Annotated in this window: 102 protein-coding genes and 1 pseudogene (1 of these 103 only partly in view); 44 read left to right on the top strand and 59 right to left on the bottom strand. The window is 68.4% G+C overall.

Annotated elements, in window-relative coordinates; translation table 11 throughout:
- Positions 1–29: 29 nt before the first annotated feature.
- A complete protein-coding gene (chrA, locus tag WS70_RS04850; RefSeq protein ID WP_059469306.1) occupies positions 30–1235 on the top strand; it encodes a chromate efflux transporter in 1206 nt (401 codons plus the stop codon).
- 375 nt (positions 1236–1610) lie between these two features.
- On the opposite strand, the gene WS70_RS04845 is transcribed toward chrA, so the two are convergent.
- Entirely contained in the window at positions 1611–2648 is a 1038-nt protein-coding gene (locus WS70_RS04845; protein WP_226382810.1) for a hypothetical protein, read from the bottom strand.
- Here WS70_RS04845 and WS70_RS32710 point away from each other — a divergent pair.
- Complete coding sequence (locus WS70_RS32710; protein WP_226382809.1) at positions 2635–2922, top strand: hypothetical protein; 288 nt, start codon at positions 2635–2637, stop codon at positions 2920–2922. The genes WS70_RS04845 and WS70_RS32710 overlap by 14 nt on opposite strands.
- Before the next feature lie 408 nt (positions 2923–3330).
- On the opposite strand, the gene sodB is transcribed toward WS70_RS32710, so the two are convergent.
- Together sodB and xseA are read right to left on the bottom strand one after the other, a co-directional pair.
- Complete coding sequence (gene sodB / locus WS70_RS04840; RefSeq protein ID WP_059469280.1) at positions 3331–3909, bottom strand: superoxide dismutase [Fe]; 579 nt, start codon at positions 3907–3909, stop codon at positions 3331–3333.
- 204 nt (positions 3910–4113) lie between these two features.
- A complete protein-coding gene (xseA, locus tag WS70_RS04835; protein WP_059596709.1) occupies positions 4114–5496 on the bottom strand; it encodes an exodeoxyribonuclease VII large subunit in 1383 nt (460 codons plus the stop codon).
- Positions 5497–5947: 451 nt separating this feature from the next.
- Here xseA and lpxK point away from each other — a divergent pair, with 451 nt between their 5' ends.
- The 5 genes from lpxK to WS70_RS04800 all read left to right on the top strand — a co-directional run bounded on the left by lpxK (position 5948) and on the right by WS70_RS04800 (position 9935).
- Positions 5948–6976: a tetraacyldisaccharide 4'-kinase gene (gene lpxK / locus WS70_RS04825; protein ID WP_059596710.1), complete on the top strand. Its 1029-nt coding sequence runs from the start codon at positions 5948–5950 to the stop codon at positions 6974–6976.
- A complete protein-coding gene (locus WS70_RS04820; protein WP_006024783.1) occupies positions 6957–7163 on the top strand; it encodes a Trm112 family protein in 207 nt (68 codons plus the stop codon). The genes lpxK and WS70_RS04820 overlap by 20 nt, the downstream gene beginning before the upstream one ends.
- A gap of 154 nt (positions 7164–7317) precedes the next feature.
- Positions 7318–8109, top strand: coding sequence for a 3-deoxy-manno-octulosonate cytidylyltransferase (gene kdsB, locus WS70_RS04815; RefSeq protein WP_059596711.1), 792 nt, complete (start codon positions 7318–7320; stop codon positions 8107–8109).
- A gap of 211 nt (positions 8110–8320) precedes the next feature.
- A complete protein-coding gene (gene adk / locus WS70_RS04805) occupies positions 8321–8983 on the top strand; it encodes an adenylate kinase (protein ID WP_059596712.1) in 663 nt (220 codons plus the stop codon).
- A gap of 193 nt (positions 8984–9176) precedes the next feature.
- Entirely contained in the window at positions 9177–9935 is a 759-nt protein-coding gene (locus WS70_RS04800) for a 3-hydroxyacyl-CoA dehydrogenase (RefSeq protein ID WP_059469285.1), read from the top strand.
- 220 nt (positions 9936–10155) lie between these two features.
- Here the strand turns inward: WS70_RS04800 and WS70_RS04795 are convergent, their stop codons facing one another.
- Both WS70_RS04795 and murJ read right to left on the bottom strand, forming a co-directional pair.
- A complete protein-coding gene (locus WS70_RS04795) occupies positions 10156–10998 on the bottom strand; it encodes a SirB1 family protein (RefSeq protein WP_059469286.1) in 843 nt (280 codons plus the stop codon).
- An 8-nt stretch (positions 10999–11006) separates the two neighbouring features.
- Positions 11007–12557, bottom strand: a complete 1551-nt coding sequence (gene murJ / locus WS70_RS04790) for a murein biosynthesis integral membrane protein MurJ (protein ID WP_059469287.1) — start codon at positions 12555–12557, stop codon at positions 11007–11009.
- Positions 12558–12882: 325 nt separating this feature from the next.
- Between murJ and rpsT the strand changes: the two genes are divergently transcribed.
- Positions 12883–13161 (top strand): 30S ribosomal protein S20, encoded by a 279-nt coding sequence (gene rpsT / locus WS70_RS04785; protein WP_059473639.1) that lies wholly within the window; start codon positions 12883–12885, stop codon positions 13159–13161.
- A gap of 203 nt (positions 13162–13364) precedes the next feature.
- Here rpsT and WS70_RS04780 read toward each other — a convergent pair whose 3' ends face one another.
- A complete protein-coding gene (locus tag WS70_RS04780) occupies positions 13365–13688 on the bottom strand; it encodes a DUF3579 domain-containing protein (protein WP_059473640.1) in 324 nt (107 codons plus the stop codon).
- Positions 13689–14108: 420 nt separating this feature from the next.
- On the opposite strand from WS70_RS04780, the gene argF reads away from it, so the two are divergent.
- Complete coding sequence (argF, locus tag WS70_RS04775; RefSeq protein ID WP_059473685.1) at positions 14109–15038, top strand: ornithine carbamoyltransferase; 930 nt, start codon at positions 14109–14111, stop codon at positions 15036–15038.
- 128 nt (positions 15039–15166) lie between these two features.
- On the opposite strand, the gene murB is transcribed toward argF, so the two are convergent.
- Entirely contained in the window at positions 15167–16216 is a 1050-nt protein-coding gene (gene murB, locus WS70_RS04770; RefSeq protein ID WP_059473641.1) for a UDP-N-acetylmuramate dehydrogenase, read from the bottom strand.
- 136 nt (positions 16217–16352) lie between these two features.
- Here murB and WS70_RS04765 point away from each other — a divergent pair, with 136 nt between their 5' ends.
- On the top strand, positions 16353–16838 hold the full coding sequence (locus WS70_RS04765; protein WP_059596713.1) for a YajQ family cyclic di-GMP-binding protein: 486 nt from the start codon (positions 16353–16355) through the stop codon (positions 16836–16838).
- A gap of 490 nt (positions 16839–17328) precedes the next feature.
- Here the strand turns inward: WS70_RS04765 and plsY are convergent, their stop codons facing one another.
- The gene (plsY, locus tag WS70_RS04760) at positions 17329–17937 is read right to left on the bottom strand and encodes a glycerol-3-phosphate 1-O-acyltransferase PlsY (RefSeq protein WP_059473643.1); all 609 of its coding nucleotides are present in this window, start codon (positions 17935–17937) and stop codon (positions 17329–17331) included.
- Between the two features lie 109 nt (positions 17938–18046).
- The gene (ybaK, locus tag WS70_RS04755; RefSeq protein WP_059473644.1) at positions 18047–18538 is read right to left on the bottom strand and encodes a Cys-tRNA(Pro) deacylase; all 492 of its coding nucleotides are present in this window, start codon (positions 18536–18538) and stop codon (positions 18047–18049) included.
- Positions 18539–18678: 140 nt separating this feature from the next.
- Between ybaK and WS70_RS04750 the strand changes: the two genes are divergently transcribed.
- The gene (locus WS70_RS04750; protein ID WP_059596726.1) at positions 18679–20241 is read left to right on the top strand and encodes a class I adenylate-forming enzyme family protein; all 1563 of its coding nucleotides are present in this window, start codon (positions 18679–18681) and stop codon (positions 20239–20241) included.
- 193 nt (positions 20242–20434) lie between these two features.
- Here the strand turns inward: WS70_RS04750 and xerD are convergent, their stop codons facing one another.
- The 3 genes from xerD to queG form a co-directional block, all read right to left on the bottom strand.
- Positions 20435–21436 carry a site-specific tyrosine recombinase XerD gene (gene xerD / locus WS70_RS04745; RefSeq protein ID WP_059596714.1) on the bottom strand — a complete coding sequence of 334 codons (1002 nt, stop codon included), beginning with the start codon at positions 21434–21436 and terminating at the stop codon, positions 20435–20437.
- Complete coding sequence (locus WS70_RS04740) at positions 21436–21903, bottom strand: methylated-DNA--[protein]-cysteine S-methyltransferase (RefSeq protein WP_059473646.1); 468 nt, start codon at positions 21901–21903, stop codon at positions 21436–21438. The genes xerD and WS70_RS04740 overlap by 1 nt, the downstream gene beginning before the upstream one ends.
- 71 nt (positions 21904–21974) lie before the next feature.
- Entirely contained in the window at positions 21975–23198 is a 1224-nt protein-coding gene (queG, locus tag WS70_RS04735; RefSeq protein ID WP_059473647.1) for a tRNA epoxyqueuosine(34) reductase QueG, read from the bottom strand.
- 17 nt (positions 23199–23215) lie between these two features.
- On the opposite strand from queG, the gene tsaE reads away from it, so the two are divergent.
- Positions 23216–23770 carry a tRNA (adenosine(37)-N6)-threonylcarbamoyltransferase complex ATPase subunit type 1 TsaE gene (gene tsaE, locus WS70_RS04730; protein WP_059473648.1) on the top strand — a complete coding sequence of 185 codons (555 nt, stop codon included), beginning with the start codon at positions 23216–23218 and terminating at the stop codon, positions 23768–23770.
- Entirely contained in the window at positions 23752–25314 is a 1563-nt protein-coding gene (locus WS70_RS04725; RefSeq protein ID WP_059596715.1) for an N-acetylmuramoyl-L-alanine amidase, read from the top strand. The genes tsaE and WS70_RS04725 overlap by 19 nt, the downstream gene beginning before the upstream one ends.
- Before the next feature lie 337 nt (positions 25315–25651).
- Here WS70_RS04725 and WS70_RS04720 read toward each other — a convergent pair whose 3' ends face one another.
- Complete coding sequence (locus tag WS70_RS04720) at positions 25652–26536, bottom strand: EamA family transporter (protein ID WP_059473687.1); 885 nt, start codon at positions 26534–26536, stop codon at positions 25652–25654.
- A 158-nt stretch (positions 26537–26694) separates the two neighbouring features.
- On the opposite strand from WS70_RS04720, the gene WS70_RS04715 reads away from it, so the two are divergent.
- Both WS70_RS04715 and trxA read left to right on the top strand, forming a co-directional pair.
- The gene (locus WS70_RS04715; RefSeq protein WP_059596716.1) at positions 26695–27576 is read left to right on the top strand and encodes a pirin family protein; all 882 of its coding nucleotides are present in this window, start codon (positions 26695–26697) and stop codon (positions 27574–27576) included.
- Positions 27577–27629: 53 nt separating this feature from the next.
- The gene (gene trxA, locus WS70_RS04710; protein ID WP_059473651.1) at positions 27630–28478 is read left to right on the top strand and encodes a thioredoxin; all 849 of its coding nucleotides are present in this window, start codon (positions 27630–27632) and stop codon (positions 28476–28478) included.
- Between the two features lie 212 nt (positions 28479–28690).
- Here trxA and tcdA read toward each other — a convergent pair whose 3' ends face one another.
- Positions 28691–29557 carry a tRNA cyclic N6-threonylcarbamoyladenosine(37) synthase TcdA gene (gene tcdA, locus WS70_RS04705; protein ID WP_059473652.1) on the bottom strand — a complete coding sequence of 289 codons (867 nt, stop codon included), beginning with the start codon at positions 29555–29557 and terminating at the stop codon, positions 28691–28693.
- Between the two features lie 134 nt (positions 29558–29691).
- Between tcdA and pdxH the strand changes: the two genes are divergently transcribed.
- The 3 genes from pdxH (at position 29692) to WS70_RS04690 (ending at position 33217) form a co-directional block, all read left to right on the top strand.
- Positions 29692–30336: a pyridoxamine 5'-phosphate oxidase gene (pdxH, locus tag WS70_RS04700; RefSeq protein ID WP_059473653.1), complete on the top strand. Its 645-nt coding sequence runs from the start codon at positions 29692–29694 to the stop codon at positions 30334–30336.
- A gap of 138 nt (positions 30337–30474) precedes the next feature.
- Positions 30475–31695, top strand: a complete 1221-nt coding sequence (locus tag WS70_RS04695) for an SAM-dependent methyltransferase (RefSeq protein WP_059473654.1) — start codon at positions 30475–30477, stop codon at positions 31693–31695.
- Positions 31696–31720: 25 nt separating this feature from the next.
- Positions 31721–33217: a DUF72 domain-containing protein gene (locus tag WS70_RS04690; protein WP_059596717.1), complete on the top strand. Its 1497-nt coding sequence runs from the start codon at positions 31721–31723 to the stop codon at positions 33215–33217.
- Positions 33218–33710: 493 nt separating this feature from the next.
- Here WS70_RS04690 and msrA read toward each other — a convergent pair whose 3' ends face one another.
- Positions 33711–34268 (bottom strand): peptide-methionine (S)-S-oxide reductase MsrA, encoded by a 558-nt coding sequence (gene msrA, locus WS70_RS04685; protein WP_059473688.1) that lies wholly within the window; start codon positions 34266–34268, stop codon positions 33711–33713.
- 359 nt (positions 34269–34627) lie between these two features.
- On the opposite strand from msrA, the gene WS70_RS04675 reads away from it, so the two are divergent.
- Complete coding sequence (locus WS70_RS04675; protein ID WP_059473656.1) at positions 34628–35143, top strand: flavin reductase family protein; 516 nt, start codon at positions 34628–34630, stop codon at positions 35141–35143.
- Here the strand turns inward: WS70_RS04675 and WS70_RS04670 are convergent.
- Positions 35130–35630, bottom strand: a complete 501-nt coding sequence (locus WS70_RS04670) for an Lrp/AsnC family transcriptional regulator (RefSeq protein ID WP_059473657.1) — start codon at positions 35628–35630, stop codon at positions 35130–35132. The two genes, WS70_RS04675 and WS70_RS04670, sit on opposite strands and share 14 nt — an antisense overlap.
- Positions 35631–35758: 128 nt before the next feature.
- Here WS70_RS04670 and kynB point away from each other — a divergent pair, with 128 nt between their 5' ends.
- From kynB to kynA, 3 genes are all read left to right on the top strand, one after another.
- Positions 35759–36400, top strand: a complete 642-nt coding sequence (gene kynB / locus WS70_RS04665) for an arylformamidase (protein WP_059473658.1) — start codon at positions 35759–35761, stop codon at positions 36398–36400.
- A 34-nt stretch (positions 36401–36434) separates the two neighbouring features.
- Positions 36435–37685: a kynureninase gene (gene kynU, locus WS70_RS04660; protein ID WP_059473659.1), complete on the top strand. Its 1251-nt coding sequence runs from the start codon at positions 36435–36437 to the stop codon at positions 37683–37685.
- A 93-nt stretch (positions 37686–37778) separates the two neighbouring features.
- Complete coding sequence (gene kynA / locus WS70_RS04655; protein WP_059473660.1) at positions 37779–38699, top strand: tryptophan 2,3-dioxygenase; 921 nt, start codon at positions 37779–37781, stop codon at positions 38697–38699.
- Between the two features lie 33 nt (positions 38700–38732).
- Here kynA and WS70_RS04650 read toward each other — a convergent pair whose 3' ends face one another.
- The 4 genes from WS70_RS04650 to mdlC all read right to left on the bottom strand — a co-directional run bounded on the left by WS70_RS04650 (position 38733) and on the right by mdlC (position 44746).
- Positions 38733–40190: an MFS transporter gene (locus WS70_RS04650; protein ID WP_059596718.1), complete on the bottom strand. Its 1458-nt coding sequence runs from the start codon at positions 40188–40190 to the stop codon at positions 38733–38735.
- 456 nt (positions 40191–40646) lie between these two features.
- Entirely contained in the window at positions 40647–41579 is a 933-nt protein-coding gene (locus WS70_RS04640; RefSeq protein ID WP_059596727.1) for a ketopantoate reductase family protein, read from the bottom strand.
- A 12-nt stretch (positions 41580–41591) separates the two neighbouring features.
- A complete protein-coding gene (locus tag WS70_RS04635) occupies positions 41592–43043 on the bottom strand; it encodes an aldehyde dehydrogenase (protein ID WP_059596728.1) in 1452 nt (483 codons plus the stop codon).
- Between the two features lie 83 nt (positions 43044–43126).
- Positions 43127–44746: a benzoylformate decarboxylase gene (gene mdlC / locus WS70_RS04630; RefSeq protein WP_059473662.1), complete on the bottom strand. Its 1620-nt coding sequence runs from the start codon at positions 44744–44746 to the stop codon at positions 43127–43129.
- 94 nt (positions 44747–44840) lie between these two features.
- On the opposite strand from mdlC, the gene WS70_RS04625 reads away from it, so the two are divergent.
- The 5 genes from WS70_RS04625 to WS70_RS04605 all read left to right on the top strand — a co-directional run bounded on the left by WS70_RS04625 (position 44841) and on the right by WS70_RS04605 (position 51418).
- A complete protein-coding gene (locus WS70_RS04625) occupies positions 44841–45752 on the top strand; it encodes a LysR family transcriptional regulator (RefSeq protein WP_059473663.1) in 912 nt (303 codons plus the stop codon).
- Positions 45753–45933: 181 nt separating this feature from the next.
- Positions 45934–47325 (top strand): D-arabinitol 4-dehydrogenase, encoded by a 1392-nt coding sequence (gene dalD / locus WS70_RS04620; protein WP_059473664.1) that lies wholly within the window; start codon positions 45934–45936, stop codon positions 47323–47325.
- Between the two features lie 96 nt (positions 47326–47421).
- Entirely contained in the window at positions 47422–48903 is a 1482-nt protein-coding gene (xylB, locus tag WS70_RS04615; RefSeq protein WP_059596719.1) for a xylulokinase, read from the top strand.
- 80 nt (positions 48904–48983) lie between these two features.
- Positions 48984–49940 carry a sugar-binding transcriptional regulator gene (locus WS70_RS04610; RefSeq protein ID WP_059473666.1) on the top strand — a complete coding sequence of 319 codons (957 nt, stop codon included), beginning with the start codon at positions 48984–48986 and terminating at the stop codon, positions 49938–49940.
- Positions 49941–50116: 176 nt separating this feature from the next.
- The gene (locus WS70_RS04605; protein ID WP_059473667.1) at positions 50117–51418 is read left to right on the top strand and encodes a haloacid dehalogenase-like hydrolase; all 1302 of its coding nucleotides are present in this window, start codon (positions 50117–50119) and stop codon (positions 51416–51418) included.
- 112 nt (positions 51419–51530) lie between these two features.
- On the opposite strand, the gene WS70_RS04600 is transcribed toward WS70_RS04605, so the two are convergent.
- From WS70_RS04600 to WS70_RS04565, 8 genes are all read right to left on the bottom strand, one after another.
- Positions 51531–52643 carry an ABC transporter ATP-binding protein gene (locus tag WS70_RS04600; RefSeq protein WP_059473668.1) on the bottom strand — a complete coding sequence of 371 codons (1113 nt, stop codon included), beginning with the start codon at positions 52641–52643 and terminating at the stop codon, positions 51531–51533.
- Positions 52644–52702: 59 nt separating this feature from the next.
- The gene (locus tag WS70_RS04595) at positions 52703–53425 is read right to left on the bottom strand and encodes an HAD family hydrolase (protein ID WP_059473669.1); all 723 of its coding nucleotides are present in this window, start codon (positions 53423–53425) and stop codon (positions 52703–52705) included.
- Complete coding sequence (locus WS70_RS04590) at positions 53422–54300, bottom strand: carbohydrate ABC transporter permease (RefSeq protein WP_059473670.1); 879 nt, start codon at positions 54298–54300, stop codon at positions 53422–53424. Before WS70_RS04590 ends, WS70_RS04595 begins: the two co-directional genes overlap by 4 nt.
- A complete protein-coding gene (locus WS70_RS04585; protein ID WP_059473691.1) occupies positions 54297–55241 on the bottom strand; it encodes a carbohydrate ABC transporter permease in 945 nt (314 codons plus the stop codon). Before WS70_RS04585 ends, WS70_RS04590 begins: the two co-directional genes overlap by 4 nt.
- Before the next feature lie 106 nt (positions 55242–55347).
- Positions 55348–56676 carry an ABC transporter substrate-binding protein gene (locus WS70_RS04580; RefSeq protein ID WP_059473671.1) on the bottom strand — a complete coding sequence of 443 codons (1329 nt, stop codon included), beginning with the start codon at positions 56674–56676 and terminating at the stop codon, positions 55348–55350.
- A gap of 51 nt (positions 56677–56727) precedes the next feature.
- Positions 56728–58215, bottom strand: coding sequence for a class II D-tagatose-bisphosphate aldolase, non-catalytic subunit (locus WS70_RS04575; RefSeq protein WP_059596720.1), 1488 nt, complete (start codon positions 58213–58215; stop codon positions 56728–56730).
- Positions 58203–59159, bottom strand: a complete 957-nt coding sequence (locus WS70_RS04570; RefSeq protein ID WP_059473673.1) for a sugar kinase — start codon at positions 59157–59159, stop codon at positions 58203–58205. Before WS70_RS04570 ends, WS70_RS04575 begins: the two co-directional genes overlap by 13 nt.
- Positions 59160–59246: 87 nt before the next feature.
- Positions 59247–60023: an L-iditol 2-dehydrogenase gene (locus WS70_RS04565; protein WP_059473674.1), complete on the bottom strand. Its 777-nt coding sequence runs from the start codon at positions 60021–60023 to the stop codon at positions 59247–59249.
- 273 nt (positions 60024–60296) lie between these two features.
- Here WS70_RS04565 and WS70_RS04560 point away from each other — a divergent pair, with 273 nt between their 5' ends.
- From WS70_RS04560 to WS70_RS04545, 4 genes are all read left to right on the top strand, one after another.
- The gene (locus tag WS70_RS04560; protein ID WP_059473675.1) at positions 60297–60761 is read left to right on the top strand and encodes a Fur family transcriptional regulator; all 465 of its coding nucleotides are present in this window, start codon (positions 60297–60299) and stop codon (positions 60759–60761) included.
- A gap of 71 nt (positions 60762–60832) precedes the next feature.
- The gene (locus tag WS70_RS04555; protein ID WP_059473676.1) at positions 60833–61804 is read left to right on the top strand and encodes a metal ABC transporter solute-binding protein, Zn/Mn family; all 972 of its coding nucleotides are present in this window, start codon (positions 60833–60835) and stop codon (positions 61802–61804) included.
- Between the two features lie 16 nt (positions 61805–61820).
- Positions 61821–62699 carry an ABC transporter ATP-binding protein gene (locus WS70_RS04550; protein WP_059473677.1) on the top strand — a complete coding sequence of 293 codons (879 nt, stop codon included), beginning with the start codon at positions 61821–61823 and terminating at the stop codon, positions 62697–62699.
- Positions 62692–63483 (top strand): metal ABC transporter permease, encoded by a 792-nt coding sequence (locus tag WS70_RS04545; RefSeq protein WP_059473678.1) that lies wholly within the window; start codon positions 62692–62694, stop codon positions 63481–63483. The genes WS70_RS04550 and WS70_RS04545 overlap by 8 nt, the downstream gene beginning before the upstream one ends.
- A gap of 116 nt (positions 63484–63599) precedes the next feature.
- Here WS70_RS04545 and fghA read toward each other — a convergent pair whose 3' ends face one another.
- On the bottom strand, positions 63600–64448 hold the full coding sequence (gene fghA / locus WS70_RS04540; RefSeq protein ID WP_059596721.1) for an S-formylglutathione hydrolase: 849 nt from the start codon (positions 64446–64448) through the stop codon (positions 63600–63602).
- A 116-nt stretch (positions 64449–64564) separates the two neighbouring features.
- Entirely contained in the window at positions 64565–65671 is a 1107-nt protein-coding gene (locus WS70_RS04535) for an S-(hydroxymethyl)glutathione dehydrogenase/class III alcohol dehydrogenase (RefSeq protein WP_059596722.1), read from the bottom strand.
- A gap of 565 nt (positions 65672–66236) precedes the next feature.
- Here WS70_RS04535 and WS70_RS04530 point away from each other — a divergent pair.
- Positions 66237–67271 (top strand): GlxA family transcriptional regulator, encoded by a 1035-nt coding sequence (locus WS70_RS04530; RefSeq protein WP_059596723.1) that lies wholly within the window; start codon positions 66237–66239, stop codon positions 67269–67271.
- A 183-nt stretch (positions 67272–67454) separates the two neighbouring features.
- Here WS70_RS04530 and WS70_RS04525 read toward each other — a convergent pair whose 3' ends face one another.
- On the bottom strand, positions 67455–68879 hold the full coding sequence (locus WS70_RS04525) for a xylulokinase (protein ID WP_059473682.1): 1425 nt from the start codon (positions 68877–68879) through the stop codon (positions 67455–67457).
- A 397-nt stretch (positions 68880–69276) separates the two neighbouring features.
- Between WS70_RS04525 and WS70_RS04520 the strand changes: the two genes are divergently transcribed.
- Positions 69277–70650 carry a nucleobase:cation symporter-2 family protein gene (locus WS70_RS04520; protein WP_059596724.1) on the top strand — a complete coding sequence of 458 codons (1374 nt, stop codon included), beginning with the start codon at positions 69277–69279 and terminating at the stop codon, positions 70648–70650.
- Between the two features lie 423 nt (positions 70651–71073).
- Here the strand turns inward: WS70_RS04520 and WS70_RS04515 are convergent, their stop codons facing one another.
- The 5 genes and pseudogenes from WS70_RS04515 to WS70_RS32700 form a co-directional block, all read right to left on the bottom strand.
- On the bottom strand, positions 71074–72099 hold the full coding sequence (locus tag WS70_RS04515) for an IS110 family RNA-guided transposase (protein WP_059597921.1): 1026 nt from the start codon (positions 72097–72099) through the stop codon (positions 71074–71076).
- Between the two features lie 203 nt (positions 72100–72302).
- Positions 72303–73856 carry an efflux transporter outer membrane subunit gene (locus tag WS70_RS04510; protein WP_108033897.1) on the bottom strand — a complete coding sequence of 518 codons (1554 nt, stop codon included), beginning with the start codon at positions 73854–73856 and terminating at the stop codon, positions 72303–72305.
- A gap of 3 nt (positions 73857–73859) precedes the next feature.
- Complete coding sequence (bpeB, locus tag WS70_RS04505; protein WP_059473627.1) at positions 73860–77060, bottom strand: efflux RND transporter permease BpeB; 3201 nt, start codon at positions 77058–77060, stop codon at positions 73860–73862.
- A gap of 15 nt (positions 77061–77075) precedes the next feature.
- Complete coding sequence (locus WS70_RS04500) at positions 77076–78350, bottom strand: efflux RND transporter periplasmic adaptor subunit (RefSeq protein ID WP_059596397.1); 1275 nt, start codon at positions 78348–78350, stop codon at positions 77076–77078.
- Between the two features lie 19 nt (positions 78351–78369).
- Positions 78370–78508: pseudogene (locus WS70_RS32700) on the bottom strand (chemotaxis protein); the annotation flags it as partial.
- A 248-nt stretch (positions 78509–78756) separates the two neighbouring features.
- On the opposite strand from WS70_RS32700, the gene bpeR reads away from it, so the two are divergent.
- The gene (gene bpeR, locus WS70_RS04490; RefSeq protein ID WP_059473625.1) at positions 78757–79392 is read left to right on the top strand and encodes a TetR family transcriptional regulator BpeR; all 636 of its coding nucleotides are present in this window, start codon (positions 78757–78759) and stop codon (positions 79390–79392) included.
- A gap of 148 nt (positions 79393–79540) precedes the next feature.
- Here bpeR and WS70_RS04485 read toward each other — a convergent pair whose 3' ends face one another.
- The 6 genes from WS70_RS04485 to WS70_RS04460 form a co-directional block, all read right to left on the bottom strand.
- Positions 79541–80269, bottom strand: a complete 729-nt coding sequence (locus WS70_RS04485) for a CoxG family protein (RefSeq protein WP_059596396.1) — start codon at positions 80267–80269, stop codon at positions 79541–79543.
- A gap of 27 nt (positions 80270–80296) precedes the next feature.
- Complete coding sequence (locus WS70_RS04480) at positions 80297–80656, bottom strand: DUF427 domain-containing protein (RefSeq protein ID WP_059596395.1); 360 nt, start codon at positions 80654–80656, stop codon at positions 80297–80299.
- Positions 80657–80784: 128 nt separating this feature from the next.
- Positions 80785–81207, bottom strand: coding sequence for a carboxypeptidase-like regulatory domain-containing protein (locus tag WS70_RS04475; protein WP_059473622.1), 423 nt, complete (start codon positions 81205–81207; stop codon positions 80785–80787).
- Positions 81208–81344: 137 nt separating this feature from the next.
- On the bottom strand, positions 81345–82832 hold the full coding sequence (locus WS70_RS04470) for a DegQ family serine endoprotease (protein WP_059473621.1): 1488 nt from the start codon (positions 82830–82832) through the stop codon (positions 81345–81347).
- 232 nt (positions 82833–83064) lie between these two features.
- Positions 83065–84381, bottom strand: coding sequence for an ATP-binding protein (locus WS70_RS04465; protein WP_059596394.1), 1317 nt, complete (start codon positions 84379–84381; stop codon positions 83065–83067).
- Positions 84382–84384: 3 nt separating this feature from the next.
- Positions 84385–85047: a response regulator gene (locus WS70_RS04460; protein ID WP_059596411.1), complete on the bottom strand. Its 663-nt coding sequence runs from the start codon at positions 85045–85047 to the stop codon at positions 84385–84387.
- Positions 85048–85224: 177 nt separating this feature from the next.
- Here WS70_RS04460 and dacB point away from each other — a divergent pair, with 177 nt between their 5' ends.
- The 3 genes from dacB (at position 85225) to WS70_RS04445 (ending at position 89220) form a co-directional block, all read left to right on the top strand.
- A complete protein-coding gene (gene dacB / locus WS70_RS04455) occupies positions 85225–86769 on the top strand; it encodes a D-alanyl-D-alanine carboxypeptidase/D-alanyl-D-alanine endopeptidase (RefSeq protein WP_059473630.1) in 1545 nt (514 codons plus the stop codon).
- A gap of 313 nt (positions 86770–87082) precedes the next feature.
- Positions 87083–88000, top strand: a complete 918-nt coding sequence (locus WS70_RS04450; RefSeq protein ID WP_059596393.1) for a sterol desaturase family protein — start codon at positions 87083–87085, stop codon at positions 87998–88000.
- Positions 88001–88086: 86 nt separating this feature from the next.
- Positions 88087–89220 carry an SGNH/GDSL hydrolase family protein gene (locus WS70_RS04445; RefSeq protein WP_059596392.1) on the top strand — a complete coding sequence of 378 codons (1134 nt, stop codon included), beginning with the start codon at positions 88087–88089 and terminating at the stop codon, positions 89218–89220.
- Positions 89221–89421: 201 nt separating this feature from the next.
- On the opposite strand, the gene WS70_RS04440 is transcribed toward WS70_RS04445, so the two are convergent.
- The 9 genes from WS70_RS04440 to WS70_RS04395 all read right to left on the bottom strand — a co-directional run bounded on the left by WS70_RS04440 (position 89422) and on the right by WS70_RS04395 (position 98942).
- Positions 89422–90447: an L-threonylcarbamoyladenylate synthase gene (locus WS70_RS04440; protein WP_059596391.1), complete on the bottom strand. Its 1026-nt coding sequence runs from the start codon at positions 90445–90447 to the stop codon at positions 89422–89424.
- A gap of 11 nt (positions 90448–90458) precedes the next feature.
- Positions 90459–91655, bottom strand: coding sequence for a 5-(carboxyamino)imidazole ribonucleotide synthase (locus WS70_RS04435; RefSeq protein WP_059473616.1), 1197 nt, complete (start codon positions 91653–91655; stop codon positions 90459–90461).
- A 78-nt stretch (positions 91656–91733) separates the two neighbouring features.
- Positions 91734–92252 carry a 5-(carboxyamino)imidazole ribonucleotide mutase gene (purE, locus tag WS70_RS04430; RefSeq protein WP_059473615.1) on the bottom strand — a complete coding sequence of 173 codons (519 nt, stop codon included), beginning with the start codon at positions 92250–92252 and terminating at the stop codon, positions 91734–91736.
- 35 nt (positions 92253–92287) lie between these two features.
- Positions 92288–93178, bottom strand: a complete 891-nt coding sequence (locus tag WS70_RS04425; protein ID WP_059596390.1) for a phosphoribosylaminoimidazolesuccinocarboxamide synthase — start codon at positions 93176–93178, stop codon at positions 92288–92290.
- Positions 93179–93316: 138 nt separating this feature from the next.
- Positions 93317–94381 (bottom strand): class II fructose-bisphosphate aldolase, encoded by a 1065-nt coding sequence (gene fba / locus WS70_RS04420; RefSeq protein ID WP_059473613.1) that lies wholly within the window; start codon positions 94379–94381, stop codon positions 93317–93319.
- A gap of 270 nt (positions 94382–94651) precedes the next feature.
- The gene (pyk, locus tag WS70_RS04415; RefSeq protein WP_059473612.1) at positions 94652–96088 is read right to left on the bottom strand and encodes a pyruvate kinase; all 1437 of its coding nucleotides are present in this window, start codon (positions 96086–96088) and stop codon (positions 94652–94654) included.
- Between the two features lie 342 nt (positions 96089–96430).
- A complete protein-coding gene (locus WS70_RS04405) occupies positions 96431–97624 on the bottom strand; it encodes a phosphoglycerate kinase (RefSeq protein ID WP_059473611.1) in 1194 nt (397 codons plus the stop codon).
- Between the two features lie 236 nt (positions 97625–97860).
- Positions 97861–98184 (bottom strand): AzlD domain-containing protein, encoded by a 324-nt coding sequence (locus WS70_RS04400; RefSeq protein WP_059473610.1) that lies wholly within the window; start codon positions 98182–98184, stop codon positions 97861–97863.
- Positions 98181–98942, bottom strand: coding sequence for an AzlC family ABC transporter permease (locus WS70_RS04395; protein ID WP_059473609.1), 762 nt, complete (start codon positions 98940–98942; stop codon positions 98181–98183). Before WS70_RS04395 ends, WS70_RS04400 begins: the two co-directional genes overlap by 4 nt.
- Before the next feature lie 221 nt (positions 98943–99163).
- Here WS70_RS04395 and WS70_RS04390 point away from each other — a divergent pair, with 221 nt between their 5' ends.
- The 6 genes from WS70_RS04390 to WS70_RS04365 all read left to right on the top strand — a co-directional run bounded on the left by WS70_RS04390 (position 99164) and on the right by WS70_RS04365 (position 103734).
- Complete coding sequence (locus tag WS70_RS04390; protein WP_009892780.1) at positions 99164–100087, top strand: branched-chain amino acid transaminase; 924 nt, start codon at positions 99164–99166, stop codon at positions 100085–100087.
- Positions 100088–100150: 63 nt separating this feature from the next.
- On the top strand, positions 100151–100348 hold the full coding sequence (locus WS70_RS04385; RefSeq protein ID WP_010101891.1) for a zinc-finger domain-containing protein: 198 nt from the start codon (positions 100151–100153) through the stop codon (positions 100346–100348).
- 127 nt (positions 100349–100475) lie between these two features.
- Positions 100476–101516, top strand: coding sequence for a lipopolysaccharide heptosyltransferase II (gene waaF / locus WS70_RS04380; protein WP_059473608.1), 1041 nt, complete (start codon positions 100476–100478; stop codon positions 101514–101516).
- A gap of 129 nt (positions 101517–101645) precedes the next feature.
- Complete coding sequence (locus tag WS70_RS04375) at positions 101646–102092, top strand: nuclear transport factor 2 family protein (RefSeq protein WP_059596389.1); 447 nt, start codon at positions 101646–101648, stop codon at positions 102090–102092.
- A gap of 18 nt (positions 102093–102110) precedes the next feature.
- Positions 102111–103145 (top strand): hydrolase, encoded by a 1035-nt coding sequence (locus WS70_RS04370; protein WP_059596388.1) that lies wholly within the window; start codon positions 102111–102113, stop codon positions 103143–103145.
- Entirely contained in the window at positions 103138–103734 is a 597-nt protein-coding gene (locus WS70_RS04365; RefSeq protein WP_059473605.1) for a DUF2946 family protein, read from the top strand. The genes WS70_RS04370 and WS70_RS04365 overlap by 8 nt, the downstream gene beginning before the upstream one ends.
- A gap of 106 nt (positions 103735–103840) precedes the next feature.
- Here the strand turns inward: WS70_RS04365 and WS70_RS04360 are convergent, their stop codons facing one another.
- Positions 103841–105559 carry a M48 family metalloprotease gene (locus WS70_RS04360; RefSeq protein ID WP_059596387.1) on the bottom strand — a complete coding sequence of 573 codons (1719 nt, stop codon included), beginning with the start codon at positions 105557–105559 and terminating at the stop codon, positions 103841–103843.
- 153 nt (positions 105560–105712) lie between these two features.
- On the opposite strand from WS70_RS04360, the gene moaC reads away from it, so the two are divergent.
- Entirely contained in the window at positions 105713–106201 is a 489-nt protein-coding gene (gene moaC, locus WS70_RS04355; protein WP_059473603.1) for a cyclic pyranopterin monophosphate synthase MoaC, read from the top strand.
- Between the two features lie 160 nt (positions 106202–106361).
- Here the strand turns inward: moaC and WS70_RS04350 are convergent, their stop codons facing one another.
- The 7 genes from WS70_RS04350 to sucC form a co-directional block, all read right to left on the bottom strand.
- A complete protein-coding gene (locus WS70_RS04350; RefSeq protein WP_059596386.1) occupies positions 106362–106727 on the bottom strand; it encodes a TonB family protein in 366 nt (121 codons plus the stop codon).
- A 228-nt stretch (positions 106728–106955) separates the two neighbouring features.
- Entirely contained in the window at positions 106956–107420 is a 465-nt protein-coding gene (locus WS70_RS04345) for a YjjA family protein (RefSeq protein ID WP_059473601.1), read from the bottom strand.
- Between the two features lie 431 nt (positions 107421–107851).
- Positions 107852–109639, bottom strand: coding sequence for a PglL family O-oligosaccharyltransferase (locus WS70_RS04340; RefSeq protein ID WP_059596385.1), 1788 nt, complete (start codon positions 109637–109639; stop codon positions 107852–107854).
- Positions 109640–109848: 209 nt separating this feature from the next.
- Complete coding sequence (locus tag WS70_RS04335; RefSeq protein WP_082716512.1) at positions 109849–110367, bottom strand: pilin; 519 nt, start codon at positions 110365–110367, stop codon at positions 109849–109851.
- A 222-nt stretch (positions 110368–110589) separates the two neighbouring features.
- Complete coding sequence (locus tag WS70_RS04330; protein WP_059596384.1) at positions 110590–111303, bottom strand: TerC family protein; 714 nt, start codon at positions 111301–111303, stop codon at positions 110590–110592.
- A gap of 149 nt (positions 111304–111452) precedes the next feature.
- On the bottom strand, positions 111453–112334 hold the full coding sequence (gene sucD / locus WS70_RS04325; RefSeq protein WP_010101873.1) for a succinate--CoA ligase subunit alpha: 882 nt from the start codon (positions 112332–112334) through the stop codon (positions 111453–111455).
- A 142-nt stretch (positions 112335–112476) separates the two neighbouring features.
- Positions 112477–113223: the 3' portion of an ADP-forming succinate--CoA ligase subunit beta gene (sucC, locus tag WS70_RS04320; RefSeq protein WP_257791890.1), read on the bottom strand. 435 nt of this gene lie beyond the right edge of the window; 747 of the gene's 1182 nt are visible here — the last part of the coding sequence; its start codon lies off the right edge, out of view; its stop codon occupies positions 112477–112479.

The following is a 113223-nucleotide window of genomic DNA, read 5'->3' as shown; positions in this document are numbered from 1 at the left end:
CCTCCGTCCGCACGCGCAACCGCCACCGTATGCCCGAATCCCGTACCGTCCACGGCCGCGCCTGGCCGATCTTTCTCGTGTTCCTGCGACTCGGCCTCACGTCGTTCGGCGGCCCGATCGCACACCTCGGCTACTTCCGCGACGAATTCGTCGCCCGCCGGCGCTGGCTCAGCGAGCGCAGCTACGCCGACCTCGTCGGCCTGTGCCAATTCCTGCCCGGTCCGGCGAGCAGCCAGGTCGGCATCGCGATCGGCCTGTCGCGCGCGGGCTATGCGGGCGCGCTCGCCGCGTGGGCAGGCTTCACGCTGCCGTCCGCGCTCGCGATGATCCTGTTCGCGTACGGCGTCGCCGGCGCGGCCGGCCACACGCTCGCGCCGGGCGCGCTGCACGGACTGAAGATCGTGTCGGCGGCCGTCGTCGCGCAAGCCGTCTGGGGCATGGCCCGCAACCTGTGCCCCGACGCGCGGCGCGTGACGATCATGACGATCGCCGCGAGCATCGCGCTCGTCGCGCCGTCGACGTGGACGCAGCTCGCCGTCATCGCGGGCGCGGGCTGCATCGGGCTCCTGCACGTCGATCCGGCGCGCGACGGCACGCACGACCCGTTGCCGATCTCCGTGGGCCGCCGCGCCGGCGCGGTCTTTCTCGTGCTGTTCGGCGCGCTGCTGATCGGTCTGCCGTTCGCCGCGCGCGCGTCGGGCAGCCATGCGCTCGCGATCGTCGATGCGTTCTATCGCGCGGGCGCGCTCGTGTTCGGCGGCGGGCACGTCGTGCTGCCGCTGCTGCAGGCGTCCGTCGTCGCGCCCGGCTGGGTCGGCGATCAGGCGTTTCTCGCGGGCTACGGCGCCGCCCAGGCGGTGCCCGGACCGCTCTTCACGTTCGCCGCATTTCTCGGCGCAGCGATGAAGGACGCGCCGTCGGGCTGGATCGGCGGCGCGCTCGCGCTCGTCGCGATCTTCGCGCCGTCGTTCCTGCTCGTGACGGGCGCGATCCCGTTCTGGGAGCGCTGGCGGAAGAACGCGCGGATGCAGGCCGCGCTCGCGGGCGTCAATGCGGCCGTGGTCGGCTTGCTGCTCGCCGCGCTCTATCAGCCGGTATGGACGAGCGCGATCCGCGCGCCCGCCGATTTCGTGCTCGCGCTCGTCGGCTTCGTCGCACTGACGTTCTGGCGCGTGCCGCCGTGGATCGTGGTCGTCGTCGCGTCCGTCGCGGGGTGGGTCGTCGTTTCGGCGTGATCGGGCGTCACGGGCCGGGCCTATCGTGGCGACCGGATCGCCGCCGGCTATCGGAGTGCTCGACGATTGCCGTCGCGGCAACGGCGACACACTCGGTTTCAACGTTGAGCGCCCGCCCGACTGAGCAGCCGGCCGGACGAAATGTGGGCATTGGACGCGAACCGCGCCCCGCATCATCGGATACGTCGATGCTTGTCGCCGCCACGCTCGCCGATTTCGAGTGAGGCGGCGCATCCGCCTCCGGCCGCCCCGAGTCGCCCGCGCAGCCGTCACCGGCTGCGCGGGCGCGCCGGACGCCCCTCGCGGGCGCATCCGGCGGCGGCGGAGGCGGAATCCGGCCGGCGCTCGACGCTACCGGCCGGACTCACGTCCCGCTCAGGGGAACGCCTTCGTCCCGAGCAGCGCCGCGACCGCGAAACCGGAGACGTTCAACTCCTGGTCCGGCGAGCCGGGGTAATCGTGGATGCCGTACGTCTGCGGATCGAGCACGTTGTTCACGATCCACGGCAGCGTCGTCGACGGCGCCTGCATGCCCTGCGTCGGCGCCCCGAGCAGCAGGATCACGTTGGAGAGCGCATAGGCGGGATCGGTCGACGGCGAGCGAATGCTGCCGTCGGCGGCCGTCTGATTGATCATCCACTGGATCGAACCCATGCTCTGCGAATTCGCGCCGAACACCCACGGCAGGTAGCCCTGCGGGAAGATCGTGTCGATGCCGAGCTCCGAATCCAGCGGAGCGCCCGTGTCGCGTCCGACCGAGTAACGCTGCGCGTTCGCCATGTAGAACTGCGACGGCACGTTGCTCTTCAGGAAGGACGCCTTCGCCGCGTAGTTCGGATTGTCCGGGAACAGCAGCCCGCCCGCGTTCATGCCGAGATAGACGTCGCCCTGGTCCGCCGCGTACTCGTACGGCCAGAACTGCCATGTGGTGCTGCCGACGGGCAGTTGCCACGAGCTGCCCGAGTAGCCGCTCGGATTGATGTTCTTCGCCAGGACGAAGTCGAGCGCCGCACGCGCGTTGGCGCCGTACTGGGTCACGAGCGCCGTGCTGCCGGTCAGCTGACGGTCGAGGTACAGCAGGTAGGCGAACAGCGCGGACGTCGCATCGACGCCGCGCACGTCGGCAATGCCGCCGCCCGGCGACGTCGGGATCGGATCGTATGGCGGCGTCATCGAATACACGTAGCGCCAACTGCCTTTCCAGTTCGGGTCGGTCATCTCCTCGCGGGCGGCCAGCCACGCGATGCCCTTTTCGAGGCCGGTCAGGTATTTGGCGTCGTGAGTGGCGCCGTAGGCAGCGGCGAGGCCGATCAACGCGTACTCCATGTCGGAGTCCGTGTTGGCGGTGCCGGAGTCGGCCTCGTCGGGAATCGCGCCGTTGATGTCCTGCTGCGCGAGGATGAAGTTCGCCATCTGCAGCGCCATCGTGCTCTGGGTGCCGGTGCCGCTAGTGCCGCCGGTACCGCTGGTGGTACTGGTGCCGCCGGTGCCGCTCGATTTGCCGGAACCGCCCGATGTGCTCGAACCGTGCGGCGATTTAAGGATGCTGGCGCTCGTCGCGCCGCCCGAGTCGTCCGAGCCGCCGCAAGCGGCGGTCATCAGGGTAACGGATGCGCAAAGCGCCGCACCGATCAAGGTCCGAGTGCCTCGTGAAAGTGCCATGGTGTCTATCTGCCTTTTCCAATAAGAAAGAAAAGTACCGCGCCCCCCCGGACGCGACGGCACACTACGTGCCGGACGGCGGTACGAACACCGCCGTCCGGCGAAATCGGGCACGGCGGGTATGCCGCCACGCCCTTAAAAAACGATGGAACCGCAATCGCTCACGCGAAGCGCACGGTGAACGGAGCATCGGTCGGCCGCTGCGATTCGACCCCTGGCGAGCGGGTACGCGTTGCTCGTCGGCGAAAAAATGCACGACCACCGGCCAATCTGCTGATGGAACGACAACGTGATGCAAGTAGGGTGGGCCCCCGTCAACGGCGAAAAAAAAGCCCTCCGATGGAGGGCTTTTTCTTCGAGACCGATTCGAAATCCTGTCACTACGTATCGCTTGATTTTTTCCGAACTGAAATGGTCAGATGACGAAGGCCGCTTACGCGAAGTTCTTCGCCGCGAAGTCCCAGTTCACGATGTTCCAGAACGCTTCGACGAACTTCGGACGCGCGTTGCGATAATCGATGTAGTAAGCGTGCTCCCACACGTCGATCGTGAGGAGCGGCTTGTCGGCCGTCGTGAGCGGCGTTGCGGCGTTGCTCGTCGACACGATGTCGAGCGAACCGTCCGCCTTCTTCACGAGCCACGCCCAGCCCGAGCCGAACGTGCCGACCGCGGCCTTCGTAAACGCTTCCTTGAACGCGTCGAACGAGCCCCACTTCGCGTTGATCGCGTCGCCGAGCGCGCCCGTCGGCGCGCCGCCGCCCTGCGGCGACAGGCTGTTCCAGAAGAACGTGTGATTCCAGATTTGCGCGGCGTTGTTGAAGACGCCGCCCGACGACTTCTTCACGATCTCTTCCAGCGGCAGGTTCTCGAACTCGGTGCCGGGGATCAGATTGTTCAGGTTCGTCACATAGGTCTGATGATGCTTGCCGTAGTGATACTGGATCGTCTCCTGCGAGATGTGCGGAGCGAGCGCGTCTTCAGCGTACGGCAACGGCGGGAGCGTATGAGCCATGATCGGTTCCTTCGAAGTGTATGTAGGGAGGGCAATGTTGGATGCCGCGGAACGCCCGATTGTAGGCGACTCCGAATAACCCCGCAAACCCGCGGGCCTTTATCCGTCGTCTCCAAAAAATCGACGTTGATGCGGCGTGCGCGGCCTGCCGATCGACGCCTGCAAGAGCGCGCATCGTCTGCGGGCCGCGCACGCGGCGCACAATCAGAATGTATCCGAAAGACGCGGTTGCACGTCGGCAAGCGACACGTCCGCCGAGCCCTCCGCGAGATGCACAGTCAGCCGGCGCTGCGGCTTGAGCGCCGCGGGCGCGCGCACCGCGCGGCCCGTCTGCGCATCGATGAGCGCCGCGTAGCCGCGCTCGAGCGTGCGTCGCGGGCTCAGCACCTCGAGCCGCGCCGCGCACGCGGCGACGCATGCGGTGTCGCGCTCGTGGCGACGCTGCAGCGCGGCGTCGAGTCTTTGCGCGAGCGCCGCGAGCACCTGGCGGGCCTGCGAGACGTCGGGCCGCGCGCGCTGCCAACGCAGTTGCACGAGCGCGAAGCGCGCACGCGCGTCGCGCACGGGCCGCGCGCCCGCCGCCGCGAGCCGCGCCGCAAGCTGGCCCACGTGCGTGGATTGACGCTGCAGCCGCTCGGCCGGACTGATCATTCGACGCGCGAGCCAGTCGAGCTGCTGCGCGCGCAGATCGAGGCCGCGTCTCAGGCCGCGCGCGAGCGCGTTCTGCCGGTCGTTCAGCTCGCGCAGCAACAGCGCGCGCTGCGGACTCACCAGCTCGGCCGCGCCGGTCGGCGTCGGCGCACGCACGTCGGCCGCGAAATCGGCGATCGTGAAATCGGTCTCGTGGCCGACGCCGCAGACGACGGGCACCTCGCTCGCCGCGATCGCACGCGCGAGCCCCTCGTCGTTGAACGACCACAAGTCTTCGATCGAGCCGCCGCCGCGGCAGACGATCAGCACGTCGACCTCGCGCCGCGCGTTCGCAGTCTCGACCATCGCGGCCAGCTTCTCCGCCGCGCCCGCGCCCTGCACGGGCGCCGGGTAGACGATCACCGGCACGTGCGGCGCGCGGCGCGCGAGCGTCGTCAGCGCGTCGCGCAGCGCGGCCGCCTGCAGCGACGTGACGATGCCGATCGCACGCGGATGCGTCGGCAGCGGCCGCTTGCGCTCGGGCGCGAAGAGCCCTTCGGCCTCGAGCTGCGCCTTCAGCCGCAGAAACGCTTCGTAGAGCCGCCCCTGCCCGGTGCGCCGGACCGCCTCGACGTTCAGTTGCACGTCGCCGCGCGGCTCGTACATCGTGACGAGCGCGCGCACTTCGATCTTGTCGCCTTCGCGCGGCGTGAACTCCGCGTGCTGCGCGCGGCCGCGGAACATCACGCAGCGCATCTGCGCCTGCTGATCCTTGATCGAGAAGTACCAGTGGCCGCTCGCCGCGCGCGTGAAGTTCGACACTTCGCCCGCGACCCACAGCAGCGGGAAGGTACGCTCGAGCATCGTGCCGATCGCGCGGTTGAGCGCGGACACGGGAATCACGCCATCGCCCGCGGGCGTGCCCCCGGGGCCGGCGAAGGTGGTTTCGGAATGCATGGACGCTCGGAAAATTTCAGGCGGCCCAACGATAGACCGCCTCGGCGCGCGCGGCAAGCCGCTCGTGCAGGGCCTCGCAAGTGTCCACACCATGCGGGAAACGGGGACGGGGTTGTAACAATCTCCTCGAAACCCCTGATGATTTCGACCAACCCTTTGATTTCAATCATTTTTTCAGAGAATTCGACGTGCATCCCGCCGACCGGAAGCCCGCCGCACGGCCCTGCCGGACGCATCGCCGCAGAGTTTTTCACAGAGTTATCCACAGGCTGCTCGAATCTGCGACGGCGCGGCGCACGCCGCTCGCCGTATCCGTGCGACTTGCCGGCCGCGCGGCGGGCGCGCTAGAGTGCCGCCTTTCGAAGACCGCGCGGCCGCCGGCCGCCTTCCGGAGAAACGTGTTGACGAATCCATCCCCAGCCGCGCTGCGCGGCGCCCCACGCATCGCGTCATGAACGCGCAGTCGGGACTCCTCGCGCGCGCCGAAGCGCGCCTGACGCGTGAGTGGCAGCGCCGCGGCGCGCTCGCATGGGCGCTCACGCCATTCGCGTGCGCGTTCGGCGCGATCGCCGCGCTGCGCCGCGCCGCCTATGCGCGCGGCTGGAAGGAGCGGATCGATTGCGGCGTACCCGTCGTCGTCGTCGGCAACGTGACGGTCGGCGGCACCGGAAAGACGCCGACCGTGATCGCGCTCGTCGACGCATTGCGCACCGCGGGCTTCACGCCGGGCGTCGTATCGCGCGGCTATGGCGCGAGGATCGTCGCGCCCACCGCGGTCACGCCCGCGTCGCCGCCGCAGCAGGCGGGCGACGAGCCGCTCCTGATCGCGCGCCGCACGCTCGCGCCCGTATGGGTGTGCCCGGACCGCGTCGCGGCCGTGCGCGCGCTCACGACCGCACATCCGGACGTCGACGTCGTCGTCAGCGACGACGGCCTGCAGCACTACCGGCTCGCTCGCACGGTCGAGATCGTCGTGTTCGATCATCGCCTGGGCGGCAACGGCTTCCTGCTGCCCGCCGGACCGCTGCGCGAGCCGCTCTCGCGCCGCCGCGACGCGACGCTCGTCAACGATCCGTACAGCCGCGCACTGCCGCCGTGGCCCGACACGTTCGCGCTCACGCTCGCGCCCGGCGACGCGTGGCATCTCGATCAGCCGTCGCGCCGCAAGCCGCTCGCGCAGTTCGCGGGCGAGCGCGTGCTCGCCGCGGCGGGCATCGGCTCGCCCGAGCGCTTCTTCGCGACGCTGCGCGCGGCAGGCGTCGCGCCCGCGACGCGCGCGCTGCCCGACCATTACGCGTTCGCCGACAACCCGTTCGTCGACGATCATTTCGATGCGATCCTGATCACCGAGAAGGATGCAGTAAAATTGGGGACTTCGTGGCGCGACGCTCGAATCTGGGTCGTCCCGGTCGAAGCCGCGCTCGACCCCCGCCTTATCGCTCTCGTTGTGGAGAAACTCCGTGGACGCACGCCTGCTTGAAATCCTTGTATGCCCCATTTGCAAGGGCCCGCTCCACTACGACCGCGGTGCGCAGGAGCTCGTCTGCAACGCGGACAAGCTCGCGTACCCGATCCGCGACGGCATCCCGGTGATGCTCGTCGACGAAGCGCGCCAGACGGTCGAAGGCACGCCGGTCGATCCGGCCGGCCCGGCCCAGGGCCGCTGACGAAAGCGCCGCGCGCCGATCGTTTCGCATCGCGCGCGCCTTCGTCGTTCCGCCCGAGCGCCGGCGCCGAACCGCCGACCGCTCGGCACAACGCCGCCACCCGCCTCGCCAGGCGGGCGCATGTTCCGAACCCTATCCGCTTCGCGCACGTCCGATGACCTCCCCGCTCCCTTTCGTCGCCGTCGTTCCCGCCCGCCTCGCGTCGACCCGCCTGCCGAACAAGCCGCTCGCCGATCTCGGCGGCAAGCCGATGGTCGTGCGCGTCGCCGAACGCGCGCGCGAAGCGGGCGCGCAGCAGGTGCTCGTCGCATCCGACGCGCAGAGCGTCCTCGACGCGGTGCGCGAACACGGCTTCGACGCGGTGCTGACGCGCGCCGACCACCCGTCCGGCACCGACCGTCTTGCGGAAGTCGCCGCGAAGCTCGGTTTTAGCGACGACACGATCGTCGTCAATGTGCAGGGCGACGAGCCGCTGATCGATCCGCAACTGGTCCGCGACGTAGCGTCGCACCTCGCCGCGCATCCGTCGTGCGCGATCGCGACGGCCGCGCACCCGCTGCACGACGCGCAGGACGTGTTCAACCCGAACTACGTGAAGGTCGTGCTCGACGCGAACGGCGTCGCGCTGTACTTCTCGCGCGCGCCGATTCCGTGGTCGCGCGACGCGTACCTGCCGCACTGGCCGAACGTCGCCGCGATGCCCGCGCCGACGTGCCCGGTCTATCGGCACATCGGCCTTTACGCGTATCGCGCGCGCTTCCTGCGCACGTATCCGACGCTCGCGCAAGCCCCGATCGAGGCGGCCGAGCAGCTCGAGCAACTGCGCGCGATGTGGCACGGCGAGCGCATTGCCGTGCTCGTCACCGAGCACGCGCCCGAAGCCGGCATCGATACGCCGGCCGATCTCGAACACGTGCAGGCCCTTTTTCGGTCTCGCGCCAAATAACCCATGGCATAATCGGGCGATTGTGCGAGCGATCCGCCCGCGCCGCTCACCGAGATTCGCCCCAAGCCCGCCGTCATTCGCCGGCCGCCGCGCGTTGCTTCCGACGCGCCGCAGTCAGACCGGCCGACCGCGCTTGCAGCAGAACCGCCGAGCCGCGCAGCCGATGCCATAGCGTCTCGCGCCAAAGCATTCACATACCGGAGATATCACCATGCGTTTGATCCTGTTGGGCGCGCCCGGCGCGGGAAAAGGCACCCAGGCAAACTTCATCAAGGAAAAGTTCGGCATCCCGCAAATTTCGACGGGCGACATGCTGCGCGCCGCCGTGAAGGCCGGCACGCCGCTCGGCGTCGAGGCGAAGATTTACATGGACGAAGGCAAGCTCGTGCCGGATTCGCTGATCATCGGCCTCGTCAAGGAGCGCCTGAAGGAAGCGGACTGCGCAAACGGCTATCTGTTCGACGGTTTCCCGCGCACGATCGCGCAGGCTGACGCGATGAAGGAAGCGGGCGTCGCGATCGACTACGTGCTCGAAATCGACGTACCGTTCTCGGAGATCATCGAACGGATGAGCGGCCGCCGCACGCACCCGGCGTCGGGCCGCACGTACCACGTGAAGTTCAATCCGCCGAAGGTCGAAGGCCGGGACGACGTGACGGGCGAGCCGCTGATCCAGCGCGACGACGACAAGGAAGAGACGGTGAAGAAGCGCCTCGAAGTGTACGAAGCGCAGACGAAGCCGCTCATCACGTACTACGGCGACTGGGCGCAACGCGGCGAGGAGAACGGCCTGAAGGCGCCCGCGTACCGGAAGATCTCCGGCCTCGGCAGCGTCGACGAAATCCGCGCGCGCGTGTTCGATGCGCTGAAGTAACCACGCCGGGACGAAGCGCGGCGCACGCCGCCCGTCCATGACGACAAGGAAACCGCCCTCCACGGGCGGTTTTTTTCGTCCGGTCGTTCGCTTCGCGCCGCGCTTGGGCGGCCGCTCGTACAATCGTCGCAAGGCGCGTGGCGCGTCACGACATTCGAACGACATTCATTCCAATCCAGGAGAAGGAGCGATCATGGAGATTCGCGACAACGTCTTTCTGATCACGGGCGGCGCATCGGGGCTCGGCGCGGGCACCGCGCGCCTCTTGACCGAAGCGGGCGGCAAGGCCGTGCTCGCCGACCTCAATCAGGACGCGGGCGAAGCGCTCGCGCGCGAGTTGGGCGGCGTGTTCGTCAAGTGCGATGTCGCGCGCGAGGACGACGCGCAGGCGGCCGTCGCGGCCGCGACGAAGTTCGGCACGCTGCGCGGGCTCGTCAACTGCGCGGGCATCGCGCCCGCGTCGAAGACGGTCGGCAAGGACGGCCCGCACCCGCTCGACCTGTTCGCGAAGACAATCGCCGTGAACCTGATCGGCACGTTCAACATGATCCGCGTCGCCGCCGCCGCGATGGCCGCGAACGAGCCGACGCAAACGGGCGAGCGCGGCGTGATCGTCAGCACCGCGTCGGTCGCCGCGTTCGACGGCCAGATCGGCCAGGCCGCGTATGCGGCGTCGAAGGCCGGCGTCGCCGGCATGACGCTGCCGATTGCGCGCGACCTGTCGCGCAACGCGATCCGCGTGATGACGATCGCGCCCGGCCTCTTCGAAACGCCGATGCTGCTCGGGATGCCGAAGGAAGTGCAGGATGCGCTCGGCGCGATGGTGCCGTTCCCGCCGCGCCTCGGCAAACCGGCCGAGTACGCGATGCTCGTCAAGCAGATCGTCGAGAACCCGATGCTCAACGGCGAAGTGATCCGCCTCGACGGCGCGATCCGGATGCAACCGAAGTAAAAGCGGCCGCGTGCAGAGACGGCGCTGCGCGGGCGTCGCGGCATCGCCGCATCGCCCGCCGAACGAAGAAACGCCCGCGAGATGCATCGGCATTCGCGGACGTCGTTACATTGTATGGTCAGATCCGAGCGGACATTCGAAGCGCGTCGCGCCCGCTCGCTCGATCGATCGATCGTCTGCGTTTGAGCACGGCGTCGAGCCCCCTGCCGCTGCCCGTCGATCAATCGTCTTCGTCGCGCTGCATCCGCTGCCGCAATTCGCCGACCTGCGCCTCGACGATCGTCGCATCGGCCGCGTCGGGCCGCTCGCCGAGATACGTCTCCAGATCCTCGAGCGCGGGCCGCAGGTAATCGAGCCGCGCATACGCGAAGCCGCGGTCGCGCACTTCGTCGAGCTGTCCCGGCAGCAGGATCACGAGCCGCTCCTGCACGCCGAGCAGCCGCTGCCAGCGTTCCGTCTGCAGATAGACGGCCTTCAGGTTGTTCAGCATCCGCGCGACGACCTCGCGATCGGTCGCCGGCTGCAGCAACGCGCGCAGCACGCTCGTCGCGCCGCCGTCGGCGCGGGCGACGTATGGCTCGAGCATCTCGACGAGTTCCGACTCCGACAGCGAGCGCCCCGTCGTCGGATCGAGGATCGCGTCGCCGTCGGGCAGCGCGATGCGCAGCAGGAAATGCCCGGGAAACGACACGCCGTGCGCCGGCACGCCGACCTGCTCGGCGAGCTCCAGATACAGCACCGCGAGCGAGATCGGAATCCCGCGGCGGCGCTTCAGCACCATGTTCAGATAGCTGTTGTCCGGGTCGTAGTAGTCGTTGTGGTTGCACGCGAAGCCGAGTTCGCGGAAGAAGAAGTCGTTCAACAGCGCGAGCTTGTCGCTTGCGCCGGCGCCGTGCGGCAGGCGCTTGACGAGCCGCGCCGCGAGCGCGTCGAGCTCGGCGAGCACGCCTTGCAGGTCCACGTCGGGATAGGCGTCCTGCGCGAGCGACAGCGCCGCCTCGGTGAGCGGCAGGCCGTCGTCTTCGGCAACGAGCGAACTGAAATAGTCGAGAACGCGAGTCATGGAATCCGTTACTTGGCGCGTCGTCTGAAGTACGCGTATTTGAAGCCCATCAGCCACAACATACCGAAATATAGTGCGGCGAACAGAACGAGGCAGGCGCCCATCAGCGCGATCCGCTCGAACGGCACCGCGCGCATCGCGGTCCAGTCGAAATTGAGCGCGAGCCAGTGCATCACGCCCGCGAGCACGAGCGACGCGCCCGCGAGCTGCACGAAGAAGCGCAGCCAGCCGGGCGACGGCTGATAGATGCCGCGGCGGCGCAGCCCGACGAACAGCAGGAAAGAATTCAGGCACGCGCCGACGCCGATGCTGAGCGTCAAGCCCGCCGCGCCGATGATCGGCACGAATACATAGTTCGACAACTGCGTGACGACGAGCACGCCGATCGCGATCTTCACGGGCGTCTTGATGTCCTGCTTCGCGTAGAAGCCGGGCGCGAGGATCTTGATGAGGATGATGCCGACGAGGCCGATCCCGTACGCGGCGAGCGCGCGCGCAACCATCGTGACCGTGTGCGCGTCGAATTTGCCGTAGTTGAAGAGCGTCGCGGTCAACGGCTCGGCGAAGAAGAACAGCGCGAGCGCACTCGGCGCGGCAAGCAGGAAAGTAACCCGCAGCCCCCAGTCGAGGAGCGCCGAATACTCGGTCGAATCGGCATCGACGTGCGCCTTCGACAGGCTCGGCAGCAGGATCGTGCCGAGCGCGACGCCGAGGAGCGCGGTCGGGAACTCCATCAGCCGGTCCGCGTAGTTGATCCACGACACGGCGCCCTGCCCGAGCCGCGACGCGATGTTCGTATTGATGATGAGCGACAGTTGCGCGACCGACACCGCGAACGTCGCGGGCACCATCTTCGCAAGCACGCGCTTCACGCCAGGATGCGCGAGCGCGCGCAGCGGATTGACGCCGATCGCGGGCACCATGTCGATCTTCTTCAGGCCAGGCAGCTGCACCGCGAACTGCAGGACGCCGCCCGCGATCACCGCCCACGCGAGCGCGTAGACGGGCACCTTCAGATGCGGCGCAACAAACACGGCCGCGACGATGAACGCGACGTTCAGCAGCACGGGCGCGAACGCGGGCAGCGAGAAGCTCTTGTACGTGTTGAGCACACCCGACGCGAGCGTCGTCAGCGAGATGAACACGATGTACGGGAACATGATCTGCGTCATCGTGACGGCAAGCGGGAATGCCTGCCCGTCCGTGCGCAGCCCCGACGCGACCGCGAACACGACCCACGACGCGCCGGCGACCCCGACGAGCGACAGGAGCGCGAGCGCCCACGCGAGCACGGTCGACATCGCATCGACGAGCGCCTTCGTCGCATCGTGCCCTTTTTGATTCTTGAACTCGGCGAGAATCGGCACGAACGCTTGCGAGAACGCGCCTTCGGCGGACAGCCGGCGCAGCAGGTTCGGAATGCGGAACGCGACGTAAAACGCGTCGGTGAATTGACTGGCGCCGAACGCACGGGCGATCAGCGTTTCTCGGGCCAGACCGGTCACGCGCGACAGCAGCGTGAAGCCGCTGACCGTCAGCAGGGCTCGGAATAGATTCATGGGGCGCTTATTATACGGACCTCGGGCGTCGGCAACCGGTAGGCCTGAGGAAAAGGGCGGGCATACCGGCGTGGGCGATGCGGCAAGATGCGGCCCGCGCTTGCCACTCGTTTTATTTTGTTGTTATAATTCTCGGTTTCTGAGCCTGTCATACGCATTGCGTGGCGTCGCCAAGCATCGTTTCGCAGTCAAGCGTGCCGGCCGGCCTCGGTTAAACCGACGTTTTTTTGCGCTCCCGGGCAATCGCTCCCGGGAGTCGAATCGAAAAGCAGCGCTTGGCCGTCAGGCTCCAAGCTCTGGAAACAGGACAGGATAAGGAACCGTCATGGCTAACTCCGCACAAGCACGCAAGCGCGCCCGCCAGGCAGCGAAGGCAAACTCGCACAACTCGGCGCTGCGCTCGAAATTCCGCACCGCGATCAAGGCCGTCCGCAAGGCGATCGACGCTGGCGATCACGCCAAGGCCGCCGAAGTCTTCAAGGCCTCGACGAAGACGATCGACACGATTGCCGACAAGAAGATTGTTCACAAGAACAAGGCCGCTCGCCACAAGAGCCGCCTCGCCGCAGCCGTCAAGGGCCTGCAAGCGCAAGCTGCGCAGTAAATCCGGCGCGCCCGCGAAGCGGGCGCCCTGTTTCCTCTGCGATCGACAAAAAAGCCCGCTTCATGCGGGCTTTTTTGCTGGGTCTTCGGGGGACATTTCGACGGCCATCTCTCGACGCCTCCTTTCGATGCCTCCTTTCGATGCCTCAATTGTCGGCTTTGCCGGGCTGCCGCCCGAGCGATCCGAGCCACCGCCTCATCGCGTCACTTCTGCGCCCTGTCGTAATCAGGCAGTTCGCACGCCTCGGTGACGACGAGGTTGTTGTCCTTCGCGAAATTCATCACGAAATCGAATGCCATCGGCTCGATGTCGCGCAGCCGGGCATCGACGATCACGCATTTGAGGTCGCCGAGCAGCGTCGGCCGCACGTAGCGCGAATACTGAAGGCGGGCATTGGGCCCACTCGCTCCCGGGCCGTAGCACGACATCACGCCAGCCAGGCGTTCGGACCAATCGCTCGGCCGAAACTTCTTCCCATCTTTCGTGATGCCCTGAATGAAATATTCGGTCGGGAGAGTTTCAGCCATGAGGGTACCCAAGTGACGGCCCAGCAGTGCGCAGGCGAAGCTTCGCCTGCGCACTTCGAACACAATGGAAGCGGTTTCGCGGCGGCCCGCGACGAGCCCGCCTGAACGAGCGTTCCGGCTTGCGGCGCATCGCGCGCAGGCAAGCCGCCGCCCTGGCCGATTGTGTCCGGCAGACCAAGCATGAACCTTGCCCGCCGGGCTTGAGAAAACTTCGAAATTATACCGCAGCGCGCCATCGCGCGTCGTGTCGAACGCATGCCGGAAACCGGAAGCGCACCGTCCCGCGCGGCGGGCGGCGACGGCGCGCGGCAGCGGCTCGTCAAAGCGGAAAAAATCCTTTATGCTGCATCGAGTTATCACATCCGACGGCGGCGCCGTCCGGCGCGTTCTCCGCCGGGTGAGTCCGCCGCGTTTCGTTTCATGATCGCCAAAACCATTCGTCACTACCTGCAGTTCAAGGATTTCTCGCTGGAAGACTACGAGTACGTGCTCGAACGCACGGGTATCCTGAAGCGCAAATTCAAGAACTACGAGACCTATCACCCGCTGCACGACCGCACGCTCGCGATGATCTTCGAGAAGAGTTCGACACGTACGCGCCTGTCGTTCGAAGCCGGGATCTTCCAGTTGGGCGGCCATGCCGTGTTCATGAGCACGCGCGACACGCAGCTCGGCCGCGGCGAGCCCGTCGAGGATTCGGCGCAGGTGATCTCGCGAATGGTCGACATCATCATGATCCGCACGTTCGAGCAGGACATCATCCAGCGCTTCGCCGAGAATTCGCGCGTGCCGGTAATCAATGGTCTGACGAACGAATACCACCCGTGCCAGGTGCTCGCCGACATCTTCACGTATTACGAACACCGCGGCCCGATCCGCGGCAAGACGGTTGCGTGGATCGGCGATGCGAACAACATGCTGTACACGTGGATTCAGGCCGCGCGCATCCTCGACTTCAAGCTGCGCCTGTCGACGCCGCCCGGCTATACGCTCGACGCGAAGCTCGTCGATCCGGAAAGCACGCCGTTCTATCAGGTGTTCGACGATCCGAACGAAGCGTGCAAGGGCGCGGATCTCGTCACGACCGACGTCTGGACGAGCATGGGCTTCGAAGCGGAGAACGAAGCGCGCAAGCAGGCGTTCGCCGACTGGTGCGTCGACGGGGAGATGATGTCGCACGCGAATCCCGACGCGCTCTTCATGCACTGCCTGCCCGCGCACCGCGGCGAGGAAGTGACGGCGGGCGTGATCGACGGGCCGCAGAGCGTCGTGTGGGACGAGGCGGAAAACCGCCTGCACGTGCAGAAGGCGCTGATGGAGTTCCTGCTGCTCGGGCGGTTGAATCACTGACGCGGGAGCTCGCACCGCCGCCGCGACGGCGCATCGAGCGCCGACACACCCTTCTTCGTCGCCACGAAAAACCTCGCTGGTTCGCAGCGAGGTTTTTTATTGCCGATGCGCGCGCGTCCGCGCTCCGCCTACAGGCACACCGGCTCCGCCTCCAGTTCGACGCCGAAACGCTCCAGCACGTCGCGCTGAATTGCGCGCGCGAGCGCGAGCACATCGGCGCCTGTCGCGCCGCCCCGATTGACGAGCACGAGCGCCTGCCGCTCGTGGACGGCCGCCGCGCCGAGCGTCCGCCCCTTCCACCCGCAGCGGTCGATGAGCCAGCCGGCCGCAAGCTTCACGCGGCCGTCCGGCTGCGAATACGACACGACGTCCGGCTCCCGCGCGCGCAGCGCGGCGAACGCATGCGCGTCGATCACCGGATTCTTGAAGAAGCTGCCAGCGTTGCCGAGCTCGAGCGGATCGGGCAGCTTCGCGCGCCGGATCGCGACGACTGCGTCGAACGCGTCGCGCGCACTCGCTCGGCTCGCGTCGATCCCGCGCGCGGCAAGCTCGCGCGCGACGTCCGCGTAGCCGAGCCGCGGCGTCCACGCCTTCGGCAAGCGAAACGTCACCGCCACGATCGCGAAACGGCCACGCCCTTCCCGCTTGAAGAAGCTGTCGCGATAGCCGAATGCACAGCGCTGCGCATCGAATTCGACGATCTCGCCCGTCGCGAGCTCGACCGCGCGCAGCGACGCGAAATGTTCCTTCATCTCGATCCCGTACGCGCCGATGTTCTGGATCGGAGCCGCGCCGACCGTGCCTGGAATCAGCGCGAGGTTCTCGAGCCCCGGCATCCCTTTTGCGAGCGTCCATTCGACGAACGCATGCCAGTTCTCGCCGCCGCCCGCCTCGACGTACCACGCGCCGTCGTCTTCGCGCACGAGCGCGCGACCGCGGATTTCGTCGAGCAGCACGAGGCCGTCGAAGTCGCCCGTGAACACGACATTGCTGCCGCCGCCGAGCACGAGCGTGTCGAGCCCCGCGACGCGTGGATCGCCCGCGAGCGACGCGAACTGCTCGGGCGAGCCGATCCGCGCCGCGACGCGCGCGCGCACGTCGAAGCCGAACGTGTTGTGCGCACGCAGCGGATAGTCGGGAATCAATCGGATGGAAGAATCGGGACGGAACATCGGCATTCGCGGTTGCGCCGGCGCGCGGTCAAGCCTGCGGCCTTGGGCAAATGTAGGGGCGCCGGTAAAATGGCGGTCAGCCCGCAATTATAGCGAGTGACCGCGCGCAGGCCGCGCGCGGCACGCTCTACAGGAGAATGCCATGCCATCGTTCGACGTCGTTTCCGAAGCGAACATGATCGAAGTGAAAAATGCAGTCGAGCAATCGAACAAGGAAATTTCCACCCGCTTCGACTTCAAAGGCTCCGACGCGCGCGTCGAGCAGAAGGAGCGCGAGCTCACGCTCTACGCCGACGATGAATTCAAGCTCGGCCAGGTCAAGGACGTGCTCATCGGCAAGTTGGCGAAGCGCAACGTCGACGTGCGCTTCCTCGACTACGGCAAGATCGAGAAGATCGGCGGCGACAAGGTGAAGCAGGTTGCGACGATCAAGAAAGGCGTGTCGGGTGACCTCGCGAAAAAGGTCGTGCGCATCGTGAAGGACAGCAAGATCAAGGTGCAGGCGAGCATCCAGGGCGATGCGGTGCGCGTGTCCGGCGCGAAGCGCGACGATCTGCAAAGCGTGATCTCGCTGCTGCGCAAGGAAGTGACCGACACGCCGCTCGACTTCAACAACTTCCGCGACTGAAACCGGACGAGCCGCTCGCCGGTCGTATCGTAGCGGGCGGCTTCAGGTCGGGCGCGCCAGTCGCGGCGCGACAAGTCGTCGAAGGTCGATTCGCCGTGCGCCGCGCACCGTATCGCGTGGAGCGGATGCGTCGTTCGCGGCGTGACGGTCGGCTGAATAAGCGGACGCACCGTTCGCCAAGCGGCAAATCGTCGAGATTAAGCGCGTCTTCGTTGCACGCGCCGCAGCGGCTTGCGTGATTTATGCGCGAGCACAACGGACTCCGGAACACGCGGTGCGCCTTGCATCTGCGCTCGTTCGCGTGCCGCTTGCGCTAACTGCAGCATCAACGTTTGAGGATGCGATCGACGCCCGAATCGCGTGCGCCGCCGATGCAAAACCGGCCTTCCCGCTCCGATCGAACACATCTCGATGCGCGACGGCACCGCGACGCGCATCGTATCCGCGTGTCCCGAACGAAACCAAACGAAATCGGGCGAATCCGCCCAGATTACACGCCGGTCTTCTTCTGCCCGATCCGGCTTTCCTCGCCTGCAATGAGCTTCGAAATGTTCGAGCGATGCCGCCAGATCAACAGCACGCTCATCGCAAGCACCGCCCACGCGACGGGATTGTTGCGCGTGCCGAACAGAAACACGTCGAAAACCGGCGCAAACACGGCGGCGACGAGCGCCGCAAGCGACGAATAGCGGAAGAAGAACGCGACGATGACCCAGGTCAGCGCGGTCGCGAGGCCGAGCACCGGATGCACGGCAAGCAGCACGCCCGCCGCGGTCGCGACGCCCTTGCCGCCCTGGAAGCGGAAGAAAACCGGATACAGGTGGCCGAGGAACACGGCGGTCGCCGACAGTGCGACGCCGATCTCGCCGCCGATGCCGAAGCGCCTGACGAGCCAAACCGCAAGCCAGCCCTTGAACGCGTCGCCGACGAGCGTGAGAATCGCCGCCTTCTTGTTGCCGCTGCGCAGCACGTTGGTCGCGCCGGGATTCTTCGAGCCATACGAGCGGGGGTCGGCGAGCCCCATCGCGGCGCTGACGACGACGGCAAACGACACCGATCCGATCAGATAGGCGGCGACGGTAGCGAGCAGGATCTGCATGCGAAGGACTCTTGTTTCAACGTATAGGTTGGATGGGCGGCCTCGGTCGCGAGGTCGCGGCGGCGCTCATTCTACCGAACCGGCGCGGCACGCCATGCGGGTGAAACCCTCAGTCGACGATTGCGCACTGCACGGGCCGTGCATCCAGGAGCGTCGTCAGCGCCGCGGGCGCGAGGCTCACGAGGTAGCCGCGCCGGCCGCCGTTCAGGTAGATCGACGGCAAGTCGAGGATCGTCGATTCGACGTAGACGGGCATCGCCTTCTTCGTGCCGAACGGCGACGTGCCGCCGACGAGGTAGCCCGAATGCCGGTTCGCGACCTCGGGCTTGCACGGCTCGACGCGCTTCGCGCCGATCTGCCGCGCGAGGTTCTTCGTCGACACCGTGCGATCGCCGTGCATCAGGATGATGAGCGGCTTCGCGCGCTCGTCTTCCATCACGAGCGTCTTGACGACGGCGTGCTCGTCGACGCCCAGTTGCCGCGCCGATTCGGACGTGCCGCCGTGGTCGACGTAATCGTAGACGTGCTCGCCGAACGCGACGCTGTGGCGGCGCAGGAACTGCGTCGCAGGCGTTTCGGAAATGTGTTTGGATTTGCTCATGTGCGCATTTTAATTGCAGGCGGCGCACGGGACTATTGTCCGAATGGCAGATTGTCCGCGCGGCCGCCGCGTGGCACGATCGTCGGCACACGGTCGGCAACGGCGCGACGTCGCGCTCGCGCCGACCATACGGAGACGCCATGACAACCCATTTTTCCGCTGGCGCGGCGATCGACGTCGACGCGCTGATCGCCGCGTTGCCGTCGCGGATCGCGGCACTGCCCGCGCGCATCGCCGAACGCATGCCTGATCACGTCGCGCTGATCGAGGACGCGCGCCGGCTCACGTACGCGCAGCTCGCGCATGCGATCGACGCGGCCGCCGACCGGCTGCGAAGCCTCGGCGTGCAAGGCGGCGACCGCGTGATGATCGTCGCGGAGAACAGTGTCGCGCAGCTCGTGCTGCTGTTCGCCACGACGCGGCTCGCAGCATGGGCGATCGTGTCGAACGCGCGCCTTGCGGCGGCCGAGCTCGATGCGATCGCCGCGCATGCGCAGCCGCGCCTGATTGCGTTCGTCACCGGCACGTCGCCCGACGCGTGCGCGCATGCCGAACGGTGCGGCGCGCAGCAGGCCGCGCCGTTCGAGCTCGACATCGGCGCGTGGTCCTACACGCTCGACGCGAGCGTGCGCGCGGAACCGGTCGAAGCGGACGGCGCACGCCAGTGCGCGGCGCTCATCTATACGACGGGCACGACCGGCACGCCGAAGGGCGTGATGCTGTCGCACCGCAACCTGCTGTTCGTCGCGGCGGTGTCGAGCACGCAGCGGCGCGTCGCGCCGACCGACGTGGTCTACACGGTGCTGCCTGTGTCGCACGTCTATGGGCTCGCGTCGGTATGCCTCGGCAGCCTCTACGCGGGCGCAACGCTCAAGCTCGTGCCCCGCTTTTCGCCGGAGGCGCTGCGCCGCGCGCTCGCCGACGAGCGCGTAACCCTCTTCCAGGGCGTGCCGGCCATGCACGCGAAACTGCTCGAGCATCTCCGCGCGCACGGACACGCGTGGCACGCACCGCATCTGCGCTTCGTCTATTCGGGCGGCTCGCCGCTCGACGCCGATCTGAAAGCGCGCGTCGAACGCGTCTACGGCCTGCCGCTGCACAACGGCTACGGGATGACCGAGAGCAGCCCGACGATCACGCAAACGCCGATCGACGCGCCGCGCGCCGACTGCTCGGTCGGCATGCCGATTCCGGGCGTCGCCGTCCGCTTCCGCACGGCGAACGGCGCCGACGTCGCGCCGGGCGAAGTCGGTGAGCTGTGGGTGCGCGGACCGAACGTGATGCTCGGCTACTACCGCAATCCGGAAAGCACGCGCGCGGCCGTCACGGCGGACGGCTGGCTGAAGACAGGCGACCTCGCGCGCGCGGCCGACGACGGCGCGGTGACGATAGCCGGCCGCAGCAAGGAACTCATCATTCGCTCGGGCTTCAACGTCTATCCGTCCGAAGTCGAACAGGCGCTGAACGCGCATCCGGACGTCGTGCAGTCGGCCGTGATCGGGCGCGCGGTCGAAGGCAACGAGGAGGTGATCGCGTTCGTCGAGCTCGCGCCGAATGCAGCCGCAACCGAAGACGATCTGAAGGACTGGTGCGCGGGCCGGCTCACCCCGTACAAGCGCCCCGCGCAGATCCGCGCGCTTGCCGCGCTGCCAGCCGCGTCGACGGGCAAGGTGCTCAAGCACAGGCTGCGCGAGATGCTGTGACGTGGCGCGGCTCGCACGCCGGCGTCCGACGCACACGGAGAGCGGATGCCGGAAGGACGAAGATGTTCCGCAAACGACCGATGCCTGAATGATCGATGCGTGAAGGATCGATCATCCGCACTCGACGCGCGAACCGCGCGGCGGATGCGCGAGTCGCGCGCGACGAATGGGCGCAACAAGGTCGCCGCGGGCGTCACCCGCGCGGATGATGCGCCGCATGCAGCGTCTTCAGCCGCTCGCGCGCGACGTGCGTGTAGATCTGCGTCGTCGAGATGTCGCTGTGGCCGAGCAGCAGTTGCACGACCCGCAGGTCCGCGCCGTGGTTCAGCAGATGCGTCGCGAACGCGTGCCGCAGCGTATGCGGCGACAGATGTGCGCGGACGTCCGCCTGCTGCGCGTGGCGCTTGATGATGTTCCAGAACTGCTGGCGCGTCATCCCGTCGCCGCGCGCGGTGACGAAGAGCGGATCGGCTGCGCGCGCGCCGAGAAGCGCGGGCCGCCCGTCGCGCAGGTAGCGCTCGATCCAGCCGTGCGCGACTTCGCCGAACGGCACGAGCCGCTCCTTCGAACCCTTGCCCGTCACGCGCACGACGCCTTCGTTCAACCCGACCTCGACCGACTTCAGCGTGACGAGCTCGCTCACGCGCAGCCCGCTCGCGTACATCAATTCGAGCATCGCCCGGTCGCGCAGGCCGAGCGGCGTATCGACGTCGGGGGCGGCAAGCAATGCCTCGACCTGCGCCTCGGACAGCGTCGACGGAAACCGCGGCGCCTGTTTCGCCGATGCGATCCTGAGCGTCGGGTCGGCGGCGGCGCGATGCTCGCGCACCGCCCAGCCGTAATAGCGGCGAAACACCGACAGCCGGCGATTCGACGACGTCGCCTTGCCGTCGCTGCGCGCGGCGATGTAGCCCGTCAGCATCGCCTCGCTCGCCTGATCGACGTTCGCCTCATGCTGCGCGGCGAGCCATTGCGCGAACAGTTGCAGGTCGCGCCGGTACGCGTCGAGCGTGTTGCGCGACAGCCCGTGCTCGAGCCACATCGCATCGCAGAACAGATCGATCGACGTGCGGCTGTCGACCCATGCGGGCGACGCGGCCAGCTCGTCGGACGGACGATCGGACGACGGCGCGTGCGCACGCTCGGGCTCGACGATCGCCACGGGGGCCGCGGGGGCACCTGCTGCGCGCGCCATCAGTACTGCACGCCCTCGTGCGCAAGCAGCCAGCGCTTGACCTTGAGGAAGTAGCCGTCGTCGTCGTGGTTCGCGAAGCCGCCGATCCCGCCCGACGCGACGACGCGATGACACGGAATCACGAGCGGAAAATAGTTCGAGCCGCACGCCTGGCCGACCGCGCGCGGCGCGCTGCCGATCTGCTTCGCGATCTGCCCGTAGGTCAGCACGACGCCGGGCGGAATCGCGCTGATCGCGTTCCACACGCGATGCTGGAACGGCGTGCCGACTGCCGCGAGCGGCAGGTCGAAACGCGCGGACGCACGCTCGAAATAGCGCTCGATCTGGCGCGCGGCCCGCTTCGCGAGCGTCGTGTCCGGCGCGACGCTCTTCATCGATTCGGGCAGATAGACGATCTCGCGCACGACCGACGCATCGGTGCGGATACCCATCTTGCCGAATGGCGCATCGATTACTGCGTTGAACATCGTTGTCTCCTGAAAGGGGCTCGCCCGCGACGTGCGCCGGCCGCCCGCCAAACCGTCACTTTACGCCGCCTTCACGCAGCGCGCAGCGCCCACTCGACGTGCTCGCGCACGAGCTCGGACGAATCGTCCGCACGCGCGCGCAACGCCGCGACGATCGCCGCGCGCGCGACGGGCTCGACGCTGCCGGGCGCCGTGCGCAGCGCGTTGCCGAGGCCGACCGCGAGATTGCGCAGCCAGCGCTCGTGACCGATCCGGCGAATCGCGCTGCCTTGCATCCGCTCGTCGAATTGCTCGGCAGTCCATGCGAACAGTTCGACGAGCGACGCGCGATCGAGCCCGTGCCGCACGTCGAAGTCGGCCACGGGCGCCGCCTGCGCGAACTTGTTCCACGGGCAGACGAGCTGGCAGTCGTCGCAGCCGTACACGCGATTGCCGACGAGCGGCCGCAGCGGCTCGGGAATGCTGCCGTGTAATTCAATCGTCAGATAGGAGATGCAGCGCCGCGCGTCGACGCGATACGGCGCGACGATCGCGCCGGTCGGGCACGCGCCGATGCAGCGCGTGCAGCTGCCGCAATGCGCGCCGGACGTCTCGGGCGCGGCGGCGGGCGACGTCTGCGCGTCGGTCGGCAACGGCACGTCGACGTAGATTTCGCCGAGAAAAAAGAACGAGCCCGCGTCGCGCTGCAAGAGCAGCGTGTGCTTGCCGCGCCAGCCGACGCCCGCCTTCTGCGCGAGCTCGACTTCAAGTACCGGCGCGGAATCGGTGAACACGCGATAGCCGAATGCGCCGATCTCGGCTTCGATCCGCTCGGCGAGCGTCTGCAACCGGTGGCGCAATACCTTGTGATAGTCGCGGCCGCGCGCGTAGACGGACACGACGGCCGCCTGCGGATCGGCGATGCGCGCCGCCTCGCGCGCGCGCCAGTCGCGCGGCGCGGCGCTCGAATCGGGTGCGTCGCCGAGCGTCGCGGCGGGCAGATAGGCGAGCCGCGCGGAGATCACGCGTCGCGTGCCGGCCACAAGTTCGGCCGGCCGCGCACGTTTCATCCCATGTTTGGCCATATAATCCATCTCGCCGTGGCATCCGGCTTCCAGCCAGGCGGCGAGCCCCGCTTCGGCATCCGAGAGATCGGTATCGCTGATGCCGATCGCCCCGAAACCCAATTCGCGCCCCCACGCCTTGATGCGCGACGCGAGCCCGGCGAGCTTCGCATCGTCGAGGCGAGACGGCGCGGCGCGCCCGTCCTGCGAGGGGCGCGCATCTGCGACTGCGAGTTCCGGAATTCGGTCCATCGCTCTATTTTACGAGAATGTCCGAGCAGCCTAGCCACGCGCATGCCGCGCCCTTCCCGCCCGCTCCGATCGCCGAGCGCACGCTCGCGCTCGCCGACGAGGCGGCTACGATCGCGTTCGGCGAGCGCTTCGCGCACGCGCTCGACGCGGTGCGCGGCGAGCGCGCCGCCGCGCACGCGTTCGACGGCCTGCAAATCCAGCTTTACGGCGATCTCGGCGCAGGCAAGACGACGCTCGTGCGCGCGATGCTGCGCGGCCTCGGCCACGCGGGCCGCGTGAAGAGCCCGACCTACGCGCTCGTCGAGCCGTACGCACTCGCGCGTTCCGATGGGGAACTCGAGGTCTATCACTTCGATCTGTACCGTTTTAGCGATCCGGCCGAATGGGCCGACGCAGGCTTTCGCGAGTATTTCAATTCCGGCGCGATCTGCGTCGTCGAATGGCCGCAGCGGGCGGGCGCGCTCCTTGGCGTGCCGGATCTCGTGTTCTCGCTCGACGTGGACGGCGAAGGCCGGCTCCTCACCGCCCGAGCGTACAGCGCATCAGGAAAGGCATGTCTCGAAAGATGTTGATCAAACCGTTCCGCTCGATCGAATCGGCGGCCACCGCGACCCATAACTGGCGACGCCGGCAGATCCTGCGCGCCGGCGCGTCAACGCTCGTGCTCGGGCTCGCGCTGCCGCGCCTCGCGCACGCGTCGTCGGTGCTCGGCGTGCGCGTGTGGCCCGCGCGCGACTACACGCGCGTGACGATCGAATCCGACCAGCCGCTGCAGAACTCGCAGCAGTTGCTGCAAGGACCGGACCGGCTCGTCGTCGATCTGAACGGTCTCGATCTCGACCAGGCGCTGCGCGACCTCGTGTCGAAGATCACGCCGAACGATCCGCAGATCCAGTCGGTGCGGGTCGGCCAGTATCAGCCGCACGTCGTGCGGATGGTGTTCGACCTGAAAGGCTCGGTGAAGCCGCAGGTGTTCACGCTGCCGCCCGTCGGCACCTATCGCTACCGGCTCGTGTTCGACCTGTATCCGGCCGTCGCGCCCGATCCGCTGTCCGACCTGATCGCGCAGACCGAGCGCAAGGAACAGCAGCTGAACGACACGATGCGCGCGCAGCAGGCGCAGCCGCCGACGGCCGCGCTCAACGGCCCGGCCGCCGCGCCGCCCGCCGCGGCCGACAACAGCGACGCATTCTTCCAGCGCTTTGCGCAGAACAATCCGCCGCCCGCGCACGCCGCGCGCCCGGCGCCGGGCGCGCCTGCCAATCCGCCCATCGCGCAGACGCCGCCTGCCGCGCCGTCGCGGCCCGCGGTCAAGCCGCCGCCCGTCATCGCGCGCAAGAACGACGACGAATCCGGCGATGCCGACACCTACGCGTTCTCCGCGCCGAAATCCGGCCGCGGCACCGTGCGCCTCCTCACCGTCGCGATCGATCCGGGCCACGGCGGCGAGGATCCGGGTGCGATCGGCGGCGGCGGCACGTACGAGAAGCACGTCGCGCTCGACATCGCGAAGAAGCTGCGCGCGAAGATCGACGCCGCGCCGAACATGCGCGCGATGATGACGCGCGACGCCGACTTCTTCGTGCCGCTCAACGTGCGCGTGCAGAAGGCGCGGCGCGTCGGCGCGGATCTGTTCGTGTCGATCCACGCGGACGCGTTCACGACGCCGTCGGCGCGCGGCTCGTCGGTGTTCGCGCTGTCGGACCACGGCGCGTCGAGCGCGGCCGCGCGCTGGCTCGCGAACAAGGAGAACTCGTCGGACCAGATCGGCGGGATCAACATCAAGACGCAGGACGTCTCGGTGAACCGCGCGCTTTTCGACATGTCGACGACCGCGCAGATCCGCGATTCGCTGCGCTACGGCGGCTACGTGCTGAAGGAAGTCGGCGGCATCAACAAGCTGCACAAGGGCTCGGTCGAGCAGGCGGGGTTCGCGGTGCTGAAGGCGCCCGACATTCCGTCGATCCTCGTCGAAACCGCGTTCATCAGCAATCCGGACGAGGAGCGCCGGCTGAACGACGACGCGTACCGCGACCAGATGGCCGATGCGATCTTCCGCGGAATCAAGCGCTATTTCGCGGCCAATCCACCGCTCGCGAAGAGCCGGATGACCTGACGCGCCCGGTCTGGCGCGGCGGCGCCCCGCGCCGCCGCGCGCGGGGACGCTCGAGCCCGCCGATTCGTCCCGCGCGCCTTCGCGATAGTCCCTTCGCGATAGTCCCTTCGTCAAATTGCGCGCTGTACCGCGTCTCGCAACCCGATCTTCCCGGCGGTGCGCACCGCTTCGGCACGCCCGCCTTAGCCGTCTCGCCCCAGCCTTCGTCGATCGCGGTCGCCGCGCGCGAATTCCGCGACTGGCCGATCAGCACGTCCGCCGCACGATCCGGCGCCGCGCATCGCGCCGAGTACCTCGTTGCCATGCGCCTTTTCGCCGCCGGAATCCCGCGGCGCGATCACGACGCCGCGGCGAAGAACCGCCGCGCGAGTCGGTCGCCGAACACGTTGACCGCGAGCCCTGCCATCACGAGCGCCGCGCCCGCGAGCTGCGCATGCGTCAACTGCTCGCCGAGCAGCAGCGACGACGACGCGAGGCCGACGATCGGCACGAGCAGCGAGAACGGCGCGACCTGCCCGGCCGGATAACGCGACAGCAGGCGGCTCCACAGCCCGTAGCCGAGCAGCGTCGCGACGAACGCGAGATAGACGACCGCGAAGACCGACGCGCCCGACAGCGACGTCAGCGCGGCCCCGATCCGCTGCGGCCCCTCGAAGCAATACGACAGCACGAAGAACGGCACGGGCGGCACGAGGCTCGCCCAGACGACGAGCGACACGAGATCGACCTTGCCGAGCTTCTTCGTCACGACGTTGCCGAGCGCCCACAGCGCGGCGGCGCCGAGCGTCAGCAGAAAGCCCGCGAGCGTCATGCCGCGACCGCCCTGCACGGCGATCACGACGAGCCCGGCCGCCGCGATCGCGAGGCCCGCGAGATTCTGCGCGCGCAAGCGCTCGCCGAGGACGAGCATCGCGAAGAACAGCGTGAAGAACGCCTGCGACTGCAGCACGAGCGAAGCAAGTCCGGCCGGCATGCCGACGTGCATCGCGGAAAACAGGAACACGAACTGGCCGAGCAGGATCGTCGACCCGTACAGCGCGAGGAGACGCCACGGAATCTGCGGGCGGCGCACGAAGAACACTGCGGGCACCGACGCGAGCAGGAAGCGCAGCCCGCCGAGCAGCATCGGCGGCACGCCGTGCAGCCCGACCTTGATCACGACGAAGTTCACGCCCCACGCCAGGATCACCACCAGCGCCAGCAGCAAGTCTCTCGGGGCCATCGTCGTCTCCATGTTTTTTGCGCGAGCCGTCGAGTCTACCGGCGTTCCGTCAAGCCTGCAGACAGCCGCGCGCGTCCCGAGCGCATCCGCCGCGAGCGCCGCTACGCCGTTACAATGGTTCGCATTCCGCCGCACGAACGCCCCGAACGCCGCCCGCCATGACCGACTCGATCAAAGCCATCCTGAAGCCGCACGTCCGCGACATCGGCAACCTGACCGTGCGCCGCACGCTGCCCGCGCTCGCCGCGCGCACCGTCGGCCCGTTCATCTTCTTCGATCACATGGGCCCCGCCGAGCAGCCCGCGGGCGCGGGCCTCGACGTGCGCCCGCATCCGCACATCGGCCTCGCGACCGTCACCTATCTGTTCGACGGCGCGATCATGCATCGCGACAGCCTCGGCTCCGTGCGAAAAATCGTGCCGGGCGACGTCAACTGGATGACGGCCGGACGCGGGATCGTCCATTCGGAGCGCACGCCGGACGAGGCGCGCGCGAGCGGGCAGACGGTGCACGGGATCCAGACCTGGGTCGCGCTGCCGCTCGCGCACGAAACGCGCGAGCCGTCGTTCGAGCACCACGCGGCCGCGACGCTGCCGAAACTCGAGCGCGACGGCGTCGTGATGACGGTGATCGCGGGCGACGCGTTCGGCGTGCGCTCGCCCGTCACGACGTTTTCGCGCACACTGTACGTCGCCGCCGTGTTCGCGGCAGGCGGCGCACTCGCGCTCGATGCCGAGCACGAAGAGCGCGCGGTCTATCTCGTCGACGGCGACCTGACCGTCGACGGCACGCCGCTCGAAACCGCGCAGATGGCGATGCTCGCGCCGGGCACGCGGGTTGCGCTCGCAAGCGCCGGCGGCGCGCGCGCGATGCTGCTCGGCGGCGACAAGCTCGACGGCGAGCGCTTCATCGAATGGAATTTCGTCGCGAGCTCGCGCGGCGCGATCGAGCACGCGAAGCGCGCGTGGGCGGCGCAGGAGATGGGGACGGTACCCGGCGAAACCGACTGGATTCCGTTGCCCGAGCGCCGCGCGCATTGAAAAAAAGGCCGCGCACCCTCATTGTGCATTCATCCAATACTGACGAGGACGCCATGGACACCACGCTCGCCACTTTCGAACGAGACGTCATCGAAGCATCGCTTGCCGCCCCCGTGCTGGTCGACTTCTGGGCGCCCTGGTGCGGTCCGTGCAAGACGCTCGGTCCGCTGCTCGAAAAGCTCGAGCGCGAATACGAAGGCCGCTGGAAGCTCGTCAAGGTGAACGTCGACGAAAACCAGGAGCTCGCCGCGCATTTCCAGACGCGCAGCATTCCACACGTGATCGCATTCGCGGGCGGGCAGCCGGTCGACCAGTTCGTCGGGGTGCTGCCCGAGGGGCAACTGCGCGTGTTCCTCGACCGTCTCGTGCCCGCGCCCGACGAAGCCGAACGCCGCGCCGCGCAAGTCGCGCTCGCCGAAGAACGCATCGACGACGCGATTTCGCACCTCGAAAATGCGCTCGCGCTGAATCCCGGCTACGATGAGGCGCGCCTCGATTTCATCGAGCTGCTGCTCGCGCTGAACCGGATCGACGAAGCACGCGCCGAAGCAGAGCGCCTGTCGCCGCAGATAACGGGCGGCGCGGACGCCCGCTACCAGGCGATCAAGACGCGCTTCGACGCGCTCGACGCGGCCGCGGATCTGCCGCCGACCGACGCGCTCGAAGCGCGGATCGCGAGCAACCCCGCCGATCTGGAAGCGCGCTTCGATCTCGCGCAGGCCCTGATCGCGCGGCGCGCGTACGAAGGCGCGCTCGAGCAGCTGCTGGAGATCGTCCTGCGCGACCGGACGTTCGGCGACGACCTCGGCCGCAAGACGATGATTTCGGTGTTCGATCTCGCGGCGGACCAGCCGACGCTCGTGTCCGCGTGGCGGCGCAAGCTGAGCGCGGCGCTGAACTGACGAACCCGAGGCTTAAGGCCGGAGCGGCCATGCGGCGGCACGCGTTGCGCGTCCGCCGCTTTTTTCTTTCAACGCCATTTCACGACGGCTACGCCGTCCTTTCTTTCAATGAATGGGCCGCGTCGGCGCCATGCCGCAATCGCGCTCAGACAATTCCGCGCCAGGCGCGAACGCAACTCCGGCGGCGATCGCCTCGCGCGTCAAGATGAGCGTTATCGCCCCGCCCGCGCGGCGAGCGCGCGCAGCGCATAAGCCGCCGCCGCGAAGCCGAAGCTCGCGGTCACGCACACGCTCGAGCCGAAGCCCGCGCAATTGAGCCCCGTCGGCCCCGGCGCCTGCGCGCCCGTCGCCGTGTGCATCGCGACGTCGTCGACATCGCACACGGCCGCCTCCGGATAGATCAGCGGCTCGTCCGAATAAACGGCGCACACCTTGAATTTCGCTTTCGGCCCGCGCGGAAAGCCGTGCTGCTTGCGCAGCTGCGCGCGCACTTTCGACAGCAGCGGATCCTGGATCGTCTGCGCGAGATCGTCGATCCGGATGCGGGTCGGGTCGAGCTGGCCGCCCGCGCCGCCAACCGTGACGAGCGGCTGCCTGCGAGCGACACACCACGCGATCAGCGCGACTTTCGTGCGCACGCTGTCGATCGCGTCGACGATGAAATCGAAGCCGCCGCCAAGCAGCGCGTCGAGATTGTCCGGCTCGACGAAATCCTCGATCTTCACGACCTGGCACGCCGGATCGATGAGCGCGATCCGCTCGGCCATCGCGTCGACCTTCGGCTTGCCGTAGTTGCCGTCGAGCGCGTGAATCTGCCGGTTCGTGTTGCTTTCGGCGACGTTGTCGAGGTCGATCAGGGTCAGTTCCCCGACCGCGCTGCGCGCGAGCGCCTCGGCCGCCCACGAGCCGACGCCGCCGATGCCGATCACGGCGACGCGCGCGCGCTCGAACGCGGCGAGCGCGTCGACGCCGTAGAGCCGGGCGACGCCGCCGAAGCGCCGCGCCCGATCCGCGTCAAGCTGTCCGGATAGCTGCGGAGTAAGATCGTGAGGCGTTGCAATGGCGTCGGTACGGGACATACAAGCTGAATGAAACGAAAGGCGATAGCCCGCTATTTTGCCTGATCACCCCGTAGCAAACACGCGCCGAACCGTTGCAACGCAGATTTTTTCCACCTTCGCTATACTGGCCCCGATTGAGCGTTCGCACACCAATGACGACACTTGCCGATCTCCGCACCAACTATTCCCGCGCGTCGCTCGACGTCGCGGACGTGAATCCGAATCCGTTCGTCCAGTTCGACGTCTGGTTCAAGGAGGCGCTCAGCGCGCAGTTGCCCGAGCCCAACACCATGACGCTCGCGACCGTCGACGAATCCGGGCGGCCGTCCGCGCGGATCGTCCTCATCAAGGGCGTCGACGAGCGCGGCTTCGTGTTCTTCACGAACTACGAGAGCCGCAAGGGGCGCGAGCTCGCGCACAACCCGAACGCGGCGCTCCTCTTTTACTGGATCGAGCTCGAGCGGCAGGTGCGCGTCGAAGGACGCATCGAGAAGACGAGCGAAGAAGAAAGCGACCGCTATTTCGCGTCGCGGCCGCTCGGCTCGCGGATCGGCGCGTGGGCGTCCGACCAGAGCGCGGTGATCGAGAACCGCGCGATGCTCGAGGTTCGCGAGAAGGAAATCAGCGCGCGCTTCGGCGAGAATCCGCCGCGCCCGCCGCACTGGGGCGGCTACCGTCTCGTGCCGACCTCGATCGAATTCTGGCAGGGCCGCCCGTCGCGGCTCCACGACCGCCTGCTGTATGCGCGCGATTGCGCGTCGGCGAGCGGCTGGAAGATCACGCGCCTCGCGCCGTAGTTCGCCGCGGCGCGCCCGCAACCGCGTCCGCCCTGCCGTGCGTTTCGTTTTGCTCGCGGGCGGTCGGCGATTCCGAACGCCGGCCGCCCGCTCGAAAACTAGGCTTCATTTCGTTTCAACGAACAACGGAGATTCCAAATGTTCTGGGAAAAGAAACTGGCACAGTGGGCGGACGAAGTACGGGAGAAGTCGAACATACCGGCGCGCCTCGTCCTCTGGAACGGGCAGCAACTCGATTTCGGCACGTTCGCGGCGCCGCAGGTGACGCTCAAGGTCAACAGCGCGTCGGCGCTGCCGCTGCTGCTCGAACCGAGCCTCGACAATCTCGGCGAGGCGTACGTGAAAGGCAAGATCGACATCGAGGGCAAGCTCGCCGACATCATCGACATCGGCTACGCGCTCGCGCGCAGCACGGTGACGAACGCAAGCAAGCTCGCGCGCGTGCGGCGCTACTTCAATCACTCGAAACACTCCGACAAGAAGGCGATCCAGTATCACTACGACGTGTCGAACGAGTTCTACAGGCTGTGGCTCGACGAGAACATGGTCTATTCGTGCGCGTACTTCGAGAACGGCGACGAAGACCTCGGCACCGCGCAGATCAAGAAGATCGACCACATCCTCACCAAGATCCAGGTGCAGCCCGGCCAGCGCCTGCTCGACATCGGCTGCGGCTGGGGCGCGCTCGTGCTGCGCGCGGCGGGCAAGTTCGGCGCGCGCTGCGTCGGCGTCACGCTGTCGCAAAACCAGTTCGATCTCGCGACCGAGCGCGTGAAGAAGGCCGGCCTCGAAGACAAGATCGACATCCGGCTGCAGGACTATCGCGAAATCGAAGGCCAGTTCGACCGGATCACGAGCGTCGGGATGTTCGAGCACGTCGGCCGCAAGAACCTGCCGCTCTACTTCTCGCGGATCCGCGAGCTGCTCGCGGACGACGGCGTCGCGATGAACCACGGCATCACGTCGACCGATGCCGACAGCGGCGAAACGGCGCTCGGCGGAGGCGAGTTCATCGACCGCTACGTGTTCCCGGACGGCGAGCTGCCGCACATCAGCCTCGCGCTCGAAGCGGCGCAGCGCGGCGGGCTCGAGGCGGTTGACGTCGAGAGCCTGCGACGGCACTATGCGCGCACGCTCGACATCTGGACCGAGAACTTCGAAGCGAAGGCCGAAGAAGCCAGAAAGCTCGTCGACGACGAAAAATTCCGCATCTGGCGCGTGTACCTGGCCGGCTGCGCGTATGCATTCGAGCACGACGACGTGTCGATCTTCCAGATCGTGTGCCGCAAGGCCGGGCAGAGCGCGAAGACGCTGCCGTGGTCGCGGCGCTACATGTACGAACACGCGCTGCCGCGCTGAGGGCGGCGCCTTTTTGCGATGACGGATGGGTGACGGCAGCACGCGGCGCAAACCAGCGCAGCCACGACGACAAGACGACGCGCCGAGCGATCAGTTCGATCTGTTCGGGGCGGAGCCGCTGCCGGCGCCGCCTTCTTCGTCCGCTTCGCCCCCTTCGCCCGCTTCCGCATCGGGAGCGAAGCGAAAGCGCGCGGCGGACGGCAAGCCGCGCGACGTGACGCACAATGCGGCGGCGAGCGATGCGCCGCTGCCGGACGATGTCGCGGGGACCGCCGAGCCGGCGGTCGGTGCTGCGCCAGGTGCCGGCGATGCCGCCAATGGCGAAGTCGATGCCGGCGCGGATGCGGATGCCAAAGCGGATGCCGATGCGGATGCGGATGCCGATGCCGATGCCAAATCCAAAGCCGAGAATAACCCCGAGGCCGACGGTCCGGGCAAGCCAGCCGATACCGCCGCCCCCACCGACTCCGCCGCGACGCCCCCGCTCCCCGGCTTCGACGCGCCTCCCCCCGCCGCCCCGCCGAAGAAGCGCCCCCGCCGGCGCGGCGTCGCACCCGCCGCGATCTCCGACGAAGTCGCCGCCACCGCCCGCGAACTGCCGCCGCACGTGCGGCTCGGCACGTCGTCGTGGTATTTCCCCGGCTGGAAGGACATCGTCTACGGCGACGACTACGCGCAATCGAAGCTGTCGCGCGAAGGGCTCGAAGCGTACGGCGCGCATCCGCTCCTCAAGAGCGTGAGCCTCGATCGCTCGTTCTACGCGCCGCTCACGGTCGCCGACTATCTGCGCTACGCGCAGCAGGTGCCGGACGACTTCCGCTTCGTCGTCAAGGCGCCCGCGCTCGTCACAGACGCCGTGCTGCGCGGCGCGCGGGGCGAGCCGACCGGCCCGAACCCGGCGTTCCTGAACGCGCAGCTCGCCGCCGACGAATTCGTGCGCCCGTGCGTCGAAGGCCTCGGCCGGAAGGCGGGCGCACTCGTGTTCCAGTTCCCGCCGATGCCCGACGCGATGCTCGCCGACCCGGCCGCGCTCGTCGACCGCCTGAGCGCGTTCCTCGGCGCGCTGCCGCCGCTGCCGGACGATCCGGACGGCCCGCGCTACGCAGTCGAGATCCGCGACGCGAGCCTGCTGACGCCGCGCTTCATCCGCGCGCTCGCGGCGGCGGGCGTGCGCTACTGCGTCGGGCTGCACGCGAAGATGCCTGATCCGCTGCGGCAGGCGGCAGCGCTCGCGCTCCTCGACGGCGAGCCGTCGGGCCCGCTCATCGTCCGCTGGAGCCTGCACAGTGGCTTCAAGTACGAACAGGCGAAGGCGAAGTACGAGCCGTTCGATCGGCTCGTCGACGAGGATCCGCACACGCGCTCGGCGCTCGCGGAACTTGCCGCGCGCTACGTGCTCGCCGGGCAGCCGGTGCTCATCACCGTGAACAACAAAGCGGAAGGGTCGGCCCCATTGTCGTGCATCGCGCTCGCGAAGGAGATCGCGGCCGCGTGCGCGCGCTGGCGCGGCGAGGCGGCGTAACGCGCGTTGCGTCGAGCCCGGACCGCGGCCGGGGCGCCATTCACCGTCGACGACGCCGTGAAACGCTCGGTGCCGCTGCGCGCGTCACACTAACGCGGAGAAGCGCAGCAGCCTGGCACACCGACGTGGCGAAGCGGTACGGCTCGCGTTGGCCGTCGGGTTCGGCTCACAGCCGGCGCCATTCGCCGTCGACCACGCGGCGAAAAGCCCGGCGCCGCTGTCTGCGTCAGACTCGCAAAGAAAAGCGCGACGACCCATGCGTGCCGACGTGCCGACACGGCACACGGCAAGACGCGCGTGACTCGCCACGCATGCCATTTAGCCTGCGCCTTTCATGGCGAACGGCAACGCAAGAAGCTCGACGCCGCTGCCCGCATCGCGCCCGCAAAAGCGATCACGAACACGCCGCGGCACGCCGGACCGACGACACGGCGACACGGCACGGCGACGCGCTGCACGGACACGCGATGCACCCGTGCTCGCCCCACCGCCGTCAAGCGCCGCGCGACTTCAGCCGACGCGCGAACTTCTGGCGAAACTTCGCGAGCTTCGGCCCGATCACGACCGAACAGTAGCCCTGCCCCGGATTGCGCGCGTAGTAGTCCTGGTGATACGCCTCGGCCGGCCAGTAGTTGCCGTTCAGCGGCTCGACCTGCGTGACGATCGGATCGTCGTAGAGCTTGTCGCGCTCGAGCGTCCGAATCAAGTCGAGCGCGGTGTCGCGCTGCGCGTCCGAGTGCGTAAAGATCGCCGACCGGTACTGCGTGCCGACGTCGTTGCCCTGGCGGTTCAACTGCGTCGGATCGTGCGTCGCGAAGAAGATCTCGAGGATTTCGCGATAGCCGATCCGGCTCGGATCGAACGTCACGTTGACGACTTCCGCATGGCCCGTGTCGCCGCCGCATACGTCGCGATAGCCGGGGTTGCGCGTGCGGCCGCCCGCATAGCCCGATTCGACGGCCGTCACGCCGTCGACGTCCAGGAACACAGCCTCCTGGCACCAGAAACAACCGCCGCCCAGCGTGGCCACTTCGTTCGTTGCTTGACTCATACCGGTTTCCCTTTCGTTCGTTATGTCCGTTGCACGCGCCGCGTGCAGCACGTGTCCGCCGCGCGCCATGCTTTTCCGGCGGCTCGACGCGCATGCGCGCCCCGCCGGCAGATCGCGTCGCCATCGCAGCACCTGCGTCCGCACGCGCCAAAACACGCGACGCATTCCGCGAAAAATGTGGCGTCGGCCACTCGCCGGGCACGGCGGCCCGTCGCAGCTCCGCGCGATTCCGCTAAAATCGTCCCCAACCAGACGAATTTTCCGATGACCGTCCTGCTCACTTCCCGCCATTCCGCACGCGGCGCCGCCGCCCGTTCCGCTCGCCGCAGCGCGCTTTCGTCGCTCGAGGCCGTCACGCGATGAAAAAAGAACAGGCCAGCCCCCCGAATTTCGATGCCGGCGCATTCCGCCAGGCGCTCAGCCAGTTCGCAACCGGCGTGACCGTCGTCACGACGCGCGCGCCGTCCGGTCAGTTGATCGGCATCACCGCGAGTTCGTTCAACTCGGTGTCGCTCGATCCGCCGCTCGTGCTGTGGAGCCTCGCGCACAAGTCGGCGTCGATGCCGGTGTTCCGCACGAACAGCCATTATGTCGTCAACGTGCTCGCCGCGTCGCAGCACGATCTGTGCATGCGCTTCGCGACGCTGAAGGGCAACCGCTTCGAAGGCGTGTCGCACGCAGAGGGCGACACCGGCATGCCGGTGCTCGACGGCGCGCTCGCGTGGTTCGAATGCCACAACCGCAGCCGCTACGACGAAGGCGACCACGTGATCTTCGTCGGCGAGGTCGAACGCTGCGGCGTGCACCCCGACGCCGCGTCGCTCGCGCCGCTCGTGTTCCAGAGCGGCGGCTTCCACCGTCTCACACGACTTTGACGGCGCCCGTGCGCGCGAGCGCGACGGGCGGCCCCGCTTCGTCCTTCAGCGTCTGCAGCACGATGTTCGAGCGGATGTCGAGCACGCCGGGCGCCTTGTACAACTGATTCAGCACGAAATCGGAGTAGTGCCTCAGGTTGTGTGCGAGCACGCGCAGCAGATAGTGCGTCTCGCCCGTCACGACGAATGCGCCGACCACCTCCGGCCATTCGCGCACCGCTTCCGCGAAACGCTCGTGCCATTGCGTCTGGTCGTTGCGCATCGACACCTGCACGAACGCCTCCAGCTCGAACCCGAGCTTCTCGCGGCTCAGGCACGCGCGATAGCGTTCGATCACCCCCTGCTCTTCGAGGAGCCGCATCCGCCGCAGGCAGGCGGAAGGCGACAGCGAAATGCGCTCCGCCAGGTCGAGGTTGCTGATCCGGCCTTCCTGCTGCAGGACCGCGAGAATACGGCAATCGGTTGCGTCCAGCGTGATCGCATGCATTTTTGGTCTCCGTTTTAGATCTGTTTCGAATTATCTGCCATATTAGTGGATTGTCCATGCTTATTTCGCAAGCACCTGCCTCGCGTGTTTGCCTATCATCCGAAGCATCCAACGTTCTTCGATATCGCATGGACACGATCTGGGACATCTCCCCGTCAATCGACCCCGAAACGCCCGTCTGGCCGGGCGACACGCCCGTCGGCGTCGAGCGCGTGTGGCGGATGGAGGCGGGCTCGCCCGTCAACGTCGCGCGCATCACGCTGTCGCCGCACACGGGCGCGCACGCGGACGCGCCGCTCCATTACGACGAGCACGGCGCGCCGATCGGCGCGGTGCCGCTCGACGTGTATCTCGGGCGATGCCGCGTGATCCATTGCATCGACGCCGGCCCCGTCGTCGCGCCCGACGACGTGCGCGCTGCGCTCGCCGACGCGCCGCCGCGCGTGCTGCTGCGCACGTACCGGCAAGCGCCGCAGCGCGCGTGGGACAGCGCGTTCTGCGCGGTCGCGCCGGACACGATCGATCTGCTCGCCGCACACGGTGTGCGCCTCGTCGGCATCGACACGCCGTCGCTCGACCCGCAGGAATCGAAGACGATGGACGCGCACCGGCGCATTCGCGCGCACCGGATGGCGATTCTCGAAGGACTCGTGCTCGACGACATCGCGGCGGGCGACTACGAATTGATCGCGCTGCCGCTCAAGTTCGCGACGCTCGACGCGAGCCCCGTGCGCGCGGTGCTGCGCCCGCTGCCCGGCGCGCCGCGTTGAGACCGCGCCCCCTTTCCCAACCAGGTTCGACATCATGAAAACACGTGAAGAAGCGCTCGCGCTCGACCGCGACGACCCGCTCGCGTCGCTGCGCGACCAGTTCGCGCTGCCCGACGGCGTGATCTATCTCGACGGCAATTCGCTCGGCGCGCAGCCGCGCGCCGCGGCCGCCCGCGCGCAGCAGGTGATCGGCGCCGAATGGGGCGCAGGCCTCATCCGCAGCTGGAACACGGCCGGCTGGTTCGCGCTGCCGCGCCGCCTCGGCGACCGGCTCGCGCCGCTCGTCGGCGCGGCGGCGGGCGAAATCGCGATCACCGACACGATCTCGATCAACCTCTTCAAGCTGCTGTCCGCGATGCTGCGCCACCAGGCGCGGCACGCGCCGAAGCGTCGCGTGATCGTGTCGGAGCGCTCGAACTTTCCGACCGACCTGTACATCGCGCAGGGCCTGATCGCGCAACTCGGCGGCGACTACGCGCTGCGCCTCGTCGACGATCCCGCCGACCTGCCCGACGCGCTCGACGACGAAACCGCCGTCGCGATGATCACGCACGTGAACTACCGGACGGGCTACATGCACGACATGCCGTCCGTCACGCAAACGGTCCGCCAGGCGGGCGCACTGATGCTGTGGGATCTCGCGCATTCGGCGGGCGCCGTGCCCGTCGACCTGAACGGCGCGCTCGCGGATGGCGCGGTCGGCTGCACGTACAAGTATCTGAACGGCGGCCCCGGCTCGCCCGCGTTCGTCTGGGTGCCGAAGCGCCATCAGCATGCGTTCGAGCAGCCGCTCTCCGGCTGGTGGGGCCATCGCGCGCCGTTCGCGATGCAGCCGACGTTCGAGCCCGATCCGGGCATCGCGCGCTTTCTGTGCGGCACGCAGCCGATCGTGTCGATGTCGATGGTCGAATGCGGGCTCGACGTGTTCGCGCAGACCGACATGCATGCGATCCGCCGCAAGTCGCTCGCGCTGACCGACGCGTTCATCGCGCTCGTCGAATCGCGCTGCGCGGGCCAGCCGCTCAAGCTCGTCACGCCGCGCGCGCATCATCAGCGCGGCTCGCAGGCAAGCTTCGAGCATCCGCACGGCTACGAAGTGATGCAGGCGTTGATCGCGCGCGGCGTGATCGGCGACTACCGCGAGCCGCACATCCTGCGCTTCGGCTTCACGCCGCTCTACACGCGCTTCGTCGACGCGTGGGACGCGGTGGAGACGCTGCGCGACATCCTCGAAACCGACGCATGGCGCGCGCCCGAATTCGCGACGCGCGCCGAGGTGACCTGAGCCGGCCCGGTCGCGCGCCGTCCGCGCCACGCCGCGACTCGTCGCTCACCCCGCAATGCATTCTCAAGGGAGACAACCGTGAATTCAGGTCACATGCAACCGCCCGGCGACGGTAACGCGCCCGGCTGCCCGTTCGCCGGCGCCCATGCGCACGAAGCGCCGCACGTGCCCGTCGCCGAAGGCGAAGACGCGCCGGCCGGCTGGCACCACGCGCAGCTCGACTTCTCGCAATCGATGAGCTACGGCGACTACCTGTCGCTGTCGACGGTGCTCGACGCGCAGCATCCGCGCTCGCCGGACCACAACGAGATGCTGTTCATCATCCAGCATCAGACGAGCGAGCTGTGGATGAAGCTCGCCCTCTTCGAGCTGCGCGCGGCGCTCGCGTCGATCCGCGACGACGCGCTGCCGCCCGCGTTCAAGATGCTCGCACGCGTGTCGCGCGTGCTCGAGCAACTCGTGCAGGCGTGGAACGTGCTCGCGACGATGACGCCGTCCGAGTATTCGGCGATGCGGCCGTATCTCGGCGCGTCGTCGGGATTCCAGTCTTATCAGTATCGCGAGCTCGAGTTCATCCTCGGCAACAAGAACGAGCAGATGCTGCGTCCGCACGCGCACCGGCCGGAAATCTACGCGCATCTCGAGGCGTCGCTGCGGGCGCCGTCGCTGTACGACGAAGTGATTCGCCTGCTCGCGCGCCGCGGCTTTCCGATCGCGCCCGAGCGGCTCGATGCGGACTGGTCGCAGCCGACGCGCCACGATCCGACGGTCGAGGCCGCGTGGCTCGCGGTCTACCGCGAGCCGAACGCGCACTGGGAGCTGTACGAAATGGCCGAAGAGCTCGTCGATCTCGAAGACGCGTTCCGCCAGTGGCGCTTCCGCCACGTGACGACGGTCGAGCGGATCATCGGCTTCAAGCAGGGCACGGGCGGCACGAGCGGCGCGCCGTATCTGCGCAAGATGCTCGACGTCGTGCTGTTTCCCGAGCTCTGGCACGTGCGGACGACGCTGTAGCACGCGCCGTCCGTCCATGCGGACGGCCGCGCGTCAGGGCGCCGTGTGCGCGAGCTCGTCGCTCGCCGGCAGACCGCCGCGGCGCAGCCGCGGGATGTGCCGGCGCAGCGCGAGCAGCGCGACGAGCACGACCGTCATCGCGGCGGCGAGCATCGTCAGATACGCGTTCGCGCCGCCCGCCGAGATCACGTACGCGCCCGCGAACGCACTCAGAATCGCGCCGGTGCGGCCGAACGCGACGGCGCCCGCGGTGCCCGTCGCGCGCACGGGCGTCGGGTAGATGAACGTGCAGAGCGCGTACATCGTCGATTGCACCGCGTTGACGAAGAAGCCGTGCGCGCCGAGGCCGAGGATCAGCCAGCCGGTGTGGCTCGCCGCATCGACGCCGAGCAGCCACGCGGCGCTCGCCGCGCCGCCCGCGCAACAGAACGCGAGCGGCCAGCGCGACCCGAAACGTCCGATCGCGAATGCACAGCCGAGCGCGCCCAGCACGCCGCCCAGGTTGTACGCGGTGAGTCCCGAACCCGCGACCGACACGCTCAAGCCCTGTGAAGTCAGCATCGTCGGCAGCCAGCTGAATGCGCTGTAGACGGCGAGCAGGCACATGCAGAACGCGCACCACAGTGCGATCGTGTCGCGCGCGTAGCCGGCCGAGAACAGCACGCGCATGCCGCGCTGCTGGCCTTCGTGCGCGCGCGCTTCGGCGAGATCGGTGAACGCGGTGCCGTCGGCGACGGGCCGCCCCATCCGCACGAGCAGCGCGCCGAGCTCGCGCCAGCGCGCCGGATTGCGCGCGAGATAGCGCGGCGATTCGGGCAGCGCGCGCACGAGCAGCAAACCGAGCGCGAGCGGCAGCGCGCCGCCGATCCAGAAGAGGCCGCGCCAGCCGTACGCAGGCAGCACCTCGTGCGCGAACAGCCCCGCGAGCATCCCGCCGAGCGGCACGCAGACGATCGTCGCCGTCACCATCATCGTGCGGCGGCGCGCGGGCGTGTATTCGGCCGTCATCGTCGTCGCGGTCGGCAGCGCGCCGCCGATTCCGAGCCCGGCGACGAAGCGCAGCGCGGCGATCGTCGCGATGTTCGGCGCGAAGCCGATCGCGCACGTGGCCGCGCCGAATACGAACACGCTGCCGATGATCGCCCAGCGCCGGCCGAAGCGGTCCGCGAAGAGGCCCGCGCACGCGCTGCCGACACCCATCCCGAACAGGCCCGCCGCGACGGCGGGCGCAAACGCGCCGCGCGTGATTCCCCACTCCTTGATCAACACGGGAATCGCGAAGCCGATCAGCTGGCTGTCGAAGCCGTCGAGCACGATCGCGAACGCGGCGAGCAGCACGGCGATGCGCTGCATCGCGGTGAACGGTCCGTGGTCGAGCGTCGCGCCGATGTCGACCGCAAGCGGCGCGCTGCCGTGACGGGCGCTCATGCGAGCCTCCGGCGCGCGGCGGTCGAACAACAAAGAACGCGGCGGCGCGCCGCGGCGAAACACGGGGTCGGGGTGTGCTGCATGTCGTCTCCTGAATGTCCTCTGGATCGGCGCGTCGCGCTGACCCGCCCCGCCCGGCTTTCTTCGGAACCGTTTGCGATGTCGCGGGCAAACCCTGCGGCGCTAGGGCTTCATCGGCCTCGCGCAGCCGCCGCGCAGCGCCGGCTGGCGGCGTCCGCACGACGAAACATTGATCTGGCGCAAGGCTACGAATTTACGAATAGTAAAACTAATTTCGATTAGTTGAATTATTGGAAACCCCTAGCGCCGCTGGCATGCGCTCGCGCGGCGGACGTCGTATGCCGGCGTGCACATCGATCCTCCTGACGAATGCGGACGACGTCGGCTCGACGGCGGACGATGCATGCGCTGTCGATGCCGATGCCGATGCATCGATCGGAACGGCGGCTGCGCGAACGGCCGGCCGAACGCCTGCCCGAGTCTGCGTCTGCGCCCGCGTCATCCGACGCGCGCGTCGATCAGCCTGACAAGCTGCAGCAGCGTCTCCGCATGCGGCGTCGCGACGCCGACCCCGCGCGCAGCCGCGACCACCGCGCCGTTGATCGCCTCGATCTCGGTGCGCCGCCCCGCGAGCACGTCCTGCAGCATCGACGGCCGATGTCCGGGGTGCGCTCGGATCGCGTGCAGCACGTTGTCGCGCATCTTGCGTTCGTCGACGCCGATGCCCTTCGCACGGGCGACCGCCGCCACCTCCGCGACGATCGCGAGCGCGAGTGCCGGCCCGTCTTCGCGCGCGCCGAGTTCGTCGACCGTGCAGCGCGTGACCGCGCACAGCGTGTTGAGCGCCGCGTTGAATCCAACCTTTTCCCAGATCGTCGCCCACACGCCGGCGTCCACCGCGCAGTTCAGCCCGGCACGCTCGAACGCATCGGCGCTCGCCTGCACGATCGGACGCATCGCGCCGTCCGCGCTCATCAGCCGGGTCCAGCCGGCGCCGTGCGAGCGCACGTGCGCGGGCCCGGCGAGATCGGCGGGCCACGTCGTCACGCCGACGAGAATCCGCTCGAGCGGCACGAACTCGCCGAGCGTCTCGACGTTGCCGAGCCCGTTCTGCAGCGTCAGCACGAACGTCTGCGGGCCGAGCAGCGCGCGCACGCCGTCGAGCGCCGCGCGCGTGTGCAGCGTCTTCGTGAATACGATCAGCAAGTCGGGCGGCGCGTCGGCACCCGCCAGCACGTCGTCCGGCCGCAGCGCGCGCAGCCGCGCGACGCGCCGGTCGCCGCGATCGGTGTCGAGCCGCAGCCCGTCGCGCGCGATCGCGTCGACGTGCGCGGCGTTCACGTCGACGAGCGTCACGTCGCGCCCCTCTTCCGCGAGCAGGCCGCCGAACAGCGAGCCCATCGCGCCCGCGCCGAGAATCGCAATCTTCATCGTCGTCATCGTTCAGAACGGATAGTGGCGCGGCGCCGTCTGCACGGTGATCCAGCGCAGATCGGTGAATTCGGCGATGCCCGCCTGGCCGCCGAAATGGCCGAAGCCGCTCTCCTTCACGCCGCCGAACGGCATCTGCGCTTCGTCGTGGACGGTCGGCCCGTTCACGTGGCAGATCCCCGATTCGATCCGCGCGGCGACGCGCATCGCGCGCGCGACGTCGCGGCTGAACACCGCCGACGACAGCCCGAACGCGTTGTCGTTCGCGCACGCGATCGCTTCCTCTTCGCCCGCGACGCGCACGATGCCCTTCACCGGCCCGAACGATTCGTCTTCGTAGATCCGCATCGCGGGCGTCACGCGATCGACGAGCGTCGCGGGCATCAGCGTGCTCGCCGCCTTGCCGCCGCAGAGCAGCACCGCGCCTTTCGCGAGCGCGTCGTCGATGAGCGCGTTGCAGCGCTCGACGGTGCGCATGTCGATGACCGAGCCGAGCACGACGGGCCCGTTGCGCGGATCGCCCAACGGCAGCGACGCGGCCTTGTCGGCGAGCTTCGCGACGAACGCGTCGGCGATCCGCGCATCGACGATGATCCGCTCGGTCGACATGCAGATCTGCCCGGAATTCGCGAACGCGCCGAACGCGGCCGCCGCGACGGCCGCGTCGAGATCGGCGTCGTCGAGCACGACGAACGGCGCCTTGCCGCCGAGTTCCAGCACAGCGGGCTTCAGATGCCGCGCGCAGCGCTCGGCGATGATCCGGCCGACGCGCGTCGAGCCCGTGAAGTTCACGCGGCGCACGGCCGGGTGCGCGATCATCGCGTCGACGATCGCGCCGGCGTCGGCGGGCGCGTTCGTCACGAAGTTCACGACGCCGGGCGGCAGCCCTGCTTCCTGCAGCGCATCGACGATGAGCCCGTGCGTCGCCGGACACAGCTCCGAGCCCTTCAGCACGACGGTGTTGCCGCACGCGAGCGGCAGCGCGATCGCGCGCACGCCGAGGATCACGGGCGCGTTCCACGGCGCGATGCCGAGCACGACGCCCGCCGGCTGACGCACGCCCATCGCGAGCGAGCCCGGCACGTCGGACGGAATCAGCTCGCCGCCGATCTGCGTCGTCAGCGCGGCCGCTTCGATCAGGCCGTTCGCGGCGAGCTGCACGTTGAACTGCGCCCAGATCGCCGAGGCGCCCGTCTCGGCCGCCATCGCGGCAACGAACGCGTCGCGCTTCGCTTCGAGCGCGGCGGCCGCCTTCAGGAGCAGCGCTCGGCGCGCGGTCGGGCCGAGCGCGGCCCACGGCGCGAAGGCGGCCGCCGCGGCGTCGACGGCCGCGCGCGCATCGTCGGCGGTCGCGGCGCTCGCGCGCGTCGCGACTTCGCCGTCGAGCGGATTGCGGCGCTCGAACGTCGCGCCGCCCGTGGCCGAGCGGCGCTCTCCGCCGATCAGCATCGAGATGTCCTGCATGCGGGTGTTCTCCTTCGGGTTGCTTGTTAACGCTTGCAATGCGTGATCATGCGATGGATGCAACAACGGCGCGACCGCGCGCGTCACGCGATCTCGACGTCGACAACGACGGGAGTCGGCGACGTGAGCGCCTGTTCGAGCGCATCGCGCAGGCGCGCGCCGGCAGCGACGCGCACGCCCGCGCAGCCCATCCCATGCGCGAGCGACACGAAATCGAGATCGGGCAGCGCGGTGCCCTGCACCGGCTCGCCTTCGCGAAAGCCGAACACGGGCGCGAAGTCCTGCAATGCCGCGTAGCGCGCGTTGTTCAGGATCACGAACGTGATCGGCAGCTTCAGGTGCGCGGCGCTCCAGAGCGCCTGGATCGAATAGAGGCTGGAGCCGTCGCCGATCAGCGCGATCACGCGCCGCCCCGGCTGCGCGAGCGCGACGCCGACCGCGGCCGGCATGCCGTAGCCGAGACCGCCGCTGTCCATCGTGTAGAACGTGTCGCGGCGCGTGAACGGCAGATGCCGCTGCATCACCGACCGCGCGCTCGGCGCTTCCTCGACGACGACGTCGCTTGAATCGCGCACGTCGGCGAGCGTCTGCAGCGCGAACGCAACCGGCATCCGCCCGCCCGGCGCGCCCGGGCCGACGCGCTCGCGCGGCGCCTGCGGCGCGGGCATCGGCCGCGCACGCGGCGCGGGACGCGCGAGCAGATCGCGTGCGGCGAGCCTCAGATTGCCGACGACCGCGTCGCCGACGGGCGTCCACGCGGCGACCGACGGATCGTCGACGAGCTGGTGAAGCGTCGCGCCCGCGGGCACGTGCGGGCCAAAGCCTTCGACGTGATACGTGAACGCGGGCGCGCCGAACGCGAGGATGAAGTCGTGGCCCGCGAGCTGCTCGACGATCCGCTCGCGGATCGCCGGCAGGAAGCCCGCGAACAGCGGATGATCCTCGGGAAAGCTGCAGCGTCCCGACATCGGCGCGACGAACACGCGCGCGCGATGCCGCTCGGCGAGCTGCACCGCCTCGTCCCACGCGCCCGCGCGCGCCACCGCCGCGCCGATCACGAACGCCGGGCGCTCGCTCGCGTCGAGCGCGTCGGCGAGGCGCGCGAGCGCGTCGGGCGCGGGCCGCACTTCGGCGCTCACCGTGCGCGCGGGCACGGGCTCGGCGGGCCGGTCCCAATCGTCGGCCGGAATCGACACGAACACGGGCCCGCGCGGCTCCTGCATCGCGACGCGATACGCGCGCGCGATCGCCGCGGGCACGTCCTCCGCGCGCGCGGGCTCGATGCTCCACTTCACGTACGGCTTCGGCAGCTCGGCCGCCTGCACGGACGCGAGAAACGGCTCGAACGGCAGAATCGAGCGCGCCTGCTGGCCGGCCGTGACGATGAGCGGCGTCCTGTTCTTGTACGCGGTGAAGAGGTTGCCCATCGCGTTGCCGACGCCTGCCGCCGAATGCAGGTTCACGACGGCGGCATTGCCCGTCGCCTGCGCGTAGCCGTCCGCCATCCCGACCACGACCGCCTCGTGCAGGCCGAGCACGTACTGGAAATCGTCGGGGAAGTCGCGAAACATCGGCAGCTCGGTCGAGCCCGGATTGCCGAATACCTTGTGGATGCCGAACTGGCGCAGCAGATCGATTACGGCGTCGCGGACCGTGTACAGGGTGCGCATCGGTGCGTCGGCGCGAAGGTCGGGGGCGGTCATGCGTGCGTGTCTCCTCATTATCGATTTCCACAGTATCGACGGCGGACACATTCCCCGATACTGTATTTTCTGCAATAAGCCATTACGTGACAGCATGACTTTCGATCTGCGCCAGCTGCGCGCCTTCACGACGATCGCCGCGAGCGGCAGCCTCGGCCGCGCGGCCGACGCGCTGCACGTCACGCAGCCCGCGCTGAGCCGCATCCTGAAGCGGCTCGAGGATCAGATCGGCGCGCCGCTCTTCGAGCGTCATTCGAAGGGAATGCAGCTCACCGCGATCGGCGAGGCGCTCTTGCCGCATGCGACGCTCCTGCAGCACGAGGCCGAGCACGCGCGCGAAGAAATCGACGCGCTGCGCGGGCTCGCGAAGGGCGCGATCAAGGTCGGCGCGGTCGGCAGCATCGCGAGCCTCGTGCTGCCCGTCGCGATCGGGCGCGTGCTCGACCGGTGGCCCAACCTGCGCATCGAGATCGTCGAAGGCGTGTGGGACCGGCTCGTCGAAGCGCTCCTGACACACGAGGTCGACGTCGCGCTCAGTACGCGCGTGCCGGACACCGACGATGTCGTCGCGATCCCCGAATGCCGGTGGAACGACGTGAGTCACGTCGTCGCCGCGCCCGATCATCCGCTGCGCGGCGCCGGCATGCCGCTTGCGCTCGCCGACACGCGCGCCGCGCGCTGGGCGATCCCGCCACGCGGCACCGCGCCGTACGAGCAGATGCGCGCGGCGTTCGACGCGCAAGGGCTCGCGCCGCCTGACGTCGCCGTCGAAACCCGCTCGGTAACGGCGCTCAAGAGCCTCGTCGCGCATGCGGGCTTCCTGAGCTGGATGGCCGAGCCGATGTATCGCGCGGAGCGCCGCGCGCGCACGATCGATACGCTGCCCGTCGAAGGCGTCGCCGCGACCCGCACGCTGACCGCGTTCCGCCGCCGCCACGGGATCCTGCCCGGTCCGGCGGCAAAGCTGCTCGAGCAGCTCGCGCTGCTGACCCGCCAGCCTTTCTGACGCTTCGCACCGACGCGTCCCCCCTCACGCGCGCCGCGCCCGGATTGGCGCGCCGCAGCATCGAAACCCCACGCGATCGCCTTGACTTTCGCCCAATCGAATAAGATCATTCGCTCACATAAAGAGCAAATGATCTTATTCGGGATTCGGCAGGCGCCAGCCAGCCGCCAGGAGACACGGGATGAGCAGTCCATCCAGCGCCGCGCCGGCGATCTTGCACATCGGCGTCGGCTCGTTCCACCGCGCGCATCAGGCGTGGTACCTGCATCGCGTCAACGCAGCGTCGCCCGCCGGCGAGCGCTGGTCGCTCGTCGTCGGCGACATCCGCGACGACATGCGTGCGACGCGCGACGCGCTCGCCGCGCAGCACGGCGTCTACACGCTCGAAACGGTCACGCCGCAGGGCGAGCGCGCATACGAGACGGTCCGCTCGATCTCGCGCGTGCTGCCCTGGTCGATCGATCTCGCGGCGCTCGTCGACGCGGGCGCCGATCCGGCGTGCAGGATCGTGTCGTTCACGGTGACGGAAGGCGGCTACGCCCTCGACGAGCACGATCGGCTCGACACGTCGAATCCCGATCTCGCGGCCGATCTGCAAGGCGCGCGCGTCACGATCTACGGCGCGCTCGCGGCGCTGCTCGCCGAGCGCGTCGCGCGCGGCGCGGGCCCCGTCACGCTGCAGAGCTGCGACAACCTGCGCAACAACGGCGCGCGCTTTCGCGCCGGCATGCGCGAATTCCTGTCGCGGCGCGGGCTCGTCGATCTGCTCGCGTGGTTCGACGCGAACGTCGCGTGCCCGAGCTCGATGGTCGACCGCATCACGCCGCGCCCGACGCCCGATGTCCGCGAGCGCGTGCTCGCGGCGGCGGGCGTCGACGACGCGTGCCCGGTCATGGGCGAAGCGTTCATCCAGTGGGTGATCGAAGACCGCTTCGCGGCCGGCCGACCGGCATGGGAGAAGGCGGGCGCGGAGCTCGTCGGGGACGTTCATCCGTACGAGGAAGCGAAGATCCGGATCCTGAACGCAACGCACAGCTGCATCGCATGGGCGGGCACGCTCGCGGGCTACGCGTACATCCACGAAGGCACGCACGACGCCGGCATCCGCCGCTTCGCGCACGCGTACGTGACGGACGGCGTGATCCCGTGCCTCGCGCCGAGCCCGCTCGATCTCGCGCGCTACCGCGACGTCGTGCTCGACCGCTTCGGCAATCCGCACATCCGCGACACGAACCAGCGCGTCGCGGCCGACGGCTTCTCGAAAATTCCCGGCTTCATCGCGCCGACGCTCGCCGAATCGATCGCGCGCGGCGTCGAGCCGGCGTCGACCGCGGTGCTGCCCGCCCTCTTCCTGCGCTTCCTGCAACGCTGGGCGAAAGGCACGCTGCCGTACGCGTACCAGGACGGCGTGATGGACCCCGACGCCGCGCGCGCGATCGCGGGCGCGGACGATCCCGTCGCCGCGCTCGCGGGGCAGCGCCCGCTGTGGGGATCGCTCGCTGGCACGGCCGCGCTCGACCACGCGCTGCGCGCGGGCCTCGCGCGCGTCGACGCGTGGCTCGCGAGCCGCTGAACGGCCGTGCGCGTCACTCGGGTCAAATCGCCATTGGCACGGCAGCGGGCGCGCGGCTAAAGTAGCGGCTCCCTGTCGACGCACCGTTTTCCGCCCATGTATCTCGGCATCGATCTCGGCACCTCCGAAGTCAAGGTGCTGCTGCTCTCGCCCGACGGCATCGTCGTCGGCACGGCGGGCACGCCGTTTACCGTCGCACGCGCGTATCCGCGCTGGGCCGAGCAGCATCCGGACGACTGGTGGACGGGCACGCTCGCCGCGCTCGCCGCGTTGCGCGCGCGGCATCCTCGCGCCTTCGGCGACGTGCGCGGGATCGGCCTGTCCGGCCAGATGCACGGCGCGGTGCTGCTCGATCGCCACGATCGCGTGCTGCGCCCGGCCATCCTGTGGAACGACATGCGCAGCGCCGACGAATGCGTGGCGCTCGAAGCCCGCGCGCCCGATCTGCATGCGATCGCCGGCAATCTCGCGATGCCGGGCTTCACCGCGCCGAAGCTCCTGTGGGTCGCGCGGCACGAGCCGCACGTGTTCCGCGAGATCGCGTGCGTGCTGATGCCGAAGGATTATCTGCGCCTGAGGCTCACGGGCGCGAAGGTGTCGGACCCGTCCGACGCGGCGGGCACGCTGTGGCTCGACGCCGCGAAGCGCGACTGGTCCGGCGCGCTCCTCGCCGCGGGCGGCATGGCGCGCGCGCAGATGCCGCGGATCGTCGAAGGCAACGCGCCGTCCGGCACGCTGCGCGCGGACATCGCACGCGAGCTCGGGCTCGCCGAAGCGGTCGTCGTCGCGGGCGGCGGCGGCGACAATGCGACGAGCGCGCTCGGCATCGGCGCGACGCAGCCGGGCGACGGCTTCGTGTCGCTCGGCACGTCGGGCGTGCTGAGCGTCGTCGGCGACCGCTTCCGGCCGAACCCGGCGTCGGCCGTCCACGCGTTCTGCCACGCGATTCCCGGCCGCTGGCAGCAGATGAGCGTCGTGCTGTCGGCGGCGAGCTGCCTGCGCTGGATCTGCAAGCTGACGTCGACCGACGAGCCGGCGCTCCTCGCCGAAGTCGCCGCGCTCGATCCCGCCGCGTGCGGGAACGCGCCGTACTTCCTGCCCTATCTGTCGGGCGAGCGCACGCCGCACAACGATCCGTATGCGCAAGGCGTGTTGTTCGGGATGACGCACGGCGCCGACCGCGCGCTCCTCGGCTACGCGGTGCTCGAAGGCGTGACGCTCGCGCTCGCCGACGGCTTCGACGCGCTGATCGCAGGGGGCACGCAGACCGACGCGCTGTCGCTGATCGGCGGCGGCGCGAGAAGCGCGTACTGGGCGCAACTGATCGCCGACGCGCTCGGCGTGCGCACGCGCCGGCACGGCGGCGGCGAGACGGGCGCGGCGCTCGGCGCGGCTCGGCTCGGCTGGCTCGCGGTCGGCGGCGATCCGCGCGACGTGCTGACGAAGCCGCCGCTGCGCGACGAGTTCGCGCCGAACGCGGCTCGCCACGCGGCGCTGCGCGAGCGGCTCGACACGTTCCGCGCGCTGTACCGTCACGTGCGGCCGCTGTTCGAGCCGTCGCGCGAGCGGCTCGCGTGAGCGCCGTGCGCTACAGTGCGAACTTTTCCCCGGCGCTCGACGGCCCGCCTGACGCCCGCCTGACCTGAGATCCCTCTACCGTGTCCAAATCCTCCGAAAAACTCGATCTCGCGACGCGCGCCGCGTGGCTCTACTACGTCGCGGGCGACACCCAGAACGAAATCGCCGAAAAGCTGCAGGTGTCGCGCCCCGTCGCGCAGCGCCTCGTCGCGTTCGCGGTCGAGAAGAACCTGATTCGCGTGCGCGTCGACCATCGCGTCGCCGACTGCCTCGATCTCGCCGCGCAGCTATCGAAGCGCTACGGCCTCGCGATGTGCGAAGTCGTGCCGATCGACGGCGACGCGCCCGACGCGGTCGACCGCAAGCTCGCGGTCGCGGGCGCGCAGGTGATGGAGCGCTATCTGAACGAAGAAAGGCCGATGGTGGTCGCGGTCAGCAGCGGCCGGACGCTGAAGGCCGCGGTCGCGCAGATCGCGCAGATCGAGCGGCCGCAGCACCGGCTCGTGTCGATGGTCGGCGCGATCGCGCAGGACGGCTCGTCGAACCCGTACGACGTCGCGCAGCACATCTCCGAGAAGACGGGCGGCAAGCATTTCCTGCTGCCCGCGCCGCTCTTCGCGGACAGCAACGCCGAACGCGCGCAGTGGTGCAATCACCGGCTGTACCGGATCGTCGAGAAGCTGTCGGCGGAGGCGGACGTCGCGTTCGTCGGCGTCGGCAACATCGGCGCGCACTGCCCGCTGTTCGAGGACGGCTTCATCACCGCCGACGAACTGAGCGAGATGGTCGAGCTCGGCGCGGTGGCCGAAATGCTCGGTCTGCCGATCGATGCGCAAGGCCGGCGGATCGAGGCGTCGACGAGCGCGCGCGTGACGAGCGTCGCGCTCGACGCGCCGCCGAAGCGTCCGACGATCGGCTTCGCGGGCGGGCCGCGCAAGCGCGTCGCGGTGCTCGCGGCGCTGCGCGGCGGGTGGCTGTCGGGGCTCGTGACCGACGAAACCTGTGCGCGAGCGGCGCTCGTCGAGCAAGCCTGCTAGCGACACGCCGCGTGCTGCGCCGCATCAGTCGCGTTTCGACAGACAAACGTCCGATTTCGTCATGCAATCCGTTTTATGGGGCGCGATGCTGACCGGCATCCCGTCGCTTCCAGCGAATCGGGCGGCGTCATTTCCGTCGTTCCGCTTCGCCGCGCGCATCCCTTCGGAGAACCTCGATGAAAACAGGACGTCGACACTTCGTTCGCTCGCTGGCGAGCGCCTCGGCCGCGATGGCCGCCGCCGCATGGTCCCCGGCGCGCGCCGCGTCCGACGCATCCGCCACGCCCGCCGCCCCGCTGTCGCTGACGCCCGGCCGCTGGTCGCCGCGCAACGTCGCGCGGCTGCGCGCCGTGCTCGCCGCGCACGGTGCGCCGAGCCCGACCTACCGCGCCGACCGCCGGCCCTACGCGGTGTTCGACTGGGACAACACGAGCATCATGAACGACTGCGAAGAGGCGTTGCTGATGCACCAGATCGACGGGCTGCATTACCGCCTGACGCCTGGCCAGTTCTCCGCGATCCTGCGCCAGGGCGTGCCGGACGGCCCGTTCGACGCAAAGCTCGGCTACACGACGATCGACGGCAAGCCGGTGCGGATGGAGGACATCGCGGCCGACGTCGACAATGACTATCGCTGGCTGCACGCGAACTATCAGGGCCTCGGCGGCGACAAGCCGCTCGACGAGATCCGTCGCAGCGAGCGGTTCTTGGATTTCCGCGCGAAGCTGTATTTCATGTACGACGCGATCTGCGACACGTATCCGGTCGAGATCGGCTACAAGTGGATCATGTACTGGTACGCGGGCATGACGCGCGACGAGTTGCAGGCGATGGCGTATCAAAGCAACGTCGCGAATCTCGGCGACGCGCTGCGCAAGGTCACGTACGAAAGCTCGCGCGCGCTGCCCGGCCGAGCGGGCGTCGTCGCCGCGACGCACTTCCACGGCATCCGCATCCACGAGGAAATTCGCGCGATGATGGACACGCTGCGCTCGAACGGGATCGACGTATACGTCAGCACCGCGTCGCTCGACGACGTCGTGCGCGTGTTCGCCGGCCATCCGGCGTTCGGCTACGGCGTGCCCGACGCGAACGTGATCGGCATGCGGCTCGTGACGGCCGACGGCAAGTACGTGAACGAATACGCGCCGAACTGGCCGTTCAACTACGGGCCGGGCAAGACCGTCGGCATCCGCAACGAGCTGCAATCGAAGAAGGGCTACGGGCCGCTTCTCGTGTTCGGCGACAGCGACGGCGACGCGTGGATGCTGCGCGACTTCGCCGACACCGCCGTCGGCGTGATCGTCAACCGGATGAAGAAAGGCGAGATCGGTGTCGACAGCCGGAAGGCGGCCGAGCAGATCGGCGCGAAGGACGCGCGTCTCGTGCTGCAGGGGCGCAACGAGAACACCGGGCTGATGGTCGCCGACGAGCGCTCGATCAAGTACGGCAAGAGCGATCCCAAGCTGCTCGCGTGATCGCGCCTGCGCGCGCGCATCTCGCCGCAATGCGCACCGCAACGCGCACGGCAATGCACGCCGCGACGCGCGCCGGATCGGGCGACAGGCCAGATCCGGCGCGGCCCTCGCGTCAAGCCGCCATCGCGTGCTTCGGCTTCCGCTTGAACGCGCGCCCCGCTTCGTCGAACAGATGGCAATGCTCGGGCTGCGCGCCGACGCGCAGCCTCTCGCCCGCGCGATACATGTCGAGCGGCGGAATCCGCGCGATCAGCCCGTCCGGCGCGACAGCCGACTCCGCGTACAGATAGGCGGCGTCGCCGAGCGACTCGACCGCCATCGTCCGCGCGACGATGCCGTTGCCGCCCGCGATGCCGACGTGCAGATGCTCGGGCCGGATGCCGACCGTCACGCGCTCGCCCGCGCGCAGCGCCGCCGCTTCGACCGCGACGCGCTGCGTCTCGCCCGATTCGAAGCGCACGAGCACGCCGTCGGCCGACGCCGATTCGACGACGCCCGCGAGAAAGTTCATCTTCGGCGAGCCGATGAAACCCGCGACGAACTGGTTCGCGGGCGCGTGATACAGCGCGTTCGGCGCGCCGACCTGCTGGACGCTGCCCGCCGACAGCACGACGATCTTGTCGGCGAGCGTCATCGCCTCGACCTGATCGTGCGTCACGTAGATCATCGTCGTCTTCAGCGCGTCGTGCAGCCGGGCGAACTCGAGCCGCATCTTCACGCGCAGCGCCGCATCGAGGTTCGACAGCGGCTCGTCGAACAGGAACACCTTCGGCTTTCTCGTGATCGCGCGGCCGATCGCGACGCGCTGCCGCTGGCCGCCCGACAGTTGCTTCGGCTTGCGGTCGAGCAGATGGTCGATGTGCAGGATCTTCGCCGCCTGCCTGACCGCATCGTCGATCGCCTGCTTCTTCGCGCCCGCGAGCTTGAGGCCGAACGCCATGTTGTCGTAGAGCGTCATGTGCGGATAGAGCGCGTACGACTGGAACACCATCGCGATGCCGCGCTTCGCGCTCGGCGCGTCGTTGACCTTCGCGCCGTCGATCAGCAAGTCGCCGCTCGAGATGTCCTCGAGCCCGGCGATCATCCGCATCAGCGTGGATTTGCCGCAGCCGCTCGGCCCGACGAACACGACGAACTCGCCGTCCGCGATGTCGAGATTGACGTTGCGCAGCACTTCGTTGTCGTCGTAGCGCTTCGCGATATTGCGCAGGAGCACGCTTGCCATGATTTGTCTCCGTTCAGTTAGGCGGCCGCGCGACGATCGAACGCGCTCGGCATGATCGTTCAGTGCGGCTGCACCGCGCCCGTCGCGACCCATTGCGCGACGAGCCCGGGCAGCTCGCGCATGTCGTCGAACACGCGCCGCGCGCCGATCCCGCGCAGCGCACCGACCTGCGCCGGCGACGCGTGCCCGCCGCCGACGAAGCCGAGCACCGTCATGCCCGCTGCCGCCGCGGCCGTCACGCCCGTCGCGCTATCCTCGACGACGAGGCACTGCGAAGGCGCGACGCCGAGCGCGCGCGCGGCGGCGAGATAGACGTCGGGCGCGGGCTTCGGCCGCGCGACGCCGTCCGCGCAGAAAAGCCGCTCGCCGAAGAAGCGCTTGAGGCCCGTCCGGCGCAGCGCGGCGTCGACGTAATGCCGCCGGCTGTTGCTCGCGCACGCGATCGTCAGATCGATCTGCGCGAGCGCCGCGTCGATGCCGTCGACGATCGGCGCCTCGACGGCCGCTTCCTCGACGCTGCGCCGAATCGCTTCGACATCCGAATCGACGAGCGCGCGGCCCGCGCGCGCGCTCGCGCTGTCGAGCACGCGCTCGGTCCGCAGGCCGAGGAGCGGCATCACGATCGGCCGCACCGCGACGCCCGGCCAGCGCGCTTCGAGCTCGCGCACGAGCACGTCGGCCGCGATCGCCTCGCTGTCGATCAGCACGCCGTCGCAGTCGCAGACGAGCACGCGCGCGTCGTTCGCCCGCGCCGTCGCACTTGCCGTCGCACTTGCCGTCATTTGACCGCCCCGAACGTGAGGCCGCGCACGAGCTGCTTCTGCGACAGCCAGCCGACGACGAGGATCGGCGCGACCGCGAGCAGCGACGCCGCCGACAGCTTCGCCCAGAAGAGCCCTTCGGGGCTCGAGTACGACGCGATGAACACGGTCAGCGGCGCGGCGTTCGAGCTCGACAGATTGATGCTCCAGAACGCTTCGTTCCACGACAGGATCACGAGCAGGAGCGCGGTCGACGCGAGCCCCGGCAGCGCCATCGGCATCAGCAGATAGACGATCTCCTGCCACGTCGACGCGCCGTCGATGCGCCCCGCTTCGAGGATGTCCCTTGGAATCTCGTTGAAGTACGTGAACGTCATCCACACGGCGATCGGCAGATTGATCAGCGTGTAGACGATCACGAGCCCCGAGACGGTGTCGAGGAGCCCCGCGTTCTTCCACAGCAGATAGATCGGCACGAGCACGCCGACGGACGGCATCATCTTCGTCGACAGCATCCACAGCAGCACTTTCTGCGTGCGCTTGCCGGGAAAGAACGCCATCGCGTACGCGGCGGGCACCGCGAGCAGCAGGCAGATCACGGTGGCGCCCGCCGAGAGCAGCACCGAGTTCCACGCGAACGCGAAGTAGTTGCTGCGCGCGAACACCTCGCGGAAACTGTCGAGCGTCGGCACGAAGACGAGCGTCGACGAATACGCCTGCTGCTCGGTCTTGAACGCGGTGATCGCCATCCAGAAGATCGGGAAGAACAGCACGAGCGCGACGAGCCACGCCAGCACGCCGGGCAGCGCGCGCTTCACGGCGCCGAACGCGGCGGGCAGCCCGCCGCCCGCGCCGCGCGAAGTCCCATGCGAAGTCGATACGGTCAGATCGCTCATGCTTCGTACTCCCCTTTCAGATTCCGCGCGAGCATTCTCACGAGGAAGAACGACACGACGTTCGCGAGCACGACGGCGAGAATCCCGCCCGCCGATGCAAGCCCGACGTCGAACTGCTGCAGGCCGAGCGCGTAGATCAGGTACGACAGGTTCGTCGTCGCGTCGCCCGGGCCGCCGCCCGTCGTCGTATAGATTTCCGCGAAGATCGACAGCAGGAAGATCGTCTCCATCATCACGACGACCGCGATCGCGCGCTTCAGGTGCGGCAGCGTGATGTAGAAGAACATCGCGAACGGGCCCGCGCCGTCGATCCGCGCGGCCTCCTTCTGCTCCTGGTCGAGCGACTGGATCGCGGTGAAGAGAATCAGGAAGGCGAACGGCAGCCATTGCCACGCGACGATCATCACGATCGACGCGAGCGGATATTGCGCGAACCAGTCGATCGGCTGCATCCCGAGCGCGCGCATCGCACACGCGACGAGTCCGTATACCGGATGCAGGATCATGTTCTTCCAGATGAGCGCCGACACCGTCGGCATCACGAAGAACGGCGCGATCGCGAACAGGCGCGCGACGCCCTGCCCGTAGAACTTGCGGTCGAACAGCACGGCCATCAGCACGCCGCCGGCCACCGTGATCGCGAGCACCGAGCCGATCAGCGCGAGCGTGTGCCAGATCGCCGGCAAGAACGACGGATCGGTCGCGAGAAAGCGGTAGTTGTCGAGGCCGGCGAAGCCTTGGACGTCGGGGTTCAGCAGGTTGTAGCGAGAAAGCGAGAACCAGATCGTCATCGCGAGCGGGATCGCCATCCACAGGAACAGCACGGCGACGGACGGCGTCGCGAGCCAGCGCGCCGGCTTGCCGCGCGCGCGCTCGTCGGCAGCGGGCCTCGCGTCGCCAAGCGACGCCGAGTGAGCGAGAGGAAGACGTAAGTGACGCATGATCGGGATCACCTCGTTCGATACGCGGGCGCGCGTGCCGCCTGCGCCCGCGTCACTGCGATGCCGTGCGCGCCGCGCCCGCGAGCGGCGCGGCGCGCGCGGCGCTTCACTTCCGGTAGCCGGCCTGGCGCGCCGCGCGATCGGCCGCGGCCTGACCGGCGGCGAGCGCCTGATCGACGCTCATCTGCCCCGCGACCGCGCCCGCGATCGCCTGGCCGACCACCGTGCCGAACGACTGGAATTCAGGAATGCCGACGTACTGGACGCCCGTGTACGGCACCTTCTTCAGCGAAGGATCGTTCGGATCGGCGGTCTGGATCGCCTTCAGCACGAAGTCGGAGAACGGCGCGGCGGCCTTGTATTCGGCGCGCTGATAAGTCGATTGGCGCGTGCCCGGCGGCACCGACGCCCAGCCTTCGTCCTTGCCGGCCATTTCGACGTACTGCTTCGACGTCGCCCATTCGATGAACTTCTTCGCCGCGTCCTGCTGCTTCGATGTCTTCGGGATCGCGAGCGCCCATGCCCACAGCCAGTGCGAGCCCTTCGGCGTGGCGGCCACGGGCGCCGCCGCGAAGCCGATCTTGTCCGCGACTTGCGATTGCTGCCTGTTGTACAGCATGCCCGCCGCGACCGTCGCGTCGATCCACATCGCGCACTTGCCCGACGCGGTGAGCGTCAGGTTCTCGTTGAAGCCGTTCGAGCTCGCGCCCGGCGGCCCGTTCTTCCTCAGCAGGTTCACGTAGAAGTTGATCGCCTTCTTCCATTCGGGCGACGTGAGCTGCGCGTTCCAGTTCTCGTCGAACCAGCGGCCGCCGAACGTGTTGACGACCGTCGACACGTACGCCATGTTCTCGCCCCAGCCGGCCTTGCCGCGCAGGCAGATCCCGTACGTGCCGTTCGCCTTGTCGGTCAGCTTGTCGGCGAACTCGGCGATCTGGTCGTAGGTCGGCTGCCCGGGCATCTTCAGGCCCTTCGCCGCGAACAGGTCCTTCCGATAGAACGTCATCGAGCTCTCGACGTAGAACGGCAGCGCGTAGAGCTGGCCGTTGTACGACAGCGAGTCGCGCGCCGTCTTGATCACGTCGTTCAGATCGTAGTCGGCGGGCAGGTTCGTCATCGGCGCGAGCCAGCCGCGCTTGCCCCACTGCGGCGCCTCGTACGTGCCGATCGCCATCACGTCGAACTGGCCGCTGCCCGTCGTGATGTCGGTCGTCGCGCGCTGACGCAGCACGTTTTCTTCGAGAATCACCCAGTTCAAACGAATGTCCGGGTTCGCCTTCTCGAACGCGGACGACAGCTTCTTCAGCTCGATCATGTCCGGGTTGTTGAGCGTCGCGACCGTCAGCGTCGCCGCCTGCGCGGCGAGCGCCGACGACGCGAGCGCGGCGCCCGCGAAGAGGCGCGCGGCGGCGGCGATGAACGTCTTTCGTTGCATGGCGTGTCTCCTGTCTTGATATCGTGTTTGCCGCCCGTTGGACGGACTGCTTCAAGCGCTTTGCTGCATCCCGCACGCGCGCGCATAGCGCGAGATCACGTCCCGGATTCGGTGGCGCACCCACGCGACCGGCTCGCGCGCGAGCTCGCCGCGACGGCACGCGGCATACACGTCGGGCAGCCATTGCGCGACGAGCGTCTCGGGCGGCGCGCGGCGCGCGAGGTTGTCGAAGAGGCGCGCGAGCGCCGCCGCGACGGCGGGCTGCAGCCAGTAATAGCGGATCCGGTCGCTGTAGCTGAACTGACGCGCGAGCCGCTGCGCGAGCGCGTCGCCGCGGTAGTACGGCGCCCAGTATTCGGGACGCTCGCGCATCGCCGCATCGATCACGTCGCGCAGCTGCGAGCGTTCGGACGCGTCGTCGAAGAGCGCATCCTCGATGTAGGTCAGCGCGAACAGCGCCTCGCGCAGCGCGAAGGTCAGCGCCGGCCCGACCTTCAGGATCGCAAAGTGATCGCGAACGAGCGCGGCGAGCGCGTCGTCCGTCTGATAATCGGTCGAATGCGCTTCGAACACGAGCGGCGGCGTGCGCAGGATGCTCGCACCGAGCTCGGCTCCGCGCGCCGGATCGTAGTCGAGCACGCGGCGATCGTCGAAGTCGACGCCCGGCTGTGCGACGATCGCGATCACGCGCGACCACGCGTCGCGCAAGCCGTGCCGCGCGAACGCGTCGCGATGCGCGGCGAGCGTCGCGCTCACGCTGTCCGCGCGCGTGACTTCGATTTGCGAGAACGCGCCGCGATGGCCGGCCGCCGCGCCGCGCGCATCGCTCGCCGGGGGATTCGCTTCGCCGCCATGCTCGTTCGCCGCGCCATGCGCCGCTTCATGCGCCGCTTCATACGCCGCGCCGGTTGCCGTGTCCGTTGCCGCGCCGGCCGCCGCCACGCTCAGCTCGCCGCCCGGCGTCGGCACTTCAGTGCCGATCACGTAGACGGGCGACACGCCCGCGGCGGCGGCCGCCTCTTCCGCGGCCGCGCAAAGCTGCGCCGCGCGCTCGGCGAGCGTCGCGTCGGACAGCGGCGCGGCATCGTCCGCGCACGCCATGCTCGCGTCGAGATGGATCTTCATGAAGCCCGCGGCGACGTACGCGGCGACCATCGTCCGCGCCTCGCGCATCGCGTCGTGCGCGCACAGGTGCCGCCACGGATTCGGGCCGAGGTGATCGCCGCCGAGAATCAGCGCCTGCGCCGGAAAGCCCGCGTCGCGCGCGAGCGCGTCGACGTCTCGCCGGAAATCCGCGGGCGTCATCCCGGTATAGCCGCCGCGATGATTGACTTGGTTGCAGGTCGCTTCGACGAGAAGCGGCGATTCGTCCGCGCGCGCCGCTTCGAACGCCGCTTCGAGCACGAGGCGATGCGCACTGCACACCGAATAGATGCCGCTCGCGCGGCCCGCGCGGTTCGCGTCGAAGATCCCGCGCAGCATCTGCACCGGGTGGCCGGTCGCACGCGGGCGTTCGACGACGGTGCTCACGCCGCGCATCGCCCCCCCCGCTCGGCGAGAAAACGATCGATTTCGTCCGGCATGCTGTTGCCCTCCATCGGCCCGACGCGCGACACCGCGAGCGCGCCCGCCGCGTTCGCGCGAGCGAGCGCGGTCGCGGCCGGCAGCCCCGCGATCGCGCACGCGACGAACGTGCCGCCGAAGCAGTCGCCCGCGCCGGTCGGATCGACTTCGGCGGTCTCGTATGCGGGCGCGGCGACGCTGCCCGTGCGGTCGAACGCGGCGCTGCCCGCCGCGCCGCGCTTCAGCACGACGCGCTCGAGGAGCGGATGCGTCGCGAGCAGCCCCGCGATCGCGCGCTCGGCCGGCTGCGGTCCGCAGAAGAACGGCAGATCGGCGTCGCTCGGCAGGAACAGGTGGCACGCGTCGAGCATCTCGCGGAGTGCCGAGCGCATCGGCGCGAACGCGAGCATCTCGGCGCGCACGTTCGGATCGAACGAGATCTTCGCGCCGACGCGCGCCGCCTCGATCACGCCGCGCTTCACCGCGGCGATCGCGTTCTCGCTCGTGAGCGACGAGCCCATCACGTGGAAATAGCGACAGCCCGCGAACATCGACGGATCGACGTCGGCCGGCTCGAGGAGCGCGGATGCGCTGCCTTCGATGCTGAATACGAATTGCCGGCCGCCGTCCGCGCGATAGGCGACGCATGCGATGCCGGTCGGCCGCGCGGCGCGGCGAACGCGCGCGACGTCGACGCCGTGGCCCGCGAGCCGCGCGACGATCGCGTCGCCGAACGCGTCGTTCCCGACGCAGCCCGCGTACGCGACCGACGCGCCCATGCGCGCCGCCTGATCGGCGAAGATCGCGGGCGCGCCGCTCGGAAACGGGCCGGCGAACGCGCCCGGCACATCGAAGCCCTGGCCGCGCTGCGCGGCGACGAATTCGGCGAGCAGTTCGCCTGCGGCGACGATCGCGGCCATCACGCCGGCTCGCGCAGGGCCGCCCCGAGGCGACTGACCGCCCCCGCGCGGGAGAACGAGCGACGAAAGCATGGGAATCGTTTCATGTCAGCTCATCCAGTTGCCGCCGTCGACGTTGAGCGTCTGGGCGGTGATGTAGTCGGCGTCGGCCGACGCGAGGAACAGCGCGGCGCCGGTGAGATCGTCGGGCACGCCCATTCTGCCGAGCGGCACCGCTTCGCCGACGAGCCGCTTCTTCTCGCCGAGCGGGCGGTTCTCGTAGCGCGCGAAGAGCGCGTCGACCTGCACCCACATCGGCGTGTCGACGACGCCGGGCGCGATGCCGTTCACGTTGATCCGGTGCTTCGCGAGCGCGAGCGCGGCCGACTGCGTGTAGCTCAGCACCGCGGCCTTCGTCGCGCAGTAGTGCGACACGAGCGCCTCGCCGCGGCGGCCCGCCTGCGACGCCATGTTGACGATCTTGCCGCCGCGCCCCTGCTCGACCATCCGCTGCGCGACCGCCTGCATCAGGAAGAACATCCCCTTCACGTTGACGGCGAAGAGGCGGTCGAACACGTCCCACGATTCGTCGAGGAGCGGGCGCATGTCGAAGAGCGCCGCGTTGTTGAAGAGAATGTCGACGCCGCCGAAGCGCTCGACCGCCGTGGCGACGATGCGCGCGATGTCGTCGCGGCGCGTGACGTCCGCCGGCACGGCGATCGCGCGGTCGGAATGCGCGTCGATGAGCCGCGCGAGCGAGCCGTCGGCCGGCTTCAGATCGACGAGCACGCAAAGCGCGCCCTCTTCCAGATAGCGCCGCGCCACCGCTTCGCCGATACCGCTTGCCGCGCCCGTCAGGATCGCGACCTTCTCCTGCAGTCTCACGGGTGTCTCCGATTCGTTATACGTCGCGCCGTCGGCCGTCGAATCGAGCGTTCGCTCGCCTATCGATCATTTGCTCCATGCGCGAACGCATGATCGATCACGAATCCGGCACTGTCAAGGCGGAAGAGCCGTCTTTCGATGATGCGCCGCCGCATCGCGAATGCGGGCGGCTCAGGCGGGAGAAGGGCTACGGGCGGGGTGTACGGCGCGAGGATGCAACGCGATCGGATACGTTATATCATCACGCCATCTTCCGTCCGACCGGTTCGCACGATGGCCTCGACCCACTCGCTCTCCGCCCGCCTCTCCCGCGCCGACGCGTTCGCCGCCGAGCACGGCCTCGCGTGGACGCCGCTGCGCCGGCAAGTCTACGAGCGCGTGCTCGCCTCCGGCCGGCCGATCGGCGCGTACGATCTGCTCGCCGAGCTCGAGCCGCAACGCGGCCGCGTGCCGCCGACGACCGTCTACCGCGCGCTCGAATTTCTCGTCGAGCACGGCTTCATCCACCGGATCGAATCGAAGAACGCGTTCATCGCGTGCTGCGAGATCGGCAAGCCGCACGAAGGGCAGTTCCTGATCTGCGAGGAATGCGGCGAAACCGTCGAGATTCCCGGCGGCGATCTCGCCAAGCAGCTCTCGGCGAGCCCGCCCGCGCACGGCTTCGAGGTGCATCGGCAGGTCGTCGAGCTGACCGGCCTCTGCGGACAGTGCAAGACGAAGCACGCGCACCACGGCTGAGCCGCTCGACATCTTTTCCGGCTGCCTTCCCCCGGCTTTTCATTCCGTCAACCGAATCGAGGATCGACCGCATGTCCTTTGCCGCCACGTTGCGTGCGCCGTTGCGCACGTTTGCATCTTTGTCGCGCGCGCCGCGTTCGGCAGGCTCGCCGCTCACGCTGCGCGCGTCGCGCGTGACGCGCACGCTCGCCGCCGGCGTCGCCGCGCTCGCGCTCGCCGGCACCGCGTTTGCGCAGAACGCGACGTTCAAGATCGTCGCCGCCGAGAACTTCTACGGCGACGTCGCTAAGCAGATCGGCGGCGCGCACGTCGTGGTGTCGAGCATCCTCAGCAATCCGGATCAGGATCCGCATCTGTTCGAAGCGAGCCCGAAGGTCGCGCGCGAGCTGCAGCGCGCGGACCTCGTGATCTACAACGGCGCCGACTACGATCCGTGGATGGCAAAGCTCCTCGCCGCGTCGAAGAATACGAAGCGCAAAGCGGTCATCGTCGCGGAGCTCGTCGGCAAGAAGGCGGGCGACAACCCGCACCTGTGGTACGACCCGGCGACGATGCCCGTCGCCGCGCGCGCGCTCGCCGCGGCGCTCGGCTCGGCCGATCCGGCGCACAAGGCCGAGTACGACGCGAACCTCGCGAAGTTCGTCGCGTCGATCAAGCCGATCGACGCGAAGGTCGCCGAGCTGCGCGCGCGCTACAAGGGCGTGCCCGTGACCGCGACGGAGCCCGTGTTCGGCTACATGGCCGATGCGATCGGGCTCGAGATGCGCAACCCGCGCTTCCAGCTCGCAACGATGAACGACACCGAGGCGAGCCCCGCCGACGTCGCCGCGTTCGAGAACGATCTGAGAAAGCGCCAGGTGCGCGTGCTGATCTACAACAGCCAGGCGGTCGAGCCGATGACGAAGCGGATGCTGACGATCGCGCAGGATGCGCGCGTGCCGACGGTGAGCGTCACCGAGACGCAGCCCGCCGGCAAGACCTTCCAGCAATGGATGCTCGCGCAGCTCGACGCGCTCGCGGCGGCGCTCGGCCAGCGTCCGTAACGACATGACCCAATCCATGCATGCGCTCGAACTCGAACACGTGACGCTCGCGCTCGGCGGCCGCACGATCCTGCGCGACGTGAGCTTCGCCGTCGAGGCGGGCGAATTCGTCGGCGTGCTCGGGCCGAACGGCGCCGGCAAGACGACGCTGATGCGCGCGGTGCTCGGCCTCGTGCCGGCCGAATCCGGCGCGATCCGCGTCGCGGGCGAGCCCGTCGCGCGCGGCAATCCGGCGATCGGCTACATGCCGCAGATCCGCAGCGCGCTCGCCGGTCGCCGCGTGCGCGGCCACGACTTCGTCGCGATGGCGGCGGACGGCCATCGCTGGGGGCTGCCGCACGCGAGCGCTTCGGTCGCGGCCGACGTCGACCGCGTACTCGAGCTCGTCGGCGCGACGGCCCTCGCGAAGCGGCCGCTTTCCGAGCTGTCGGGCGGCGAGCGCCAGCGCCTGCTGCTCGCGCAATGCCTGCTCGGCGCGCCGAAGCTCCTGTTGCTCGACGAGCCGCTCATCAGCCTCGATCCGAATCATCAGCGCGGCGTCGTCGAGCTCGTGCGGCGCGTGCAGCGCGAGCTCGGCATCACCGTGCTGTTCTCCGCGCACGAGCTCAACCCGCTGTTGAACGCGCTCGATCGCGTGCTGTATCTCGGCAACGGCGTCGCGGCGCTCGGCACCGTCGACGAAGTAATCACGAAGCCCGTGCTGTCGCGGCTGTACGGCTCGCCGATCGACGTGATGCGCGTGAACGGCCGCATCTTCGTGATGTCGGGCGACGTCGAGGTCGAGAAGCACGATCACGGGCACGAAGACGAGCACGACCACGAGCATGCTCGCGGACATGGGCACGGCCATGGCCACGCCCACTCACACGGCGCCGGACACTCACACGATGTTTGAATACGAATTCATGGTCAACGCGTTCGCGGCGGCGGGGATCGTCGCCGTGCTCGCGGGCATCGTCGGCTACTTCCTCGTGCTGCGCGGGCAGACGTTCGCGGGCCATGCGCTGTCGCACGTCGGCTTCACCGGCGCGACGGGCGCGGCGCTCCTCGGCCTGTCGCCGATCTGGGGGATGATCGGCTTCACGCTCGCCGCCGGCATCGGCATGGGCGCGCTCGGCGAGCGGCTCGCGGGCCGCGACGTCGCGATCGGCGTGATCCTGTCGGTCGCGCTCGGCTGCGGGCTGCTGTTCCTGCATTTCTACACGAGCTACGCGACGCAGGTCACGGCGCTCCTGTTCGGCAACGTGCTCGGCGTGAGCCACGCGACGCTCGTCGTGCTCGCCGCGATCGGCGCGGTGAGTCTCGTCGCGCTCGCGGCGATCGCGCGGCCGCTCCTCTTCGCGTCGCTGCAGCCGGAGCTCGCGGAGGCGAAGGGCGTGTCGCTGCGGCTCGTGTCGATCCTGTTCCTGTCGATCTGCGCGCTCGCCGTCGCCGCGTGCACGCAGATCGTCGGCGTGCTGCTCGTGTTCACGCTGCTCGTCGGGCCCGCGGCCGCCGCACAGAATCTCGCGACGCGCCTCACGACGGGCGTCTGGCTCGCGGCCGCGTTCGCGCTCGGCGAAGCGTGGCTCGGCATCACGCTCGCGTATTACACCGACTGGCCGACGAGCTTCTGGATCACCGCGCTGTCGGCAGTCGTCTATGGCGCGAGTCTCGCCGGGCGGCGGCACAACGCATGACGTTCGGCGGCGCGCGAAGCACGCCGATCGGCCGATAGAAAAGCCCACGCCGCTCGCCTGAGCCGTGTGGGCTTTTTTCGTTGCCGGGTCGCTCTCGCGAGCGATCTATCGTATGCTCATCGGCACAGCACGCGCGCGTGATGCTCGATGTGATCGGCGATGAACGTCGAGATGAAGTAATAGCCGTGATCGTAGCCTTCGTGACGGCGCAGCGTGAGCGGCTGCCCCGCCGCGCGGCATGCGGCCTCGAACACGTCCGGGTTCAGCTGCGTCGCGAGGAACGGGTCGGCGAGCCCCTGATCGATCAGAATGCCTTCGCCGAAGTGCGGCGCGTCCGCGCGCGCGACCCGTTCGCTTGCGTCGTACTGCTTCCACGCGTCGCGATCGGCGCCCAGATAACCGGAAAACGCCTTCTCGCCCCACGGGCAACGCGTCGGCGCCGCGATCGGCGCGAATGCCGACACCGACCGATACACGCCCGGATTGCGCAGCGCGAGCACGAGCGCGCCGTGCCCACCCATCGAATGGCCGAAGACGCCGAGCCGCGCGCCGTCGATCGGCAACCCGGCCGTCACGATCTCGCGCAGTTCGTCGACGACGTACGAATCCATCCGCCAGTGCGTCGACCACGGCGCTTCGGTCGCATTCACGTAGAAGCCCGCGCCGACGCCGAAGTCCCACGCATCCGCCTCGCCCGGCACGCCCGCGCCGCGCGGGCTCGTATCGGGCGCGACGAGCGCGATCCCATGCCGCGCGGCGAAGCGCTGCGCGCCCGCCTTGATCGCGAACGTCTCCTCGGTGCACGTGAGCCCCGCCAGATAGAACAGCGCCGGCACGCGGCCGTGCGCCGCCTGCGGCGGCACGTACACCGAGAACTGCATCGGCAGTCCGATCGCCTTCGACTCATGGCGATAGAAGCGCTGTTCGCCGCCGTGACACGCGTGCGACGAAACGAGTTCGAGCATTGTCCGTCTCCTGTCGATCAGATGTCGACCGAACCAGGCGCCTTGGCGCTTGGTTCGGTCCGATGCGAAGCCGTTAGCGCATCGGCGCTGACTCCGCTCGCAAGCAAGGTTCGCGATCAGTACAGCACGACCGAGCGGATCGACTCGCCCTTCTTCATCAGATCGAAGCCGTCGTTGATCCGTTCGAGGGGCAGTGTGTGCGTGATCAGGTCGTCGATGTTGAGCTTGCCTTCCATGTACCAGTCGACGATCTTCGGCACGTCGGTGCGCCCGCGCGCGCCGCCGAACGCCGAGCCTTTCCACTCGCGGCCCGTCACCAGCTGGAACGGCCGCGTGCTGATCTCCTCGCCCGCCGCCGCGACGCCGATGATGAACGACTGGCCCCAGCCCTTGTGCGTGCACTCGAGCGCCTGGCGCATCACCTTCACGTTGCCGATGCATTCGAACGAATAGTCCGCGCCGCCGTCCGTCAGTTGCACGATGTGATCGACGACGTTCTCGACCTCGCTCGGGTTGACGAAGTGCGTCATGCCGAATTTCCTCGCCAGCTCGACGCGCTTCGGGTTCAGGTCGACGCCGATGATCTTGTCCGCGCCGACCATCTTCGCGCCCTGGATCACGTTCAGGCCGATCCCGCCGAGACCGAACACCACCACGTTCGCGCCCGCCTCGACCTTCGCCGAGTAGACGACCGCGCCGACGCCCGTCGTCACGCCGCAGCCGACGTAGCAGATCTTGTCGAACGGCGCGTCCTCGCGCACCTTCGCCACCGCGATCTCCGGCACCACGATGTAGTTCGAGAACGTCGACGTGCCCATGTAGTGGAAGATCGGCTTGCCGCCGATCGAGAAACGCGACGTCGCGTCGGGCATCAGGCCCTTGCCCTGCGTCGCGCGGATCTTCTGGCACAGGTTCGTCTTGCGCGACAGGCAGAACTTGCACTCGCGGCATTCGGGCGTGTAGAGCGGAATCACGTGGTCGCCCTTCCTCACGGTGCCGACGCCCGGACCGACGTCGACGACGACGCCCGCGCCTTCGTGGCCGAGGATCGCCGGGAAGATGCCTTCGGGGTCCGCACCAGAGAGCGTGTAGTAGTCCGTGTGGCAGATGCCCGTCGCCTTCACCTCGATCAGCACCTCGCCCGCGCGCGGACCTTCGAGATCGACCTCTTCGATCGTCAGCGGTTCGCCCGCCTTCCAGGCGATCGCGGCTTTCGTTTTCATGCGTGTTCTCCAGAGAAGTAGCTGGGTTGAGTGCCCAAAGTGTATCCGCATGCACGGCCGGCCCGGCGGCAGCGGCAAGGAAATTGGCAGGAATCGGCGGAAAGTTGTCAGGACCCGGCGGCCATCGCCATGCCCGTTCCTGCGGCGCCGCCCGCTCCGCTCCTCCCGCCCGGCCGCGCAGAGGCCCGGGAGCCGAACGCCCGCGACGGGCGACGGGCGACGGACTACGGGCGTCGCCCGCGCATCCGGAGCACGCGCGCCCCCGCCCGACGGGCGGACATGCCGCCCGTGATTGTGCCCCAACTCGCCGCACGCCACCGTTCGTCGACGGGGCGCGATCGGTCGCGACGCGCGAGCGACCGGATAAACGAACCGGCAATACCGGTGCAGGCGCGCCGCCGGACGCAGCGCGCTCCATGCCCCAGGGCAGCCGCGCCCGCCGGCAGCGCGCGCGAACAACGGCGACCGTGCGCGCCGGGACGCGCTCCCGCAGCGCGAGCGATCGTCCGGATCGATGAAGTGGGTTAAGATCGGCGCCGTCTCGGCAAGTCGATGGTGAAACGGCATGGCAGCGGAAATTTCCCCCCGACATCGAACGACGACCGTCGATGTCGTGATCTATCCGGGATTCAAGGCAATCGAGGCCGTCGGCGTCATCAACGTGTTCGATTATGCGAACGCGCGGCTCGCCGCCGCCGGACACGCGCCCGTCTACGATCTTCAGATCGCCGCGCCCGCGAAGGGCGCAGTCAAGTCCGACACCCTCATCGTGCTCGAAGCGACCAAGGCGATCGACACCGTCGCCGTGCCGGACACGGCGATCGTCGTCGGCGCGCGCGACATCGAACGCGCGCTGCGCGACACGTCGATGCTCGTCGGCTGGTGCCGCGACGTGTCCGGCCGGATCGGCCGGATGGTGGGACTGTGCTCCGGCTGCTTCTTTCTTGCCGAATCCGGGATGCTGGACGGCCGCCGCGCGACGACGCACTGGAGCGTCGCGACCATGTTGCAGGTTCGCTATCCGGCGGTAAAGGTGGAACCCGACGCCATTTTCGTGCGGGAAGGCAACGTGTGGACTTCGGCGGGCGTCACGGCCGGCCTCGATCTCGCGCTCGCGATGGTCGAAGAGGATCTCGGCCGAGAGATCGCGCTCGCCGTCGCGCGCGATCTCGTGATCTACCTGAAACGGCCCGGCGGACAATCGCAGTTCAGCGTCTATCTGGCCAGTCAGATGACCGCCCACTCGTCCATCCGCGACGTTCAGGACTGGATTCTGAATTCGCTGGACGAGCGTTTGACCGTTGCGCAACTCGCGAAGCGCGCCACGATGAGCGAGCGCAACTTCATCCGCGTCTTCGTGCGGGAAACCGGCTATCGACCGGCCGAATTCATCGAAATCGCACGACTGGAAAAAGCGCGTCGAATGCTCGAGCAAGAAGGGCTGCCGCTCAAGACCGTCGCCGTTCGCAGCGGATTTCATTCCGACGATCAACTACGGCGCGTGTTCGTGCGCCGCCTGGGCGTGACGCCCGGCGCCTACCGCGAACGGTTCTCCGGCACCGGCGTGCGCGAGCTGCCCGCGAGCGGCGACGCGCACTGAAGCGTCGGCCGCGCCGGCGCTCTCCTGCCGGGCGCCCGGCGAAACGCCGTGCGTCGCCGTGTCCGACCGCCGTTTTCGGCGGCGCGGCGATGCGATTCGCGTGGCGAACGCTTCGCTTTCACGACGACGTTCGCGCCGCGCCGGTCGAAGCGGCATCGACGCCGGCCGGCGCGACGGAAACACTCACACGCCCGCCGCGAACCATGCTTCGGTGCGTCGATAGAGTTCGACGAAGCGCGCGTGGCGCGCGGCAAGCGAGGCATCGTGCGCCGGCGCGGCGACGCGGGTCGCGCCCGGCGCGAGCGCGGCGAACTCCGCCGCCCGCCAATGGCCCGCCGCGACGCCGCCGAGCAGCGCCGCGCCGCGCGCGGCGGCGTCCGCGCCGTCGACCGCGAAGAGCTCGACGTCGAGCACGTCGGCGAGCAGTTGCCGCCAGCGCGGCTCGACCGAGCCGCCGCCCGCGAGCCGCAGCGCACGCACGGGCGAGCCGTCGGCGCGGATCGCGTCGAGCCCCGCGCGCAACGCGAACGCGACGCCTTCGAACGCCGCGCGCATCAGCGCGCCGCGCGAGTCGCCAAGCGACAAGCCGAGCCAGCCGCCTCTCGCGGCGGGATTCATCCACGGCGAGCGCTCGCCCGTCAGATACGGCAGAAAGCTGATCCGCGGCGATGCGTTCGCGCCGAACGCATCGTCGTAGGCGGCGCGCCAATCCGGATAGACGAGCCAGCCGCGCGCCGATTCGAGCGCGATCCCGACGTTCTGCATCGCGGCCATCGTGTAATAACGCGCGCCGCCCGCCGCACGATAACGGTGCAGGCCCGCGCGCGGCACAGCGCCCTGCGCGGTCAGCACGACGATCTGGCCGCCCGTGCCGGTCGTCAACAGCGCGTCGCCGTCGTGCGCGAGGCCGCTGCCGAGCGCCGCGCACGGCGTGTCGCCCGCGCCCGTCGCGAGCGCGATGCCCGCGGGCAGGCCGAGCGCGCGCGCCGCATCGGCCGACAGCGTGCCGCACCGCGCGTCCGATGCGCTCGGCGGCGCGAACAACGCGCGTGGCAAGCCGAGCGATTCGATCAGCGCATCGTCCCAGTCTCCGTCCGGGCCCGCGAGCGCGGTCGCGCACGCGTCGGACGGATCGCTCGCGACATCGCCGCCCAGCGCGACGCGCAGCCAGTCTTTCGGCTGCAGCGCCCAGCGCGCGGCGCGCAGCGTGTCGGGCTCATGCGCGGCGAGCCACGCGAGCAGCGGCCCCGCCATGCCGGGCGACACGGGATTGGACGCCGCGGGCCAGCTCGCGACGAGCGCGGTCGCCCGCGCATCGGGCCAGAGCATCGCGGGCCGCAGCGCGCGCCCGGACGCGCCGGTCAGCACGACGCCGTGCATCTGCCCGGAAAAGCCGATCGCCCGCACCTGCTCGCGCTCGCGTCCGGGCAAGCGCTGCGCGGCGTCGGCGAGCGCGCGCCACCACGCGGCGACGTCGATCTCCGCCCAGCCTGGCTGCGGCGTCGCGACCGCGTACGCGGCGCCCGCCGACGCACATACGCGCCCGTCGCCGTCGACGATCGCGAGCTTGAGGGAACCGGTCCCCAGATCGATGCCGAGAAATCGCATAACGAAACATGGATTCGAATGAGCCGACGCCGATGATAACCGTCCGCTCGTCCGCGCTCACGCAGTCCGCGTGTACCGCCCAAATTCCCGCACGAAACGGCTGCGCGCGGGTTAACCCGGTGCGAATTTCGCGCGTCGCGCGCGGCCACTATGCCGCTCCGTCGATACAGACCATAAACCAGACGATATTTGGCGACGTCGACCGATCAATTTTGGCCGGCGATAAAACCGCGACACCCACTTGCCCGCAGGTCCCCGAGATGAACGCATCGCTCCCCGACGCCCCGCGCGCATATCGACGCAGCAAAGCACGGAATAGAACCCAGTGCTCTTGTTGCGGTTCGTCGATGCGCATAACGTCGAATCATCTTCAAAACAAGATCATGGAGTGAGACAGATGCAATCGAACACGGTCCATCCGTGCGATGACGTGCTGCCGTCCGGCAAGCTGCTGACGCTCGGGCTGCAACACGTTCTCGTCATGTATGCAGGCGCCGTCGCGGTGCCGCTCATCGTCGGCGGCGCACTCAAGCTGCCGAAAGACCAGATCGCCTTCCTGATCAGCGCGGACCTGTTCGCGTGCGGAATCGCGACGCTGATCCAGACGCTCGGCCTGTGGATCTTCGGGATCCGCCTGCCCGTCATCATGGGCTGCACGTTCGCGGCCGTGGGTCCGATGATCGCGATCGGCACGAACCCCGGCCTCGGCATCCTCGACATCTTCGGCTCGACGATCGCGGCGGGCGCGATCGGCATCGTGCTCGCGCCGATGATCGGCAAGCTGCTGCGGTTCTTTCCGCCCGTCGTCGTCGGCACCGTGATCTCCGTGATCGGTCTGTCGCTGATGGAAGTCGGAATCAACTGGGCGGCGGGCGGCGTCGGCAATCCGAATTACGGCGATCCGGTCTATCTCGGCCTGTCGCTCCTCGTGCTGATGCTGATCCTCCTCATCAACAAGTTCGGCCGCGGCTTCGTCGCGAACATCTCCGTGCTGCTCGGCATGGTCGCGGGCTTCGCGATCGCGTTCGCCGCGGGCCGCGTGAACACCGACGGTGTCGCGGCCGCGCCTTGGGTCGGCCTCGTGACGCCGTTCCATTTCGGACTCCCGCACTTCGATCCGCTGTCGATCGCGACGATGGTGATCGTGATGTTCGTCACGTTCATCGAGTCGACCGGGATGTTCCTCGCGGTCGGCGACATGGTCGAGCGGCCCGTCGATCAGAACGCGCTCGTGCGCGGGCTGCGCGTCGACGGGCTCGGCACGCTGATCGGCGGCATCTTCAACTCGTTCCCCCACACGTCGTTCTCGCAGAACGTCGGGCTCATCGGCGTGACGGGCGTGAAGAGCCGCTTCGTCTGCGCGACGGGCGGCGCGATCCTCGTGCTGCTCGGGCTCTTTCCGAAGATGGCGCAGCTCGTCGCATCAGTGCCGCCGTTCGTGCTCGGCGGCGCGGGCATCGTGATGTTCGGGATGGTTGCGGCGAACGGCGTGAAGGTGCTGTCGAAGGTCGACTTCGTGCGCAATCATCACAACCTGTTCGTGGTTGCGGTAAGCATCGGCCTCGGGCTCGTGCCCGTCGTGTCGCCGAACTTCTTCTCGAAGCTGCCCGCCGCGCTCGCGCCGATCCTCCACAGCGGGATCCTGCTCGCATCGGTGTCGGCCGTCGTGCTCAATCTCGTGTTCAACGGCGTGAAGGGCGAGAAGGACGCGCGCAGCGACATCCGCCGCGCGGGCCGCGATTTCGACGGACAACCCGCCGACCTGCATTGAGCCACGACCGCGCGGCGCGCGCCGCCGCGCGGTCGCTCGAACGAAAACACCGCTTTTCGAATGGCGTCCCAAAAACCGGACACCGATCCGATCTCCGGCGTGCGCTTCATTTCGCGACACATTCCGTTTCTCGACGCGTCCGCTGCGCTGAAGACAATCTATGGTCAGCCTGACTTTTGCAAGCGAGGCGGTGTTGACGTAAATTGGGCATGCGCAAATCTATCCGGGGTCGTTGTGGGAACAGGTTCCCGCCCCATGATGAGAGCCGCGCCGGGCAAACCTCAAAAAACCCGCAGCATCAGAGCGCTGTTTGTTTTACCAGGTTGCTTGCCCGGCCGTTGAGCCGTTTATGTCTTCACGTATCTCGCGTCGCAAAACCAGGAAATGACTGGGTAAAAAGGGTAACGGAGGCGGCGCACCGTGTCAGGCTGCTGCCACAACCTGACCACCTTGGTAGTGTGTTCCGCTGGCGAGGATGGCCCAGGCGATCCTCGCCAATTTGTTGGCCAACGCACAAGCCACCACGTTGGAATGCCGTCGGGCCAGCAGGTCGCGGACCCAGGCGCCCAGGCGATCAGTGCGCCGCTCGATGTGCAGCATGAGAACTCGCGCGCACTGCACCAGGAGTCGCCTTAAATGCTTATCGCCGCGCTTGCTGATTCCCAGCAGCGTTGCCTTGCCGCCGGTACTGTATTGGCGTGGAACCAGCCCGATGGATGCCGCAAACTGGCGAGCGCAAGCGAACTGATGGGCGTCGCCCAATTCAGTTGCCAACACGCTGGCCGTGATTGGACCGATGCCGGGAATCTCCAACAGGCGTTGGCTGCGTTCGTCCTCCCGCAGCTGCCGTATCAGCTCGCTTTCGATCTGCGTGATCTGTTCATCGAGGTACTTGAAATGCGCTTGCAGACGCTCGAGCAATTCAACTAGCCGCGGCGGCAGAGCGTGTGTGGCCAGCACGGCTGGAAGCCGACGAATGACGGCCATCCCCTTGGGCAGGCTGACCCCAAATTCCAGCAGAAAGGCATGAATCTGGTTGACAGTGCCAGTACGGTCGCGCACCAGCGCTTCACGTACGCGATGCAGCGCCGAGATCGTCTGTTGCACCTCGTTGCGCGGACTGACGAACCGCATGCTCGGGCGCGATGCCGCTTCGCAGATCGCCTGTGCATCGGCGAAGTCGTTCTTGTTGCCTTGCACGAAAGGTTTGACGAACTGCGGGGAGATCAACTTCGCGTGGTGCCCGAGTTCTTGGATGCGCCGGGCGACCCAGTGAGCCCCAGCACACGCTTCCATGACCACGGTACAACTCGGCACATTGGCAAGCAGCGTGAACATTTGGCTGCGCGTCAGCTTCTTGCGGAACACCATGCGGCCCGATGCGGACTGTGCGTGCAGGTGAAAGCAATGCTTGCCAAGATCGATTCCGATCAACGAGATGGTGTCCATGACGATCTCCCATAAGGAAACAGCCCGATCAGCGTAAGCCGATCGGGCTGTTTCGGTCAGGCTGACCATCTCATTAAACCCCGCGTTCCGAAGAACGCGGGGTTTTTGTTCGTGCATCGCGATGCGACGCGACCGCTTCCGATCGCACGGCGCGAGACGAACGAATCGACCGCCTTCGTCCGCCGTGCGGTGCGTGCGAACGCTCAGCCGGCCGTCGCCGCGCTGACCGCGGCGGCGGGCGCGGCCGACGCCGACGCCGGCGCAGGCGCCGCCGCCTTGCCGTAGTCGGCCGGCGCGTCGGCCGGACGCGGCGTCTCGCCCGCGCGCTCGATCCAGCCGCCGCCGAGCGAACGATACAGGTCGACGAGATTCGACCAGCGCGCGAGCCGCGCGCTGATCAGCTGCTGCTGCGCCGAGTACAGATCGGTCTGCGCGGTCAGCACCGACAGGTAGCTGTCGACGCCGTTCTTGTAGCGCAGATCCGACAGATCGTAGCGGCGCTGCTGCGCGTGCTCGTTGCGCTCGAGCGCCGCGATCTGCTGATCGTACGTGCCGCGCGCGGCGAGCCCGTCCGACACTTCGCGGAACGCGCTCTGGATCGCCTTCTCGTAGTTCGCGATCTCGATGCGCTTCTGCACGTGCGCGAGATCGAGATTCGCGATGTTCTGCCCGCCCTCGAAGATCGGCAGCGCGATGCTCGGCGCGAACGACCACGCCGCCGTGCCGGCCTTGAAGAGACCGCCCAACGTCGGGCTCGCGGTGCCGAACGCGCCCGTCAGCGAGATCTTCGGGAAGAACGCCGCGCGCGCCGCGCCAATGTTCGCGTTCGCCGCGCGCAGCGTCTCTTCCGCCTGCATGATGTCCGGCCGGCGCGTCAGCAGATCGGACGGCAGCCCGGCCGGAATGTCGGTCAGCAGGTTCTGCGCGTTGAGCGGCAAGCCGGCCGGCAGATCGTCGGGCAACGGCTCGCCAACCAGCAGCACGAGTGCGTTGACCGCCTGCGCGCGCGCCCGCGCCTGCGCCTGCTGGTTCGCGAGCGCCGTCTCGACGACCGTCTGCGCCTGCCGCAGATCGAGCTCCGAGCCGGTGCCGTTGTCGAACTGCAGCTTCGTCAGGTCGTACGACGCGCGCGCCGACTTCAGCGTGTTCTCCGTGACCTGCAGCAGGTCGTCGGTCGACAGCAGCGTCAGGTACTGGTCGGCGACGCTCGCGACGAGCGCGATCTCCGCCGCCTTGCGGGCCTGCGCGGTCGCGAAGTACTGCGCGAGCGCCTGGTCCTTCAGGCTCTGCACGCGGCCGAACAGGTCGAGCTCCCATGACGCGGACACGCCGACGTTGTACGCCCGCGTGATGAGCGGCGCGCCGGTGGTGGACACGCCGGCCGGATAGCGCTGGATCGCACCCGTGCCCGTGCCGTCGAGCGTCGGGAAGAGGCCCGCGCGCGTGATCTGATACTGCGCGCGCGAAGCCTCGACGTTCAGCACCGACACGCGCAGGTCGCGGTTGTTCTTCAGCGCGATCTCGATCAAGCGCTGCAGGCGCGGATCGACGAAGAACTCGCGCCAGCCGATGTCGACGGCCGCCTGGCCGTTCGCGCTGCGCGCGCCGGACGCGGCGCCCGGCTGCGTGGCGTAGACGCCGTCGGTCGGGAACGCGCCCGACACGGGCGCGGCCGGACGCTCGTAGCGCGGCGCGAGCGTGCAGCCCGTCGCGAGCAGTGCGACTGCGAGTGCAGTCAAAGCATGTTTTCGCTTCATCACTTATTCCTTCTTGCCAGCGTCGTCGCCGTGCTCCGGCTTTTCGTCACGATGCATGTGCTCATGCGCGAGGCGCAGTGCTTCGTCGGCATCTTCCTTCTCGCCGCTGAACACCGCCCGCACCTTCACGAAGAACATCGGGATCATGAAGATCGCAAGGAACGTCGCGGTGATCATCCCGCCGATCACGCCGGTGCCGATCGCGTGCTGGCTCGCCGAGCCGGCGCCGTTGCTGATCGCGAGCGGCAGCACGCCGAGAATGAACGCGAGCGACGTCATCAGAATCGGACGCAACCGCAGCCGCGCCGCTTCGAGCGCCGCCTCGATCGGCCCCATCTTCTCCGACTGCTGCAGCTCGCGCGCGAATTCGACGATCAGAATCGCGTTCTTCGCGGACAGACCGACGGTCGTCAACAGACCGACCTGGAAGAACACGTCGTTCTCGAGCCCGCGCAGCGTCGCGGCGAGCAGCGCGCCGATCACGCCGAGCGGCACGACCATGATCACCGAGAACGGAATCGACCAGCTCTCGTACAGCGCCGCGAGACACAGGAACACGACGAGGATCGAGATCGCATACAGGATCGGCGCCTGCGAACCCGACTGGATTTCCTGGAACGACAGCCCCGTCCACGAATAGCCGATGCCGTTCGGCAGCTTTTTCGCGAGCGATTCCATCGCCGTCATCGCCTGGCCGGTACTCTTGCCCGGCGCGGCCTGGCCCTGGATTTCCATCGCCGAAATGCCGTTGTAGCGCTCGAGCTTCGGCGAACCGTAGGTCCAGTGGCCGGTCGAGAACGCCGAGAACGGCACCATCCCGCCCGAACCGTTGCGCACGTACCAGATGTTCATGTCGTCCGGCGTCATGCGGAACGGCGCATCCGCCTGCACGTACACCTTCTTGATCCGGCCGTCGGTGTCGAGGAAGTTGTTCACGTAGCTCGACGCCCAGGCGATCGAGAACGTCTGGTCGATGGCCGACGGCGTCACGCCAAGCGCGTTCGCCTTCTCGCGATCGATGTCGACCTTGTACTGCGGCGTATCGTTCAGGCCGTTCGGACGCACGCCTCGCAGCGTCGCATCCTTCGCCGCCATTCCGAGCAACTGGTTGCGCGCCGCCATCAGCGCATCGTGGCCGAGACCCGCGTTGTCGGTCAGCTCGAAGTCGAAGCCGGCTGCCGTGCCGAGCTCAGGAATCGACGGCGGGTTGAACGGAATCACGAGCGCGTCCTTGTAGCCCGCGTAGCGCCCGAACATCCGGCCGATCAGCGCCTGCACCTTCTGGTCCGAGCTCTGCCGCTGCGAATAGTCCTTCAGCTTGACGAACACGAGACCCGAGTTCTGGCCGCGGCCCGCGAAGCTGAAGCCGTTCACCGTGAACGCGGATTCGACGATGTCCTTTTCCTTCGTCAGCAGGTAGTCGGAGATGTTGGCGAGCGTGCGCTCGGTCGTCTCCTGCGTCGAGCCCGACGGCGTCTGGACGATCACGAACATGAGACCCTGGTCTTCGTCGGGCAGGAACGACTTCGGCAGACGCACGAACAGCAGGCCGACCGCGACGATCACCGCGAGATAGATGATGAGCCAACGGCCCGAGCGCTTGATCACATGGTGAACGCCCACGTGATACTTGTCGCGGCTCGCATTGAAGTTCCGGTTGAACCAGCCGAAGAAGCCCGTCTTCTCCTCGTGGTGCCCTTGCGGGATCGGCTTGAGGATCGTCGCGCACAACGCCGGCGTCAGAATCAACGCGACGAGCACGGACAGCACCATCGCCGACACGATCGTCAGCGAGAACTGACGATAGATCGCGCCGACCGAACCGCCGGAGAACGCGACCGGCACGAACACCGCCGACAGCACGAGCGCGACGCCGACGAGCGCACCCGTGATCTGGCCCATCGCCTTGCGCGTCGCTTCCTTCGGCGGCAAGCCCTCTTCCGCCATCACCCGCTCGACGTTCTCGACCACGACGATCGCGTCGTCCACCAGCAGACCGATCGCGAGCACCAATCCGAACATCGACAGCACGTTGATCGAGAAGCCGACCATCGACATGATCGCGAACGTGCCGAGCAGCACGACCGGCACCGCGATCGTCGGGATGATCGTCGCCCGCAGGTTCTGCAGGAACAGATACATCACGAGGAACACGAGGACGATACCCTCGAGCAGCGTCTTCACCACTTCTTCGATCGACAGGCGCACGAACGGCGTCGTGTCGTACGGATACTTGACGACGAGGCCGTGCGGGAAGTACTTCGACAGCTCGTCGATCTTCGCGCGCACCGCCTTCGCGGTCGCGAGCGCGTTCGCGTTCGTCGCGAGCTGGATGCCCAGCGCCGCGGTCGGCTGGCCGTTGTACTTCGTGTCGAAGTTATACGTTTCGCCGCCGAGGCCGATCTGCGCGACATCCTTCAGGCGCACCTGCGAGCCGTCCTGATTCACCTTCAGCAGGATGTTGCCGAACTGCTCGGGCGTCTGCAAAAGCGTCGCCTCGGTGATCGTCGCCTGCAGCACGGTGCCCGGCACGGCGGGCGTGCCGCCCAGCTGGCCGCCCGCGATCTGCACGTTCTGCGCGGTGATCGCGGTCGTCACGTCGACGGGCGTGAGCCCGTAGTTCGTCAGCTTCGTCGGATCGAGCCAGATCCGCATCGCGTACTGCGAGCCGAACAGCGTGACGGTGCCGACGCCGTTGATCCGGCTGATCGGGTCCTTCACGTGCGACGCGACGTAGTTCGCCAGGTCGTACTTGTTCATGCTGCCGTCTTCGGAGTTGAAGGCGAGCACGAGCAAGAAGCTGCTGCTCGACTTCGTCACCGACAGGCCGAGCTGCTGAACCACCTGCGGCAGGATCGGCGTTGCGAGCGACAGCTTGTTCTGCACCTGGACCTGCGCGATGTCCGGGTTCGTACCCGGCGAGAACGTGATCGTGATCGTCGCGTTGCCCGAATCGTCACTCGTCGACGACATGTACAGGAAGTTGTCGAGACCGCTCATCTGCTGCTCGATCACCTGCGTGACCGTGTCTTCCACGGTCTTCGCCGAAGCGCCCGGATAGTTCGCGGTGATCTGGATCGACGGAGGCGCGATCGTCGGATACTGGGCGATCGGCAGCGTGAAGATCGCCGCGATACCGGCCAGCATCAGGATGATGGCGATCACCCATGCGAAGATCGGGCGATCGATAAAAAACTTTGCCATGAAACAGGCCCCCTGTTATTGCGCGCTCGACGCTGCGGCGGCACTCGCGGCCGTGCTCGACGGCGCGGCGCCCGATGCGGCCGCGCTCGCTGCCGCGGCCTGAGCCGGCGCGGCGCCGGCGGGCGACGCCCCCGACCACGCGTTGGCCGCGGCCGGCAGTTGCGCAGCGGCGGTCTTCACCGTCATGCCCGGACGCACCTTGTCGATGCCCTGCACGATCACGCGGTCGCCCGCCTGCAGGCCGCCTTCGATGACCCAGTACTGGCCTTGCATGCCGCTCGTCGTGAGGACGCGCGGCTCGACCTTGCCCTTCGCGTCGACGATCATCGAGATCGCCTGGCCCTTCGGATCGTGCGTGACGCCGATTTGCGGGACGAGGAACGCGTTGTCGTTGACACCCTCTTCGATGCGCGCGCGCACGAACATGCCCGGCAGCAGCACGCGCTGCTTGTTCGGGAAAATCGCACGGATCGTGACCGAGCCCGTCGTCTGGTCGACCGTCACGTCGCTGAACTGCAGCTTGCCCGGCTCCGAATACGGCTTGCCGTCTTCGAGGATCAGCGTGACCTTCGCCGCGCCCGGACCTTCCGTCTTGATGCGCCCGCTCTGGATGTCCTGACGCAGCTTGAGGCCCTCGAGGCTCGACTGCGTGAGGTCGACGTACACCGGATCGAGCTGCTGGACGGTCGACATCAGCGTCGCCTGGCTCGCCTGCACGTAAGCGCCCGGCGTGACCTGCGAGATGCCGACGCGGCCCGAGATCGGCGACACCACGTCGGTGTAGCCGAGGTTGATCTGCGCGGTCTCGACCGCGGCCTTGCCGGACGCGACGTCGGCGGACGCCTGCCCTTGCGCGGCGACCGCGTCGTCGTATTGCTGCTTGCTGACCGCGTTCGCGGCCACGAGCACCTTGTAGCGCGCGACGAGCGCGTTCTGCGTCGCGAGGTTCGCCTGCGCCTTCGCGAGCGTCGCCTTCGCGCTGTTCAACGACGCGATGTACGGCGCGGGGTCGATCTTGTAGAGACGCTGGCCGGCCTTGACGTCGCTGCCTTCCGTGAACTCGCGCCGCAGCACGATGCCGTCGACCCGCGCCCGCACCTGCGCGACGAGGTACGCGCTCGTGCGGCCCGGCAGTTCGGAGACGACCGGCACGGATTGCGGCTGGACGGTGACGACGCCGACTTCCGGCGTTTGAGGGGGCGGAGCCGATTCTTTTTTTCCGCACGCGGCCAGGAAAACGGCAGCCGTCGCGACAGTGATTAAGCGGTATGGAACCCGTTCGACGCGCATGGAGCGACCTCGTTTGTAACTAGATGAAATAAGTGCCGGCCCTCGAGGACACAACACGAACGCGCCTTGCGGCGCGGATCGGACAACTGAATTGCTTGACTGCGGATACAACGGCGGCACGCGACTGCCGTGCCGGGATGCCGCCGCGCGCTACGCGCGGAACAACAATGAGGAGGGAAATCAGCAGAGACGGATATTAACTGATTGCCTCGAAGGCCATTCGGCCGTAAGCTGGCATTGTATATACATTCACGAATGTATGTAAAAGTCCTTCATGCACCGCACAATTTCTTACACATTACCAAGGTTTACAGCAGGTCGAACAGGGCGACCCACGTGCGGCGCTCATGATGCAACCCTTATTATTCACGCAATGGCCTCGACCTTGCATACGATGAGCTCCTGAATGGCCAGACGCACGAAGGAGGAAGCGCTCGCGACGCGCGACCGCATCCTCGACGCCGCCGAGCACGTCTTCTTCGAAAAAGGCGTGTCGCACACGTCGCTCGCCGACATTGCCCAGCACGCGGGCGTCACGCGCGGCGCGATCTATTGGCACTTCGCGAGCAAGAGCGAACTCTTCGACGCGATGTTCGACCGCGTGCTCTTGCCGATCGACGAGCTGAAAGCCAGCACGGACGCGCCGCACGCCGATCCGCTCGGCCGGATCCGCGAAATCCTGATCTGGTGCCTGCTCGGCGTCGCACGCGATCCGCAACTGCGGCGCGTGTTCAGCATCCTGTTCATGAAGTGCGAGTATGTCGCGGACATGGGACCGCTCCTGCAGCGCAACCGCGAAGGGATGCGCGACGCGCTGCGCAACATCGAAGCGGATCTCGCACAAGGCGTCGCGAACGGCCAGTTGCCGGCGGATCTCGATACGTGGCGCGCGACGCTGATGCTGCATACGCTCGTCAGCGGCTTCGTGCGCGACATGCTGATGCTGCCGGGCGAGATCGATGCGGAGCGGCACGCGGAAAAGCTCGTAGACGGCTGCTTCGACATGCTGCGCACGAGCCCCGCGATGCGCAAAGACGACTGAGGCGGCCGCGCGCCCGGATCGAGCCCGCACCACGATGAACGGCCGCTATTCAGCGGCGAATCGGAAGGGAAATCGGAAAGTCCACGATACGGCTTGCCGGGCGAGGCGCCGTGCCCGGCAAGCGGCATCGCGGCAAAAGCCGCGCGGCTCAGCCGCCGTTGAACCAGCGCGCCGCATAGAGCAGCAGCGCGACGAAGACGATCATCGCGGCCCACGCCCACAACGGCACCGGGTTCGATTCGCGATGGTGGAGCGCGCTCGCCGCGCGCCCGGTCAGCGCGCCGCCCAGGTGCTGCGCGTGGGCGCGGCGCGCGACGCCCTTGAATCCCGCGGGCCGCAGGAACACATGATGCCGCTGCGGCGCGCCATCTCGCGCGCGGTTCGGCGCAAGCCCGTGCTTCGCCTGCACGACCGCGCAGAACTCGGTGAAGAAATCGTCCGCGAGCTCGTGCAGCGCGTTCTGGATCTGGCGGCCCGGCAGTTCGGCGAGCGGGCCGGACGCCGTCGCCCATACCGCGTATTCGACGCGCGTCGCGGGGACGCCGCGGCCCGCGTCCGTTGCGTCGTCGGCCGGCGCGAGCACGACGTCGATCTGCCCGCGCAGCGCGCCGATGCCGTCTGCGCGGGCCCGGAAGTTCAGCGTGCGTCTCGTGTGCTCCGGTTCGTCGCTGCGCTCGCTGACGACGTGCGCGCGCACGTCGTAACGCGCACGCAACGGGCCGAGCGGCACCGTCAGCGCGAGCGCGTACTCGCCGCGCGCCAGCCGCGAAAACGACTCGCAATGATCGAGGCTCGCGCGCACGAGCGCGAGATCCTGCAGCGCGTCCCGGACGACGGACGGCGCGAGCGGGATGAACAACGCGTCGTTCAGTTCCATGATCGCCTCCCCCGATGAACTGCCGCGTCAGGACGTCACGTCGATGCGGTCGACGCACGCGGCATCGAACGCGACATATTGCCGGATCGCGTCCGCGACCTTCAGCGGCGCCTCGTAACTCCACGCGGCGTTCTCGATGACGCCTTCTTCGGTATGCAGATGAAAATAGGTCGCCTGCCCCTTTTGCTCGCAATACGTCACGTGGTCGGACGGCGTGAGCCGCGACATGTTGACGTCGCCGCGCGGCAGATATTGGACGTGGGGCAGGCCCAATTCCTTCAGCGTATAGGCGGCTTGCGAATCGGCATAGGTGATCCCCTGGTGGATCACGCGAACGCGATGGCGATTCTGCTCGATTTCGATGCGATGACCTGCGGCGTCGGACATCGGTTTCCCCTACGGCCGCCGCGCGCACGCGCCGGCCGGAAATAAGCATGGCCGCGGCGAAACGCCGCTTATAGTTGCATTATCGGCCAAACCGCCGCAAATTGCGCGGCGTCATCGTCGCAGCGGGGTCACTGCGCCTTCCACGAGAACGCCGCCTTCACGCCGCCCTTCGCCGGCACCGTGACCGCATGGGTTTGCTCATTGCCGTTGTAGCTCGCATGCACGGTGTAGCGCCCCGGCTGCAGCTTGACGAGCATGTAGGGGCCGCGCGCATCGGTCTTCAGCACTTCGCCGCCGTGCGCATCGAGCACGGACACGTGGACATCGGCGAGATACTCGCCGCCCGCGCCCGTGAAACGCAGCGCGAGCGGCCAACTGCTTTCGCCACGCCGGAACGCGGTGGATTCGTCCTGCCCCACCCCGCCCGACACGAAGCTGACGTCGCCTTGCTGCTGCACGTCCGGCAAGCCGGGCTGCGCACGCGCGGCACCCGCGAGGCCGAAGGCCAGCGCCGCCGCAATCAGGTACTTGGAAACGGTTGGCTGTCGCATGATTCGCTCCTTGAATCTGTCCGCCGGATAACGGAGGTCGGTATGGACGACCGGCGGCGACGGACGACGGCAAGCGGCGGGAGGCAGCCGCCAAGCCGCCGAGCCGGCCCGCCCGCCACGCCGGGATCGACCCCGGCTCAGCCCAGATCGACCGGCACGAAGATCTGGGCGTCGTCGCGCTGGATCAGCAGCGCAAGGCTGTTGCCCGCGCGCTTGACCGCATCGCGCAATTGTTCCGCGCTCGTGACCGGCCGGCCGTTCACCGCGAGGATCACGTCGCCCGGCTGAATGCCCGCGCTCGCGGCGGGACCCGTCGACTGCTGGACGACGAGGCCGTGCGTGAGCGACGAGCCGTTGCGCTCGCGCGGCGAAAGCGGCCGCACCGCGACGCCGAGACGTCCTTGCTCGACGGGCTCGTCGACGCCCACCTTCGCCTGGCCGTCGGTCAGCGATGCGAGTGTCACCGACACGGTCTTCTTCGACTTGTCGCGCCAAACCTGCAGATCGGCCTTCGTTCCGGGCTTCATGCTCGCGATCTGCGCGGGCAGCGTCGTCGAATCCTGCACGGGCACACCGTCGACCGACAGGATCACGTCGCCCGGCTGCAGCCCCGCCTTCGCGGCCGGCCCCTTCGGATCGACCGAGCTGACGAGCGCGCCGTCGGGCTTTTGCAGACCGAACGAGCTCGCGAGCGTCTGGTTGAGCCCCTGCACGGCGACGCCGAGCCGGCCGCGGCTCACGTGGCCCGTCTTCACGAGCTCGTCCTTCACCTTCATCGCCTCGTTGATCGGGATCGCGAACGACAGCCCCTGGAAGCCGCCCGTCTGCGAGTAGATCATCGAGTTGATGCCGATCACCTCGCCGTTCAGGTTGAAGAGCGGACCGCCCGAGTTGCCTGGGTTCACCGGCACGTCAGTCTGGATGAACGGCGTGTAGTTCTCGTCGGGCAGCGCGCGCGACTTTGCGCTGATGATGCCCGACGTGACCGTGTTGTCGAACCCGTACGGCGAGCCGATCGCGACGACCCACTGGCCGACCTTGCTTTGCGCCGGATCGCCGATCTTCACAGTCGGCAGGCTCGACGCATCGATCTTCAGCACCGCGACGTCCGACTGCTTGTCGACGCCGACGACCTTCGCCTTGTACTCGCGCTTGTCGGTGAGCTTCACGGTGACGACGTTCGCACCGTCGATCACGTGCGCGTTAGTCAGGATATACCCGTCCGGGCTGATGATGAATCCGGAGCCGAGGCTCGTGCTCGGCTGGTCATCCGGCTGCTGCTGGCCGCCGCCCATCCCCGGCATCTGTCCGTAGAAATGTCGGAAGAACTGGTAGAACGGATCGTCCGGGTCGATCGGCAACTGCGGCGCCGCGCGGCGCGGCGCGGTGCGCGGCACGACGTGCTTCGCGCTGATGTTCACGACGGCTGGCCCGTAGGTCTCGACCAGCCCGGAAAAGTCGGGAATGCCGGTCTTCGCGGCCGCTTCGGCCGGCATCAGCGCGGCGACGGCCGGCGTGATGATCTGCGGCGGCTCCGCATGACGGGTGCCCGCCACATACCCCGCCGACAACGCCGCGGCGACGGCCACGGCAACTGCGCCACGCGCAAGGATTCGGGTAGTCATCGATCGTTCTCCTCGTCTAACGGTTCGAAGCGTAGCGCCCCTGTCTTAAAGCAGGCTTAATCGGTTTCAGGAGCCATTAAACGGACGAAAACAGAGCAAATCCGAGGCCCGCGTCGGGCACGGCGAGCCCGGCGCGCGGATCGGCCGGACAGCGGCCGCGCCACGGCAACGCCGCGCGCCGCGGCAAGCAATGAGGCGAATGATGCGCCTCGTCACGCATCCGGCACGACCGTCACGCTTCGGCCGCGCACGGCAGCGCGACGCTGACGAGGAGCCCGCCCGCCGGCGCTTCGCCGAGCGTCACGGTCGCGCGCTGCTGCGCGGCCACCCGCTTGACGATCGCGAGACCGAGGCCGCTGCCCGACACGTCGGTGCGCGCCCGCGCGGACGTATCGCGGTAGAAGCGATCGAACACGCGCTCGCGCTCGCCCGCCGGAATGCCGGGGCCGCTGTCGCCGATCTGCACGCAGGCGCGCGCGCCGTCGCCGCGCGAGAGCGACACGTCGATGCGCCCGCCCGCCGGCGTGTACTTCACGGCATTGTCGAGTAGATTGTTGAACATCACGCGCAGCGCGGCGGGATCGGCGACCACGGCCGCGTCCTCGACTTCCTCGAAGCCGAGATCGATGTTGCGCCGCTGCGCGATCGGCGCATGCGAGGCGACGCATTCCTCGACGATCGCGCGCAGATCGACGCGCTCGCGCACCGTCGAGTCGCCCGGTTCCGCGCGCGCGAGCGCGAGCAGTTGTTCGGCGAGACGCGTCGCACGCGTGACGCCGCTCTGCAGATCGACGATCGCCTCGCGCCGCGACGCATCGTCCTGCGCGCGCGCGACGAGCTGCGCCTGGATCTGCACGGCCGCGAGCGGCGTGCGCAGTTCGTGCGCGGCATCCGCGACGAACGCCTTTTGCGTGTCGAGCGCGGCGGACAGCCGCGCGAGCAGCCCATTCAGCGCGCGCACGAGCGGACGCACTTCGAGCGGCAGCGGCCAGTCGGGCAGCGGATCGAGCGCCTCGGGCCGGCGCGCCTCGACCGCGCGGGTCACGCGCTGCAGCGGCGCCAGCCCGCGCCCGACGATCATCCAGACGGCCGCGCCGAGGAACGGCAGCAGCACGATGAGCGGCCACAGCGTGCGCAGCGCGACGCTCGCGGCGAGCCGGTTGCGCACCGACAGCGGCTGCGCGAGCTGCACGACGTTGTCGCCGACGATCGCGCCGTACACGCGCCATGCGCCGCGCTCGGTGCGCTCGGTCGAGAAGCCGAGCTCGGCGCGGGGCGCGAGCGGCGCGCGCGGATGCGAGAAGTACATCAGCACGCCGTTACGGTTCCAGATCTGGATCACGATCCCTTCGTCGCCGTTCGTCTGCGAGCCGAGCACCTGCGAGAACGGTTCGGACGGCAGCGCGGCCGCGATCTGCTGCAACTGGTAGTCGAACAGCTCGTTCGCGGCGGCGAGCGCCTGCCGATAGATCATCCAGCCGGCGAGCCCCACCCCGGCCACGACGAGCGCGAGCAGCCAGATCAGCAATTGATGGCGAATCGACCTCACGCGCTACGCTTCCTTCACGACCATGTAGCCGAGGCCCCGGACGTTGCGGATCAGGTCCGAGCCGAGCTTCTTGCGCAGCGCGTGGATATAGACTTCGACGGTGTTGCTGCCGATCTCCTCGCCCCAGCCATACATCTTTTCTTCGAGCTGACTCTTCGACAGCACCGCGCCCGGACGCGCGAGCAGCGCCTCGAGAAGCGCGAATTCGCGCGCGGACAGCGCGACGGGCGCGCCGTCGAGCGTCACCTGGTGCGACGCCGGATCGAGCGTCAGCGCGCCGTGACGGATCATCGACTCGCTGCGCCCCGACTGGCGGCGGATCAGCGCGCGCATCCGCGCGGCGAGCTCGTCGAGATCGAACGGCTTGACGAGATAGTCGTCCGCGCCCGCGTCGAGGCCCTTCACGCGATCGGCGACCGCGTCGCGCGCGGTCAGGATCAGCACGGGCAGCGCGAGCCCGCGCGCGCGCAGCGTGCGCAGCACGTCGATGCCGTCGCGCTTCGGCAGCCCGAGATCGAGCAGCAGCAGGTCGTACGCCTCGCCGCCCAGCGCGGTCAGCGCGGCTTCGCCGTCCTGCACCCAATCGATCGCGCAGCCGTCGGCCTTCAGCGCCTTGCGCACCCCTTCGGCGATCATCCGATCGTCTTCGACTAGCAATATCCGCATCCTGAAAAGCGTCCGTCGCATGCGTTCGAGATGGCGGACATTGTAGCGCCGCCTCGCGCGCGAGCGGACCTTCGGCCGATTTCGACGCTGCGCGCGCGCCATTTTCTCTACAATGTCCGGCTTGCGCCGCCGCGCGCAAGTCAATTGCCCACGTCGCCTTCCGTTCCGTATTCGCCGATGAATCACAACGCCCGCAGCATCGCCGCTTCGCCTCGTCCGGCACGCCCCGCCGCCCGCACGCCGCGCGCCGTCCTGCGCTGCGCGGCGCTCATCGCCGCGTGCGCCGCGCTCGCGTTCGCCGCGCCCGCCGACGCCCGCAGGAAACCGCCGCGCTACCCGGCTGCGGTCTCGACCGCGCACAACGTGCTGCCGGCGTCGGTGCTCGCCGCGCTGCAGCGCGCGCGCGTGCCGGCGTCGAACCTGAGCGTCGTCATCGAGCGGATCGGCGACCGGACGCCCGTCGTCGCGTGGAACGCGAGCCGGCCGATGCAACCCGCATCGACGATGAAGCTCGTCACGACCTACACCGGGCTGTCGATGCTCGGCGCCGACTATCGCTGGCGCACGAGCGCATACGCGGACGGCGCCGTCGACGAGAACGGCACGCTGCACGGCACGCTGTACGTGAAGGGCACGGGCGATCCGAAGCTCGTGCCGGAGGAACTGATCGATCTCGTCAACAAGATCCGCCGCGCGGGCATCGTCAACGTCGACGGCGCGCTCGTGCTCGACAAGACCTTCTTCGCGCCCGAGACGCGCGACCTGCCGCCGCTCGACGACGACGCCACCGCGCCGTACAACGTCGGCCCCGACCCGCTCCTCTACGCGTTCAAGGCGCTGTCGTTCACGGTGACGCCGACCGACAACGGCGCGGTCGCGATCGACGTCGTGCCGCCGCTCGCGAACCTGAACGTCGACAACCAGCTCGTCGAAGGCGCAGGCTCGTGCGGCGCCGCGGCGGCGGCCGCGCGGCCCGCGCTCATGACCGACGCGAACGGCGACCTCACCGCGTCGTTTGCCGGGGACTACCCGCTGCGCTGCGGCCCGACGACGACCAATCTCGCCGTGCTGAATCACTCCGCGTTCTTCGCGCGCGGCTTCCTCGCGCTGTGGCGCCAGACGGGCGGCGCATTCTCCGGCACGGTCGCCGAAGGCAAGGTGCCGGGACGCGCGCGGCTCGTTGCGGCGCACCATGGCCCTGTGCTGTCGAGCGTCGTGCACGATATCAACAAATTCAGCAACAACGTGATGGCGCGCAACCTGTTCCTCACGATCGGCGCGGTCGAGCACCGGCCGCCCGCGACGCCCGCGCAATCGGCGGATACGATCCGCGCGTTTCTCGCTCACAGCGGGCTGCCGACCGAAGGGCTCGCGCTCGAGAACGGCTCCGGGCTGTCGCGCGACGAGCGCGTGAGCGCGCTGTCGCTCGCCGACATGCTGCAGGCGGCGAACGCGAGCCCCGTCGCGCAGGCGTTCGTCGATTCGCTGCCGGTCGCGGGCGTCGACGGCACGATGAAGAACCGGCTGACGAACGCGCCCGTCGGCGGCAACGCGCACATCAAGACGGGCACGCTGCGCGACGTGCGCGCGATCGCGGGTTACGTCGCGTCGGCGGACGGGTCGAGCTATGTGGTCGTCAGCTTCATCAACGATGATCGCGCGTCGGCCGCGCGCGCCGCGCACGACGCACTGCTCGAATGGGTGTACGAGGGGCCGCGCTGATCTGATCGGCGCCCGAATCGCGGCGGCACGCGTGGCGCGCCGCCGCGAGCCGGCCGGAACCGTTTCCCTCGCCGTTTCCCGGTCGCCCCCGCAGGCCGCTCGCAACCGTGCGTTTTCGCCCACCGTCGCAACGCGGCGGCCTCGCCCGCCGTCCCACGCCCCCACCCGTCGAAGACTCCCTCTACGAAACGCTCTCGCGCCCGGTACGCCGATTGCGTACCCTTTTAGCTGCAATTGACGTCACCGAGCCAGGCACGCGCCCCGCACGCCGCATGCGCCGCATCGCTCGCACCACAACAAGAGGGAGACACTCATGCAATTCAACGTCGAATTGCTTCTGCTCGCGCTCGCGCCCGTCTTTCTGTTCTGCATCGGCTGGGAAGCGTGGCACCTCGCGCGCACGCGCCCCGGCGAACGCGTCTACAACCTGCGCGACACGCTGTGCAACGCGGCGCTCGCGCTGATGCACCAGGGCGCGGACAAGGTCGCGTGGATCTTCGTGATTCCGATCTATGCGTACTGCTACACGCATTTCCGGCTCTTCACGTGGGACAACACGTGGGTGTCGTTCGCCGTGCTGTTCGTCGCGCAGGACCTGCTCTACTACGTGTTCCACCGCTGCAGCCATCGCGTGCGCTGGCTGTGGGCCGCGCACGTCGTTCACCATTCGTCCGAACGCCTGAATTTCTCTACCGCGATGCGGCAAAGCCTGATGTATCCGATCGCCGGCATGTGGGCGTTCTGGCTGCCGCTCGCGTTCCTCGGCTTTCCGCCGCAGCAGATCGTCGGCATCGTGCTCATCAACCTCGCATTCCAGTTCTTCGTCCACACGCAGACGATCCCGAAGCTCGGCTGGCTCGAGTACGTGCTGAACACGCCGTCGATCCACCGCGCACACCACGCGCGCAATCCGCGTTACATCGACCGCAACTACGCAGGCGTGCTCGTGATCTGGGACCGCCTGTTCGGCAGCTTCATCGAAGAGGACCCGCGCGATCCGCCCGTATACGGGATCGTCGAGCCGCTCGACTCGAACAACCCGCTCGTCGCGACGTTCCACGAATGGTGGTCGATGGCGGCCGACGCGTTCGGCGTCGAAGGCTGGCGCAACAAGCTGCGAGCGGTTTTCGGTCCGCCCGAATGGGCGAGCGCTTATCATGCTCGGGTTGCGAACGCGCGCGCGCAGCCGCACGAGCCGCCCGCGCTCGCCGCCGCGCCGCGCGAACGATAACGAGGACACGGATTCACAACCATCGTGCCAAGCCGCGGCGCGGCGCAGGCCATGCAACACAAGCATATCTACGAGGAGAGACTCGCATGAATCAGCTGCAACGACAACAACAACCCACCCGCACCGCACGCCGCCTGTGGCGCGGCGCGCAAGTCGCGCTCGCGAGCGCCGCGTTCGCCATCCTCGCCGCGTGCGGCGGCGGCGACAATGGCTCGTCGCAGCCGAGCGCCGGCGTGAACATGCAGGTCGTGTCGTTCGGCGACAGCCTGTCGGACACCGGCACCTACTCGCCGCAAATCCTGATCGGCTTCGGCGGCGGCCGCTTCACGACGAACCCGGGCCAGGTGTGGACGCAGGACGTCGCCACGTATTACGGCGGCACGCTCACGCCCGCGTTCGAAGGCGGTTTCGGCGTGCCGCTGCAAGCGGCGGGCGGCCTGGGCTACGCGCAGGGCGGCTCGCGCGTCACGCAGCAGCCGGGCATCGGCCACGCCGATCCGAGCGTGGCGAATGCCGACTACGCGCAAGCGACGACCGTGCCCGTCGCGACGCAGGTCCAGCAATACCTGCAGCAGCACGGCAGCTTCAACGCGAACCAGATCGTGCTGATCAACGGCGGCGCAAACGACATCTTCTATCAGGTGCAGGTCGCGCAGGCGTCGGGCAACACGCCGGCCGCGCAGCTCGCCGCTGCGCAGCAGATCGGCCTTGCCGCGCAGCAGCTCGCGGGGATCGTCCAGCAGATCGTCGCCGCAGGCGCGACGCACGTGTTCGTGTCGAACGTCCCGGATATCGGCGGCACGCCGCTCGCGGTGTCGACGGGCCAGCAGGCCGCGCTCACGCAGCTTTCGACGGTCTTCAACAGCACGCTCGCCGCGGCGCTGAAGGCGCTCAACGTCGATCCGACGAAGGCCGTGCTGATCGACGCGTTCACGTGGCAGGACGGCATCACCGCGAACTACCAGGCGAACGGCTTCTCGGTGTCGAACTCGGGCACTGCATGCAATCTGCAATCGATGATCGCCGCTGCGACGAAGTCGGGCGTGTCGAACCCGACCGCGTTCGGCTCGTCGCTGTTCTGCTCGCCGCAGATGTACACGGTCGCGAACGCCGACCAAACCTATATGTTCGCCGATACGGTCCACCCGACGACGCATCTGCACGCGCTGTTCGCGCAGTACGTCGAGCAGCAGATCGCGAAGACGGGCGTCGGCAAGTAAGCCGGCGGGCGGCGGGCTCGGGTTCGCCGCGCTCGCGGCTCGACGACGATCCGCGCTTCGAACGAAAACGCCCGGTTCGCGTGATGCGAACCGGGCGTTTCTCATCGGAATCGGGTGTTTTTGAATGATTCGGCACTTCGGCGACAACAGCGTAACGAAGCCGCGTGGTTTCCGCCTGTCAACCGCCCGAACGCGCGACGCTCATTCGTGCGCTTCGAACGCGGCCGCCGCGCGGCCGAGCCGATCGTTCACCGCGATCCATTCGACCGTATCCGGCAGCTTCTCGACGAGGATGCGCGCGACCTGCGCGCGATCGAGCGCGCGCAACAGCCCGTAGAGCTCGCGCGCGTAGACCTGCGGATCCTCGGGCGCCGCGACGAAATGCACGCCGTCCGCGTGCGCCCACGCGCCGGCGCGCGACGCGCGCGCGACGAGCGCGACCCGCTCGCCCGCGTCGCGCGCGGCGGACAGGAACCGCTCGAGCCGCTCGAACGGCGCGAGCGCGAGCGGCGTGCGCGGCGCGTAATGCGCCTTCAGCGTGCCGGACGCGCGCGGTGCGGTCGCATCGCCGCCGTCGGGCAGACGCGGCGCAACGCCGAGCACGTCGGTGATCTGCTGCGGCGTCACGCGGCCGGGGCGCAGCAGCGCCGGAAAGCCGCGCGACAGATCGAGGATCGTCGACTCGATTCCGACATCGGACGCGCCGCCGTCGAGCACGTGGACGGAATCGCCGAACTCGTCGCGCACGTGCTGCGCGGTCGTCGGGCTCACGTGGCCGAAGCGGTTCGCGGACGGTGCGGCGACGCCGCCATGCCCGCCGCGGCGCGCGTCGAACGCGCGCAACAGCGCCTGCGCGACCGGATGCGACGGGCAGCGCAGCCCAACCGAGTCCTGCCCGCCGCTCACCGCGTCCGGAATGTGCGCTGCGCGCTTCAAGATCAGCGTGAGCGGGCCCGGCCAGAACGCGTCGATCAGCTTCTTTGCATCGACGGGCAGTTCATCGACCCAATAGCCGGGATCGCTGCCCGGCGCGAGGTGGACGATCACCGGATGGTTCGCCGGACGCCCTTTCGCCGCGTAGATCCGCGCGACGGCGGCCGGGCTCTGCGCATCGCCGCCGAGGCCGTAGACGGTCTCGGTCGGAAACGCGACGAGCTCGCCCGCGTCGAGCAGCGCGGCTGCTTCGTCGATTTGCGCGGCGGTCGGGAACGGTCGATCGTTCGACATCGTGCGTCCCGTCAGTCGAGCGGAATGCGCAGGAGCCGCGCACATGCGGTCGCGCCCGCGACCGCATCGTCGAGCGTCGCCGCGGTGAAGTTCACGTGGCCCATCTTGCGGCTGACGCGCGCCTCCTCCTTGCCGTACAGATGCAGCCGCGCGGTCGGCATCGCGGCGACCTGGTCCCACGGCGGCGTGACGGATTCGCTCGACGCGCCGTTCGCGAACCACACGTCGCCGAGCACGTTGAGCATCGCGGCGGGCGAATGCTGGCGCGTGCTGCCGAGCGGCAGCCGTGTCATCGCGCGGACCTGCTGCTCGAACTGGCTCGTCTCGCACGCGTCGACCGTGTAGTGGCCGGAGTTGTGCGGCCGCGGCGCCATTTCGTTCGCGACGAGCGAGCCGTCTTCGAGCACGAAGAACTCGACGCACAGCACGCCGACGTAATCGAGCGAATCGGCAATCCGCACGGCCGCCTGCTGCGCTTCGCGCATGAGCGCGTCGCTCGCCGCAGGCGCGGGCACGACGGTCAGCGACAGAATGCCGCCGTGATGCGTGTTTTGCGCGAGCGGGAATACGGCAGACGCGCCGTTCGCGCCACGCGCGACCAGCGCCGACACCTCGTACTTGAGCGGCAGGCGCTTTTCGAGCACACACGGCACGCCGCCCAGCGACGCATATGCGTCGCGTGCGTCTTGCACGGTCGCGACGCGCACCTGCCCCTTGCCGTCGTAGCCGAGGCGCGCGGTCTTCAGGATGCCGGGCAGCACCGCGGCGAGTTCGGCATCGGCGAGCGCCGCGAGCTGCGCGGCCGATTCGATCGCGACGTGCGGCGCGACGGGCACGCCGGACGCCGCGATGAAGCGCTTCTCGGCGATCCGGTCCTGCGCAATCGCGACGCAGCGGCCGGCGGGCGCGACGAACGTCGATTGCGCGAGGAAGTCGAGGCTCGCGGCGGGCACGTTCTCGAACTCGGTCGACACGGCATCGCACACTTGCGCGAGCTCGGCGAGCGCGGCCTCGTCGTCGTACGCGGCGCGCAGATGCTTGTCGGCGACGGCGCCCGCGGGGCTCGTCGGATCGGGATCGAGCACGGCGACGCGATAGCCCATTGCTTGCGCGGCAAAACAGAACATGCGGCCGAGCTGGCCGCCGCCGACCATGCCGAGCCAGGCGCCCGGCAGGATCGGGGAAATCGGGGTGGGGAGTGCAGTCATGTCTAGGGTCGGTGGCGGCGGGCGGCTGCGCCCGCCGCGGTCAGGACGATCGAGGTCGCCGGCGGCTGCGCGGCGGCCTCACAGCGGCGGCAGCACCATCGCGTGCGCGGCTTCGTTCTGCCGCACGCGGAACGCGGCGAGCCGGTTCGCGTAGTCGGTCGACGTGCCGGACAGGATCGACACCGCGAAAAGCGCCGCGTTCGCCGCGCCGGCCTCGCCGATCGCGAACGTCGCGACGGGCACGCCCTTCGGCATCTGCACGATCGAATGCAGCGAATCGACGCCCTTCAGGTACCTGCTCGCGACCGGCACGCCGAGCACGGGCACCGTCGTCTTCGCGGCCAGCATGCCGGGCAGGTGCGCCGCGCCGCCCGCGCCCGCGATGATCGCGCGCAGGCCGCGCTCGCGCGCCTTCTCCGCGTAGTCGAACATCTCGTCGGGCATCCGGTGCGCGGACACGACCTTGGCCTCGTACGGCACGTCGAACGCCTGCAGGATCGCGACGGCATGCTGCATCACGTCCCAATCGGAACTGGAACCCATCAGCACGCCGACGAGCGGCGCGCTGTGCGTGTGGGCGGTCTGGACTTCGCTCATCGTGCGCTTCCTTGTTTCGGTGAATCGGACGATGGTCAGTCGAGCGTCTTGCCCGTGATGCGCTCGAGCGCTTCCTGGTATTTCGCGCTCGTCTTCGCGATCACGTCGTCGGGCAGCTTCGGCGCGGGCGGCTCCTTGTTCCAGTCCTGCGCCTCGAGCCAGTCGCGGACGAACTGCTTGTCGAACGACGGCGGGTTCGTGCCGACCTGGTACTCGTCGGCCGGCCAGAAGCGCGACGAGTCGGCCGTCAGCGCTTCGTCCATCAGGAACAGCTTGCCGTGCCCGTCGAGGCCGAACTCGAACTTGGTGTCGGCGATGATGATGCCGCGCGTCGCCGCGTAGTCGGCGGCTTCCTTGTACAGCTTGATCGAGATGTCGCGGATCGTCGCGGCAAGCTCGGTGCCGATGCGGCGCTCGGTTTCCTCGAACGAGATGTTCTCGTCGTGATGGCCCATCTCCGCCTTGGCCGCGGGCGTGAAGATCGGCTCGGGGAGCTTCTGCGCGTTCGAGAGGCCGGCCGGCAGCTCGACGCCGCACACCTTGCCCGTCGCCTGGTAGTCTTTCCAGCCGCTGCCCGCGAGATAGCCGCGCACGACCGCCTCGACGAGGATCGGCTCGAGACGCTTGACGACGACGCCGCGCCCCTTCACCTGCTCGACCTCGTCAGCCGCGACGACCGTCTCCGGCGCGACGCCCGTCAGGTGGTTCGGGACGATGTGCGCGAGCTTGTCGAACCAGAAGTTCGCCATCTGATTCAGGACGCGCCCCTTGTTCGGAATCGGCTCGCCCATGATGACGTCGAACGCCGACAGGCGATCGGTCGTGACGATCAGGAGCTTGTCGTTGCCGACCGCGTAGTTGTCGCGGACCTTGCCGCGACCGAGGAGCGGCAGCGAGCGCAGCGTGGATTCGTAAAGGGTAGACATCGTCTTTTCGCAGAATTAAGAGCCAAACAAAAAGGGAAACGCCGTTCCCGTCGGCACGCGGGAACGGCGGTCTTGCAACCTGCCCGCGGCCGGACGGCGAAGGGCGGCGCCCTCTTCCGTCCGGCCGCGCAGCACCATTTAACGCACCACTTGCGCGAGGTCGCCGGCCTTGTACTTCTCGGCCATCTTGTCGAGCGCAACCGGCTTGATCTTCGCCGCCTGGCCTTCGCAGCCGAACGCCAGATAGCGCGCGACGCAGATCTTCTTCGCCGCTTCGCGCGCGGGCTTCAGGTAATCGCGCGGGTCGAACTTGCCCGGATTCTCGAACATGTAGCGGCGGATCGCGCCCGTGATCGCGAGACGCAGGTCGGTGTCGATGTTGACCTTGCGCACGCCGTGCTTGATGCCTTCCTGGATCTCCTCGACGGGCACGCCGTAGGTTTCCTTCATGTCGCCGCCGAACTCGCGGATTTCCGCGAGCAGGTCCTGCGGCACCGACGACGAACCGTGCATCACGAGGTGCGTGTTCGGGATGCGCGCGTGGATTTCCTTGATCCGCTGGATCGACAGGATGTCGCCCGTCGGCTTCTTCGTGAACTTGTACGCGCCGTGCGACGTGCCGATCGCGATCGCGAGCGCGTCGCACTGCGTGAGCTTGACGAAGTCGGCAGCCTGCTCGGGATCCGTCAGCAATTGCTCGCGGGTCATCGTGCCTTCCGCGCCGTGGCCGTCTTCCTTGTCGCCCTTCATCGTCTCGAGCGAACCGAGCACGCCGAGCTCGGCCTCGACCGTCACGCCGATCGAGTGCGCCATCTCGACGACCTTCTTCGACACGTCGACGTTGTATTCGTACGATGCGACCGTCTTGCCGTCGGCCTGCAGCGAGCCGTCCATCATCACGCTCGTGAAGCCGCTGCGGATCGCAGTCAGACACACCGCCGGCGACTGGCCGTGGTCCTGGTGCATCACGACGGGAATGTGCGGGTACGACTCGACCGCCGCTTCGATCAGGTGGCGCAGGAACGGCTCGCCCGCGTACTTCCGGGCGCCCGCCGACGCCTGCATGATCACGGGCGCGCCGACTTCGTCGGCGGCCGCCATGATCGCCTGCACCTGCTCCAGGTTGTTCACGTTGAATGCGGGCAGGCCGTAGCCGTTTTCCGCCGCGTGATCCAGCAGTTGACGCATTGATACGAGAGGCATTGTGGTACTCCTTGAATGAAAACCTTGCACCCTACGCGGCGTCTTACGGCCCGCCCCGACGGAAGACGGGAGAACCGGCGCGGCCGAGCGTCGAATAGCCGCATTTTATCGCGAAGCGCCCCCGATTCAGACCAAATGGCGGATTCGCTGGCAATTTGTTACGTCTTTCAGACCGCTTTCAAGCAAAAAGCCGCGGGGGCATCCGACCCCACGCGGCTCGTTCCAGGCGCAAGCGGCATGCCCGGCGGGCGTCCCGCAGCCGGCTCGGTATCAGTAATGCTCGCCGACGCGCACGATCTTCAGCGTGTTCGTGCCGCCCGCCTGCCCCATCGGCTCGCCGACCGTCAGCACGACCATGTCGCCGTGCGCGACGTAGCCGTGCCGCACGATCAGCTCGAGCGCCTGCTGCAGCGCGGAATCGCGATCGCTGTCGAAGTCGACGTGCAGCGGGGTCACGTTGCGAAAGAGGGCCATCGCGCGCTCGCTGCCGACCCGCGGCGTCAGCGCGAAGATCGGCACGTGCGTGTAGTGGCGCGACATCCAGAGCGCCGTCGCGCCCGATTCGGTCAGCGCGACGATCGCCTTCGCGCCCAGGTGGTACGCGGTGAAGAGCGCGCCCATCGCGATCGACTGGTCGATCCGCGTAAACGTGCGGTCGAGGAAATCCTTGTCGAGCTCGACGTGCTCGGACTTCTCCGCCTCGACGCAGACAGCCGCCATCGCCTCGATCGTGACGGCCGGGTACTTGCCCGTCGCGGTCTCGGCGGACAGCATCACCGCGTCGGTGCCGTCGAGCACCGCGTTCGCGACGTCCGACACCTCCGCGCGGGTCGGCACGGGCGCGTGGATCATCGACTCCATCATCTGCGTCGCGGTGATCACGAGCTTGTTCGATTCGCGCGCCATCCGGATCATCCGCTTCTGCAGGGCGGGCACGGCCGCGTTGCCGACCTCGACGGCCAGGTCGCCGCGCGCGACCATGATGCCGTCCGACGCGTCGAGGATCTCCTGCAGCGCCGGAATCGCCTCCGCGCGCTCGATCTTCGCGATCATCTTCGGCTTGATGCCGTAAGGCGCGCCCGCGATGTTCGCGAGCTGGCGCGCCATCTCCATGTCGGTCGCGTTCTTCGGGAACGACACGGCGACGAGATCCGCGCCGAGCGACATCGCGGTGCGGATGTCCTCCATGTCCTTCGCAGTCAGCGCGGGCGCCGACAGCCCGCCGCCCTGCCGGTTGATCCCCTTGTTGTTCGACAGATCGCCGCCCACCTTGACTGTCGTGTGGATCTCGTCGCCGAGCACGCGGTCGACCTTCAGCACGATGAGGCCGTCGTTCAGGAGCAGCACGTCGCCCGGCTTCAGGTCGCGCGGCAGATCCTTGTAGTCGAGGCCGACCCGCTCGTCGTTGCCGAGCTCGCACGTCGCGTCGAGGATGAACGGCTGGCCGGGCGCGAGCGTCGTCTTGCCCGCCTCGAACTTGCCGACGCGGATCTTCGGTCCCTGTAGGTCCGCCATGATCGCGATTTCCCGGCCGACCCGCCGCGCGGCCTCGCGGACCAGCTCGGCGCGTTCGCGGTGATCGTCGGCGGTGCCATGCGAGAAATTGAGCCGCACGACGTCGAGACCCGCGTGCATCATCTGCAACAGGACCTCCGGCGAGCTGGATGCCGGACCGATCGTGGCGACTATCTTGGTGGCGCGATGCATGAATCTCCTCGTTTGACTGAGTGAAAGCGCTGGATGTACCGCCGCGAGAGCCGAAAGCCGCGCGGCCCAGCCGCCGCCGCTCCGGAACGCGCGCCGGTGCATGCTGCGCCCGGCGTCGCTTTGTCCGCGGACGCCGGCATGGGCAGCCGGCGCCGCGTCGTCGTATCGGGTTCGGCGGGGCCGCTCACGCGGCCCGCCGCGCGAGCGGCCGACTGCCACCGCTGCAGCGCCGGGCGCAATCCGCATGCCCCGCCGCCGTCGCGCGGGCGGCCGGCATGGCCGGCCGCGCTTCGTACTTCATGCCGCGCGCGAAGCGGATGCGACGCGCGCCGCGTCATGCGCTTACGCGCGCGTTTCGAGCACTTCGACGGCGGGCAGCTTCTTGCCCTCGAGGAATTCGAGGAACGCGCCGCCGCCCGTCGAGGTATAGCTGACCTTGTCGTGAATCCCGTACTTCGCGATCGCGGCGAGCGTGTCGCCGCCGCCTGCGATCGAGAACGCGGCCGAGTTCGCGATCGCGTCGGCAAGCGTCTTCGTGCCGTGGCCGAACTGGTCGAATTCGAACACGCCGACCGGGCCGTTCCAGACGATCGTCCCCGCCTTCTCGAGCTGGCCGGCGAGCGCCTTCGCGGTTTCCGGCCCGATGTCGAGGATCATGTCGTCGGCTTCGATATCGGCGACGCTCTTCACGGTGGCCGCGGCCGTCGGCGAGAATTCCTTCGCGACGACGACGTCGGTCGGGATCGGCACCGACGCGCCGAGCTTGCGGGCTTCGTCGATGATCGCCTTCGCCTCGTCGACGAGATCGGCTTCCGCGAGCGACTTGCCGATCGACAGGCCGGCCGCGAGCATGAACGTGTTCGCGATGCCGCCGCCGACGATCAGTTGATCGACCTTCGCCGCGAGCGACTTGAGGATCGTCAGCTTCGTCGACACCTTCGAGCCGGCGACGATCGCGACGAGCGGGCGCTTCGGGTTGCCGAGCGCCTTGCCGAGCGCGTCGAGCTCGGCCGCCAGCAGCGGGCCCGCGCATGCGATGGGCGCGTACTTCGCGATGCCGTGCGTCGTGGCTTCCGCGCGGTGCGCGGTGCCGAATGCGTCGTTCACGTAGACGTCGCAGAGCTTCGCCATCTTCTGCGCAAGCTCGTCCGAATTCTTCTTCTCGCCCTTGTTCACGCGGCAGTTCTCGAGCAGCGCGACCTGGCCCGGCGCGACCGAAACGCCGTTCTCGACCCAGTGCGCGACGAGCGGCACATCGCGGCCGAGCAGCTCGGCCAGTCGCTTCGCGACGGGCGCGAGCGAATCCTCGGGCTTGAACTCGCCTTCCGTCGGGCGGCCAAGGTGCGACGTGACCATCACGGCCGCGCCCGCGTCGAGCGCCGCCTGGATCGCGGGCACCGACGCGCGGATGCGCGTGTCTTCGGTGATGTTGCCGTGATCGTCCTGCGGCACGTTCAGATCGGCGCGGATGAACACACGTTTGCCGGAGAGCTTGCCTTCGGCGATCAGGTCGGTAAGACGCTTTACTTGGCTCATGGGACTGATGAAGGTTGATGAAGGAAAGCGGTACGATGCGCGCGCGGGCTGCCGACCCGGGCGCCTCGCACGGCAAGGCCCGCGCGACGCGCGCGCGAAAAATTCCGGAAGGGGTCATTCTAGCCGATCCGCCCGGCGCGCTACCCCGCGCGGCGGCGAATTCCTGCTATTTGGCGGCGACGTGCGCGGTTGGGTCGCGCCCGCGCGGCGGCCGCGAGACGCGCGGCGGCGTTGCGTCAGAACAGGATCCGCAGCGCGGTGAACACGAGCATCCCGACGACGATCGTGCCGAGCATGCTGCGACGCCACAGGAACCACGCGAGGCCCGCCGCGGCTGCGTAGAAATCGTGGTTCGACAGCGCGAACGAGATGCCCGCGCGCGTCTCGAGCACATCGGGCAGGACGACCGCGACGAGCGCGGCGGCGGGCGCGTAGCGCAGCGAGCGCTGCACGCGCTCGGGCAGCACCGTGCGCTCGCCGCCGACAAGAAAGAACGCGCGCGTGACCGCAGTGACGAGCGTCATCCCGGCAATCGCGAGCCAGATCTGCCAGGCGCTCATTCGATGTCCTCCGAATGCGTCGCGCGGCCCGCCGCGCGGATGCGCCGCCAGTCGGCGCGTTCGACGAACCAGTCGGCGACGCTGCCCGCCGCGAGCGCCGCGCACACCGCGAGCGGCAGCGCGAGCCGGTACGGCAGCTCGAACGCGACGAGCGACACGATCCCGGCGATCGCGACGGCCGCGAGCGTCGAGCGGTTCGAGATCGCGGACACCATGATCGGAATCAGCGCGAGCGTGCCGGCGAGCGCAAGCCCCCAGCTGTCGGGAAACACGCTCGCGAGCGCGATGCCGACGAGCGACGACGCCTGCCAAGCGAACCAGCTCGTGAGCGCCATCCCCCAGAAATAGGCTTCCTTGCCGGGCACGTGGCCCGTCGCGAAGCCCTGCTTCTGGAACAGCAGATAGATCACGTCGCCGTTGAAATAGCCGATCGCGAAGCGCCGCCACAGCGGCAGATACGAGAAATGGGGCGCGAGCCCTGCGCTGAAGATCACGAAGCGCATGTTGACCATCGCGGCCGTGAGCAGAATCGTCCAGACGGGCAGTTTCGCGGCGAAAAGGGGCAGCACCGCGAGCTGCGACGAGCCTGCGTAGACGAGGACCGACATGCCGACCGCCTGCCCCGTCGACAGCAAAGACTTGCTCATCGCGATGCCGGTGACGAGCCCCCACGACAGGATCGCCATCAGCGTCGGGGAAAAGTCGCGGAAGCCCTGGACGAGGGCGAAGCGGTCGGAGGCGGAGAAGCGAGCGAGCATCGGGGAAGCGCCGCGAAGGCGGAAAGCCGGGCCGCTCGCGCGCGTCGCGCGCCGCCGCCCGTTATTTTTCACGCAGGTTGCGCGTCGATTATAGCGCCGGACCCCGCCGTACCGACCGTTGCCCGCACAAAAACGCTAAAATGAGCGTCTTTGCGACGCGGCGCCGTTCCGAGCCGCCGCGCGCTGCTTCTGCGCACCCCGCATCCACTAGGAGAAGACCTATGTCAATGGCCGATCGCGACGGCAAGATTTGGATGGACGGCAAGCTGATCGAATGGCGCGACGCCAAGATCCACGTGCTGACTCACACGCTGCACTACGGCATGGGCGTCTTCGAGGGCGTGCGTGCATACAAGACGGCCGACGGCGGCACGGCGATCTTCCGCCTGAAGGAGCACACGAAGCGCCTGCTGAACTCGGCGAAGATCTTCCAGATGGACGTGCCGTTCGACCAGGAAACGCTCGAGGCGGCGCAGCGCGACGTCGTCCGCGAGAACAAGCTCGAGTCGTGCTACCTGCGCCCGATCATCTGGATCGGCTCGGAGAAGCTCGGCGTGTCGGCGAAGGGCAACACGATCCACGTCGCGATCGCGGCCTGGCCGTGGGGCGCGTACCTCGGCGAGGAAGGCCTCGCGAAGGGCATCCGCGTGAAGACGTCTTCGTTCACCCGCCATCACGTGAACGTGTCGATGGTGCGCGCGAAGGCGTCGGGCTGGTACGTGAACTCGATCCTCGCGAACCAGGAAGCGACGGCCGACGGCTACGACGAGGCGCTCCTCCTCGACGTCGACGGCTACGTGTCCGAAGGCTCCGGCGAGAACTTCTTCCTCGTGAACCGCGGCAAGCTCTACACGCCCGATCTCGCGTCGTGCCTCGACGGCATCACGCGCGACACGGTCATCACGCTCGCGAAAGAAGCCGGCATCGAAGTGATCGAGAAGCGCATCACGCGCGACGAGGTCTACACGGCCGACGAAGCGTTCTTCACCGGCACCGCGGCCGAAGTCACGCCGATCCGCGAGCTCGACAACCGCACGATCGGCAGCGGCGCGCGCGGCCCGATCACCGAGAAGCTGCAGAGCGCGTTCTTCGACGTCGTGAACGGCAAGAGCGCGAAGCACGCGGACTGGCTCACCAAGATTTGAGCGCGCCGCTCGCCCGACGCCGGGCGCGCGCGCCGCTCGCCATCGCCATAACGAGAAAGCCCCATGAGTGAAATCAAGGAAATGCCGCTCATCGAACTGACGGCCAAGGATCTGCCCGCTTACTGCCCGAACCCCGCGATGCCGCGCTGGAGCGCGCATCCGCGCGTGTTCATCGACGTCTCGCACGGCGAAGCGCGCTGCCCGTACTGCGGCACGCGCTACAAGCTGCGCGAAGGCGAAATCGTCCGCGGCCATCATTGAGCGCGCGGCGGCTGTTCCGCCCGACGCGGCGCGGCCGGTCCGACCGGCACGCGCCGACGCCCCTCCCCCGCAACCCGAGCGCGGCGCGTGAGCGTCGCGCTTCATTACGACATCGGAAATCGACCTGATGCGTCGCGCGTTGGTTATCGCACCGAACTGGATCGGTGACGCATTGATGGCGCAGCCGCTTTTCGCGCTGCTGAAGAAACTGCATCCCCGCATCGTCATCGACGCCGTGGCCCCGACGTGGGTCGCGCCCGCGCTCGAGCGGATGCCCGAGATACACGATGTCCACGCGACCGATCTCGCGCATGGCAAGCTGCAGATGCTGCGCCGCTGGCAGCTCGCGAGCGATCTGCGCGACGTCGGCTACGACGCCGCGTACGTGCTGCCGAACTCGCTGAAGTCCGCGCTGATCCCATGGCTCGCCGGCATTCCGCTGAGGATCGGCTACACGGGCGAGCATCGCTACGCGCTCCTCAACGTGCGCCACGCGAATCCGGGCAAGGCGCGCGACGAGCGCGCGCCGATGGTCCAACATTACGCGACGCTTGCATACGCACCCGGCGCGAAGCTGCCCGAGTCGTTCAAGACGCTGCCGCCACCGCGGCTCGAAGCGGACCTGAACGAGACGGCGCGCGTGTCCGCGCGCTTCAACCTCGATACGCGCAAGCCGCTCGTCGTGTTCTGCCCGGGCGCCGAGTACGGCCCGGCCAAGCGCTGGCCGCCCGAGCACTTCGCGGCGCTCGCGCAGAGCGTGAGTCAGTCTTTTCCCTATACGCAGATCGTCGCGCTCGGCTCGCCGAAGGACGCGACGCCCGCGCAGGCGATCGCCGAGCGCGCGCCGAACGTGCGCAACCTCTGCGGCCAGACTTCGCTCACCGAGGCGTGCGCGCTGATCGCGCGCGCGAACGCGGTCGTCACGAACGATTCCGGGCTGATGCACGTCGCGGCAGCGCTGCGCCGGCCGCTCGTCGCGCTCTACGGGTCGACGGATCCGCGTCATACCCCCCCGCTGTCGGACCTGGCAAAGGTACAATGGCTGCATCTCGAATGCAGTCCCTGCTTCGAACGCGAATGCCCGCTCGGCCACCTGAAGTGCCTGCGCGAGCTGAGCCCGGAGCAGGTGTTCGGCGATTTGCGCGGGATGCTCGTCGGACAGCGCTGACGCCGCGGCCGCAAGGCCGCCCGTCACGCGCCGCGCACCCGCACCCGACTCACCGGTAAGCGGGCGGCCTTGCTCATGCATGGGCCGCCTTGATGAAACGGCGCGCGCCGCGCGCGAGAGATAGACCCGATGCCACGTTTTGCCCGCCTCTTCGAAGCCGCCGCCGATACGCTGAACGCGTACTATCAGGCAGTCGCCGACGCCAACCTCGACGCGCTGATGGTCCTCTGGATCGACGAGGATTTCGCCAGCTGCATCTGGGCAGACGGCTCGCATCTGCACGGCCTCGAGCAGATCAGGAGCGGGTTCGCGCAACGGCTGTCGACCCAGCCCGTCACGATCGAGCCGCTCGACATCCGCGTCTACGACAGCCTCGGCACCGTCGTCTACACGGTTGCCGAGGCGCACCAGCCGGCCGATCTCACAGCCGAGCCGCAGATGGTGTTCACGACCTACGTGATGATCCACGAGCGCGGCGAATGGCGGATCGCACACATCCACGCGAGCCCGATCCCCGAGCAGACGGCGACTCAGTTCGCCGCCAAGATCCGCCACGCTCAGGGGCCGCTCCACTAAGCACAGGCGTTTGCAGCGATGAGCACCGCGCTTCCTCCGCTTCCCGCTGCCGACGAGACCGCCCGCCCGGCAGCCTCGTCCCTCTACCGCGCGCCGCTCTGGCTGCCGACGAGCCACGCGCAGACAATCGTCCCCGCGCTCTTCGCGCGCCGGCCGGACGTCGGATACCGGCGCGAGCGCTGGGACACGCCCGACGGCGACTTCATCGACATCGACTGGCTCGCCTATCCGGCCGGCGCGGCGCCCGAGCCGAACGCCCCGCTCGTCGTGCTGTTCCACGGCCTCGAAGGCAGCTCCGATTCACATTACGCACGCGTGCTGATGGCGGCCGCCCGCGCACGCGGCTGGCACGGTGTCGTCCCGCATTTCCGCAGTTGCAGCGGCGAGATGAACCGGATGCCGCGCTTCTATCACCTCGCCGACAGCGCCGAAGTCGACTGGATCCTGCGGCGGCTCGCGAAAAGCCATCGCGGGCCGCTCGTCGCGGTCGGCGTGTCGCTCGGCGGCAACGTGCTGCTGCGCTGGCTCGGCGAGCGGCGCGGCGATACGTCGATCGTCACGGCGGCCACGGCGGTCTCGACGCCGATCGATGTCCACGCGGGCGGACGCGCGCTGTCGCAAGGCTTCTCGATGGTCTACACGCACAGCTTCCTGAAAACGCTGAAGCTGAAGGCGCTCGTCAAGCTCGAGCAATATCCGAGGCTCTTCGACAAGGAGACGATGCTCGCCGCGCGCACGATGCACGACTTCGACGACGTCGTGACCGCGCCGCTGCACGGCTTCGTCGACGCAAACGACTACTGGACGCAGGCGACGACGCGCCCGCTCCTCGCGGCGATCGACGTGCCGACGCTGATCCTCAATGCGCGCAACGATCCGTTCCTGCCGGCGTCGGCGCTGCCCGGCCCGCGCGACGTGTCGCGCGCGGTCGTGCTCGACCAGCCCGAGCACGGCGGCCATGCGGGCTTCATGACGGGCCCGTTTCCGGGACGCATCGACTGGCTGCCGACCCGCATCTTCGATTTCTGCTCACGCTTCACCGATCATGGATGACATCGTCAAACAGGCGCTCGCCAAGTGGCCGAACGTCCCGCACTGCACCGGATGGCTGCTGCTCGACCGGCGCGGCGGCTGGCGGATGCGCGACGACGCGGCGCAGGCGGCGGGCGCGCTCGGCTCGCCTGTCCGGCACCCGGCGCTGATCGACTTCATCGCCCGCAACTACGAACGCGACGCCGACGGGCAGTGGTTCTTCCAGAACGGGCCGCAGCGCGTGTACGTCGAGCTCGCGTACACGCCGTGGATCGTCCGGCTCGCGGCCGATCGCGACGATCCGGCGCGCGTCGCGCTCACCGACCATACGGGCCGCACATTCGAGCCGGCGCGCGCGTGGCTCGACGATGCGGGCGGCGTGCTGTTCGCCGACGCGTCGACGCCGCCGCGCGTCGCCGCGCTGCACGATCACGATCTCGGGCTCTTCGCCGATCATGCGGACCTCGACGACGACGGCGCGCACGGCGTGCTGCACCTCGGCGGCGGCGTCGACCTGCCGCTCGCGCCGATCCGGCGCGACGACGTCGCGCGGCGGTTCCGGTTCGTCGCGAGCCCGGCCGCGCGCGTGGGCGGTCAGGCGGCGGACTGACGCGCGGGAAGGTTCGCGTCCGCGCGCGGCGCGTCGTTCGACGTCGTCGGGAAAAAGGGCCGGCTGCGGGAGCGAACGCCGGGCGGGCCGGCCGCGGCGCCGCGCGTCAGCTGCGCTTGTCGTCCTTGTCCTCTTTCCGCTCTTCCTTGTAGCGCGCCTCGAACTCGTGCAGCCGCGCGCTGATGATCGACTGCTCGTAGAAACTGACCGACTTGATGTCGCGCGCCTCGCGCAGTTGCCGGATCGCCGACGGCCACGCGCCTTCGAGCGCGAATTTCTCCGCGAGCGCGCGGCGCTGCGTCACCGCATCGCCGTTGCCGAGGCTAGCCTGCGCGAGATAATTCCACCAATCCGGCTGGCCGGAATCGGCGCTCGCTTCGGACTGCGCGAGCGCCTGCGCCTGCGCGTAGCGACGCGCGGCAAGGAGCGCCTGCAGATGCGCGGCGATCGCCGCGTGCGAGCCCGGCCAGCGCCGCTGCGCGGTAGCGGCGAGCTGCACCGCGTCGTCGGTGCGGCCCGCGCGGCGCGCGATCTCCGCCGCGAGCACGTCGAGGCTCGGCGAGCTGCGCGCCGAGTCGCCCTCGCTCGCGGCCACGCGCGTGAACGCGTCGCGCGCCGCCGCGAGCGCGCGGTCCGCGTCGTCGTAGCGGCCGCCCAGCATCTCGCCCAGCGCGATCCCGTACCAATTCGCCGCGACGTTCGGCGCGATTCTGTCGTCGAGCTCGGCGCGCATCCGCCGCACCTCGTTCGCGTAATCGGTCGGCGAGCGGTTCTGCAGCATCCGCAGGCGCGCGCGCACGAAGCCGTACTCCGGCGACTGCCGCGGCTGCTTGTACGGCGCGCGGCGCGCGCGATCGTCCATGTCGGCGATCCGCTCGCCCGTCAGCGGATGCGTGCGCGCGTACGCGGGCACGCCCGCGTCGCTCATCGACGCGCGTTCGAGCCGCTCGAAGAAGCCCGGCATCCCGTACGGATCGTAGCCCGCGCCCGCGAGCAGTTGAAAGCCGACGCGGTCCGCTTCGCGCTCGGCCGTGCGCGAGAACCGCAACTGGCTATCGACCGCGAACGCCTGGCCGCCCATCGCGATCGCGCCGCCGAGATCGCCGCTGCGCGCGAGGATGCCCGCGAGCACGCCGAACAGCATCGTCGCGAGCGCCGCATAGCCGCTCTTCTCGCTCGCGATGATCATCCGCGCGATATGCCGCTGCAGCACGTGCCCCATCTCGTGGCCGATCACCGACGCGAGTTCGGATTCCGTCTGCGTCGTCGCGACGAGCCCGCTGTTGACGCCGATGAAGCCGCCCGGCAGCGAGAGCGCGTTGATCTGCGGGTCGCGCATCGCGAACAGATCGAAGTCGGGCATGTAGCCGCCGATGAACTGCGCGGCGGCCGCCGCCGACAGCTTCGCCGCGACCGAATTCAGGTAGTCGCGCGCGAGCCAGTCGTCGAGATAGTCGGGATCGCGCCGCACCTCGCGCATCACGCGCTCGCCGAGACGGCGCTCCGCCTGCGGCGTCAGCGATCCGCCCGAGCCGTCGCCGAGATCCGGCAGTTGCAGCGATCGAAGCGGCGCGCGCAAACTGGGCGTGCCGGACGCCGGATCGGACAGCCGGCTCTCCGCGCCGCCGTACGTGCCGAACACGCCGGCCGCGATGCCGGACGGCACGGTCGAGATCGCGCCGGGCGCGAGCGGCGCGGCCGCGGCGGCGCCGGTGGCGGGAGCGGATTCGAGCGGCGGAGCATCGGCGCGCGGCTGAGCGTAGCCGCCGGGCGGCAGGGCGAGCGCCGCGGACAGCGACATGACGAGCAACGGTTTGACGCGCATGGACAAGGATCAGGGCGGCCGTGGCTTAATGATCGATGGAGCTGCGTCATTGTAACGGCGCGCCGGCCGCCGTTCGCGCGACGCCGACGCACGCCGCTCGAATCGCTCGACGAACCGCGCTGCTATGATAGGCGCCCTCTAACGGAGCACGACATGTCTGGATTCACACACTTCGACGCTGCCGGCCACGCGCACATGGTCGACGTCGGCGACAAGCAGGAAACAAAGCGCATCGCGGTGGCGCGCGGCGCGATCCGGATGCTGCCCGACACCCTCGCGCTGATTCGCGAAGGACGCGCGAAGAAAGGCGACGTGCTCGGCGTCGCGCGGATCGCGGCGATCCAGGGGGCGAAGCGCACCGCCGATCTGATTCCGCTCTGCCACCCGCTCGCGCTCACGCGCGTCGCGGTCGAGTTCGAGTTCGACGACGCGCTGCCCGGCGTGCGCTGCAGTGCGCAGGTCGAGACGTTCGGACGCACGGGCGTCGAGATGGAGGCGCTGACCGCGGTGCAGGTCGGGCTGCTGACCGTCTACGACATGTGCAAGGCAGTCGACCGGGGGATGACGATTACCGACGTGAGCGTCAGGGAAAAGCGCGGCGGGAAGTCGGGGGACTGGAAGACCGGCGAGGCCGGCGCATAACGCCGACCTGCCGAAAACCGTCAGCCAGCGCACCGCCGAATCCGGGTGGGTACGCGTCAAGCGGCTATCGAAGCTTCACTCGGCAAGGTGCTTCGGGTTGGAACGACGATGCACATCGAGGCGCGCTCGTTGCCGCCCGTGCCGGCGCACTCGATGCGCGTCACCGCGCGGCCTTCGCCGTCGGCTCGAATACGAACGGCCGCGTCAGCGTAAACGGATAGGGCTCGCCGCCGCGCGCGGGCGTCTGCGAGCACGCGACCTTCGACATCGCTTCCACGGCCGCACGGTCCGCGGCGGCATTCCGGCTGCTCGTCGTGACCGTGACGTTCTCCGCATTGCCAGACGCCGTGATCATCGCGCGCACGAGCACGGTCGCCCGGCGCTCGAGCGGCTTCGCGCTGCCCGGATACACTGCGACGGGCATCGTGCATTCGAGCTTCGCCGTGTCCCGCGGCGCGAACGCCGCGCAGCCGGCGAGCAGCGACGCGGCAAGAGGAAGCGTCAGGTACGTCGAATCAGTCTTCATGTTCGTTCTGGTTCTGGTCAGTCCGCGCCGTCGATTGCGTCATTCGTCAGCGCCCGCGTTACGCACGCCGCGCGATTCCGCACCCCGCTTCTTATCCATGCTTCATTCGCACCAGCGCCCAATACCGAGCGCCGCGCGCGATTCCGGGCGTCCGCCGACGCGCATCGCGTCGGCAGCGCGCCTCGATCGCGGGCCACCCGCTCCGGCGACACGGCGCCGGCGTCCCGCTTACAGCAGCGACTTCGCCTGCGACAGCACCTTGTCGCAGACCTGCTTCGTCAACTGCTGCTTGAAGCTCTGCCCGCCGCTCAAGTCGAGCGTGCGGCCGTTGCCGGCGTCGACAACCCCGTTCGCGCCGCTCGCGTAGCTGCTATCCGACGTGACGCCGCCGCCCAGCTTGCTCATCAGCGCGTCCTTGACCGACGACGCACCGCCGCCGCCGAGATAGTTGTTCTTGATGCAGAACTGCAGCAGGCCCGCGACGTTGCCGGTGCTGCCGGGTGACAGCAGCGAGCCGGCCGACGCGGTGCCGCCCGCGCCACCGAGATTGCCGAGCGCGCTCGCGACGCCGCCCGCGCCGCTGTCGGTGCCTTGCTTCAGCAAGTCGCCGAGTTGCGCGTGCGCGGTCGAGAACGACGCGATGCTGGCAATCAGGATGCCTGCCGCGGCAATATGATGGGTACGCGTTTTCATGGGCTTCCTCTCAGGGCAAGGATTCATTCCAGTCGATGAATACCGCGCCCAAGCATACCCGAACGATGCGACGCGCATCCGCTCGTGCCGGCTCGTCGTGCGCGAATGCGGCGCGATTTGACACTGTTTAACGTCGCCTGCCAGGGCGGGGCGGGGAAAGCGGCTGCTTGCGGCGGTTTCTTGCGGCGGCTGCTTGCTTCATCTGCGCATGTATTGGCAAAGCGCCGTCGACACCTGCCTTGCACACGGTGCGATGCCGAGGCGACGCAACGCGCCTCGTGCCGCCCGCATGACGAAATGCCGGCGCGCATCACGCATCGCGCACCACGCCCGCCGCATCGTTCGATCGCGACGCCGCCGCACCCTCCCAATAGAAACCGCCGCAAAAAGCGGCGGTTTCTTCGATCGTTCCGTTTCGAGCCCGCCCGTGATCAATCGTCGCTGTCGTCTTCCTCGTCGTCGGCGGATACGTTGGCTGCCGGCGTCCCGTACTTCGACACGAGCGACGCCTTGAAAGACTTCAGCGACGGCTGGTCGTCAAGCAGCTTGTACAACGCGGCGAGCTGCACCGGCCAGTCGCGCAGCTCTTGCGCGAACACGCGCAGCCGCTCGACCGTGTCGAGCGCATCGGCTTCGCGGCCGTCGAGCGCCTGCAGCACCGCGTAGCGGCGCAGCACGGTTTCGCCCGGCAAGAGCGCGATCGCCCGTTCGTGCGCGGCGAGCTTCGCCTGCAGGTTGTCGCGCGAAATCGTCAGCAGCGTCGCCGCGCCATAGTCGCCCCACGCGCCGAACAGGAACGACGGATCCTCGCGGTACTGCTCGGCCGGATTCGTGCCGTAGTACAGCACTTCCGCGCGCTGGTAGTCGCGCAGCACCGGGTACAGCGACGCGAGCCCCGCAACCGACAGCGCAGCGAACAGCGCGAACGCCGCACGGCTCGGCAGCACGCGCAGCGGCTTCGTCTCGAGCAGACCGATCACGAACATCACGGGCAACAGGAAGAACGTGTACTGCTGCGGGTACTCGACGAGCGCGTGCATCAGCAGAATGCCGATGAGCGCGAAGCCGAACACGCGGCTCTCGGTATGCGGCACGCGCAGCGCGCGCACGAACCACGCGACGAGCGCGACGACCAGCACGCCGAGGCCGAGCAAGCCGGACTTCGCGAGCAGATCGATGAAGATGTCGTGCGAGTTGTTCGCGATCTCGACGCCGCCCAGCTTGCGCACGAGTTCGAACTGATGGATCGGGAATTCGCCCCAGCCGACGCCGAGCAGCGGATGCTCGCGGAACATCGTCAGGCCGTACTTCCAGAGCGCGAGGCGCGGCGCGATCTGGCCGGCGTCGCGCATGCGGTCGGCGGCCGACTCGGCAAGGCCGAGGTGGTAGTGCACGTTCACCCAGCGCACGGCGACATTGACCGCGACGAACAACGCGCCGAGCACGATCGGAATCGCCCATGCGCGCATGCGGCTCGCAGCCGGATCGCGCCGCGCCTGCGCGAACGCCATCCAGAAGCCGGCGACGACCATCACGGCGACCTGCAGCCACGGCCCGCGCGACACGGTGAGCGCGAGCCCGACGGACAGGAACGCCGACAGCACCGCCCACGCGAGCAGCGGCATGCGGCGCGTCTGCACGAGATACAGCGCACCCGCGAGCGCGAACGCGATGTAGGTCGCGAGGTGGTTCGCCTGCGCCATGTTGCCGTACGGCCGGCGATCGACGGTCACGCCGTACGACACGACGAACGGCGAGAACGTCGTCTCCAGATGGAACAGCTGCACGAACTGGCAGGCGACGGCGAAGACGCCGCCGACGATCGTCGCGCCCGCGATCATCCTCGCGACCATGTCGACCATGTTCGCGCGCGCGAGCGCATAGCCCGACTGCATCGCGACGAGCGCGCCGAGCAGGTAGCCCGTCGCGAGCCAGTTCATCGAAGGCTGACGCAACGGCAGCAGCGCGACCTGCGCGAGCAGCACCGCACCGAAGCCGAGCGGCGCGACGAGCGCCGCCGGCACCACGAACGGCTGCGCGGGCCGCTCGGCTTTCACGAGCAGGACGACGGTCGCGCCGAGCACCCAATACATCGCGAACGCGGCGAATTCGGAATAGAACGTCGGAATCGGATACGTGTGGTTCGTGACCGCATACGGCAGGATCAGGGCGACTGCAAGCGCGATCAGCGACAAAGAACGCAGAAAAGAGGGAGGCATGAGCGAACCGGATGTCAGCAACCGGCGCACTATACAAAAAAAACCTCCCGCTGTGCGGACGCGGGGTGCCGGTTGCGCAGGGCCGTCATGCGACGCACCATCGCGGTGCACGAATGCCAGACAGTTCATCGTCCGGCAGCCATGCTCCAAGCATGTCCCGCGCCCGCCCCGCCACTTCGCCGCTATTCGCCACTATTGGCCGCCGAACGTCACGCTCGGCACTCCGGCGGCGCGAGCTTGCCGGCCAGCGTCGGCGCATCGCTCGGCATCGGCCCGGCGCCCGGCGCGGGCAGCGACGACGACGTCTTGCCGCCGACAAAGCACTCCCACGTGATCGCCCCCGTCTGTACAGCGCCCTTCGACAGCGCAACGCGCGCCGTCGGCGTCTCCGCCTGATCCGGCGCCGACGGCACGAGCACGAGCGTATTCGCGCCCGACGCCGCGACGCGCGACGTAAACGCGACGACGATCTGCCCGGTGTCGTCGTCGACGCGAATCGACTCGACGTTGCGCGTGCCCGGCGGCGACACGTAGCCGCCCGAAAAACCGCTGCCGCTCGCCGCGTTCTCCGCGACCGCGAGCCGCGCGGACGCGGCGAGCGCAAGACCTTCGCCGACCCGGCTGCGCGCGAGATAGTCCTGATACGCGGGAATCGCGTACGCAGCGACGACGCCGACGATCGCGAGCACGATCATTAATTCGATCAACGTGAAACCGCGGCCGCGCACCGCACGCTTCGACGGGCGCCACACCCGGCGCAGGCCGTGCGCGCCACCCGCTCGCGGCAGCAAAAGCGACGCAAACGGCGATAAAACGGAAAGAAATTCGCTCATGACAGGCTCCGAAAACGAAACACGCCCGCCGAAAGCGGCAGGCGTGTCGATCGTAGCCAGCGGGCGGCAACGCGGGCAGTCGGCCGGACGGCCGATGCCGCGAAGCGCCGGTGTCAGTCAATGCGAATTCGCCGCCCTGGACATCGCTCGGCGCTTCTTCAGCGCATACCCGGCGATCACGACGAAGAGCGCGCCCGCCACGCTCGCGCCGTAGATCGCGGCAGGCGTGTCGAGAAGCGGCCAGCGATCGCCCGCCGGATCGTTGACCATCAGCCCGCCGGCGATCCAGCCGAGGAGCGCCGCGCCGAGCGTGATGAAGATCGGGAAACGGTCGAGCAGCTTGAGGACGAGCGTGCTGCCCCAGACGATGATCGGAATGCTGACGATCAGGCCGAAGATCACGAGCGCGATCCGGTGCCCCGGATCCGCCTGCTCGGCCGCGCCCGCAATCGCGATCACGTTGTCGAGGCTCATCACCGCGTCGGCGATCACGATCGTCTTCACCGCCTCCCACAGCCTGTCGGCAGGCTTGATGTTGTCGTGCGCGTCGGCGGCGGGCGTCATCAGCCGCACGCCGATCCACAGCAGCAGCACGCCGCCCGCGAACTTGAGCAGCGGCACGTCGAGCAGCAGCACCGCGAACGCAATCAGCAAGACGCGCAGCACGATCGCACCGGCCGTCCCCCACAGCACGCCGCGCACGCGCTGCTGCACGGGCAGGTTGCGGCAAGCGAGCGCGATCACGACCGCGTTGTCGCCGCCGAGCAGGATATCGATGACGATGATCTGAACGACGGCGCCCCAATGGAGCGAGGCGAAGAATTCAAGCATGAGAGCGAAGCAAAGGAAGTAAGACGGGCGGGCCAATGCGTGCGTTCCAATCGCGCCCGGCCGTCCGGGCGGGGCTTACGAAACGATTGCGCGAGCATAACAAAAAACGCCGGCAGAACCGGCGTTTTTCGTGGCGATGAAACCGATGCTTACAGTGCTGCCTTCAGCAGGCGGCCCATCTCCGACGGATTGCGCGTGACCGTGATGCCGCACGCTTCCATGATTTCCAGCTTCGCTTCGGCCGTGTCCGCACCGCCCGAGATCAGCGCGCCGGCGTGGCCCATGCGCTTGCCCGGAGGCGCCGTGACGCCCGCGATGAAGCCGACGACCGGCTTCTTCATGTTGTCCTTGATCCACTGAGCCGCGTTGGCTTCGTCCGGACCGCCGATTTCACCGATCATCACGACCGCGTCCGTATCCGGATCGTCGTTGAACATCTTCATCACGTCGATGTGCTTCAGACCGTTGATCGGATCGCCGCCGATGCCGACTGCCGACGACTGGCCGAGGCCGAGCGCCGTCAGTTGCGCAACCGCTTCGTACGTCAGCGTGCCCGAGCGCGACACGACGCCGATGCGGCCCTTGCGGTGGATGTGACCCGGCATGATGCCGATCTTCAGTTCGTCCGGCGTGATCGTGCCCGGGCAGTTCGGCCCGAGCAGCAGCGTCTTGCGGCCTTCGCGGCGCATGCGGTCCTTCACTTCGATCATGTCGCGGACAGGGATGCCTTCCGTGATGCAGATCGCGAGATCGAGATCGGCTTCGACCGCTTCCCAGATCGCGGCAGCGGCGCCCGCGGGCGGCACGTAGATGACCGACACGGTCGCGCCGGTTTCGGCCTTCGCTTCCTTGACGCTCGCGTAGATCGGAATGCCTTCGAAATCTTCGCCGGCGCGCTTCGGGTTCACGCCCGCGACGAACGCTTCGCGGCCGTTTGCGTATTCACGGCAGGCGCGCGTGTGGAACTGGCCGGTCTTGCCGGTGATGCCCTGCGTGATGACCTTCGTGTCTTTGTTGATCAGAATCGACATGTATTGACCTCTGTTCGATCGGCGTCGCGAGAAAAACCGCGCCGCCATGCGTTTCAATGATGCGCTCAAGAAAACGCCGGGCTGCCCCGCGTTTTCTTGCCCCCATCGGGGCCCGGCGCGCAGCGCCAGGCGCGGGCGCTCGTTACTTGCCCGCAGCCGCGGCGACGACCTTCTGCGCCGCTTCTTCCATGCTGTCCGCCGAGATGATCGGCAGGCCGGATTCGGCGAGCATCTTCTTGCCGAGGTCTTCGTTCGTGCCCTTCATGCGCACGACGAGCGGCACGTTCAGGTTCACGGCCTTCGAGCCCGCGATCACGCCTTCCGCGATCACGTCGCAGCGCATGATGCCGCCGAAGATGTTCACGAGGATCGCCTTCAGGCCCGGGTTCGTCAGCATCAGCTTGAACGCTTCGGTGACCTTCTCGGTCGTCGCGCCGCCGCCGACGTCGAGGAAGTTCGCCGGCTCGCCGCCGAACAGCTTGATCGTGTCCATCGTCGCCATCGCGAGACCCGCGCCGTTCACGAGGCAGCCGATGTTGCCGTCGAGCGAGATGTACGCGAGGTCGAACTTCGATGCTTCGATTTCAGCCGGATCTTCTTCGTCCAGATCGCGGTACGCGACGATTTCCGGATGGCGGAACAGCGCGTTCGAATCGAAGTTGAACTTCGCGTCGAGCGCGATCACCTTGCCATCGCCCGTCAGCACGAGCGGGTTGATTTCGGCGAGCGACGCGTCCGTTTCCCAGAACGACTTGTACAGGCCCTTCAGGATTTCGCGCGCTTGCGGGATCGATGCGTCCGGCACGCCGATTTTCTTCGCGAGATCGTCGGCTTCCGCGTCCTGCAGGCCCGTCGACGGCTCGACGGCGACCTTGTGGATCGCTTCCGG

This window comes from Burkholderia mayonis, assembly GCF_001523745.2.
GTDB classification, from domain to species: Bacteria; Pseudomonadota; Gammaproteobacteria; order Burkholderiales; family Burkholderiaceae; genus Burkholderia; species Burkholderia mayonis.
Note: the sequence above shows the minus strand (reverse complement) of the source record. Positions and strands in the feature narration are given on the sequence as shown.

What these genes read in the sequence shown, in the direction of transcription:
- WS70_RS04390 (WP_009892780.1), top strand. Translation starts at nt 99,164, where the DNA reads ATGTCAATGGCCGATCGCGACGGCAAGATTTGGATGGACGGCAAGCTG.
- WS70_RS04450 (WP_059596393.1), top strand. Translation starts at nt 87,083, where the DNA reads ATGCAATTCAACGTCGAATTGCTTCTGCTCGCGCTCGCGCCCGTCTTT.
- WS70_RS04640 (WP_059596727.1), bottom strand. Translation starts at nt 41,579, where the DNA reads ATGAAGATTGCGATTCTCGGCGCGGGCGCGATGGGCTCGCTGTTCGGC.
- argF (WP_059473685.1), top strand. Translation starts at nt 14,109, where the DNA reads ATGATCGCCAAAACCATTCGTCACTACCTGCAGTTCAAGGATTTCTCG.
- kynA (WP_059473660.1), top strand. Translation starts at nt 37,779, where the DNA reads ATGCAACCGCCCGGCGACGGTAACGCGCCCGGCTGCCCGTTCGCCGGC.
- xerD (WP_059596714.1), bottom strand. Translation starts at nt 21,436, where the DNA reads ATGGCGCGCGCAGCAGGTGCCCCCGCGGCCCCCGTGGCGATCGTCGAG.
- fba (WP_059473613.1), bottom strand. Translation starts at nt 94,381, where the DNA reads ATGCCTCTCGTATCAATGCGTCAACTGCTGGATCACGCGGCGGAAAAC.
- WS70_RS04585 (WP_059473691.1), bottom strand. Translation starts at nt 55,241, where the DNA reads ATGCGTCACTTACGTCTTCCTCTCGCTCACTCGGCGTCGCTTGGCGAC.
- msrA (WP_059473688.1), bottom strand. Translation starts at nt 34,268, where the DNA reads ATGAGTCAAGCAACGAACGAAGTGGCCACGCTGGGCGGCGGTTGTTTC.
- plsY (WP_059473643.1), bottom strand. Translation starts at nt 17,937, where the DNA reads ATGCAGATCCTGCTCGCTACCGTCGCCGCCTATCTGATCGGATCGGTG.
- WS70_RS04520 (WP_059596724.1), top strand. Translation starts at nt 69,277, where the DNA reads ATGCAATCGAACACGGTCCATCCGTGCGATGACGTGCTGCCGTCCGGC.
- WS70_RS04740 (WP_059473646.1), bottom strand. Translation starts at nt 21,903, where the DNA reads ATGTTCAACGCAGTAATCGATGCGCCATTCGGCAAGATGGGTATCCGC.
- WS70_RS04530 (WP_059596723.1), top strand. Translation starts at nt 66,237, where the DNA reads ATGGCAGCGGAAATTTCCCCCCGACATCGAACGACGACCGTCGATGTC.
- WS70_RS04395 (WP_059473609.1), bottom strand. Translation starts at nt 98,942, where the DNA reads ATGCTCGCTCGCTTCTCCGCCTCCGACCGCTTCGCCCTCGTCCAGGGC.
- WS70_RS04695 (WP_059473654.1), top strand. Translation starts at nt 30,475, where the DNA reads ATGTTCTGGGAAAAGAAACTGGCACAGTGGGCGGACGAAGTACGGGAG.
- WS70_RS04510 (WP_108033897.1), bottom strand. Translation starts at nt 73,856, where the DNA reads ATGAAGCGAAAACATGCTTTGACTGCACTCGCAGTCGCACTGCTCGCG.
- WS70_RS04595 (WP_059473669.1), bottom strand. Translation starts at nt 53,425, where the DNA reads ATGACGGCAAGTGCGACGGCAAGTGCGACGGCGCGGGCGAACGACGCG.
- lpxK (WP_059596710.1), top strand. Translation starts at nt 5,948, where the DNA reads ATGAACGCGCAGTCGGGACTCCTCGCGCGCGCCGAAGCGCGCCTGACG.
- WS70_RS04470 (WP_059473621.1), bottom strand. Translation starts at nt 82,832, where the DNA reads ATGACTACCCGAATCCTTGCGCGTGGCGCAGTTGCCGTGGCCGTCGCC.
- WS70_RS04475 (WP_059473622.1), bottom strand. Translation starts at nt 81,207, where the DNA reads ATGCGACAGCCAACCGTTTCCAAGTACCTGATTGCGGCGGCGCTGGCC.
- xseA (WP_059596709.1), bottom strand. Translation starts at nt 5,496, where the DNA reads ATGCATTCCGAAACCACCTTCGCCGGCCCCGGGGGCACGCCCGCGGGC.
- WS70_RS04605 (WP_059473667.1), top strand. Translation starts at nt 50,117, where the DNA reads ATGAAAACAGGACGTCGACACTTCGTTCGCTCGCTGGCGAGCGCCTCG.
- WS70_RS04425 (WP_059596390.1), bottom strand. Translation starts at nt 93,178, where the DNA reads ATGTCTACCCTTTACGAATCCACGCTGCGCTCGCTGCCGCTCCTCGGT.
- adk (WP_059596712.1), top strand. Translation starts at nt 8,321, where the DNA reads ATGCGTTTGATCCTGTTGGGCGCGCCCGGCGCGGGAAAAGGCACCCAG.
- WS70_RS04515 (WP_059597921.1), bottom strand. Translation starts at nt 72,099, where the DNA reads ATGGACACCATCTCGTTGATCGGAATCGATCTTGGCAAGCATTGCTTT.
- WS70_RS04370 (WP_059596388.1), top strand. Translation starts at nt 102,111, where the DNA reads ATGAGCACCGCGCTTCCTCCGCTTCCCGCTGCCGACGAGACCGCCCGC.
- kynU (WP_059473659.1), top strand. Translation starts at nt 36,435, where the DNA reads ATGAAAACACGTGAAGAAGCGCTCGCGCTCGACCGCGACGACCCGCTC.
- WS70_RS04545 (WP_059473678.1), top strand. Translation starts at nt 62,692, where the DNA reads ATGTTTGAATACGAATTCATGGTCAACGCGTTCGCGGCGGCGGGGATC.
- WS70_RS04715 (WP_059596716.1), top strand. Translation starts at nt 26,695, where the DNA reads ATGACCGACTCGATCAAAGCCATCCTGAAGCCGCACGTCCGCGACATC.
- WS70_RS04435 (WP_059473616.1), bottom strand. Translation starts at nt 91,655, where the DNA reads ATGACTGCACTCCCCACCCCGATTTCCCCGATCCTGCCGGGCGCCTGG.
- rpsT (WP_059473639.1), top strand. Translation starts at nt 12,883, where the DNA reads ATGGCTAACTCCGCACAAGCACGCAAGCGCGCCCGCCAGGCAGCGAAG.
- WS70_RS04525 (WP_059473682.1), bottom strand. Translation starts at nt 68,879, where the DNA reads ATGCGATTTCTCGGCATCGATCTGGGGACCGGTTCCCTCAAGCTCGCG.
- xylB (WP_059596719.1), top strand. Translation starts at nt 47,422, where the DNA reads ATGTATCTCGGCATCGATCTCGGCACCTCCGAAGTCAAGGTGCTGCTG.
- WS70_RS04550 (WP_059473677.1), top strand. Translation starts at nt 61,821, where the DNA reads ATGCATGCGCTCGAACTCGAACACGTGACGCTCGCGCTCGGCGGCCGC.
- WS70_RS04535 (WP_059596722.1), bottom strand. Translation starts at nt 65,671, where the DNA reads ATGAAAACGAAAGCCGCGATCGCCTGGAAGGCGGGCGAACCGCTGACG.
- WS70_RS04720 (WP_059473687.1), bottom strand. Translation starts at nt 26,536, where the DNA reads ATGGCCCCGAGAGACTTGCTGCTGGCGCTGGTGGTGATCCTGGCGTGG.
- tsaE (WP_059473648.1), top strand. Translation starts at nt 23,216, where the DNA reads ATGTCCGAGCAGCCTAGCCACGCGCATGCCGCGCCCTTCCCGCCCGCT.
- WS70_RS04795 (WP_059469286.1), bottom strand. Translation starts at nt 10,998, where the DNA reads ATGACTCGCGTTCTCGACTATTTCAGTTCGCTCGTTGCCGAAGACGAC.
- WS70_RS04460 (WP_059596411.1), bottom strand. Translation starts at nt 85,047, where the DNA reads ATGCGGATATTGCTAGTCGAAGACGATCGGATGATCGCCGAAGGGGTG.
- WS70_RS04330 (WP_059596384.1), bottom strand. Translation starts at nt 111,303, where the DNA reads ATGCTTGAATTCTTCGCCTCGCTCCATTGGGGCGCCGTCGTTCAGATC.
- WS70_RS04340 (WP_059596385.1), bottom strand. Translation starts at nt 109,639, where the DNA reads ATGCCTCCCTCTTTTCTGCGTTCTTTGTCGCTGATCGCGCTTGCAGTC.
- WS70_RS04385 (WP_010101891.1), top strand. Translation starts at nt 100,151, where the DNA reads ATGAGTGAAATCAAGGAAATGCCGCTCATCGAACTGACGGCCAAGGAT.
- dacB (WP_059473630.1), top strand. Translation starts at nt 85,225, where the DNA reads ATGAATCACAACGCCCGCAGCATCGCCGCTTCGCCTCGTCCGGCACGC.
- tcdA (WP_059473652.1), bottom strand. Translation starts at nt 29,557, where the DNA reads ATGTCCCGTACCGACGCCATTGCAACGCCTCACGATCTTACTCCGCAG.
- WS70_RS04575 (WP_059596720.1), bottom strand. Translation starts at nt 58,215, where the DNA reads ATGCGCGGCGTGAGCACCGTCGTCGAACGCCCGCGTGCGACCGGCCAC.
- WS70_RS04345 (WP_059473601.1), bottom strand. Translation starts at nt 107,420, where the DNA reads ATGAAAACGCGTACCCATCATATTGCCGCGGCAGGCATCCTGATTGCC.
- WS70_RS04485 (WP_059596396.1), bottom strand. Translation starts at nt 80,269, where the DNA reads ATGGAACTGAACGACGCGTTGTTCATCCCGCTCGCGCCGTCCGTCGTC.
- moaC (WP_059473603.1), top strand. Translation starts at nt 105,713, where the DNA reads ATGTCTGGATTCACACACTTCGACGCTGCCGGCCACGCGCACATGGTC.
- WS70_RS04625 (WP_059473663.1), top strand. Translation starts at nt 44,841, where the DNA reads ATGACTTTCGATCTGCGCCAGCTGCGCGCCTTCACGACGATCGCCGCG.
- waaF (WP_059473608.1), top strand. Translation starts at nt 100,476, where the DNA reads ATGCGTCGCGCGTTGGTTATCGCACCGAACTGGATCGGTGACGCATTG.
- purE (WP_059473615.1), bottom strand. Translation starts at nt 92,252, where the DNA reads ATGAGCGAAGTCCAGACCGCCCACACGCACAGCGCGCCGCTCGTCGGC.
- WS70_RS04555 (WP_059473676.1), top strand. Translation starts at nt 60,833, where the DNA reads ATGTCCTTTGCCGCCACGTTGCGTGCGCCGTTGCGCACGTTTGCATCT.
- WS70_RS04580 (WP_059473671.1), bottom strand. Translation starts at nt 56,676, where the DNA reads ATGCAACGAAAGACGTTCATCGCCGCCGCCGCGCGCCTCTTCGCGGGC.
- WS70_RS04725 (WP_059596715.1), top strand. Translation starts at nt 23,752, where the DNA reads ATGTCTCGAAAGATGTTGATCAAACCGTTCCGCTCGATCGAATCGGCG.
- murJ (WP_059469287.1), bottom strand. Translation starts at nt 12,557, where the DNA reads ATGAATCTATTCCGAGCCCTGCTGACGGTCAGCGGCTTCACGCTGCTG.
- bpeR (WP_059473625.1), top strand. Translation starts at nt 78,757, where the DNA reads ATGGCCAGACGCACGAAGGAGGAAGCGCTCGCGACGCGCGACCGCATC.
- WS70_RS04350 (WP_059596386.1), bottom strand. Translation starts at nt 106,727, where the DNA reads ATGAAGACTGATTCGACGTACCTGACGCTTCCTCTTGCCGCGTCGCTG.
- pdxH (WP_059473653.1), top strand. Translation starts at nt 29,692, where the DNA reads ATGACGACACTTGCCGATCTCCGCACCAACTATTCCCGCGCGTCGCTC.
- WS70_RS04780 (WP_059473640.1), bottom strand. Translation starts at nt 13,688, where the DNA reads ATGGCTGAAACTCTCCCGACCGAATATTTCATTCAGGGCATCACGAAA.
- kdsB (WP_059596711.1), top strand. Translation starts at nt 7,318, where the DNA reads ATGACCTCCCCGCTCCCTTTCGTCGCCGTCGTTCCCGCCCGCCTCGCG.
- WS70_RS04635 (WP_059596728.1), bottom strand. Translation starts at nt 43,043, where the DNA reads ATGCAGGACATCTCGATGCTGATCGGCGGAGAGCGCCGCTCGGCCACG.
- WS70_RS04765 (WP_059596713.1), top strand. Translation starts at nt 16,353, where the DNA reads ATGCCATCGTTCGACGTCGTTTCCGAAGCGAACATGATCGAAGTGAAA.
- WS70_RS04440 (WP_059596391.1), bottom strand. Translation starts at nt 90,447, where the DNA reads ATGTCGAACGATCGACCGTTCCCGACCGCCGCGCAAATCGACGAAGCA.
- pyk (WP_059473612.1), bottom strand. Translation starts at nt 96,088, where the DNA reads ATGCATCGCGCCACCAAGATAGTCGCCACGATCGGTCCGGCATCCAGC.
- WS70_RS04365 (WP_059473605.1), top strand. Translation starts at nt 103,138, where the DNA reads ATGGATGACATCGTCAAACAGGCGCTCGCCAAGTGGCCGAACGTCCCG.
- WS70_RS04570 (WP_059473673.1), bottom strand. Translation starts at nt 59,159, where the DNA reads ATGGCCGCGATCGTCGCCGCAGGCGAACTGCTCGCCGAATTCGTCGCC.
- WS70_RS04670 (WP_059473657.1), bottom strand. Translation starts at nt 35,630, where the DNA reads ATGCATGCGATCACGCTGGACGCAACCGATTGCCGTATTCTCGCGGTC.
- WS70_RS04750 (WP_059596726.1), top strand. Translation starts at nt 18,679, where the DNA reads ATGACAACCCATTTTTCCGCTGGCGCGGCGATCGACGTCGACGCGCTG.
- WS70_RS04375 (WP_059596389.1), top strand. Translation starts at nt 101,646, where the DNA reads ATGCCACGTTTTGCCCGCCTCTTCGAAGCCGCCGCCGATACGCTGAAC.
- chrA (WP_059469306.1), top strand. Translation starts at nt 30, where the DNA reads ATGCCCGAATCCCGTACCGTCCACGGCCGCGCCTGGCCGATCTTTCTC.
- WS70_RS32710 (WP_226382809.1), top strand. Translation starts at nt 2,635, where the DNA reads ATGAAGTTCGCCATCTGCAGCGCCATCGTGCTCTGGGTGCCGGTGCCG.
- queG (WP_059473647.1), bottom strand. Translation starts at nt 23,198, where the DNA reads ATGGACCGAATTCCGGAACTCGCAGTCGCAGATGCGCGCCCCTCGCAG.
- WS70_RS04600 (WP_059473668.1), bottom strand. Translation starts at nt 52,643, where the DNA reads ATGGCAAGCGTGCTCCTGCGCAATATCGCGAAGCGCTACGACGACAAC.
- mdlC (WP_059473662.1), bottom strand. Translation starts at nt 44,746, where the DNA reads ATGACCGCCCCCGACCTTCGCGCCGACGCACCGATGCGCACCCTGTAC.
- trxA (WP_059473651.1), top strand. Translation starts at nt 27,630, where the DNA reads ATGGACACCACGCTCGCCACTTTCGAACGAGACGTCATCGAAGCATCG.
- sodB (WP_059469280.1), bottom strand. Translation starts at nt 3,909, where the DNA reads ATGGCTCATACGCTCCCGCCGTTGCCGTACGCTGAAGACGCGCTCGCT.
- WS70_RS04360 (WP_059596387.1), bottom strand. Translation starts at nt 105,559, where the DNA reads ATGCGCGTCAAACCGTTGCTCGTCATGTCGCTGTCCGCGGCGCTCGCC.
- dalD (WP_059473664.1), top strand. Translation starts at nt 45,934, where the DNA reads ATGAGCAGTCCATCCAGCGCCGCGCCGGCGATCTTGCACATCGGCGTC.
- kynB (WP_059473658.1), top strand. Translation starts at nt 35,759, where the DNA reads ATGGACACGATCTGGGACATCTCCCCGTCAATCGACCCCGAAACGCCC.
- ybaK (WP_059473644.1), bottom strand. Translation starts at nt 18,538, where the DNA reads ATGAGCAAATCCAAACACATTTCCGAAACGCCTGCGACGCAGTTCCTG.
- WS70_RS04675 (WP_059473656.1), top strand. Translation starts at nt 34,628, where the DNA reads ATGAAAAAAGAACAGGCCAGCCCCCCGAATTTCGATGCCGGCGCATTC.
- fghA (WP_059596721.1), bottom strand. Translation starts at nt 64,448, where the DNA reads ATGCTCGAACTCGTTTCGTCGCACGCGTGTCACGGCGGCGAACAGCGC.
- bpeB (WP_059473627.1), bottom strand. Translation starts at nt 77,060, where the DNA reads ATGGCAAAGTTTTTTATCGATCGCCCGATCTTCGCATGGGTGATCGCC.
- WS70_RS04590 (WP_059473670.1), bottom strand. Translation starts at nt 54,300, where the DNA reads ATGAGCGATCTGACCGTATCGACTTCGCATGGGACTTCGCGCGGCGCG.
- WS70_RS04845 (WP_226382810.1), bottom strand. Translation starts at nt 2,648, where the DNA reads ATGGCGAACTTCATCCTCGCGCAGCAGGACATCAACGGCGCGATTCCC.
- WS70_RS04560 (WP_059473675.1), top strand. Translation starts at nt 60,297, where the DNA reads ATGGCCTCGACCCACTCGCTCTCCGCCCGCCTCTCCCGCGCCGACGCG.
- WS70_RS04445 (WP_059596392.1), top strand. Translation starts at nt 88,087, where the DNA reads ATGAATCAGCTGCAACGACAACAACAACCCACCCGCACCGCACGCCGC.
- WS70_RS04405 (WP_059473611.1), bottom strand. Translation starts at nt 97,624, where the DNA reads ATGAGCCAAGTAAAGCGTCTTACCGACCTGATCGCCGAAGGCAAGCTC.
- sucD (WP_010101873.1), bottom strand. Translation starts at nt 112,334, where the DNA reads ATGTCGATTCTGATCAACAAAGACACGAAGGTCATCACGCAGGGCATC.
- WS70_RS04400 (WP_059473610.1), bottom strand. Translation starts at nt 98,184, where the DNA reads ATGAGCGCCTGGCAGATCTGGCTCGCGATTGCCGGGATGACGCTCGTC.
- murB (WP_059473641.1), bottom strand. Translation starts at nt 16,216, where the DNA reads ATGCCGATGTTCCGTCCCGATTCTTCCATCCGATTGATTCCCGACTAT.
- WS70_RS04480 (WP_059596395.1), bottom strand. Translation starts at nt 80,656, where the DNA reads ATGTCCGACGCCGCAGGTCATCGCATCGAAATCGAGCAGAATCGCCAT.
- WS70_RS04500 (WP_059596397.1), bottom strand. Translation starts at nt 78,350, where the DNA reads ATGCGCGTCGAACGGGTTCCATACCGCTTAATCACTGTCGCGACGGCT.
- WS70_RS04690 (WP_059596717.1), top strand. Translation starts at nt 31,721, where the DNA reads ATGGGTGACGGCAGCACGCGGCGCAAACCAGCGCAGCCACGACGACAA.
- WS70_RS04800 (WP_059469285.1), top strand. Translation starts at nt 9,177, where the DNA reads ATGGAGATTCGCGACAACGTCTTTCTGATCACGGGCGGCGCATCGGGG.